At 65.4% G+C, this 91,859-nt stretch carries 91 protein-coding genes and 3 pseudogenes (1 of these 94 cut by a window edge); 59 read left to right on the top strand and 35 right to left on the bottom strand.

All coding sequences use genetic code 11. The features are described from left to right. The 3 genes from FHY02_RS19990 to FHY02_RS19980 all read right to left on the bottom strand — a co-directional run. On the bottom strand, window positions 1-3,104 hold a 3,104-nt coding region (locus FHY02_RS19990), incomplete at its 3' end, for a strawberry notch-like NTP hydrolase domain-containing protein (protein ID WP_183925538.1). 35 nt (window positions 3,105-3,139) lie between these two features. After that, window positions 3,140-4,000 (bottom strand): toprim domain-containing protein, encoded by an 861-nt coding sequence (locus FHY02_RS19985; protein WP_183925536.1) that lies wholly within the window; start codon window positions 3,998-4,000, stop codon window positions 3,140-3,142. A gap of 12 nt (window positions 4,001-4,012) precedes the next feature. Next, window positions 4,013-4,234 (bottom strand): hypothetical protein, encoded by a 222-nt coding sequence (locus tag FHY02_RS19980; RefSeq protein WP_183925534.1) that lies wholly within the window; start codon window positions 4,232-4,234, stop codon window positions 4,013-4,015. Between the two features lie 237 nt (window positions 4,235-4,471). Here FHY02_RS19980 and FHY02_RS19975 point away from each other — a divergent pair, with 237 nt between their 5' ends. After that, entirely contained in the window at window positions 4,472-4,741 is a 270-nt protein-coding gene (locus FHY02_RS19975; RefSeq protein WP_183925532.1) for a hypothetical protein, read from the top strand. Between the two features lie 4 nt (window positions 4,742-4,745). On the opposite strand, the gene FHY02_RS19970 is transcribed toward FHY02_RS19975, so the two are convergent. Further along, window positions 4,746-6,038, bottom strand: coding sequence for a hypothetical protein (locus tag FHY02_RS19970; protein ID WP_183925530.1), 1,293 nt, complete (start codon window positions 6,036-6,038; stop codon window positions 4,746-4,748). 115 nt (window positions 6,039-6,153) lie between these two features. Here FHY02_RS19970 and FHY02_RS19965 point away from each other — a divergent pair, with 115 nt between their 5' ends. After that, window positions 6,154-7,041, top strand: a complete 888-nt coding sequence (locus FHY02_RS19965; protein WP_311731891.1) for a lytic transglycosylase domain-containing protein — start codon at window positions 6,154-6,156, stop codon at window positions 7,039-7,041. Between the two features lie 161 nt (window positions 7,042-7,202). On the opposite strand, the gene FHY02_RS19960 is transcribed toward FHY02_RS19965, so the two are convergent. The 4 genes from FHY02_RS19960 to FHY02_RS19945 form a co-directional block, all read right to left on the bottom strand. Continuing rightward, entirely contained in the window at window positions 7,203-7,982 is a 780-nt protein-coding gene (locus FHY02_RS19960; protein WP_260173015.1) for a helix-turn-helix domain-containing protein, read from the bottom strand. A gap of 457 nt (window positions 7,983-8,439) precedes the next feature. Further along, window positions 8,440-9,387, bottom strand: coding sequence for a replication initiator protein A (locus FHY02_RS19955; RefSeq protein WP_311731890.1), 948 nt, complete (start codon window positions 9,385-9,387; stop codon window positions 8,440-8,442). 489 nt (window positions 9,388-9,876) lie between these two features. Beyond that, entirely contained in the window at window positions 9,877-10,389 is a 513-nt protein-coding gene (locus FHY02_RS19950; RefSeq protein ID WP_183925528.1) for a hypothetical protein, read from the bottom strand. 81 nt (window positions 10,390-10,470) lie between these two features. After that, window positions 10,471-10,941 (bottom strand): hypothetical protein, encoded by a 471-nt coding sequence (locus tag FHY02_RS19945; RefSeq protein ID WP_183925526.1) that lies wholly within the window; start codon window positions 10,939-10,941, stop codon window positions 10,471-10,473. 370 nt (window positions 10,942-11,311) lie between these two features. Between FHY02_RS19945 and FHY02_RS19940 the strand changes: the two genes are divergently transcribed. From FHY02_RS19940 to FHY02_RS19835, 22 genes are all read left to right on the top strand, one after another. Continuing rightward, entirely contained in the window at window positions 11,312-11,632 is a 321-nt protein-coding gene (locus FHY02_RS19940; RefSeq protein ID WP_132910735.1) for a TrbC/VirB2 family protein, read from the top strand. Window positions 11,633-11,691: 59 nt separating this feature from the next. After that, window positions 11,692-11,982: a type IV conjugative transfer system protein TraL gene (gene traL, locus FHY02_RS19935; protein WP_159512612.1), complete on the top strand. Its 291-nt coding sequence runs from the start codon at window positions 11,692-11,694 to the stop codon at window positions 11,980-11,982. A 1-nt stretch (window position 11,983) separates the two neighbouring features. Further along, entirely contained in the window at window positions 11,984-12,556 is a 573-nt protein-coding gene (locus FHY02_RS19930; protein ID WP_183925524.1) for a type IV conjugative transfer system protein TraE, read from the top strand. Between the two features lie 41 nt (window positions 12,557-12,597). Further along, on the top strand, window positions 12,598-13,371 hold the full coding sequence (locus FHY02_RS19925) for a type-F conjugative transfer system secretin TraK (protein ID WP_183925571.1): 774 nt from the start codon (window positions 12,598-12,600) through the stop codon (window positions 13,369-13,371). A 3-nt stretch (window positions 13,372-13,374) separates the two neighbouring features. Further along, window positions 13,375-14,718, top strand: coding sequence for a TraB/VirB10 family protein (locus FHY02_RS19920; RefSeq protein ID WP_183925522.1), 1,344 nt, complete (start codon window positions 13,375-13,377; stop codon window positions 14,716-14,718). Next, entirely contained in the window at window positions 14,705-15,001 is a 297-nt protein-coding gene (locus FHY02_RS19915; RefSeq protein WP_183925520.1) for a hypothetical protein, read from the top strand. The genes FHY02_RS19920 and FHY02_RS19915 overlap by 14 nt, the downstream gene beginning before the upstream one ends. Before the next feature lie 272 nt (window positions 15,002-15,273). Further along, on the top strand, window positions 15,274-16,146 hold the full coding sequence (locus tag FHY02_RS19910; RefSeq protein WP_183925518.1) for a DsbC family protein: 873 nt from the start codon (window positions 15,274-15,276) through the stop codon (window positions 16,144-16,146). Next, complete coding sequence (locus FHY02_RS19905) at window positions 16,143-17,192, top strand: conjugal transfer protein (protein WP_183925516.1); 1,050 nt, start codon at window positions 16,143-16,145, stop codon at window positions 17,190-17,192. Before FHY02_RS19910 ends, FHY02_RS19905 begins: the two co-directional genes overlap by 4 nt. Further along, window positions 17,189-19,768, top strand: a complete 2,580-nt coding sequence (traC, locus tag FHY02_RS19900) for a type IV secretion system protein TraC (RefSeq protein ID WP_183925514.1) — start codon at window positions 17,189-17,191, stop codon at window positions 19,766-19,768. The genes FHY02_RS19905 and traC overlap by 4 nt, the downstream gene beginning before the upstream one ends. A gap of 5 nt (window positions 19,769-19,773) precedes the next feature. Beyond that, a complete protein-coding gene (locus FHY02_RS19895; RefSeq protein ID WP_183925512.1) occupies window positions 19,774-20,133 on the top strand; it encodes a hypothetical protein in 360 nt (119 codons plus the stop codon). Further along, the gene (locus tag FHY02_RS19890) at window positions 20,130-20,828 is read left to right on the top strand and encodes a TrbI F-type domain-containing protein (RefSeq protein WP_183925510.1); all 699 of its coding nucleotides are present in this window, start codon (window positions 20,130-20,132) and stop codon (window positions 20,826-20,828) included. Before FHY02_RS19895 ends, FHY02_RS19890 begins: the two co-directional genes overlap by 4 nt. Beyond that, window positions 20,818-21,366, top strand: a complete 549-nt coding sequence (locus tag FHY02_RS19885; protein ID WP_183925508.1) for a S26 family signal peptidase — start codon at window positions 20,818-20,820, stop codon at window positions 21,364-21,366. Before FHY02_RS19890 ends, FHY02_RS19885 begins: the two co-directional genes overlap by 11 nt. After that, on the top strand, window positions 21,363-22,001 hold the full coding sequence (gene traW, locus FHY02_RS19880) for a type-F conjugative transfer system protein TraW (protein WP_183925506.1): 639 nt from the start codon (window positions 21,363-21,365) through the stop codon (window positions 21,999-22,001). Before FHY02_RS19885 ends, traW begins: the two co-directional genes overlap by 4 nt. Further along, the gene (locus tag FHY02_RS19875; RefSeq protein ID WP_183925504.1) at window positions 22,001-22,273 is read left to right on the top strand and encodes a hypothetical protein; all 273 of its coding nucleotides are present in this window, start codon (window positions 22,001-22,003) and stop codon (window positions 22,271-22,273) included. The genes traW and FHY02_RS19875 overlap by 1 nt, the downstream gene beginning before the upstream one ends. Next, window positions 22,270-22,542, top strand: a complete 273-nt coding sequence (locus FHY02_RS19870) for a hypothetical protein (protein WP_183925502.1) — start codon at window positions 22,270-22,272, stop codon at window positions 22,540-22,542. Before FHY02_RS19875 ends, FHY02_RS19870 begins: the two co-directional genes overlap by 4 nt. Beyond that, entirely contained in the window at window positions 22,539-23,555 is a 1,017-nt protein-coding gene (gene traU, locus FHY02_RS19865; RefSeq protein ID WP_183925500.1) for a conjugal transfer pilus assembly protein TraU, read from the top strand. The genes FHY02_RS19870 and traU overlap by 4 nt, the downstream gene beginning before the upstream one ends. 10 nt (window positions 23,556-23,565) lie before the next feature. Continuing rightward, window positions 23,566-24,309 carry a type-F conjugative transfer system pilin assembly protein TrbC gene (gene trbC, locus FHY02_RS19860; RefSeq protein ID WP_183925499.1) on the top strand — a complete coding sequence of 248 codons (744 nt, stop codon included), beginning with the start codon at window positions 23,566-23,568 and terminating at the stop codon, window positions 24,307-24,309. After that, window positions 24,310-26,106 carry a conjugal transfer protein TraN gene (locus FHY02_RS19855; RefSeq protein ID WP_183925496.1) on the top strand — a complete coding sequence of 599 codons (1,797 nt, stop codon included), beginning with the start codon at window positions 24,310-24,312 and terminating at the stop codon, window positions 26,104-26,106. Between the two features lie 34 nt (window positions 26,107-26,140). Next, a complete protein-coding gene (locus FHY02_RS19850) occupies window positions 26,141-26,491 on the top strand; it encodes a hypothetical protein (RefSeq protein WP_183925494.1) in 351 nt (116 codons plus the stop codon). Further along, window positions 26,472-27,380, top strand: coding sequence for a conjugal transfer protein TraF (locus FHY02_RS19845; protein WP_260173014.1), 909 nt, complete (start codon window positions 26,472-26,474; stop codon window positions 27,378-27,380). The genes FHY02_RS19850 and FHY02_RS19845 overlap by 20 nt, the downstream gene beginning before the upstream one ends. Continuing rightward, window positions 27,380-28,846 (top strand): conjugal transfer protein TraH, encoded by a 1,467-nt coding sequence (locus FHY02_RS19840; protein ID WP_183925492.1) that lies wholly within the window; start codon window positions 27,380-27,382, stop codon window positions 28,844-28,846. Before FHY02_RS19845 ends, FHY02_RS19840 begins: the two co-directional genes overlap by 1 nt. Before the next feature lie 12 nt (window positions 28,847-28,858). Further along, window positions 28,859-31,741, top strand: a complete 2,883-nt coding sequence (locus tag FHY02_RS19835; RefSeq protein WP_183925490.1) for a conjugal transfer protein TraG N-terminal domain-containing protein — start codon at window positions 28,859-28,861, stop codon at window positions 31,739-31,741. A gap of 622 nt (window positions 31,742-32,363) precedes the next feature. Here the strand turns inward: FHY02_RS19835 and FHY02_RS19830 are convergent. Both FHY02_RS19830 and FHY02_RS19825 read right to left on the bottom strand, forming a co-directional pair. Continuing rightward, complete coding sequence (locus FHY02_RS19830; RefSeq protein ID WP_183925488.1) at window positions 32,364-32,624, bottom strand: hypothetical protein; 261 nt, start codon at window positions 32,622-32,624, stop codon at window positions 32,364-32,366. Window positions 32,625-32,830: 206 nt separating this feature from the next. Next, window positions 32,831-33,013 carry a hypothetical protein gene (locus tag FHY02_RS19825; RefSeq protein ID WP_183925486.1) on the bottom strand — a complete coding sequence of 61 codons (183 nt, stop codon included), beginning with the start codon at window positions 33,011-33,013 and terminating at the stop codon, window positions 32,831-32,833. 155 nt (window positions 33,014-33,168) lie between these two features. Between FHY02_RS19825 and FHY02_RS19820 the strand changes: the two genes are divergently transcribed. Further along, window positions 33,169-33,369, top strand: coding sequence for a DUF3606 domain-containing protein (locus tag FHY02_RS19820; protein WP_183925484.1), 201 nt, complete (start codon window positions 33,169-33,171; stop codon window positions 33,367-33,369). 11 nt (window positions 33,370-33,380) lie between these two features. Continuing rightward, the gene (locus FHY02_RS19815) at window positions 33,381-33,587 is read left to right on the top strand and encodes a helix-hairpin-helix domain-containing protein (RefSeq protein ID WP_221198745.1); all 207 of its coding nucleotides are present in this window, start codon (window positions 33,381-33,383) and stop codon (window positions 33,585-33,587) included. Between the two features lie 10 nt (window positions 33,588-33,597). Here FHY02_RS19815 and FHY02_RS19810 read toward each other — a convergent pair whose 3' ends face one another. The 6 genes from FHY02_RS19810 to FHY02_RS19785 form a co-directional block, all read right to left on the bottom strand. Further along, window positions 33,598-33,789 (bottom strand): hypothetical protein, encoded by a 192-nt coding sequence (locus FHY02_RS19810; protein WP_183925482.1) that lies wholly within the window; start codon window positions 33,787-33,789, stop codon window positions 33,598-33,600. Between the two features lie 87 nt (window positions 33,790-33,876). Beyond that, window positions 33,877-34,116, bottom strand: coding sequence for a hypothetical protein (locus FHY02_RS19805; RefSeq protein ID WP_183925480.1), 240 nt, complete (start codon window positions 34,114-34,116; stop codon window positions 33,877-33,879). Continuing rightward, a complete protein-coding gene (locus FHY02_RS19800) occupies window positions 34,113-34,400 on the bottom strand; it encodes a hypothetical protein (RefSeq protein ID WP_132910712.1) in 288 nt (95 codons plus the stop codon). The genes FHY02_RS19805 and FHY02_RS19800 overlap by 4 nt, the downstream gene beginning before the upstream one ends. Before the next feature lie 3 nt (window positions 34,401-34,403). Next, complete coding sequence (locus tag FHY02_RS19795; protein WP_183925478.1) at window positions 34,404-37,667, bottom strand: error-prone DNA polymerase; 3,264 nt, start codon at window positions 37,665-37,667, stop codon at window positions 34,404-34,406. After that, window positions 37,664-39,262, bottom strand: a complete 1,599-nt coding sequence (locus FHY02_RS19790) for a DNA polymerase Y family protein (protein ID WP_260173013.1) — start codon at window positions 39,260-39,262, stop codon at window positions 37,664-37,666. Before FHY02_RS19790 ends, FHY02_RS19795 begins: the two co-directional genes overlap by 4 nt. 100 nt (window positions 39,263-39,362) lie before the next feature. Then, complete coding sequence (locus FHY02_RS19785; protein WP_183925476.1) at window positions 39,363-40,124, bottom strand: ImuA family protein; 762 nt, start codon at window positions 40,122-40,124, stop codon at window positions 39,363-39,365. A 168-nt stretch (window positions 40,125-40,292) separates the two neighbouring features. On the opposite strand from FHY02_RS19785, the gene FHY02_RS19780 reads away from it, so the two are divergent. Beyond that, a complete protein-coding gene (locus FHY02_RS19780; protein ID WP_183925474.1) occupies window positions 40,293-40,739 on the top strand; it encodes a hypothetical protein in 447 nt (148 codons plus the stop codon). A gap of 528 nt (window positions 40,740-41,267) precedes the next feature. Here the strand turns inward: FHY02_RS19780 and FHY02_RS19775 are convergent. Both FHY02_RS19775 and FHY02_RS19770 read right to left on the bottom strand, forming a co-directional pair. Further along, complete coding sequence (locus FHY02_RS19775) at window positions 41,268-42,227, bottom strand: GGDEF domain-containing protein (protein WP_183925472.1); 960 nt, start codon at window positions 42,225-42,227, stop codon at window positions 41,268-41,270. Between the two features lie 57 nt (window positions 42,228-42,284). Further along, window positions 42,285-42,461, bottom strand: coding sequence for a hypothetical protein (locus FHY02_RS19770; RefSeq protein ID WP_183925470.1), 177 nt, complete (start codon window positions 42,459-42,461; stop codon window positions 42,285-42,287). A 39-nt stretch (window positions 42,462-42,500) separates the two neighbouring features. Here FHY02_RS19770 and FHY02_RS19765 point away from each other — a divergent pair, with 39 nt between their 5' ends. Then, the gene (locus tag FHY02_RS19765) at window positions 42,501-42,770 is read left to right on the top strand and encodes an HU family DNA-binding protein (protein WP_183925468.1); all 270 of its coding nucleotides are present in this window, start codon (window positions 42,501-42,503) and stop codon (window positions 42,768-42,770) included. A 48-nt stretch (window positions 42,771-42,818) separates the two neighbouring features. Further along, entirely contained in the window at window positions 42,819-43,457 is a 639-nt protein-coding gene (locus FHY02_RS19760; RefSeq protein ID WP_183925466.1) for an SOS response-associated peptidase, read from the top strand. A gap of 146 nt (window positions 43,458-43,603) precedes the next feature. On the opposite strand, the gene FHY02_RS19755 is transcribed toward FHY02_RS19760, so the two are convergent. Genes FHY02_RS19755 through FHY02_RS19745 form a run of 3 tightly spaced genes read right to left on the bottom strand, consistent with a single transcriptional unit; the run spans window position 43,604 to window position 46,919 of the window. Next, window positions 43,604-44,383 (bottom strand): IclR family transcriptional regulator, encoded by a 780-nt coding sequence (locus FHY02_RS19755; protein ID WP_183925464.1) that lies wholly within the window; start codon window positions 44,381-44,383, stop codon window positions 43,604-43,606. 42 nt (window positions 44,384-44,425) lie between these two features. After that, the gene (locus FHY02_RS19750) at window positions 44,426-45,742 is read right to left on the bottom strand and encodes an NAD(P)/FAD-dependent oxidoreductase (protein ID WP_183925563.1); all 1,317 of its coding nucleotides are present in this window, start codon (window positions 45,740-45,742) and stop codon (window positions 44,426-44,428) included. A 28-nt stretch (window positions 45,743-45,770) separates the two neighbouring features. After that, window positions 45,771-46,919: an NAD(P)-dependent alcohol dehydrogenase gene (locus FHY02_RS19745; protein WP_311731889.1), complete on the bottom strand. Its 1,149-nt coding sequence runs from the start codon at window positions 46,917-46,919 to the stop codon at window positions 45,771-45,773. 154 nt (window positions 46,920-47,073) lie between these two features. Here FHY02_RS19745 and FHY02_RS19740 point away from each other — a divergent pair, with 154 nt between their 5' ends. The 9 genes from FHY02_RS19740 (at window position 47,074) to FHY02_RS19700 (ending at window position 55,919) form a co-directional block, all read left to right on the top strand. Next, window positions 47,074-48,525 carry an aldehyde dehydrogenase gene (locus FHY02_RS19740; RefSeq protein WP_183925462.1) on the top strand — a complete coding sequence of 484 codons (1,452 nt, stop codon included), beginning with the start codon at window positions 47,074-47,076 and terminating at the stop codon, window positions 48,523-48,525. Window positions 48,526-48,544: 19 nt separating this feature from the next. Next, on the top strand, window positions 48,545-49,975 hold the full coding sequence (locus FHY02_RS19735; protein ID WP_183925460.1) for an efflux transporter outer membrane subunit: 1,431 nt from the start codon (window positions 48,545-48,547) through the stop codon (window positions 49,973-49,975). A 17-nt stretch (window positions 49,976-49,992) separates the two neighbouring features. Continuing rightward, window positions 49,993-51,066, top strand: coding sequence for an HlyD family secretion protein (locus FHY02_RS19730; protein WP_132910703.1), 1,074 nt, complete (start codon window positions 49,993-49,995; stop codon window positions 51,064-51,066). Then, the gene (locus FHY02_RS19725; RefSeq protein ID WP_183925458.1) at window positions 51,066-52,601 is read left to right on the top strand and encodes an MFS transporter; all 1,536 of its coding nucleotides are present in this window, start codon (window positions 51,066-51,068) and stop codon (window positions 52,599-52,601) included. Before FHY02_RS19730 ends, FHY02_RS19725 begins: the two co-directional genes overlap by 1 nt. Before the next feature lie 12 nt (window positions 52,602-52,613). Beyond that, entirely contained in the window at window positions 52,614-53,072 is a 459-nt protein-coding gene (locus tag FHY02_RS19720) for a MarR family winged helix-turn-helix transcriptional regulator (protein WP_132910701.1), read from the top strand. Between the two features lie 115 nt (window positions 53,073-53,187). Then, entirely contained in the window at window positions 53,188-53,976 is a 789-nt protein-coding gene (locus FHY02_RS19715; RefSeq protein WP_183925456.1) for a class III extradiol ring-cleavage dioxygenase, read from the top strand. Next, window positions 53,973-54,590 (top strand): alpha/beta hydrolase, encoded by a 618-nt coding sequence (locus FHY02_RS19710; protein ID WP_183925454.1) that lies wholly within the window; start codon window positions 53,973-53,975, stop codon window positions 54,588-54,590. Before FHY02_RS19715 ends, FHY02_RS19710 begins: the two co-directional genes overlap by 4 nt. 4 nt (window positions 54,591-54,594) lie before the next feature. After that, window positions 54,595-55,014 carry a DoxX family protein gene (locus FHY02_RS19705; protein ID WP_183925452.1) on the top strand — a complete coding sequence of 140 codons (420 nt, stop codon included), beginning with the start codon at window positions 54,595-54,597 and terminating at the stop codon, window positions 55,012-55,014. Further along, window positions 55,014-55,919, top strand: coding sequence for a LysR family transcriptional regulator (locus tag FHY02_RS19700; protein ID WP_132910697.1), 906 nt, complete (start codon window positions 55,014-55,016; stop codon window positions 55,917-55,919). Before FHY02_RS19705 ends, FHY02_RS19700 begins: the two co-directional genes overlap by 1 nt. Before the next feature lie 30 nt (window positions 55,920-55,949). Here the strand turns inward: FHY02_RS19700 and FHY02_RS19695 are convergent, their stop codons facing one another. Further along, window positions 55,950-56,858: a LysR substrate-binding domain-containing protein gene (locus tag FHY02_RS19695; RefSeq protein WP_132910696.1), complete on the bottom strand. Its 909-nt coding sequence runs from the start codon at window positions 56,856-56,858 to the stop codon at window positions 55,950-55,952. Window positions 56,859-56,966: 108 nt separating this feature from the next. Between FHY02_RS19695 and FHY02_RS19690 the strand changes: the two genes are divergently transcribed. From FHY02_RS19690 to FHY02_RS19670, 5 genes are all read left to right on the top strand, one after another. Continuing rightward, window positions 56,967-57,320, top strand: a complete 354-nt coding sequence (locus FHY02_RS19690) for a putative quinol monooxygenase (protein ID WP_221198744.1) — start codon at window positions 56,967-56,969, stop codon at window positions 57,318-57,320. A gap of 8 nt (window positions 57,321-57,328) precedes the next feature. Further along, a complete protein-coding gene (locus FHY02_RS19685) occupies window positions 57,329-58,792 on the top strand; it encodes a glycoside hydrolase family 1 protein (protein ID WP_221198743.1) in 1,464 nt (487 codons plus the stop codon). Between the two features lie 33 nt (window positions 58,793-58,825). After that, window positions 58,826-59,512 (top strand): SDR family NAD(P)-dependent oxidoreductase, encoded by a 687-nt coding sequence (locus tag FHY02_RS19680; RefSeq protein WP_183925450.1) that lies wholly within the window; start codon window positions 58,826-58,828, stop codon window positions 59,510-59,512. Between the two features lie 113 nt (window positions 59,513-59,625). After that, entirely contained in the window at window positions 59,626-61,170 is a 1,545-nt protein-coding gene (locus FHY02_RS19675; RefSeq protein WP_183925448.1) for a tannase/feruloyl esterase family alpha/beta hydrolase, read from the top strand. Between the two features lie 16 nt (window positions 61,171-61,186). After that, a complete protein-coding gene (locus tag FHY02_RS19670; RefSeq protein ID WP_221198742.1) occupies window positions 61,187-62,116 on the top strand; it encodes a zinc-binding dehydrogenase in 930 nt (309 codons plus the stop codon). Here FHY02_RS19670 and FHY02_RS19665 read toward each other — a convergent pair. Next, on the bottom strand, window positions 62,050-63,483 hold the full coding sequence (locus tag FHY02_RS19665; RefSeq protein ID WP_183925446.1) for an IS1182 family transposase: 1,434 nt from the start codon (window positions 63,481-63,483) through the stop codon (window positions 62,050-62,052). The two genes, FHY02_RS19670 and FHY02_RS19665, sit on opposite strands and share 67 nt — an antisense overlap. Window positions 63,484-63,536: 53 nt before the next feature. On the opposite strand from FHY02_RS19665, the pseudogene FHY02_RS19660 reads away from it, so the two are divergent. From FHY02_RS19660 to FHY02_RS19645, 4 genes and pseudogenes are all read left to right on the top strand, one after another. Continuing rightward, window positions 63,537-63,746: pseudogene (locus tag FHY02_RS19660) on the top strand (zinc-binding dehydrogenase); the annotation flags it as partial. Beyond that, the gene (locus FHY02_RS19655; RefSeq protein ID WP_183925444.1) at window positions 63,743-64,183 is read left to right on the top strand and encodes a cupin domain-containing protein; all 441 of its coding nucleotides are present in this window, start codon (window positions 63,743-63,745) and stop codon (window positions 64,181-64,183) included. The pseudogene FHY02_RS19660 and the gene FHY02_RS19655, both read left to right, overlap by 4 nt. 44 nt (window positions 64,184-64,227) lie before the next feature. Further along, on the top strand, window positions 64,228-64,809 hold the full coding sequence (locus tag FHY02_RS19650; protein ID WP_183925442.1) for an NADPH-dependent FMN reductase: 582 nt from the start codon (window positions 64,228-64,230) through the stop codon (window positions 64,807-64,809). Next, window positions 64,806-66,500, top strand: coding sequence for a carboxylesterase/lipase family protein (locus FHY02_RS19645; RefSeq protein WP_183925439.1), 1,695 nt, complete (start codon window positions 64,806-64,808; stop codon window positions 66,498-66,500). The genes FHY02_RS19650 and FHY02_RS19645 overlap by 4 nt, the downstream gene beginning before the upstream one ends. A 555-nt stretch (window positions 66,501-67,055) precedes the next feature. Here the strand turns inward: FHY02_RS19645 and FHY02_RS19640 are convergent. The 10 genes and pseudogenes from FHY02_RS19640 to FHY02_RS19590 form a co-directional block, all read right to left on the bottom strand. Next, complete coding sequence (locus FHY02_RS19640; protein ID WP_183925437.1) at window positions 67,056-68,240, bottom strand: MFS transporter; 1,185 nt, start codon at window positions 68,238-68,240, stop codon at window positions 67,056-67,058. 149 nt (window positions 68,241-68,389) lie between these two features. Then, a pseudogene (locus tag FHY02_RS23135) lies at window positions 68,390-69,020 on the bottom strand (transposase); the annotation flags it as partial. A gap of 142 nt (window positions 69,021-69,162) precedes the next feature. Then, window positions 69,163-70,092, bottom strand: coding sequence for an FAD-binding protein (locus FHY02_RS19625; protein WP_183925431.1), 930 nt, complete (start codon window positions 70,090-70,092; stop codon window positions 69,163-69,165). Continuing rightward, window positions 70,089-70,835: an electron transfer flavoprotein subunit beta/FixA family protein gene (locus FHY02_RS19620; protein ID WP_183925428.1), complete on the bottom strand. Its 747-nt coding sequence runs from the start codon at window positions 70,833-70,835 to the stop codon at window positions 70,089-70,091. The genes FHY02_RS19625 and FHY02_RS19620 overlap by 4 nt, the downstream gene beginning before the upstream one ends. Before the next feature lie 109 nt (window positions 70,836-70,944). After that, window positions 70,945-72,384, bottom strand: coding sequence for an NAD-dependent succinate-semialdehyde dehydrogenase (locus tag FHY02_RS19615; RefSeq protein WP_183925426.1), 1,440 nt, complete (start codon window positions 72,382-72,384; stop codon window positions 70,945-70,947). Window positions 72,385-72,547: 163 nt separating this feature from the next. Next, on the bottom strand, window positions 72,548-73,330 hold the full coding sequence (locus FHY02_RS19610) for a (S)-acetoin forming diacetyl reductase (protein WP_183925424.1): 783 nt from the start codon (window positions 73,328-73,330) through the stop codon (window positions 72,548-72,550). Between the two features lie 38 nt (window positions 73,331-73,368). Next, window positions 73,369-74,046: pseudogene (locus FHY02_RS19605) on the bottom strand (carbohydrate porin); the annotation flags it as partial. Window positions 74,047-74,116: 70 nt separating this feature from the next. Further along, window positions 74,117-75,766, bottom strand: coding sequence for an NAD(P)/FAD-dependent oxidoreductase (locus FHY02_RS19600; RefSeq protein WP_132910682.1), 1,650 nt, complete (start codon window positions 75,764-75,766; stop codon window positions 74,117-74,119). A gap of 64 nt (window positions 75,767-75,830) precedes the next feature. Beyond that, window positions 75,831-76,994 carry an acyl-CoA dehydrogenase family protein gene (locus tag FHY02_RS19595; RefSeq protein ID WP_132910681.1) on the bottom strand — a complete coding sequence of 388 codons (1,164 nt, stop codon included), beginning with the start codon at window positions 76,992-76,994 and terminating at the stop codon, window positions 75,831-75,833. 56 nt (window positions 76,995-77,050) lie between these two features. Then, window positions 77,051-77,920: an IclR family transcriptional regulator gene (locus FHY02_RS19590; protein WP_260173012.1), complete on the bottom strand. Its 870-nt coding sequence runs from the start codon at window positions 77,918-77,920 to the stop codon at window positions 77,051-77,053. A gap of 274 nt (window positions 77,921-78,194) precedes the next feature. On the opposite strand from FHY02_RS19590, the gene FHY02_RS19585 reads away from it, so the two are divergent. From FHY02_RS19585 to FHY02_RS19540, 10 genes are all read left to right on the top strand, one after another. Continuing rightward, a complete protein-coding gene (locus tag FHY02_RS19585; protein WP_183925422.1) occupies window positions 78,195-79,421 on the top strand; it encodes a CaiB/BaiF CoA-transferase family protein in 1,227 nt (408 codons plus the stop codon). A gap of 39 nt (window positions 79,422-79,460) precedes the next feature. Further along, a complete protein-coding gene (locus FHY02_RS19580) occupies window positions 79,461-80,252 on the top strand; it encodes an SDR family NAD(P)-dependent oxidoreductase (protein WP_132910679.1) in 792 nt (263 codons plus the stop codon). A gap of 99 nt (window positions 80,253-80,351) precedes the next feature. Next, window positions 80,352-81,560: a 3-oxoadipyl-CoA thiolase gene (pcaF, locus tag FHY02_RS19575; protein ID WP_183925420.1), complete on the top strand. Its 1,209-nt coding sequence runs from the start codon at window positions 80,352-80,354 to the stop codon at window positions 81,558-81,560. A 53-nt stretch (window positions 81,561-81,613) separates the two neighbouring features. Then, window positions 81,614-83,626 carry a 3-hydroxyacyl-CoA dehydrogenase NAD-binding domain-containing protein gene (locus FHY02_RS19570; RefSeq protein WP_183925418.1) on the top strand — a complete coding sequence of 671 codons (2,013 nt, stop codon included), beginning with the start codon at window positions 81,614-81,616 and terminating at the stop codon, window positions 83,624-83,626. A 269-nt stretch (window positions 83,627-83,895) separates the two neighbouring features. Further along, window positions 83,896-84,228, top strand: a complete 333-nt coding sequence (locus tag FHY02_RS19565; RefSeq protein ID WP_132910676.1) for a helix-turn-helix transcriptional regulator — start codon at window positions 83,896-83,898, stop codon at window positions 84,226-84,228. Window positions 84,229-84,239: 11 nt separating this feature from the next. Continuing rightward, the gene (gene arsC, locus FHY02_RS19560; protein ID WP_132910675.1) at window positions 84,240-84,668 is read left to right on the top strand and encodes an arsenate reductase (glutaredoxin); all 429 of its coding nucleotides are present in this window, start codon (window positions 84,240-84,242) and stop codon (window positions 84,666-84,668) included. After that, a complete protein-coding gene (locus tag FHY02_RS19555) occupies window positions 84,668-85,954 on the top strand; it encodes an arsenic transporter (protein WP_132910674.1) in 1,287 nt (428 codons plus the stop codon). The genes arsC and FHY02_RS19555 overlap by 1 nt, the downstream gene beginning before the upstream one ends. A 41-nt stretch (window positions 85,955-85,995) precedes the next feature. Continuing rightward, entirely contained in the window at window positions 85,996-86,748 is a 753-nt protein-coding gene (gene arsH, locus FHY02_RS19550; protein ID WP_132910673.1) for an arsenical resistance protein ArsH, read from the top strand. A gap of 324 nt (window positions 86,749-87,072) precedes the next feature. Beyond that, window positions 87,073-87,753, top strand: a complete 681-nt coding sequence (locus FHY02_RS19545) for a hypothetical protein (RefSeq protein ID WP_207913475.1) — start codon at window positions 87,073-87,075, stop codon at window positions 87,751-87,753. A gap of 46 nt (window positions 87,754-87,799) precedes the next feature. Beyond that, window positions 87,800-88,033: a hypothetical protein gene (locus FHY02_RS19540; RefSeq protein WP_183925416.1), complete on the top strand. Its 234-nt coding sequence runs from the start codon at window positions 87,800-87,802 to the stop codon at window positions 88,031-88,033. A gap of 166 nt (window positions 88,034-88,199) precedes the next feature. On the opposite strand, the gene FHY02_RS19535 is transcribed toward FHY02_RS19540, so the two are convergent. Further along, window positions 88,200-88,817, bottom strand: coding sequence for a recombinase family protein (locus tag FHY02_RS19535; RefSeq protein ID WP_132910671.1), 618 nt, complete (start codon window positions 88,815-88,817; stop codon window positions 88,200-88,202). 192 nt (window positions 88,818-89,009) lie between these two features. Here FHY02_RS19535 and FHY02_RS19530 point away from each other — a divergent pair, with 192 nt between their 5' ends. Together FHY02_RS19530 and FHY02_RS19525 are read left to right on the top strand one after the other, a co-directional pair. After that, window positions 89,010-89,297, top strand: coding sequence for an AbrB/MazE/SpoVT family DNA-binding domain-containing protein (locus FHY02_RS19530; protein ID WP_221198740.1), 288 nt, complete (start codon window positions 89,010-89,012; stop codon window positions 89,295-89,297). Next, window positions 89,290-89,679, top strand: coding sequence for a type II toxin-antitoxin system VapC family toxin (locus FHY02_RS19525; protein ID WP_183925414.1), 390 nt, complete (start codon window positions 89,290-89,292; stop codon window positions 89,677-89,679). The genes FHY02_RS19530 and FHY02_RS19525 overlap by 8 nt, the downstream gene beginning before the upstream one ends. Before the next feature lie 15 nt (window positions 89,680-89,694). Here FHY02_RS19525 and paoC read toward each other — a convergent pair whose 3' ends face one another. After that, on the bottom strand, window positions 89,695-91,859 hold the 3' portion of the coding sequence (gene paoC, locus FHY02_RS19520) for an aldehyde oxidoreductase molybdenum-binding subunit PaoC (protein WP_183925412.1). It continues 94 nt past the right edge of the window; the window shows 2,165 of its 2,259 coding nt (coding positions 95-2,259); the start codon falls outside the window, past its right edge; it ends in the stop codon at window positions 89,695-89,697.

The raw sequence follows: 91,859 nt of genomic DNA, 5'->3' as shown, positions 1-91,859 counted from the left end.
TTGTCGGCCGGGTCGAACAGGTTCTGCCCGCCGGTCTGGCGCTGTCCGCGCGTCAGGGCCCCCAGGCTGTCGAGCCGGCGGGCGATCGTCGAGGTGAAGCGCAGCTCGCCCTTGCAGTCGGTGGTCACCGGCCGGAACAGCGGTGTGGAGGCCTGATGTGTGCGGTGGGTACGGCCGAGCCCCTGGATGGCGCGATCGGCGCGCCAGCCCGGCTCAAGCAGGAAGTGGACGCGCTGCTGCTGGTTCTTGGCGTCGAGGCTGGCGTGGTACGAGCGCCCGGTCCCGCCCGCGTCCGAGAAGACCAGCACACGCTTGGTGCCGGCCATGAAGGCCGCCGCCTCAACTTGGCTGGAGCGGCCGGAGCGCGTCTCGACCTTCTGGCGCCCGTCCGAGGTCGGCACGAGCCGTTTGGAGCGACCGGTCACCTCGGCGACATCGTCGGTGCCGAAATGCTCGATCAGCGCGTCGAGCGCCGACTTGATCGGAGGCAGGCCGCAGATGTGCTCGAGCATGGCGTCGCGCGCGGCGATCGCGTCCGGATTGTAGACCGGGTGACCTGCTTCGTCAGTCATCGGGCGCGAACGCACGTTGCCGGTGTCGTCGCTGTAGGTCTCCATCTGGCGCGTGGGGAACGCACGCTGGAGGTAGTCGGCGATATACTCGGTCGGTGACAGGTCGATCGTCGGATCGGCGCGCTCCTCGGCTGACATCTGACCAAGCCTGCGGTCGAGGATCGCCTCAGCCGTCGTCACCAGTTGCAGCACGACCGATTGGTCGGCCTTGAGATGCTGTTCGATCGCTGCGATGACCGTCGGCAGCTTCATCGCGAGGAGAACCTGGCCGAAGAAGCGCTGCTTGCACGATTCCAGCCGCGAACGCGCGGCCGCCTTGGCGCCGCTGTTGAGCGTGCCGCCCTCGAGTGCGTCGACGACGTCGGTGAGCTTCAGCGCCTCCTCCATGTTCTGAAGGATCACGCTCCAGGCGTTCGCGTAGGTGTCGTAGATCTCGATCTGCTGGGGGGTCAGCTCGTGCTTCAGCACGTCATACTCGACGCCGGCGAAGCTGAGCGCGCGCGCGGTGTAGAGCCCGAGCGCCTTCAGGTCGCGCGCGACCAGCTCCATCGCGGCGATCCCACCTTTGCGGATCTCTGAGATGAACGCTTCGCGGTTGGCGAACGCCGTCTCGGGTCCCCATAGGCCCAGCCGAACCGCGTACGCGAGATTGTTGACGTCCGAGGCGCCTGTCGCAGAGGCGTAGAGCACGCGCGCGTCAGGGAGGTGGTTCTGGAGGAGGACGCCACAGATCCCCTGCTGTGAGCCCTCCTTCTTGCCGAGCGCGCCCTCGCCGCCCGCTACGCCACCCATCTCGTGCGCCTCGTCGAACGCGATAACGCCGTCGAAGTCGGGCCCGGCCCAGTCGAGGATTTGCTGCAACCGGCTGTTGTCGGTCCGCATCGAGCGAAGCGTCGGGTAGGTAACGAACAGCACGCCTTCGATGAGGCGGATCGGCTCGTCGATCTTCCAGTTGGAGACCGGCTGCACGTCACCGGCGAGACCGCCGAGCGCCGACCAGTCGCGTCGCGCGTCTTCGAGCAGCGGCTCGTTCTTCGTCACCCAGATGTGGCGACGCCGGCCCTGCAGCCAGTTGTCGAGGATGCAGGCGGCGACCTGGCGGCCCTTGCCGGCGCCGGTGCCGTCGCCGAGGAAAAAGCCCTTGCGGTAGCGGCGGCCCTCCTCGTCGATGGCGAGGCCGACGCCTTCCTTGGCGGGCTTGAAGGTGCCCGGCAGAAGCTGGTTCCAGGCATGTCCGGCGTAGATCACGGTCTCGAGCTGAGAGTCCGACAAGAGGCGGTCGGAGACGGTGCGCTCCGGCAGCAGCGGGATGTGCGCCGGGACCGGGGCGGGGATCGAGCCCATCGCCACGGATTCGACCAGGGCCGTCGGGTGCTCTCCGGCCGCTTCGAAGCCGATCCGGCTCGGCCGGTACGGCAGATAGACACCGACCTGATCGGCCAGCGGAGCCGGCGCGGCCAGCGTCGTATAGCCGACCGGCAGTACCGCGTTGCGGACGGGAGCATGGTAGGTTCGCGCGACGGCTGGCGTCGCTGCGCGTGCGGCGCCGAACAGGGTGACGACGGGCGGCGCCGGCTTCGCCACGGCCGCATCACTCACGAGCTCGGCTCGGGCAGGTACGGTGATCGCGTCGAGGAAGTCTAGAACAGCCCGGCGCTGGATCACTGTGTGCGACGTCCCGCCCGTGACCTTGTCGATGACGTAGAGCCTGACCGCGATGTCGGTGCCGTGCTTGCGATAGCAGCTCTCGAGCCGCAGCGAGGTGCGCACCGTGCATCCTGTCAGCACCGCCTCATAGGCGGCCTTGAGTTGGGCACTCGGGGCGAACCAGTCCGGCATGATGGCCACGACGCGGCCGCCCTTCGCGACCCGGCGGATGGCGGCCTGCAGATGCCGCAACGCGGCCAGGTTGTCGGCGCCGCGGCCGACGCTCCGCGAGAACGGTGGGTTCATCAGCACGACCGTTGGCCGTTCCAGCGAAGCGTGCAGGCTGACGAGGGCAGCGCCGTCGTGTCCGGTGATGATTGCGTTGGGGAAGACGCTTGCCAGCCGTTCGCGGCGCTTGGGATCGATCTCGTTGAGCTGCAGCCCGGCGTGATGCGGCACCTGGACCGCCAGCAACCCGTTGCCCGCGCTCGGCTCGAGCACGATGTCGTCCGGTCCAACCGCCGCCATCACTGCCGCGAGTGCGCCGATGTCGATCGGAGTCGAGAATTGCTGAAGTTCGATCTGCTCTTCGCTGCGGACCGTCTGCGTCGGCAGGCGATCCATCAGCGCCGCGGCATGCGGCACGCCTGCGAGGGTCCCGAGCGGGTAGGGCTGGCGCGCGACGTGCAGCGCAAGAGCATGCTCGAGCATCTCGAAGCTGTCGCGCTGCGTCCAGCGGCCATCCGCGTCGCTCCCGCCGAAGGCTGCGCTCATGGCGTTGTTGAGGTCGCGTCGCGTGATCGGCGTTTCGCCGGCGAGCAGCTCGGCGATCGTCAGCGCGGCCGGTCGGTCAGTTACCGGCGGCAGGTCGAGAAGGTCGGACATGGAAGGCTCCCTTGGTCAGGCTGCCATCCGGCAGCTCACCGCCTTCCTCCCCCTCCCCTCTCTCTCGCCTCGAGCGCCTCGGCCCAATCGTTGAACGGCGCGGGGGGAAAGTCCGCTTCGATCACCCGCTCGTCGGTCGCATAACGGGCTGCGCTACGCGCGACCGAGCGCCGTCCGGCCAGGTCGTTGTCGCCGGCGAGGATCAGCTTCGTCACCGTGGACGGGATCGTCAGTACGTCGAGTCGGCGCGAGCCGAGCGACGCCCAACACGGCAGCCCGCGCAGCAGCGACCAGGCGCGGGCGGTCTCGAAGCCTTCGGCGAGGCCGATAGTGGGAGCGAGGCCACCCCCGCGCCATGCGCCGGTGCCGAGCGTCCCAAGCGTCGCCTTTTCGGTGTAGGCCGCACTGGCGGGGTCAAGGAAGATCCGCTGGAACGCGACCAGGCGCTGCGCTTCACGAACCGCCACGAGGAGGGCGGGCTTGAACACCGTCCGCGGCTTAGGGCCGAGCGGGCATCGCGGATGAAAGCGGACGTCGGTCGGCAGCGGCAGAAGGAAGCGCGAGGCAAGATAATGCTCCGCGCAGGTCCCTGGCACCGGGCGAGCCTCGTTCCATAGCCTGTCGATGTTCGCCGTTCCCGTCGCCCGAGCCGGTTCCGGAGCCTGATAGCGACGCCCTAGTGAGATACGGTCGAGCTCACGCAGCACATCGATGGGGTCGCAGCCTGCGAAGCACGTGACGAGCAGCCCGCGGTCGCCCTGGCGAAGCGAGAGGCTGGGTGTAGCATCAGCGTGCGCAGGGCAGCGGCACGTCGCCACGTTACCGTGCCAGGATCCTCCGAGCGCCCCGACGAGATCCACCAGCTTCTGCGACGGACGGTTGGCAATAATGGCCATGGCTTGCCTCCATCAGCACTTCGCGGCGGGGACGCCGGCGATGGTGTAGAGCGCGACGGATTCGTCAGCGAAATAGGCTGCGATCAGCTCAGCGTCGTTGTCGCTGTCCGATGCCTCGGGTGTTTGCTCACGGACGTAGTCCGCCAGCGCCTCGCGTGCGGCCTGTTCGGTAGGATGGAAGGCGACGATGTCCTTTCGGCCACGGTCGCGGATGACAAGCACGATACGTTGCATGGTGGAGAGACCCCGTGCCTGGGCGGCGGTGACGCAGCCCGTATTGAAGGGAGAACAAGGCCACCCGAGCAGCCCGCTCCTTCCCTCCCTCTCCGCTCCATCTCTACCCCTGTAGAATGGGGTGCTACTTAGTGCCGGTCCGTTTACCGGGTGCTAAAGCCTGCACTCGTAGGCTGCCTTGGAACTAGAATCGATCGGCGCCTGTTTGTCGACACGCGCTTTCTAAAAGAGGTGTGGATGTCGCAGTTTTCGGCCGTCGAGATTGCCAATTGGATCGCAATCTACCTGGCGGCCGGCATCTGCTGCGCCATCGCGATGGCGCTTTCAGTCACTGTGACGTTGCAAGGGCTCTGGAAAGACAAGATCTGGCAGGATGCCCGTACTGTTCGCGGCGCAGTTCTTCTTCTGCCTAAGGCCTGGTGGCGCTGGCAGAAACTGTATCTGTTGTCGACCCCGGTTACGCTCGGCATCGTCGGCTCCTTTGCCGCGACGATGAGTTGGTCCTGATCCGCTAAAGCGCGAGCGCCGCGGCGATCCGGGCAGGCGCTGCCTCATCCTCAATGTCAGCGGGAGTGAGGCTTAGCAGTTCGCCGATATGGCGCATTCGTGGGTGCGTGATTGCCTTGGCGGCGTGATAATCATCGGTGTCGAAGCCCATTGCCTCCACCACGATCGTGCGCAACTCGCCCGTCACCCGCGATCGACCTTCAAGCAAGAAGTCAGGCCGACATGGGCCGTCAGGCGTCATCGTATCGAAGAGCGGCTTGCCGATCGCGAGGTCGATGCCCTTGCTGCGGAGCATCCGCTGCGTCTCGAGGATCCGCTTGAGAACCTTCCGCTCGAAGTCGGACTCGACCGGTACGAACAGGCGCCCGCTGTAGATCGGCTGCGCGTAGGCGCGCAGCGGGGCGTAGCCGTGCGCCTCCGGGTATTCGCCGGCGACCACCAGCACGAGGAAGGGCCCGCTGATGCGGTTGCCGCGGATCGAGGGCGACTGGACGCGGTTCGCGATGTGGACCGGTAATCCGTCTGGGACGTGGATCTCGTGACCTTGGACGGCCGGCGCGTAGAGGAGCACGAAACCTTGCGGTGCGTGCGCCTTGGGCCAGTTCGGCGCGAGGCTACGCAGCGTCGCATAGACGACATTAGCCTCGAGCGGCCGGGCGTGGGTCCAGAGCGCCCGCGCCAGCTCGATCCCTGGCGCAATCTCGATCTTGCCAGCGGCGCGCAGGATGGCGGCAAACCCTTCCTTGATCGACCAGTCAGGGCCGGCGCCTAGCGGAGGCACGCTGTTCGAGCCGGCGGTTTCCATCAGCCGCCAGAGGAGACGAGCAAGCCGAGGGGTCGAGGCGTTGCGTGTCCGATCGTCGTTGCTGTCCTCCTCGGGACGCTGAGAAAGCTTCTCCGGCGCCGGCCGCAGCACCTCGAAGAACCCCGCCGGTGGATCCGTCGGTGTGGCGTGGGAGCGCACCTCCGTGATGCGGTTGGTGACCTGGTCGCGAAAAAAAGGGCACTCCGGGCGATGCTCCGGCCGCTTCTCGCTCGTCAGGCGCCGCAGATAGTAGGTTTCGGCCTCCGACAGGAACGCAGGCGTGAGGATAGGTGGGCGCTTGTCCGCGCCGAGGCAGCTGCAAGCGATCCATCGATGGCCGATGCGTGCGTTCTGCACCAGCGTGATCCCGGCCTGCTCATCGTGGAACGAGCCCTCGCCCACGTACCATCGCACCAACGCCTCCCGGAGTTGAGGCGGAAGAGGGATGCGATTTGGGCCTTGTCCGTCAGTGTCGCGATGGATCAACCACATGCTCGAAGAGACCTTCCGGCACGGTTTAGAGGGCAGTTTCGGCCCGGTTGGCCGTCTTGACAAGCTCGAATAGCTTCTGCCCACTCCTCTGAAGCGACGATTTCAGGAGGTTATTGTGCGGCGAGCGATCGTTCGAGCGGCCCTAATAAGCGTGGTGCTGACCGGGACGGCGCAGGCCGCGAACCGGAAGCAGCAGTCGTCCAGACGTGTCGAGTTGATCTCGATGACTGCTTTGCCGACGGTGGACAGTGACGCCGTCGTGGCTCCGACATCAGACGTCGGGGTAGATGCGGCTTTTCCTGCCGAGTTCGCCGTCCACGATCTCAGTCGACGGTACGTCGAGTTTCGTATGAAGCGCCAGCTGGCGGGTCTCGTAGAGGCCCCTCCTGTGTCTCAGGCCTCATTTGCCACGATCCCCACGTCGTCATCGATCGCGGTCCCTGGCTGGATGCGCGCAAATATCCAGACGGTCGCCACGCCCGCCTTCGTTCCAGGTTGCGCGCCACTGGCTTACCGACCGTCGGGATTCCTCTCTCGAGAGGCCGAAGGTCGACGCGCTGCCTATTACGGCATGATGAGCTCGATCGCTTGCGAGCATGGTATCCCGACGGGCCTGTTCGACGCGATGATCATTCGGGAAAGCCGCTACAATCCGCTCGCCGCCTCGCCGAAGAATGCCTTCGGCTTCGCGCAGCTCATGCCCGGCACCGCGGCTGGGCTCGGGGTTGATCGCCTCGATCCGTACCAGAACATGCGCGGTGGGGCGCGTTACCTGCGCCAGCAGCTCGACAAGTTCGGCCGGGTCCAACTGGCGCTCGCCGCCTACAATGCCGGTCCTGGTCGTGTTCGTGACGGTCTCGTGCCCCGAATCGCGGAAACGCAGGCTTATGTCACCGACATCATCGCCAACTGGTCACGGCTGACCGCTGCACCGGGATCGCCGACGTTGCGCTCGACACTGCCGTCCTCGCCTTATCGTACCGTCGGCCTCTCCCAATTCTAAGCTGTCCGCAAGCGCTGTCCTCGGCATGACGGACAGCAGAAACCGCATGCTCCCCCTAGGGAGCACCGTGACGGCGTAGCCGGCACGTCCGAGCGTTTCCGTGATCGGTGGACGTTGTGTGTCGTTGTTCTTTTCCGCGGGTTCTCAAGCGCGTTGGCCGACTAGGCCAACACCGATCCGCCTTTAATATATGAATCTGTTAGCGGTTGAGCATCTAGTTGAACTTCACGCTCTCGACGATCGATCCCAGCTCCCAACATGGCAAGAACCTTGCCCATCGGGCCCGTGACCGTCGCCTCGGCAAACTCCTTGCACGAGAGCGTCGCGAGCATTGCCTTTGTTTCCTCGGCGCGATCACAGGCGAGCTGCTCCTGATCGACGGGAAGCGGCGCGGGTCGCATCCAGCGGGGGAGCATCGCAATGACAGCCTTGGGTAGAAGCACCCGATAGGCGTTCGACGTCTGCTCATAGCGGGGGCCTGGGCCCGAGGTGTCGATGCGCTTGCACCGGCGCTGCTTCAGAATGAAGCCGTTCTCCTCGAGGATCGGAAGGGCACGCTGGATGGTCGACCGGCCGAGGTGCGTACGCTCAACCAGATAATCGTAGGTCGGGAAGACGCGCCCGTCGTTCAGGCGCGCGAGGGTGAGAAGCTCCTCGAAGACGCGCACCGCCGTGGCAGTCAATCGCGCCTGGATCCGTTCTGCACACGACAGCTTGCGCTCTCCCTTGCGAGCGATCCGTCGCAGGCCGTTGGCATTGTCCAGCGCCTTCCTGGCGCCGCGTAGCATTCTGTCGGTATCGCCGGCTGCCAGCCGCGGGAAAAACGCGTCCTCGAAGGTCCCCGCCTCGATGCTGTTCGCGCGCACGGCCGCTCCGGTCCGGTGAGGTGCGCCGGAGCGTCCGCCTTTCCCCCCAATCGGCATGCCGGAGAGCGCCGCCAAGGCGGCTCCTCCGATGTGTATAGCTTCCACGTTCCACCCTCCTTCTCGGAGGCCGGGACCAGGCAAAGCGATAGCGTGGCGCGAAACGCGCTCCCTTGAACCGAGGCTCAGAAACTCGTATATCGGGAGGGTAGTGCTCTCCCGTTCACGCTTGCCGGCGTGGACATATGAGTTTCAGGGTGCCCGGCCTTCGTGCCGGGCATTCGTTTATGTGGTCACAGCCGATCCTATTGTCGTGCGACGCGAGAAGTGCGTCGTCGTTTGGCAATGTGCCGCACGACGCTGGCTCGCGAAACACGCGAAATTCGTGCTTTCGGCGACATGAGACGACTAATATTCGTGCTTTCGGCGACACGAAGCCCGTTTGTGGCGCTCGCGCTGCTTATCTCTTCGTGCTTTCAGCGACACAAAGCGTCGCGCGCGATCTTCGCGGTTCGCGTCTGCGAATCAGCGAGGATCAAGAGCTGAGCCGTTTGCTCATGCCCTCCGGAAGGATTTTCACGACGTACTCACGAATTGTACGGCCTGCTGGCGTTGTAGTCGCTCGTGCCTCGTCTTCCTCAAGCACGAAACGAAAGCCCGGTATGACGTCAGCTTCAATGATCTTTGTCAGGTCGTACTTGAAGTGGCGCAAGCTCGCTTGATAGCCCAGCTGAAGGCGAAGGTCGTCGAGGGCGACGGAAACTGGCCCATCAACGCATAAAGACCTCGAGACTTCGTATAACCGTCGCTCGACCGGACCAAGCTCAAAGTAACTTGGTGCATATTCCAAGACATGGCGATCGACCATGATGGCGCGGTACAGCCAGTCGCACAGCCGCACTTTGATCGACTTAAGCCGCTTTTCGCCAGTCGGGCTCTTTGTGTATTGGAGACTCGCGGCCTCCAACCAGGAGAAGAAGCCCTCCTCACCTGAGCCACCCGCTTCGATGTTGGTCTTTATCTGCGTACCCTGTAGCCGCTCGAGCGCGTCGGAAAGCCTACTATATGAGCGCGACGAGCTATTGATGCCTGTAACCCTGAAAAGGTCATTGGCTGTAAATTGAAAGGTCTGGCCAACCCTTTGCCCTGCGTCGAGCTTGGAGACCATAAGGCTGGCGATGTAGAGCAAGATTTCTTTGTCGTAGATGGTTGCGACGCCTTTTGGTCCCGGCCCGATCTCGATCGAGACCTCATCTGTTCGATAGGCGAGCGGCTTTGTCCAAGCCGCTTTCGTCAACGCGAAAAATGGGTACGCCATCAGCGACCTCTCACCCTGGACTCCACCAAGCAGCGGACTATCGAGCGAGAAAAGCTCGCCTTGCTTTTCCTCGGGCATATTCAACCTGCTCTCTTCTGGGGCATCTTTTGAGATCTGTGCGATCTCGTAGCCTGATTGTTGGTGAGCCATGACGACCTGTCGCATCCTGAGCTCGTGTCGCTGAAAGCACGAACCCCGCCAGCCTCGTGTCGTTGATAGCACGAAGCGGGGATGCGTTGTGTCGCCGAAAGCACGAGGATCCGGCTCTCGTGTCGCTGAAAGCACGAACGCATCACGCAGAAGCGGACGATTTTCGGCGCTTTTGCCTGCCGCTGTGGCCGTATGCGCCCCTCGGCTAACCGGTCTTCGTGCTTTGGGTGACGGGAGCGGCGCCGGAGCGCCTGTCTCTTCGTGCTTTCGGCGACACGAGCGGGCGCGGTGCGGTTGAGTGTAGGTGCGGGGATCTGGATTACTGCGACGTAAGCCATGCCCCGTTCGTAGCAGGGCGGACGGCCATCCTCAAATCCGTAGCGCGCCCTCAGGCCAGCAATCAGCCGGCCTACCTTCCTTCGACCCTCTCACCTCTGTGCTCAGGGTCCCGGAAAAGTGAGCGGCCACCGAGCAGTGCTGGGCGGCCATACCGGTAATTCCTCTTTAGTCCTCGAAGCCGTCAGTTTTCCGTCGAAGACGAGCTACAGCGGTGTACCGATCGCCTAGTAGTCGAACCACCAAGCCTCGAGCTGCTGTACCATGTTCCCTGCGTACATCGTTCAGATCAAGGCCATCAACCGCCCGAATAACGGTAATAACCTCCTGCGGCAGGCCATTATTCATCTCGCACAGCATGGCCGCGACACGGATCACCTCATCGAAGGTGATGTCGCTCACCGACGCGAGAACCTCTCGTGCGTAGAATGCCTCGTTCCGATCGATGCCAAGCGCGTCTAGGACAACCGTCATCTCAGGCACACGGAGCGGAATCCGCTTGTCTATGTCCCGATGAAGCCCTTCATGAAGGCGAGACTTCTTAAGTCCGGTGCTTACTGCGAGATTGCGAACGCTGACACCTGCGATCTTCATCCGCTCGATTACGTAGTCTTCTAACTCAAACGACTTCTTTACTTCCTGCGTGGCCCCTCCCGCAGGCATCCGCGTCGGATCCCCCATCGCCCATCTCCCGGCTGGTACAGCATTGCTAACCTTTCGCATTCCGGGATGGCAAGCGTGCCGTTAACGGCATTTTAGAAATTACGTCCGCTCCGGAGGAAAGGGTATGACGTTCGTGTTTTTACGCTTTAGGCTTACACGATATGCGTCCGCCTCGGAAGCAGTAAGACCGAGCTTGGTCAGCAACTCCGTTGCATTTCGCTCTATGACCAAGTCGAACATGACTAATGATAGCGCATCCTTCAGAACAAGCGTTTGCCCCAGCGCCTCAGCCAGAACCTCGGCAGCCTTCTCAAGCGAGGTCGCACTTGTTTCAAGAATCGTCACGTTCAATGGGACGTCCCCTTCGCTCGGTATGATGCGAAGATGCTCACGCATGTCCTCAGCGTCGTAACTTTCCGCGAGGTCATTAGCTCTTTCAGCTCGGCTATTTATAACCTCGCCGAACGAGCAGAACTCAAGAACCTTATTGGAATGGAGCCTGACGCTCTCGGTGCTCAGCCGAAAGAAATACTCTGATACCGAAAATCGAAGCGCCTTCTCCGCCGTCACGATCGAGAACCTTTGTTTAGCGAGCTAGAGGTTCATGCTTTTCTTCCACCGCGGGCCTCTAACTGCAAGGCCGTAAGCGCCCCTAGGCCTACGATTCGGGGCTGAGCGAAGAGAACCCGTTCTGCTGTCCGGCTATTCCGGACAGCTGTCCGGCAGGAGCGGACAGCTGTCCGGCCGGCGTGGACAGGTGTCCGGCCGAATCGGACAACGGCACCTGTAAGCCCGCACGGGCACGCGAAAACTGACGAGGAACTAAAAAATTCCTCATGTTCCGGATGGTTCCCCGCGAACGCGGTTGCTGCTCGGAATCATCCTGAGCCAGCCTTCCTTTGGGCGCGCTGAAATGCGCTCAGCCAAAGGAGACTCTGTTATGAAGACCCTGCTCAAGATGGGCCGTCGCGCCGAGACGGCCGCGCTGGCGACCCTCGGCGTCGCGGCCGCCGCGGTCGTGATGGCCTCGCCGGCCTTCGCCGGTGCCGACGGCACGTTCAACACCGCGCTGGATGCCTTCACCGGCTTCCTCGAGGGTTCGGGCGGCAAGATCATCACCGTTCTGTCGCTGGCCGGTGGTGTCGTCGGTCTCGCGTCGGGCCGCTTCTCGCTCGGTCAGGTCGCGATCCCCGTCGGCGTGGGCGTCGGCGCCGGCACCGGCGTGCCGATCGTCACCTCGACCGTCACCGCAACAATCTGACTCGACCCGGGGCCGGCGGAGATAGCAGCTCCGCCGGCACCGTCACTGAAGGTGGCGTGATGTCAGCCGACAAGTACGTGATCCCATCGCACCTCGACGATCCTGAGCTCATCGGCTTTTGGACGCTGGACGAGTTCCTCGCGATGGTCATCCCCTTCACCTGGGGGATCCTGTCCCAACACATCGTCATCGGGATCGGCTTGGCCGTCTTGGGATGGTGGGCGCTTCGACGTGCCAAGGCCGGACGGGCGACTTCGTGGCTGATCCACTTGGCGTATTGGCACCTGCCCGGCGGGTTCCCGTCGCTCAAGGCCACGCCACCTTCCTACCTCCGACTGATGGTGGGCTGACATGGATTTCTCCTACCAGCACGCGCAGAGCCAGCGCGTCCTTCGCCAGCGCAATCTTCTCGGCATGACCGCCCTTCTGCTGGCCGGCGCCGTCGCGCTCCTCCTCCTTATGTCCGCGACGCGCAGCCGCGAGATCGTCCTGCAGCCGGTCCTTGGATCGCCGGTGACCGTCTCCAGCTCCGGCGTGTCGCGCGAGTATCTCGAGCTGGTCACCCGCGACACAGCGGTGCTGACGCTCAACCGGTCCCCGGGTAGCCTGGATTATTGGATGAAGTCGGTCCTCGCGATCGTCTCCCCCAAGTCGCAGGGCGCCATCAAGGCCGACCTCCTCAAGATCGTCAGCGAGCAGCGCGGCTCGAGCATGAGCCAGTTCTTCACGCTTGAGGGCATGGAGATCGACGCCAAGCACCTGCAGTCGACCGTGACCGGCAAGCTCAGCACCGTGGTCGGCCAGAAGGTGGTCTCGAGCGAGCCGCGCACCTTCGTCTACGACTGGGAATATTCGGGCATGAGCCTGAAGCTGGTCGGCTTCAGCATGGTCCAGCCCAAGGGCAAGCTGGGAGGCGCGCTGTGACCGCCTCGCTCTACGCCTTCGGCAGCGCCGCACTCGGCACGATGCTCGCCTCGCGGACGATGTGCTGGCTCAGCCGCGTTGCCGGCGCTGCGCTCATCGCCATCGCCGTCTTCGTCTTTGCGGCTCCCGCCTTCGCGGCTGGCGACCAGACGCTGATGGTAGCGGACGGTGCGCAGGTCGCCTGCACCGCCTCGGCCAAGGACCTCACCCGCATCAGCCTCGTCGGCGACGAGTTCGCCGGCGTGTCCAAGATCAACACTGGCAACCCGTCCGACGACTTCTCGGTCGTCAACGAGCCGGTGCGCGGCGACATCTACCTGTCGGTGCCGGAGGGCTTCAACCGCCAGACGCTGTCGTTCTTCGGCACGTCCAAGCGCGGCTACGTCTACAAGTTCGCTTGCCGCATCGCCGGCGACCAGGCGGTGCAGGTGTTCCTCTCCAACCCCGCGATCGCCAAGGCGGATGCGGTCGAGGCGGCGCCGACCAAGGTCGCGGCCGCCTCGTCGCCCGAGGATGCCGCGGTGTCGCTGGTGCAGGCGATGTACGCCAACAAGTCGGTCGACGGCTACGAACTGCGCCAGCGCTCCTTGAAGCCGGTCTACGTCGGCGACCTCAAGGTCCAGATGATCTCGGAGTACCGCGGCGAGGCGCTGACCGGCCGCGTGCTGCGCATCGAGAACAAGGGCTCGCAGGAAAAGGTCCTGACAGAGGCGCAGGTCGCGCCGTCGAGCGCCCTCGCCGTCTCGATCGCCGAGCCCAAGCTCGCGCCGGGTCGGGTCACGACCGCCTACCTCGTCTCGCGGAATGGAAACTAAGCCATGGCTTTGAAGGACATCTTCTCGCGCAGCCGCAAGCCGCTCGACGGCCCGGAGGCCGGCGCGGCTGGCGACGGCGTCTCGCCGATCGCCTCCGAGCTCGACGGCAACACCGAAACCAAGAAGAAGCAGCGCATGCTCCTTGCCGGGGTCGGTGCGGTCGGCCTGGTCGCCTCCTCGTTCTGGATCTTCGGCGGTGAGGACGGCGCCAAGAAGGTCGACCCGGACAAGCCCGAACAGGTGAAGGTCTCGGTTAGCGACATGGCCAACAAGACCCTCTCCGAGCAGGAGTGGATGGCGCTTTCGGAGAACCGCTTCCAGTCGGCCGAGAACCAGCTGAAGAGCGTCGACGGCACCAATGCACGGGTAGCGCAGCTCTCCCAACAGCTGGACGCCATGCGGGCGCAGAACCAGTCGATGTCGGCCGATGGCCAGCGCGTGCTCTCCGCCTACCAGGCCGAGAACGAGCAGCTGCGCCGGCAGGTCAACGAGCGCGCCGCAACCCCGCCCCCGGTCCCGGCCGGTCCGCAAGCAATGTACGGCCCGGGCAGCGCCGCGGTGTACGGCCGTGGCGCCGGCGCGCCGGCTGCCGGTCCGGACCTGTCCGCACCTCGCCTGAGCGAAGTGAAGATGGTGTCGTTCAGCTCCACCGATCGCGGCACTGCGTCCAAGATCGCCAAGGGCAGCACGGTCTACACCGACAGCCCCAACTACCTGCCCGCGAACAGCTTCGCGACCGCCAAGGTCATCGTCGGCGTCGACGCCGCGGCGGGCGTGAACAGCCAGACCGACCCGCTGCCGGTCGTGCTGCGCATCACTGGGCCGGCGCGCTCGGTGCTACAGAACGGCAAGCTGCTCACCACCAAGATCCAGGGCTGCCTCATCAACGGCGCCGCGCGCGGCGAGTTGTCGAGCGAGAAGGTCTACATCAAGCTGCAGAAGATGACCTGCCCGCAGCCGGGCGGCCGCTATGCGGAGTCCGAGGTGAAGGGCTTCATCGCGTTCGGCGGCAAGACCGGCGTGCGGGGGCGCGTCGTCAGCCGCGAGGGCTCGCTGGTGAGCCAGGCCTTCCTCGCCGGGCTCGTCGGCGGGATCGGACGCGGGTTCGCGGCCAACACCAACATCGCACTGCAGCCCGGCAATGTCGTGCTCGCTAACGGCAAGCGCCAGCAGCTCGGGCTCGGCGACATCGCACAGGGAGGTGTCGGCAACGGCATCGGCGAGGCCGGTGACATGGTCTCCAAGTACCTGATCGAGCGCGCCGAGCAGTACCAGCCCGTCATCGAGATGCCGACCGGCGTCGACGTCGAGATCGTCTTCCTGGAGGGTGTGTATGTCCGCAACTGACAGCCGTGCTCGAGGCCGCTTCGAAGGCTTCATGAGCCCGCATCTCATCATCGTCTACGGGCTCGTCATCGCGCTTTCTGCCCTCGTCGGCGTGACGGCCTTTGGCGGCATGCGGTCAGGCAGCCATTCCATGGCTCCCTGCTCGGAGGGCCGCACGACGACACCCGCAGGGACGCCGTCGCGCAGCGCCGAAGCGGCTCTCCAGCCGGCTCGCATCCTGCTGCCCATCGCCGCTCATCTTCCGTCGATCCGGATCCCGGGAGCTGTCCATGTCCGCAACTAAGCAGCGAATGCGCCGACTTAGTCGGGCGTTTTTCGCCAACAGCCTGGTCCAGATCCCCGTCTTCGCGGCGCTAGTTGCCGTGGCGAGCGTGGCGGCGATGAAGGCCTATGGCGGCCTCCGGTCAGCCGGCCATTCCGTGGCCCCCTGTTCTGAAAGCGCCACGGCCGCAGCGGTAGGGCTATCGCGCAGCGCCGACGTGGCTCTCCAGCCGGCTCGCATCCTGCTGCCGATCGCCGCTCATCTTCGATCGATCGGAATCCTGGGAGCTGTCCATGTCCGCCATTGATTACATCGCCTTCTGGCGTCTTCGTCCCCGCTTCATCGCGACCATCGCAGGCTGTGCCGCTGTCGTTGGCGTCGGTGCTGCGGGCGCCGCGGCCGACCTTGGCATCATGGCGCCGTCGAACGAGAAGGTTGCCGCGCTTCTCAAGGCGCGTCTGCCGCGGACCACCGTCTCCAAGGTCGACTGCGGCGTGGTCGATGGGCTCTGCGAGGTGACCGCGGGCAGCAACCTCTTCTATGTCGACCGCTCCGGCCGCTACCTCATGATCGGCCGGGTCTACGACATGGAGACGCGGCAGGACCTCACCGCGACCCGCCTCCTCGAGATCAACCCGGACACCCTCATCGGCGGGGCGGCCAAGGCCAACAACGCGGCCAGCAGCGACGAGGCGCCGCTGACGCGCGGTGCCGGCGCGTCGCCCTCGGCACCCGCGTCGCCACAGCACCTCTCGCTCACGAGCCTGCCGGCAACCGGCGCGATCGTGTGGGGCAAGTCGGCCGGCAAGACGGTCACCGTCTTCAGCGACTTCCGCTGCGGCTACTGCCGTGCGCTCTCCAACACGCTGCGCACCATGAACGTGCGCGTCGTGGAGCGGCCGATCTCGGTGCTCGGGAGCCGCGACCTCGCCAATCAGGTTTATTGCGCCAAGAACCGTGAGGAGGCGCTGCACCAGGCCTACGCCGGCGAGCCGCTGCGCAACGCCGGCACGTGCGACACCTCGGGCCTCGACGCCAACGAGAAGTTCGCGCGCGCGCATGGACTCTCCGGCACCCCCGTCATCGTCCGATCCGACGGTGCGATGATCGAGGGTTACCGGCCCAAGGAGGCGCTGGCCGCCTTCATCGAGGGAGGACGGTCGTGACGCCCACCAAGCTTGGAGCGCTCGCGCTCATTCTCGCCGGCACCGGCCTTTCCAGCTGCACGACGCTGGGCGGCAACATCAAGGGCAACTTCTCGTGCATCGCGCCGGACGGCATCTGCGCGCCGAGCTCGACCATCGACGATCGCGCGCTGGCGATGATCGCAGGCGAGGACGGCGACCGCATGATTACGCCGGCCGGTCCCTATAGCGCGCCGGCGACAGACGATCGCGGCGGCCAGAGCATCGCGGCCCGCAACGTTGCGGGCGGCTTCCAGTCCGCCGCGGCCACGCCGGCGCGCAGCCAGGAGCGCGTCCTGCGCATCGTCTTCCCGGCGCAGATCGACGCCGCGGGGCGCCTGCGCGAGCAGACCGCGATCCATGCCGTGGTTCAGCGCGGCGAGTGGCAGCGCGAGCTCGCCAGCAACGCCGTCGCCACCACGCCGGCCGAGGTCGCGAGCGCGGCAGGTGGCGACACGCTCCTCGCAGCGGTCGACCGCGCGGATCCTCCGATCACCGGCGATACGGACGTGGGCGTGGATCCCGACATGCCGAGTGCGGCCGCGGTTGCCGCGGCGCGCGCGCCGGTCGACCCGGTCGGCAACATCAAGGATCAGGTCGCCCGCCAGCTTGCGCGCAATCCGCGTCGGATGCCGGCCTCGACGACGCCGGTCTATCGTCAGCCGCGTGCGCCGATCGCTGTTCCCGCGGCGCCGACCAGCGCTCGCGCGATCACTCCTACGCCGCGCCCTTCCCCAACCGCGCCACAGGCGCGCACGGCCACGACGCAGGCGGTCGGCACCCCCAAACCTGCCACCCCTTCGCCCTCCGCATCTGCCCGCCCTGCGACGGCGCCAACGGCGACGTCGGCGATCACGGTTCCGACGCACGCCACCCAGGCCGGTCGCACGGCACTCGCGGCAGTCAGCGCCAACCCCGCGATCCGCGCCGGTCTCGCGCGGGTCGAGCCGGAAGCGCGTGAGGCGGCGAAGGTAAACGGTGTCATCCCGGTGCTGCGCGCGCCCTCGTTCCCTGGAGTCGATCAATGAGCTTCCTGAGCGGCCTGTTGGCGACGATCCTCGGCGATAGCGCCAAGCCCGAGGGCGGGCGTCCCGATACCGCGGTGCCGCGGTTCGTCCACTGGCTGCCGTATCGGAGCTACGATCCGAAGACCCAGATCTTCTACAACAGCGGCACGCGCGGCTTCGTCCTTGAATGCACGCCCATGATGGGCGCGACCGAGCAGAGCCACGAGATGCTCGCGCAGTTTCTGTCGGAGGGCATCCCGACGCCCGGCGCGCTGCAGGTGCATGGCTGGATGAGCCCGCGCATCAGCGAGCTGCTCTCCAAATGGTATCTGCCGCGCTTCTCCGCGGCTGGCGTCTACGAGCGCATGGCCAAGCACCGCACCGATTATCTTCTCGACGGCGTGTGGAACTCGCTGTCGACCGCCGCGCCCTTCCACATGCGCAATCATCGCCTCGCGCTCTCCTACTCGACCCCGGAAACCAGCCGCGTTTCCAACGAGGAGATCGTCTCCGTCATGGAGGGGCTCGCCTCGACCCTGGAATCGATCGGCGTCCACTCGCGGCCGATGGATCCCAAGGCGCTCATCACCTGGATCGACGACCTGACCTCGCCGACGACGGCGCCGGGCGACGACATGATCTCCTACAATCCGTTCGATCCGATCGCCGACCAGGCGGTGCGTCACGACCTCGAGATGAAGATCGAGCCGGATCGCATCCTGCTTCGGACCGAGCGCTTCCGGCCAACCGGCAAGACGGTCGATGATGCGCCCGAGATTGGCGAGATCTATCCCGATACGTTCGACGTGCGCTCCTTCTCGGTACGCAACCTGCCGCAGCGCTGGGCGCCATGGGACATGGCCAAGCTCATCGGTGACATGTTCGCCGACAAGCTGCGCATGCCCTGCCCGGTCTCGACCAACCTGTGCCTCGACTTCCCCGACGCGGAGGCCGAGGGGCAGCGCGCCGGTCGCAAATTCATGCGCACCACCAGCCTCGCGGACTCCAAGTCGGCGCGCATGCTGCCGCAGCTGAAGGACCAGTCGGCCGAGTGGAAGTTCGTGAAGGACGAGCTGCGCCAAGGCCGCAAGCTCGTGCAGGCCTTCTACTCGGTCACCTCGTTCAGCCCGAAGGGCAAGGGGGACTCGAACGAGCGGACGCTGAAGTCGGTGTACCGCGCCGCGGGCTGGGACCTGCTCGACGACCGCTACCTGCAGATCCAGGGCCTGCTTGCCGCCATGCCGATGACGATGGCCAATGGCTTGTCGTTCGACCTCAAGAACATGAAGCGCATGCGCACGGTGCTGACCACCACCGCGGCCAGCCTCATGCCGATGCAGGGCGAGTATCTGGGCGGCAACCAACCACACCTCATGCTGGTCGGTCGCCGCGGCCAGCCCTTCTTCTGGTCGCCGTTTGAGAACAGCGCCGGCAACCACAATGTCGCGGTGTGCGGCAAGTCGGGCTCGGGCAAGTCGGTCGCGCTGCAGGAGCTGTGTGCCTCGATGGTGGGTGCCGGCGCCAAGGTCGTCGTGATCGACGACGGCCGCTCCTTTGAGCATTCGGCCAAGCTGCAGGGCGGTGCCTTCGTCGAGTTCACGATGGCATCGGGCTTCTGCATCAACCCCTTCGCCATGATCGATCCGACGCTCGCGGGGCAGGACGAGGACTACCTCATGGACTGCTTCGCGATGCTGAAAAGCATTGTGAACCAGATGGCGCGCCACATCGACAAGCTCAACGACACCGAGCGCGGGTTGATCGACGGCGCAATCAACAAGGTCTGGGCCGAGAAAGGGCGCAGCGGCTGCATCGACGATGTGATCGCCGCGCTCGAGGAGACCGGCAATCCGGTCGCGACCGATCTCGGCATCGCTATGCGGCCGTTCTCGAGCGCCGGCACCTATGGCCGGTTCTTCACCGGCGACGTGTCATTTGAGCTGAAGGCGAACCTCACCGTCTTCGAGCTATCGGACCTGTCCTCGCGCGAGGAGCTCCGCTCGGTCGCGCTCACCGCGATCATGTTCATGGCGAGCCAGGCGATGCGCCGTGAGGACCGCTCGGTGCCCAAGGCGCTGCTCCTCGACGAGGCGTGGCAGATGCTGAAGGGCGGCTCCATGGCCGACTTTATCGAGGCCTATGCGCGTACCTGCCGCAAGTACGGTGCGTCGCTCGTCACCGCCACGCAGAGCATCAACGACTATTACAAGTCGGACGGCTCCAAGGCGGCGCTAGAGAACAGCGACTGGTTCGTCGTGCTGCAACAGAAGGCCGAGACCATCGCAGACTTCAAGAAGCACGACCGCTTTGAGATGGACGATCACACCGACGCGCTGATGCGCTCGCTGAAGCGCAACGGCGTCGAATATTCCGATGTGCTCATCAAGGGTCCGGAGTCGATGGCGGTCGGTCGCCTCGTGCTCGATCCCTATTCGGCGACCGTCTTCTCGTCCTCGCCGCGCACCTTCGCGGCCATCCATGACCTGCTGCACCAGGGCCTGACGATGGAAGAGGCGATCGAGCGCGTCGCCTACCCAGAGAACCCCGAGAAGTGGAGCGACGTCGCCGACGACCAGCTCCCGATCGCCGCGGAGTGACCCTCATGGCAACGCATCCCGATCGCATCGTACCACTTTCGCCGCCCAGGCCCGCCGCGCGCACCGATGCCGGCTTTCTGCTCTACTTCGGCCTGCACATGGCAGGCTTCCTCGCCACCACGCTGCTGATGACGTGGGGCGTGTTCGTCCTCTTCTTCCTCGTGCTGGGCGGCTTCTCGCTCGACGGCATGATGAACCACCTCGAGAACATGACCAGCCGCTACCTCGCGGCAGGCCCCGCGCGCGTCGACCAGTTCAAGATCACCGTCGGCATCGTCCACATGATCGTGTCGGGCGCGCTCATCTTCTTTCGCCGTCACGCCATCCTGCCGCGTGATCCGGCCGCCAAGGAGCCGCGCGCATGACCGACGATAACGATTTGAGTGCGCCGATCACGCCTCAGCCTGCCACCGCGGCCCCCGCCCCGACGCCCGTATCCGCCACGATCGCGCCCTCACGCCGCGCCGTTTTCGCCGGCTACACCGCGCAGCAGCTGCTCCTCGGCACGGCTCTCCTCGTTGCGCTCGTCTGGGCGATGTGGATCACCAAGGCGGTGACTGCGGAGAAGCCGCAGCACATCGTCAAGGCGGACCTGTCCAAAATCGTCGGCGAGTACGTCCAGGCGCAGGCGCGCAGCGCGACCCCGCCCGAGCAGGTCCAGTCGCAGATGCGGACTTTCATGGCGTCGCTCGACGGCGAGCTGCAGCGCCGCGGCGCCGCTGGCCAGGTGGTGCTCGTCGGCGAGGCCGTGCTCTCGAAGAGCGTGCCCGACATCACCGCCGAGGTCGCCAAGGCGGTCTATGCCTCGGGCGTGAAGGTGCCGCAGGCGGCCTCGCCGACCCAAATGGGTGCGATGCTGCGCGGCCAGGCACCGATCGCGCCTGTCGCGCCCGCCGCGGCGCCATCGCCGGTCGAGCTCGCACAGGCGCCGACCGCCGTATCGCCGGACTCGCCGTTCGGACCGATGCCGACGGTCGACGCGGGCGTTGCAGCGCCTGCGCCCGACATGGCGGCTCAGGGCGCCAGCGTCTCGACCTTCGGTGGTCCCGGTGGCCAGTAAGGCTGTTGCCCTCTCGGCGCCGGTCGCCGGCGAGCGCTTCCGGCCGCGCAAGCGGCTGTGGGCGGCGCTCGGGCTCTTCACGGTAGGTGGGCTGTCGCTGAACGCGCTGGCGAGCTGGCGCGAGAACCACGCGCTGCTCATCAACTCCTCGCAATCGCTGCCCAACTGGGCCTTCGTGATCCACAAGACCGCGAGGCCCGCGCGGGGCGAGTACGTGTTCTTCGTGCCGCCCAAGGCGCCGCTGGTGGTGCGCCACTTCGGCGCCAAGAAGCAGATGTTCGGCAAGATCGTCTACGGCATGCCCGGCGACCTGGTCGAGCATCGAGGTGCCGACGTCATCGTCGCGGGCAAGCTCGTGGCGCGCATGAAGCCCGTCAGCAAGTTCGGCGAGCGTCTCGTGCCCGGGCCGACGGGCGTGATCCCGCGTGGCTGCTACTTCGTCGGCAGTCCGCACAAGGACGGCTTCGACAGCCGCTATGCCGCGATCGGCTATGCCTGCACCGCCGCGATCGTCGGCGTTGGAAAGCCGATCCTGTGAAGCGCGCGCTCGAGTCCGTCGCCATCGTGGCGCTGCTCTCGATATCGCTGACCTCGGCGACCCGCGCGCGCGATCACGGCGTGGTCGGCCAGGTCTTCCCGATCGTGGAGCCCGACCTGCTGGCGACGATCGAGGCCAAGCTGCAGCGCCTGCAGGCGGACGGCGAGATTGACCGCATGAACGCCGCCTTCGCCAAGCGGACCGAAGCGCGCGTTCGCCGGCCCAAGCCGGTCGCGGGCATCACGCCGGCGTCGGAGGCGCGCACCTGGGCCTACGATCCCACGATCACGATCGAACGCGACGTGCAGGATCAGAAGGGCAACTACATCGCGCGCCGCGGGCAGACGGTGAACCCGCTCGACTTTACCGCCGTCACTCAGGCGCTCGTCTTCGTCGACGGCGACAACGACGCCGAGATGGCGTGGGCGACCACGACATACAGCGACCTCAAGGCCAAGATCATCCTCGTGAGCGGCTCGCCGATCGATGAGATGACCCAGCGTCAGCGCCGCTTCTACTTCGACCAGGAGGGCCGGCTGACCGGCAAGCTCGGCATCCGCCACACCCCCGCGGTCGCCGTCCAGGACGGCCGGGTCATGAAGCTCTCCGAGATCAAGCTGAAAGGGAACAGCTGATGCCGCTCTGGCTCGACATGATGAAGACGCCGATGGCCGCGCCCGAAACCGACGAGCTGCGCGGCATGCGCCGGACCTTTCAGGTGCTCTGCGTCGCCTCCGCGCTCGGCGTGCTGTCGATCAGCACGCTGGTGCAGCTGTTCGGCCGGGCAGCGTCGTTTGCGGTGGCCGCCCTACTGGCGGTAACCGCACTCCACACGACGCTCTACGTGTTCCGGAAGAACCGCGCCGACAACGCTTTCCTCGCGGCTGCGGTGTCGGAGGAGGCATGAGCAATCTTCCGCCCTTGAACGACGAAGCTGCCCTGAAACGGCTGCGCGCCTTCGAGGCCGTTGTCGTCTGGCTCGGGTGGTACAACGTTATCCATCTCACCTTCGTGTGTGTCGTCCTCCTTCGCCTCATCGCGGAGCGTCTTGGACTGGCAACGCCCGAGGTCACCACGAGCACGATGACGATGATCGGCGCCCACGCGGCCGTGCTGCTGGTGGCCTACGTCTGGACGAGCCGTCGCTTGGCCACGCAGCGGAGCACCCGGTCGTGAAGGCGCTGCGCCTCCTCACCCTCGCTCTCTTTGCCTTCGCCCTGTCGGCGGTGCTGAGCCCGCGCGCGGAGGCGCAGTCGAAGTGCACCGGCAAGTTCGTCAACCCGATCACCGATGTCTGCTGGTCCTGCCTGTTCCCGCTCTCGGTGGGTGGGTTAAAGATCTGGCCGAGCAATCGACCCGACACCGACAACCCCAACCTGCCGGTCTGCGCCTGCGGTTCGCCCGTTCCGCGCATCGGCATCGCGGCCGGCTTCTGGGAGCCGGTCCGCCTCGCAGACGTATCGACCAAGCCGTGGTGCTTCGTGAACCTGGGTGGGACCAAGATCTCGCCCGGCTTCGACATCGGGCAGGGCCAGCTCTCCGGTCCCTCGCTAACCGGCGGCAACGGCGCGAACACGTCCAAGTGGCATGTCCACTGGTACGTCTACCCGCTGCTCTACTGGATGGAGATCCTCGCCGATTTCGCCTGCTTCGAGCAGTCGTCGTTCGACATCGCCTACATGACCGAGGTCGACCCGCTCTGGCAGGATGACTCGCTCACCGCGCTCATCAACCCGGAAGCGGTGCTCTTCTCCTCGCCGATTGCGCAAGCCGCGTGCGCGGGCGACTGCATCGCGTCCACCGCCAAGCTGCCGCTCGACGCCACCTTCTGGTGCGCTGGCTGTCAGGGTCCGATGTACCCGGTTAACGGCAACATCGCCGCTTCGATCGGTCACGTGCAGGCATCGCGCCTCGCGCTCGCCCGCTTTGCGTTCAAGATCCACCGCGAGGGCCTCGCCTGGGGGACGATGGGCTCCAAGGGCCTGTGCAATAAGTACCCGATGCCGGTGCTGAAGAAGCAGCAATACCGCGTCCAGATGACCAACCCGATCCCGACCGTCAGCGGCAAGGCGGCATGCTCGCCGCTCGGCGCGTCGACGATGCCGCCGCAGGCAGGCCGCTCCTACCCCGTGAAGGGCGAGGACATGGGCTACCTCGTCTGGCGCAAGCGCAACTGCTGCGTGCTGTGAGGAGACCCTGATGCGCCGCTTCCTCCTTGTCGCTGCCGGGATCGCCGGGCTCGCCGGCATCCAGGCCATCGCGCAGACGGTCGACGGGCTCGACCTCGAGGCGATCAAGCGCCGCTCGGCCGCCATGCAGGGTGATGCCGAGACCTTCGCCGCGCAGGTCCGCAACCGCGGCGATGCCTTCCGCGAGGAAGCGATCGCGGTGCAGGCTAAGGCGACCAGTAACCTCACCGAGCTCGCCAAGGCCGATCTGCCGATGAACGGCGACGGCGCGTTCGACTTCGACGAGATCATCAAGGGCGCCAGCCAAAATGTGTCGTCGACCGGCCGCGGTGACGCGCCGCAGTTCATCGCCTTCGCCAGCCTGTCGATGCCGGTGCCAGCGCTGCGTCAGCTCATCGCCGATACAGCCAAGGCGGGCGGTGTGGTCGTGTTCCGCGGCTTCCCGAACAACTCGATGAAGGCGTTCAGCGAGGCGCTCGGCAAGGTCGTGACCGAGAAGGACCAGCTCTCCAACGTCGGCATCGACCCGCGCCTGTTCCGTGCCTTCGACGTGCAGGCGGTGCCGACCTATGTCGCGGTCTCCTCCGACTTCGACCTGTGCTCCGGCCTCAACTGCCGCACCGCCGTGCCGGCGTTCGATCGCATCACCGGCAACGTGTCGGTGCGCTATGTGCTCGACACCTTTGTCGACGGCCGCGGCCCCGGCGCCGGCGTCGCATCCGTGGCGCTGCGCAACATGGGGAAGGGGGCGTAGGTGAAGCGCCTCACCGCCTCGCTCTTCCTCGCCGTCATCGCGGGCGGCGCCAGCGGCGTCATCGCGCAGACGACGATCGAGCAGGCGCGCCAGGAAGGTAACGCCATGGCCAAGGCGATGGCCGCGGACGAGAGCCTGCTGCCCAATGACGCCAAGCTGCAGGAGCTGCCCGGCTACGGTGGCACCGACCTGCCCGAGAAGGTCTATTTCGACGATCCCGACAAGCTGACGATGGACGGCAAGTCGGCCGCGCCGACCAACGACGCCTATGGCACCGTCGTCGACAAGGCCGGCACCCGACCGAGCTTCAGCAACGCCGAGATCCTCGCGGCAACCTCGCGCGGCACCGCGATCGAGACCGATCCCGACACCTATCTCGGCGGCCAGGACCTCAGTGGTTCGAACGGCACCTGCACCGCGCTTCCGCCGTCGGTCGGATCGAAGGGCTATTACGAGGCAACCTGCAACAAGGGCTCCAAGGTCACCCAAGCCAACGAGACCTGCCGCGGCACCATGGTCCCCCACGTCGTGAACACCTCGCGCTGGTTCTACTACGGTGCCACGCCGGACAAGCAGGAAGCGATGGGCTTCGCCCGCAACAGCACGATGCAGGCGAAGGTCGCGTCCGGTGTCTGCCGCGCGGAGCCGGTCTCCAAGCACGTCTGCGACGCACAGATCGACCTCGGTGCGGGTGGCACGAACGTCGAGGATTACCGCAAATACTGTAAGAGCAAGCAGAGCGGCACCGCGCAGCTCTACTCCTGCTCCACCGAGATCCCGCAGGGCGAGATCCCGTCGCACTGGAATTTCAAGACCAACACCGTCTTCGTGAAGAAGGAAGGCGAGACCAGCGTGTCGGTCACGCGCAGCGAGGGCACCTGCCCCGCGCTCGCCTCGGATACGAGCTGCACGGCGCAGACCGCCGAGGTCTGCACCGAGGGTCCCGAGACGCGCACCATCGAAGGAGTGCCGGTCACCCAGAGCTGCTGGGCGTGGTCGCGCACCTTCACCTGCCAGCGCATCCAGCCGGCCAGCGATTGCAGCGCGCTCGACACTAACGCGCAATGCAAGTTCCTGCGCGACGAGTGCCTCGACGATCCGAGAGACGGTGCGTGCAAGGTGTCGCAACGCGTCTACAGCTGCCCGCTGCCCGACGATCCCGCATCGACCGACAAGCAGTACGTCTGCGGCAACGACGTCTACTGCATCAACGGCGACTGTGAGCAGATAGAGCGCGAGGCCTCGACCGAGTTCAAGGACGCGCTGGTGGCGCTCCACGCGATCGGTGACGCCGGTGCACAGTTCGATCCCGACAAGCTCACCGTGTTCTCCGGCGAGCGGGGCACCTGCAACAAGAAGATCTTCGGCGCGTCGAATTGCTGCTCGGGCAAGGGCGTGCCGCTGTTGACGCCGTGGCTGTGCAGCTCGGCCGAGAAGCAGCTCGACGAGAAGGACGACAAGGGGCTCTGCCACAAGGTCGGCTCCTACTGCTCGGACAAGGTGCTCGGCATCTGCGTCACGTCCAAGGACGCCTATTGCTGCTTCGGCAGCAAGCTTTCCCGCATCCTGCAGGAGCAGGGTCGCGAGCAGATCAACAAACCATGGGGCAAGCCAAAGGACGAAACCTGCAAGGGCTTCACCATCGAGGAGTTCCAACGCCTCGATCTGTCGAAGATGGATTTCTCCGAGGTCTACGCCGAGTTCATGGACGCCGCCAAGCTGCCGGACGAGGTCAGCGTAATGACCGACATCCAGCAAAAGATTCAGGGGTATTATGACCTTCACGGGGGCAAATGATGCGGACGGTCCGGGGGGACCGTGCACGGTCGACATGTCGGTGCTCGACCTTGCGATCTTCCTGCGGATCCACCGCTCGTCGCGCGGCACCTCGGCCGGCGAGGTCGCGCAGACGATCGGACACTGGTTCCAGTGCGACGTCGACCCCGGCGAGATCGAGCGCTCCTTCCCGCGCATGGTCGACGCCGGCTGGCTGGTCCGCCGCCCGACAGGCATGCGCGCCACGATCAAGGGTCGCAAGCACGGCCGCAGCCACCTGCGCGGGATCGTCCGCATGCTCGATCAGGGCACCAAGATGCTCGACGTCGCGCGGATGATGTCGGTCCTCCAACTCGCAATGATTGAGCTCGACGGGGAGCATGACGATGAAGACGATCAGGGATAACCGCCGCGGCGGCTTCGCCGCTACGCTCCTCATGCTGCTCGCCGCGGCCGCGCCGAGCGCGGCGCCCGGGCAGTCGCTGGATCTCCAGTCGGCCGCCATGGCGGACGCCGGCGACGGTGACACCGCCGAGGATCAGGCGCAGCCGGAGGTCCTCGAGGCGAGCGCGGCCACGTCGGCGCAGGGTGACGACTTCTACTGCGGCCAGCGCCGGCTCGGGCAGTGGTTCTATTGCGAGCGCCCGAAGGCAGCGCCCAAGACACCTCAGGCCGCGCAGCAGGCGCAGGCGTCCGCGACCGACCGCATGAAGGCGATCACGCGCCAGCTCGACGAGCTGAAGAACCGTGCGATCCTCGAGCCGACCGAGGCGAACGTCATTGCCTACGTCCGCTACCAGCGCGAGCAGCTCGACCGCGCGTCGACCTTCTCCGACACGTGGCAGCGCGCGCTCTGGCAGAACCCCGACATCGACTACACGCTGCAGCGCCCGGTCTCGACGCTCGGCAAGCGCGCCTGGTCCGACAACCGCAGCGCCACCCGCGATCAGATGCTCGAGCGCCTCGGCCAGCGCTACGGCATGTTCTACTTCTTCGCGCAGAGCTGTGCCGCGTGTGAGGTGTTCTCGCCGATCCTGCGCTCGGTCGCCGATAGCCACCGCATGACGGTGATGGCGGTCTCGACCGACGGTGGGCCGAGCCGCTCCTTCCCCAACTACGTCGTCGACAGCGGCCAACGCCAGCGCATGGGCGTGCCGCTCGCCACGCCGGCGCTGGTGCTCTTCGACACCGTCACCCGCAAGACCGTCCCCATCGGGTTCGGCGTCATGTCCGCCGACGAGATCATGGAGCGCATCTTCATGCTCACCAACACCAAGCCCGGCGAGGACTTCTGATGTCCACTCCCCTCCCCCGTCCCTCTCGCATCCGCGTGCTGCTGCGGCGCTCCGCCGCGGCGATCGCGGTGCTCGGCGCCGCGAGCATGATCCCGGTCGATATCGCGCGCGCCGACGTTGCCGGGCAGATGAACAGCTTCTTCCAGGATGCTGGTGGTGCAGCGAACGTGACCGGCCCGAGCGCCTATCAGGGGCAGACCGCCGGCTATTACTCGATGGGTAACGTTTGGACGCGCTTCCCGCAGAAGAGCGTGCAGGCCTACAATCTGCAGCTACCCAGCGTGCGTGCCGGCTGTGGCGGCATCGACATCTTCACCGGCTCCTTTTCCTTCATCAACGGCGCTGAGATGGTCGCCATGATGAAGGCGACCGCCAACAACGCGCTCGGCTTCGCCTTTCAGCTCGCCATCGACAGCGTCTCGCCGGCGATCGGCAAGGTCATGGAAAACATGTCGAACAAGGCGCAGCTGCAGAACCAGATGAACATATCCTCGTGCGAGGCGGCACAGGGTCTCGTCGGTTCGGTCTGGCCGAAGATGGCCGGCGCACGCTCGACGATCTGCGCCGCGGTCGGCAACAACCAGGGCAAGTTCGCCGACTGGGCGCGGTCTCGGCAGGAGTGCGGTGCCGGCAACAAGACGGACTCGACGCTTGCTGCCAACAATGATCCGCGAATGGCTGAGCACATCCCCGGCTCGGCGCGTAACTACACCTGGGATGCGATCCAGCGCTCGAACAAGTTCGGCACGATGGACACCGGCTTCTCCGAGTATCTGATGACGCTCGTCGGCACGATCGTCACCAACCCCGACGCGAAGGACGGCGCGGCGGTCGACTTCTATGGCCCCGCCGAGGAGGCGCTGGTCACGGCGCTGCTCGACGGAACAACCGGCGCCGGCACGACGCCGCTGTATATGCTGAAGTGCAAAGAGGATCTGAAGTGCCTCGAGATCGATAAGCAGCCGCTTCAGGTGCAGGAAGGCCTTCGCACCAAGATCCACAAGCTGATCGAGTCGATCAACTCGAAGATCCGCACCGACTCCGCGCTGTCGCTCGAGGAGCAGCAGCTGCTCAACATGACGTCGCTGCCGCTGTACAAGATGCTGGCGGTGCAGGCGATGGCGCACCAGAGCTTCAATCCGGGCGAAACCAGCGCGCTTGCCGAAATCGTCGCGGTCAACCTCCTCGCGGCGATGATCGACAACATGCTCGATCGGATCAGCCAGTCGGTCGTTCAGGTCCAGGCCCCGGACGCCGAGATGGGCAAGATGTGGCGTGACCAGCTTAGCGCCGCGCGCGAGCGCTACGCACAGCGCGACTTCAAGCTGAAGGACACGCTCAACCAGACGATCTTTCTCATCAACAAGTCGGTGATGCTCGAGTCGACGCTGCAGAACAGCATGTCGCCGGCGATGGCAGCATCGCTCAACTTCTCGCGCGGGCTGAGCGCGCAGGGCCTCAACTAAGGACAGCGAGCGATGGTCGAGGTCTTCACGATTGGTGGCGGCGAGTACATGGTCAACACGTTCAACGCGGTAGCCGCGTGGACAGGCGGAGGCGGCTACCGCGCCCTGCTGCGGGTGGTGATGATCCTCGGCCTGATCTACACGCTCATGTCGGTCGCGTTCACGATGAACTGGCGCGTCTGGATGAACTGGTTCCTCGGCTCGACGCTGATCTACTCGTGCCTCATGGTGCCGACCGTCAGCGTGAAGGTCACCGACCGCATCAACCCCTCGCTGGCACCGGCCACGATCGCGAACGTGCCGCTCGGGCTCGGCGTTATGGCGAGCTTCACCAGCCAGGTCGGTGATTGGCTGACGCGCACGGCCGAGACCGTCTTCACGATGCCGAGCCAGCTCAACTACTCGACCAACGGCATGGTCTACGGAGCGCGCCTGTTCGACGCGACGCGCAATTTCGAGATCCGCGACGCCGAGTTTGCGACCAACCTCTCGGCCCACTTCAAGAGCTGCGTCTTCGGCGACATCATGCTCGGCCAGAAGTCGATGACCGACCTCGCCAATGCCAAGGACCTCTGGATCGCGATGGGACCGGGCTCGGTCGCGCGATCACAGCCGTGGGTGACCCGGGAGGGCATTGCCGTCACCACCGACATCATCACCTGCAACAACGCCTACGAGAAGCTCTCCGGGCAGTGGCAGTCGATGATCGCGGCCAACACGCCGATCTGGTCGAAGCAGGCCTACCCCAAGCTGTCGACGTCGGTTGCCTCGGCGAAGCTCCGTGCAGACGTGCCCATCGTCAATCAGGCCTTCACGGCCGCAAGCCCCAACTTCGAAGCGGTCATGCGCCAGAACACGGCCATCAACGCCTTCATGCAGGCGCGTGACGGTATGGCGGGCGGCCCGGGCGCGGCATCGATCGACACTTTCGCGACCACGCGTGCGGACATCCAGGCGCGCAACACGTACAACTCGATCGCGCAGCAGGCGATGAGCTGGGTGCCGATCCTCAACATCGTGCTGACCGTCGTGTTCTACGCGATGTTCCCGGTCATCTTCCCGCTGTTCCTGATGCCGCAGACGGGTGTCGGAGCACTCAAGGGCTACCTGACCGGCTTCTTCTATCTCGCTTCGTGGGGACCGCTCTACGTCATCCTCCACATGATCTGCATGACGCGGGCGACGATTGCGGCGAAAGGCGTCGCGGAGGGAGGCATATCTCTTGGCACCTACGCCGGGATCGGTGCGGTCAATGCTGAGACGGCGACGATCGCCGGGTTCATGCTGATGAGCGTGCCGTTCCTCGCTGCCGGTCTGGCGAAGGGCGCGATGAGCATTTCGGGTCAGGCGACGTCGATCCTCAGTCCAGCGCAGAACGCCGCGGAAGCTGCCGCGGCCGAGCAGACGACCGGCAACTACTCGTATGGGAATACGAGCTTCGCCAACTCGACCTCCAACATGCGTCAGAGCGACCAATGGTCCAACGCGCCGATGTTCTCGTCAGCCGCAACGGCGGGCTCTTCGTTCCGCTACAATGATGGGACCACCACTAGCAGCTATGGCAACGGCCAGTCGGTCTTCGATGTCACGCCTGGCATGAGCAAGCTGGGCGTCACACCAACTATGAACAGCGGCTTCGTTGCCGAGATGAGGCAGGCTGCGAGCGAGGCGGAGAGGGCGTCGATAAGTGAAAGCGAGGCAGCAGCTGCTATTCGCACAGCCACTCACACAAACCGAAGCGCCGTCGGACAATCAACTGTTCAGTCGAATGGCTTCGAGACTGGTCAGGGCGGGCAAACCGGTACAACATTCGATACTTATGATCGTAACGGTGGCTCGACCAGCAACGGGATCGAGCAACGCGATTCGACGGGACAGACGCTGAGAACATCCGATGGGCATAGCCGCGGTGCAGACAAGCTCCAGCAGACCTCGTTCAGTCTCGAGGCCGGAAAATCGATGGGGCCGAACGGCCGCGGTGGGGCGAATGCGCCACAACAGGGAGCCGAAGGCTCCGTTCCGAGCGGGGCAGGGTCAAGCCGTCAGCCGTCGCGTCTCGAGAGGTTCCGTGATGCACTCCCAATCCCGAAGGTAGGTGGCTCAGTGAGTTGGACCGGCCAGCAACGCGACGCTCTCCGCCACGATGTTGATCGGACACGAACGGATGACGTAAACAGCTCTGAGACGGACGCCTATCGTGAGGAGCATGGTAACGGCGACAATGCTGGAACGTCGGACAGCACTTATAAGCGGGCAGGCACCTTCTCTCGTGCCTCCACAGATAGAACATCGTCTGTAAGCGAGGAAGAAGCGCTAGCAATGGCCTACTCGCACGAGCAGCGCGCTCAAAAGCTACATGAGCTCTCTCAGCAACTAACACGCGACGCGAGCTTCGCTGAGTCGCACGGCCTACAAATGAGCGAGAATCTCAGTCAGGAATTTAGCCAGTGGTACACGCAAATGGCGGCCGAGAAGAAAGGACTTAACGCACCTAGTCTTCACCAGCCCACTTTCACGCAGCAAGAACGACTGACTAGGGATGGCATGCTTGCCACCTTCCTGGCGCAAAAGAAGCAGGAAATATACGATCAGATCGGTCCCAGCCTACATCAGCCGGACCTCGTTGAAGTCGCTCCGCCGCCTGTCAGCTCCGAGGCAGATGTGGTTGGTCGATACCATCCGCATGGGCTCGCGCCTCTGCCGAGTGGCCCAGCTATTCCGGACGGAACGGATGTCCGCGAGCGCATCGCCTCAGGTAAAGTCCAGCTGGACTCCGAGCGGGATGCAAAGGTTTCTGTCCGCGCTGGCCACGTCCAGGCGGGTTCGCAGGTACAGAGCGAGACTAACCGAGATCTTAACAGGGGTTTCTTCACCGACCCGAGCAAGCGGGATTGATGCTACATCACGTGGGCACAATAAATATACGCCACAATAATCAGCACCGGCCAGATGGCATTTGCTGCTACGGAGGTTAGACTAATACGACCATCCGTGTTTCGGATTGACGACTGCGGAAGGTTGTCACCAGACTCGCGGGTGACGTAGATTGGACCAGCGGGATCGTCCCTGGTCGCGCTAGCCATCGCATTGTCAATGATGCGCATGTCACAAACCTCCGCCTGGAGGTTATACTCGGGAGGGCACGGATGACAAGCAGAGAGGGACAAAACGTCGCCGTTGGGAATCCTCATCAAGGAACGGAGAGCCTTCCAATTGTCGTCTTTTCCTGGTTGTTGGTGACGTCTATTGGCCTAATGCCCTTAGCAGAGGCCGCTTTGAAACGCGCTCCATCGATCACCCTTCCGACCACCGCGGCTTTTTTCGTCGCAGTCGGAAGCGGCATCCTACTGCGTCGACGCTACTCATGGATAGAAGTCGTTCTCCACATCTATGGCCAGATCGCAATCTGGCTTTCCCTGTTTGTTATGTCGCTTGCAGCGCTCCTGATGGCGTTTGGTCCTCGGTAGGCTTGTTCGCTCAGGAGCGATGTGCGCGCGAGGATCAGCCAACCCTCCAGTCACTTAGACCTGGGTGATGGCACATACGGGTGTGCCTGACGCACGATCTCAGCCGCCTTCGCGATAGCCTCCAGCTCGGCCGGCTTCCCCTTCGGCTCTATCCTCCAGTTAGATCGCGGATGAAACACGATTGGCAGCGCGGTTACCTCGCCGATCAGCTTCTTCCAATGTGCCTCGGTCCGGCCCGCCGCGCCGGCGAGCAGATGCGCGAGGAGGTCTCGTATGTCGTCGGTGCTCTCCGGCGCGTCGTGCTTGGCCATGAGCCACTCTACCCTGCGTCAGAACCATACGCGATAGATTGCACCAAGTTGACCGCTACCGCCGGCGCGTCGGAACAGGGTTCTTAGGGGAATGTTCTAGTGGTGACCGACGCCGACCCCCTAGCGCCCGGTCCGATTGGCGCCTCGCTGCTCCTCCCCCCCCCCCGAACGGCGGGGCGCCACTCACCCCGCCGTCCGAAACAGCGTCAATTTGCAAGCGCGGCTTTTAGCGCCTTCGAGCGCAGGAAGGCCTCGCCGCGCTCGGCCATGCGGTCCCACGTCGCGGCCGACTGTAGATGGCGCTCCTGAACGCGCGCCAGATCAGTGGCCGCGGCTGCGCTTCTCTCGACCTCGGCTCTCTGCCGGCAGAACTTCGGATCTTCATTCATGATTGTTCCTCCCGCGTTACAAACGCACGCCGCAGACCTTGGATGCGGGCTGTAATCTTGTTCTATCGCAGTGGGTTAGCGGACCGGCGCTCACACGGCGGTTGAACCCGGCCGAGGCTTTGATCGTTACACGGACGAACGATCAGGAGCGTACCATGTCTGACGACAAGACGAACCGCGGTGAACCGGACCGCTCGCGGGTTTCGGGCAACGAGCCGTATGAAGTCGAGTATTTCGCCTCCAAGCACGGGTTGAGCCAGGAACAGGCGCGCGAGCTGATCGCTTCGGTCGGCAACGATCGCGCGAAGCTCGATGCCGCGGCAGAGGGTATCAAGGGCGAGCGCGGGCAAGGCTGACGGGAGGCATCATGAGCGACGCACCGCTGGTGGACATCAACACGGCGACGGCAGCCGAATTGGACGCCGTAGCTGGTCTCGAAGGTCACGGCTTCGAGATCGTCCGCTACCGCGGCGAGCGTGGCCGCTTCACTGACCTTCGACAGCTCGACGAGGTGCCTGGGTTAGCAGGAAAGGCCGATGACGGCCGCGCGGCCCTAACGGTCGGCGACGCCTGACGGTGCAGCCCTAGGGCTTCTTCTCGCCGGCCAGCTCTTCAAGCATCTGCACTAACGCGCGTGCGCCGGCGAGGGCCTCCTCGGCGCGGCCATGAACCTCGCCCAGGTCGTCGACGTCGTGGCTCTGCCGCATCGCTACGAGCTTCGCGTAGGCCTGATCGAGCGCGGCCTGCGTCTCCTCGATCTCCTTGAAGGTATCCATCGGCCGGTCTCCCACGAAGCTTCAGCAAGCGGGATTTCGCCGCGTTTGCAACGGGATCACGCCGAACCGGAGGCGTCTCCCGCGCCGCTACCGCCGCAATGCCGGGATAGCCGATACAGAAGCATGGCCACGTCGACCGCAGCCGCGGCAGCGTAGACGGATCATCTTGGCAGCGATGTCGCCATCGCCTTTGAAGCGCTCGAGGATCCGCTCGGCAGGAAAGTTGATGGTGCGGCCGCAAGCGCAGACAATCCGCATGTCGGCGCGATCGGCCGCCCACTCGCCAAGTGTCTGGTAGGAGGTGTCGTTCGTCGGCCGGCTGCTCACAGCGGCGAAACGTCCTCGTACCGCCCGGCTTTCCGCAGCTGCCGCACGATCCCGTTAAAGGCCGCGGTGACGCCCTGGGCACGCCCGATCTCGTTGGTCTGCGAAGCGGCGTCCCAGTAGAGCTCGAGCGGCCACCGCTCAGGGCAGTGCGGCAGCAGGCAGCGCAGTGCGAGGCGCACCTCGATGCCGTCGACCGTCGTCTCCGAGCATTTCGCCACGCCGGCGCGCAGGATGTGCACCGACAGCGCGATCACGACGCGCTGGTGCCGAGGCAGCGTCGCCACGGATCAGTGAAAGTCGTGCGACTTGAAGCGCACGACGTCCTCAGGGTCCATGCCGTCGGCATGCGGCGGCCAGTAGCAGTTGCGCGGCTCGGGGCTCCACTCCTTGTCGCCGCGATCGGGCGAGCCGGGGTGCTGGGCGGCATCGCCGCGGCCGGTGCGATGCGGGAATGACATGTCGCCAACGCGGTGCAGAAGGTCGCCATGGTCGACGATGCGGTCGCAGATGACGTGGATCACCTCGCCTTCCTTCTGCACCCGCCCCTTCAAGCCCACCATTGAGGCCGACATGACGGTGCGGCGCTGCGCTTCGAAGCGGTCGGGCCAGAGGATGCCGTTGGCAATGCCAGTCTCATCCTCGATGGTGATGAACAGCACGCCCTTCGCAGAGCCTGGCTTCTGGCGGACCAGGATGATGCCGGCGACCTCGACGTGGCGGCCGTCGCGGACGCTGGCGAGATCCGCGCAGCGGGTGACGCCGCGGCGCGTCAGCTCGTCTCGCACGAACGACAGCGGATGCGCGCGAAGCGACAGCTGCAGGTTGCGGTAATCCTCGATTACCTCGCGGCCGTCGGTGAGTAAGCGGAGCTGCACCTCGGGCTCGATCCCCTCGGCACTCTGCGTCTCGGCCGCGCGGTCCGCCGCGGCGAACAGCGGCAGCGGTGCCTCGCCGAGCCCCCTCACCTTCCAGAGCCCCTGCCGGCGATCGGCGCCGAAGCTGTGGAAGGCGTCGCCGTCCGCCAGTTTCTCAATCGCGGCGCGCTGGGCGCCGGAGCGGCGCCACACATCCTCGACGCTCTCGTAGGGGGTGGTGCTGCGCGCGGAGACGATCTTGGCGCCGTCAGCGTTCGACAACCCGCGGATCTGCCTGAGACCGAGCCGCACGGCCAGGTAGCGTCCGGGTGTTGGTTCGAGCGTGCAGTCCCAACGGCTGGCGTTGACGCAAGGAGGCCGCACCTCGACGCCGTGCTCGCGCGCGTCGCGGACGATCTGCGCCGGCGCGTAGAAGCCCATCGGCTGTGCGTTCATCAGCGCGGCACAGAACACGTCGGGATGGTGGTGCTTCATCCACGACGAGGCGTAGGAGATCTTCGCGAAGCTGGCGGCGTGGCTCTCGGGGAAGCCGTAGGAGCCGAAGCCCTCGAGCTGGCGGAAGGTGCGCTCGGCGAACTCCCGCGGGTAGCCCCGCTCGACCATGCCCCCGATCAGCTTTTCGCTGAAGTGGCTGACACCGCCGGTGAATTTGAAGGTTGCCATGGCGCGGCGCAGCTGGTCCGCCTCGGCCGGCGTGAAGCCGGCGCCAACGATCGCCACCTTCATCGCCTGCTCCTGAAACAGCGGCACGCCGAGCGTCTTCTCGAGGACCGCACGTAGCTCGGGCCGCGGGTACTCGGGTCGCTCGAGCCCCTCGCGTCGGCGCAGGTAGGGGTGGACCATGTCGCCCTGGATCGGCCCCGGCCGCACGATCGCGACCTGGATGACGAGATCGTAGAAGCGCCGCGGCTTCATGCGCGGCAGCATGCTCATCTGTGCGCGGCTTTCGATCTGAAAGGTGCCGAGAGTATCGGCCTTCTGGATCATGGCGTAGACGTCCGCGTCGTCGTCCTGCAGGTCGGCCAGCCCGACGCGGATGCCCTTGTCCTGCTCGAGCAGGTTGAAGGCCCGGTTCATGCAGCCGAGCATCCCCAATCCGAGGACGTCGACCTTCATGAACTTGAGTGCGTCGATGTCGTCCTTGTCCCACTCGATGATCTGGCGGTCCTCCATCGCCGCGGGCTCGATCGGCACCAGGTCGTCGAGGCGGTCATGCGTCAGCACGAAGCCGCCCGGGTGCTGCGACATGTGACGCGGCACGCCAATCAGCTTGCGCGCGAGGTCGAGGGTCAGCCGAAGGCGACGATCGGCGATGTCGAGGTTGAGCTCGTCTACCTGCTTCTCGCCGACGCCCTCGGCCGACCAGCCCCACACGAGGCCGGCGAGCGAGGAGGTCAGATCCTCTGGCAGGCCGAGCGCCTTGCCCACGTCGCGCACTGCGCCGCGCGCGCGGTAGCGGGTCACGACCGCGGTCAGCGCGGAGTGGTTGCGACCATAGGTCTCGTAGATCCACTGGATGATCTCTTCGCGGCGCTCATGCTCGAAGTCGACGTCGATGTCGGGGGGCTCGCGGCGCTCGCCCGACACGAAGCGCTCGAACAGCAGCTCGTGCTTGATCGGGTCGATCGAGGTGACGCCGAGCACGAAGCACACGCAGCTGTTCGCGGCCGAGCCGCGGCCCTGGCACAGGATCCCGCGCCGGCGCGCCTCGCGGACGATGGCGTACACGGTGAGGAAGTAGGGCGCGTAGCCAAGCTCACCGATCAGCCGCATCTCATGCGCGATCTGCGTGGTGTAGGCTTCCGGCACGTTGCCATCGAACATCCGCTCGACCGCCTCGGTCGCCAGCTTCTGCAACGCCTCCTGCGCCGTCAGCCCTTCGATCAGGCGCTCGTGCGGGTACTGGTAGGCCAGCTCGCCGAGGTCGAAAGTGCAGAGCTTGGCGATGTCGACGCTCGCCTGCAGCGCATCCGGGTAGGCGCGGAAGCGGCGCACCATCTCGTCGGGCGATTTCAGCGCGCGGTCGGCGTTCACCTCGCGGCGGTAGCCAAGCTCGTCGACGGTGCATTTCTCGCGCACGGCGGTCACGACGTCCTGCAGCAGGCGTGCCTCGGGCGCGTGGTAGAGCACGTCGCCAGTGACGACGGCGCGCACGCCGGCGCCGCCCGCCTGACGCGCGAGCGCGTCGATGCGCACCGCGTCGCCCGGCCGGCGTCGCTGGTAAAGCGCCATGTAGCCACGGCGCCCGTAGACCGCCTTCAGGTCCTTCAGCGCCGCCAGGTTCTCCTCGTCCGCCTCATGGGGCAGCAGGATAGCAATGACACCCTCGGACCATGGCTCGAGGTCGTGCCAGTGGAGCAGACACGCGCCCTTCCCTGCCCGCTTCTTGCCGACAGTGAGCAGCCGCGTGATGCGCGACCAGGCGGGGCGATCGGTGGGGTAGAGCAGCAGGCGACGGCCGCAGGAGAGGTCCACGCGCGTGCCTGCGATCGAGCGCACGCCGGTCGCCTTCTGCGCCTCCCAGGCGCGGACGACGCCCCCGACCGTGCCGATGTCGCTGACGCCGATCGCGGGGTAGCCGAGCAGCGCCGCGGCCGCGAACAGCTCTTCGGGCGACGATGCGCCGCGCAGCAGCGAGAAGTGGGTGAGCACCTGCAGCTCGACATAGTGGGTCATCCGAAGACCCCATGCATCCACCAGCTGAGGTCGCCGGTGTCCTCCTCGAAGCCGTCGCCGCGGCGAAATACCCAGTAGCGGCCGCCCTCTTCGTCCTCGACGCGGTAATAGTCGCGCACCGCCCACACCTCGGCCTCACGGCGCCACCACTCGCCATGAACGCGCTCGGGACCGTCGCCGGCGACGATCTTGTAGGTCTTGCCGCGCCACTCGAAGCGCCGCGGTGGCTGGTCGGGCATCAGCGCCATGACACGCGCGAGCGGCTCGGGCCGTGCAAACAGCCGGATCGGCCGCGGCCACTTTGGCCAGGGTCCGGGCGTTTCGTTCGGGTCGGAGCGGGCGACGGCTCGCTCCGGCACATGGCTTTCGACCGGCGCCGCGCGGAAGACGGCGCGTGGGCCGATCCTGCCGGCGATAACGTCGACGAGCCTTGCAGGATCGCGCACCAGCGTCTCGCCGGCGAGCACCGCGCCGAGGTCGACTGCATCAAGCGGCTCGGTATGCGGCGCCACGAGCCAGAACTGCTCGAGGCCCATCCCGGGATCGATCCGCTCGATCTTGAGCTTGAGGAGCCGCAGCAGGTGCGGCACCTCGCGCGTCGGCCGCGAGGTGCCAACAGCGACGACCTGTTCGGTGCCGTCGACGCGAAGGCCAGTGAGCCGCAGCGCGCGCGCGCCGAGCCCGCGCTCCTGCAGCACGCCGGCGAGATCGCGCAGCAGGTCGCCCATGACCTGCTCGATTGCCTCGGCCGTGCCGATCGGCTCGAGCAGCCGGCGCTCGACGAGCGGCACCTCCGCATCCTCGCGTGGCGTGATCGGCTCCGCGACTGAGCCGAGCGCCTGGTCGAGCCGCGTGATCGCCGGCAGGCCGAGCCGGCGCGCAAGCGGCCCGCGTGCGACCGGCAGGAGATCCGCGATCGTCTCGAAGCCGAAGCGACGCGCGGCACTGAGCGCATTGGGTGCGAGGCGCAGCGCCACGATGGGCAGCGGCGCGAGTGCGCTGGCTGTAGCGCCCGGCTCCGCTCGGATCAGGTCGCCGCGGCCGTAGCGCGCGAGCGCGTGCGCCGCACCCGGTGTATCTGCGACCGCTACGCGTGCCGTGAAGCCTGCCCGCTTGCAGAAGGCGATCAAACGCCGGCAGAAGCGCTCCTCGCCGCCATGCAGGTGCTCGCAGCCGGCGAGATCGATCCATAGGCCATCGCTTGGTGAGACCGCGGCGATCGGCGACCAGCGGCGCACTGCCAGCAGCGCGAGCCTGTCGAGCAGCGCCGCGTCGGCCTCCGGCTCGGCGGGGCGGAAGTCGAGGTCGGACACGAGCGCGCGCGCGTGGGTGGCCGCCATGCCGGGATGCACGCCCAGAGCGCGCGCTCCGTCACAGGCGGCGACCACCTCCTCGCGCCGACCGACTTTGCCGATCAGCGCCAGCGGCGCGTGCTCGAGCGGCTTGGCGGCGGGCACGCTGATGCGCGGCGCCGGCGTCGCCGCCTTGTAGGGGTGACTGGCGGCTTCCGAGCGCCGGCCGAGCTCGCGCATAGGTGGCTGCGCGTGGGTCGGCAGTGCGGCGATCTGCGCCTCGACGGCGCCGCGCGACGGCATGCCTTCCCGCGCCCAACGCGCACCTGGCCGCCATCCTCCGCCCCGCGGCACCGAACAGGCGCCGGGGTCGTCGTCTACCGGCAGCTCGAGGACAGGCCTTTCAGGCTGCCGCGGAGCGGACCGTTCCAACCGTCTCAACCGCTCCACGGCCAAGCTCGGCAGGAACAGCGAGACGACCCGTCTCATCGCTGCCCTCCACAATCAGGGAGAAGCCCTCACCTCCACGCTGTCGGACGCACTCCACCGACCATCTCGCTCTTCCCACACCCGCGACATCCAACCGCTCGGATGGCGCGGCACCAATTCGCCAGCGCGTCCACGCGGCGGACGGCTCGGCGAACACGTCCTGGTTGAGGCCTCGCGCGCGCCGCAAAAGCAGCACCGGCATGTCGGCGTCGGCCGCGACGAGCTGCAGGCGGCGTGTCGCCACCATCGAGACCTTGCTCGCCTCTGCCACGATCGCAGCCGGCGTGCCGTCCCGCACCGCATCCTCGACCACTGCGAGCAGCGCCGCGTCGTCCCGCGGCTGGGCGTAGATGACGTTGGCCGACGGCAGGCCGGCTTGCTCCAGCGCCGGAGCGTACAGGTCGGCGCGGCAGCTAGCCCACAGCACCGGCCCCCCTGCCCCTGCCGCTTCGCGGGCGGCAATACCGGCAAGGAAGAGCGTGGTGGCCGCATCGTCGACCAGCGATGCGCTCCGTGCAGCCGCCTCGTGCAGCGCGCCGGCACGCAACCCCCCTGCCCCAAGCCGGCTGTCGAGCGCGTCCACGCCGAACGGCATGACGCGATAGTCAGCAGCAGGCGTGGCGATCGTCCGCAGATGCGCTATGCTTGGCGCGAAGGAATCGAGGGCGGCGGACATCGGTTTCTAAGACTCTATTCGTTCCCTTTATGTTCCGTAAATGAGCGCCGCTGGTCAAGCTCCGATCGGCTCGGTTCATCGATTTAAGGAGAACGGCACCGCAACGAAGCGCCAACAAAGCGGGAAAAAGCGCTTTCCACGGGCAGCGACGTGACTCATAGAATCTGGATGCCGATCCGCGCAGAAAACCGCTGGCTCTACCCGATCGACTGGCAGCAGCTGTCAGGCAGGATCCGGTTCGAGCGCGCGGGCAGGCGCTGCGAGCAGTGTGGCCGGCCGCATCTTCAACGTGTCGCACATCTCGGTGACGGCCGCTGGTGGGATGCGGAGGCGGCGTGCTGGCGTTCGGACCGCGGCAAGCGGATTGCCGTGAAGGGCGGCTTCACGCTCGCCAGCGTACGGGTGACTTACGTGGTCTTGGCCTGCGCGCATCTCGATCATGATCCTAGCAACAGCGCACCAGCCAATCTCAAGGCGCTATGTCAGCGGTGCCACATGATCCACGATGCCGCTGAGCATCGCTGGCAACGCTGGTGGAACGCCTTCCGGCTGCGCGCGCTGCGCGACCTTTACGAGGATCCCCGGATCACAAGGGAGCGCCAGGTGGGGCGATGATCGCTCGTAGACGGCGATTGAGCACTGGCGATCATGCATTCGGCAGGAGCGGCCTGTCAGTGCTCCACGAACGGCCCCTCAATGGCGCCGGCTAGTTGCTCAGTGAATTGCGCGTGCCTATCGGCACAGCGTCCGCGAGAGACAACGCGGCCTTCTCGCAGCACATCGACGCCAGCCTCGAAGCTGGGATCATTCGTCCCGTGGAAGCTGGTTCTGACGGTGCGTTCGTAGACGACGTAGGTCCATGGGCCGTTTCGGAAGGCAGCCTGCAGTTCACCTCCGCCTGAGAACCCCTCCTGGGCGTAGCGTCCATGAGGGACCTCCAACTCGACCCGTCCCCGCCGTACGGAGCGATATACCAAGTTCGACCCGTTCCTGACGACTGCGGCAGTCCGGTCGCCCATGCGGCACGCAAAGACCGTCCGATCGGATGGGGAGGCTGCTACTGCAACCAGGAGTGCCAGTAGCACCGTCACGAGCTACACTCGTCAGGGCCCGAAGGGCGACGCCGCTTGCGACCATTCATCGTCATCGCACGACCGTGACAGCGCCTTCCGCGCTCACCTGATTTCCGCCGCTCCGCTTTGCGCTTCGAAGCTGCTGCCACGCCGCGTCGAGCAGCGCCTCCACTTCGCGGCCGCGGCTGGCTACGACGCCGGCAGATAGCGAGATCCGGCCAAGCGGCGCGTCGCTCTCGCGTACCTTCAACTCGCGCGCGCCGATCGCCTCGCATGCGGCTGTAACCATCTCTCCTGCGGCGCGCAGATCCATGCCTTCGATGAGAAGTGCGAAGGTGCCACCATCCCACCGGCTGACGAGATGGCTGCGGCCGTAGTCGGCGAGCGCACGTGCTACGACCTTCAGCAGGCGGTCACCAACCCCCGGCGAGTGACCGTCATTGACCTGGCGCAGCCCATCGATGTCCACGAGCGCGACGCATGTCGGGCTTCTGAGATCGCCTGCTAGCCGTTCTTGGAAGGCCGTCCTGTTCGTCAGCCCTGTGAGAGGATCGTGCTTCCCCGCCGCTTGTAGCGCGGTCAGCTCGGCTCGTATCTGCCGCGCGCGGGCCGCAGCTTCAGCGAAACTCGCCTCTGCGCTTTCCGCGCGGCGCAGCATCGTGGCGAGCAGCGGCCCGGCGCTAGCGCCGGGCTCGTCAAGCAGCGCTGCTGAGGCGGTAACCAGCTCACGGCTGAGATCGGTCGTGACGGCCATCGCATCCCCGACGACGTCGATCACGCGCATGGTGATATGATCCAGCTCGGAGGCAAGCCCGGTCCGTACAGCTGGGCGAAGCTCTTGGACCTGCTCCTCGGTGAGCCGGACACCGCCGTCGATCGCGCCGTTCACTCGCTCTCGAAGCTGCTCATTGTCGCCGTTCAGGTACTCGTGGCCGAAGGCATAATGGTCAGGGGTGTGGGCGAGACGATGCCGATCAAGGAAGACGAGAACGTCGGCTCCGCCCTGCGGTCGCTTGCGTCGATCTACCATCATCACCCTCCGTCGTGATGCCCGGTCCCTCCCCTCCCTGTGCGGGTAAGCTAGCGATTACAGATCTATGTTGCGATCCTTCATCGCCTCCGCGGCGAGGTCACCGATCGGACCGGTGCCACCGACCATCTCGAAAACGGCCGCGACGTCGTGCTCATTCAGTTTCGACAGTATCAGCCGGATCGCACTGGCGCTCGCGTCGTCGGGGACGATCGTTGTCTCAGCGCCCGTCATCAGTATGGTCCCCCCGTTTTCTCAGGGAGTACGAATAGCATGAACGTTGGTGAGCTGGCCAAGGGCGTCGCGGCTGCGACGGGCACGAGCGAGGCGGACGCGAAGAAGACGATCACTGCGGTGTTCGATCAGATCGCGGCTGCGGCTGCGAAGGGCGAGGAGGTCTCGATCAATGGCTTTGGCAAGTTCACCGTCAAGGATCGGCCGGAGCGTGAGGGCCGCAACCCGGCGACCGGCGAGACGATGACGATCGCGGCGTCGAAGAAGGTCGCCTTCACGGCTGCCAAGGGCTTGAAGGACAAGCTCTGATGCATGGGCGCCGGCGAGGCAGCTCGCCGGCGCCGACAGGAGGCGCGGATGTGTAATCGGTATCGGCTCACGGCCAAGCAGGCCGAGGTGATGGCGACGTTCGGCATTCGGCCACCCTACGAGCCAGACGAGACGTTCCCCGTCGGCGACATCTTCCCGACGGGCAAGAAGACGCCCTTCTATGGCGCTGTCATCGTGAAGGACGGCGACGATCGCCGGCTCGAGCGCATGGAGTGGGGCGTACCGACGCAGTTGCCCAGCAAGCGCGATCCATCAGTCAAGCTGACGAAGTACGTGACCAACGTACGCAATCTCAGCTCGAGCTTCTGGCGATCCATCCTGACCACGCCGGCGCGTCGCTGCTTGGTGCCTGTTACGTCATTCTCGGAATACGGGATCGCTCCCGGTGAGGATGGCAAAAAGCCGCTGCACTGGTTCGACGTACCGAGCCGCCCCATCTTCGCCTTCGCCGGTATCTGGCGCCCCACTGAGCGCGGTAACGCTTACGGCTTTCTGACTACGGAGCCGAACGCGATTGTGGTGCCGATCCATCCTAAAGCGATGCCAGTTATCCTTCATGACGATGACTATGAGCGTTGGCTCACAGCCTCTTGGGACGAGCTCGGCGGCGTGGTCGCTCCTTACCCATCGCAGCTGATGAGAGTTTTAGCGGACGGATCTGTCTGAGACGGAAATGCGCCCCTCGCCGTGGCCACGACCCATACCCCAACATTCAGGCCACCACACTCGCTCCGCAATGCCGTCGTGCAGCGTCGGGCAAATTAGCCCCGGGCGCGGAGCGAGAGTGGTCTGTGGAAGGAGGAGGCTATTCGTTATTCGCCGCCAGGCCAGCCGAGCTGCTGACCGATTTGCTGGCAGATCGCCGCCAGCTCCTCAACGGCAGCGTGGTCGACGGTTCTGACAGCGTCGGAGACTAGCATCGTTGCAACCAGCACGGGCGTTCCCTGCAGGTTGAAGATCGGGAAGGCGAATCCTTCCAGGCCAGGCATCACTGTTCCGCTTGCATGAGCCCGTCCTTCGTCGCGGATCAGCCCGCACATACGATCGAGATCGACGCGCTTCATCGGCGTGCGACGAAGTTCGGCGGAGAGAACAGGATCCGTGAGCGCCTCGGGGGCGAATGCCAGGAAGACGCGGCCAGTTGCCGAATGAAGCAGCGACAGGATCGAGCCGACTGTCAGCGACGTCGTGATGGCAGGTTGGCCGGCATACCACCGCACGATCGTCGGGCCGGAGGGCCCGAGCGCCGCAACCTGAACGGTCGCGCCGGTTCTCGCCACGAAACTGCCGATCAGCGTGTCAACCAGGCGGAAGGCATCTGTCCTCGCCAACGCGGACAGACCCAGTTTCAGGGCCGCCGGACCGAGATCGTAGCGGCCGGTCTCGGCGTCCTGCTGCGCCATCTCACTGGCGATCAGGCTCTGAAGATAGCGGTGCACCTGCGGAGCGGCCATGCCAGCAGCCTGCGCGATTGCGCTGAGCGTCGACGGACCACCAAGCGCATTCATGACCTTCAGGACCTGCAATCCGATTTCAACCGACTGGATGCCGCGACGACGTTGGCCGGAAGGTGCTTCTGATATCTCACTCATGGCGCGGTAGTACGCGGGCAAGACGACACTTGCAGCCCCGCCTCAATGAAGTTTCAGCCGCGGGCGCACGATGCGGTTGACGTGGCCAACCGCGATCATCGCTGCGCCCCTCAGCCACCCGTGAATGGCGATCAGATGCATTCGGTATAGCGATAGATAGATCACACGCGCCAGCCGCCCCTCGACCGCCATGCGACCGCCGACGAGGTTGCCCATCAGCGTTCCCACAGTCGAGAAGCGACTTAGCGACACCAGTGAACCGTGATCCTTGTAGGTGAAGGCGCGCGCCACGCGGCCTGCCATCAGGCGGTTGAGATTGTCGAAACATGTATCGGCCATCTGATGCGCGGCCTGCGCCCGCGGCGGCACGGGGCGTTCCTGCCCCGGCAAGAGGCAGAAGGCGCAATCACCGATTGCGAAGATGCGGTCGTCGCTCGCGCTCTGCAGGGTAGGCAGCACCACGACCTGCCCGGTCCGTGATGTCTCTAGCCCGTCCAGGCCGTCGCGCACTGGGGTAGCCTTGACCCCCGCCGCCCAGACCTGAAGGTCTGCCGGGATCAGCTCACCAGCCTTGGTCACCATGCCTTCGCGCGTAGAAGCCGTGATCGGCGTCGCGGTACGCACCGACACTCCCAGCGCCGTCAGTTCGCCTGCTGCCGCGGCTGCGAGTCGCTCCGGCAAGGCGGGCAGGATGCGCGGCCCCGCCTCGACGAGCGTCACATCGAGCCGCGACCGATCGAACGTTTCAAGGCCGTAATAGCCAAGCGCGTCCGCCGCGTTGAACAGCTGGGCCGCGAGCTCCACGCCGGTCGCTCCGCCTCCAACTAGCGTCACGCGGACGCGTGCGTCGCTGGCGGGATCGACCGACATGGTGCGCGATACGCGCAGGCACTGGTTTAGTAGCTGGTCACGGAAGCGATCGGCCTGCGCGCGGCTGTCAAGCACGAAGCAGTTTTCCGCCACGCCCGGGGTGCCGAAGTCGTTCGTCACCGAACCGAAGGCCAACACCAGATAGTCGTAGCGGATCGAATGAGGCGCCACGACCTCGCGCCCGTGTTCGTCGAGCACCGCGGCGAGCCGTACCTGCCGCGCGGCACGGTCGATCCCCGCCAGCTTGCCGAAGAAGTACCGGTACCCCCAGCGGTGGCAGTGGCTGCGATAGCCCACTTCATCCATGTTCGCGTCGAGCGACCCGGTCGCGACCTCGTGAAGCAGCGGCTTCCAGATGTGCGTCCGGTTGCGATCGACCAGGATTATGTCGTGGTGCTTGCGGCCATATCGCCGGCCGAGCTTGGCCGCGAGCTCGAGTCCGGCCGCGCCCCCACCGACGATGACGATCTGAGTTTTCGGTGACGTCATCGCATCCACTCCCGTGCCGCGGCGACCTTCATGCCTTCGGAGACGCCGGGGCGATGCGCAGGATCGGCTTGATCGTCACGCCCTTTTCGCTGTCCTCGACCGCCTGGTTGATGTCGGCGAAGTCGTAGAAGCGCACCAGCTTGTCGAACGGAAAACGGCCTTGCTTGTACAGGTCGATCATCACCGGGATGAAAGTCTTGGCAACGACATCGCCCTGCACGATGCCGATGATGCGGCGCCCGGGGATCATCACGTCGTTGACGTTGAAGGCTACTTCGGTCCCCTCTTTCGTCGCGCCCACGATGCCGCACGTGCCGAAAATGCCGAGGCAGTCGATCGCCTGACGTAGGACTTCGGCGCGACCGCTGCACTCCAGCGTGAAGTCCGCGCCTTTTTCAGTGATGCGCCGCACCTCGGCGACAGCGTCCTGCTCGCGGCTGTTGATCACGTGCGTGGCGCCCAGCGTCATCGCGAGCTTCAGTCGTTCCGGATTGACGTCGGCGGCGATGATCGTCGTCGCCCCGGCGACGCGGGCGGCCATGATCGCAGAGAGACCCACCGCACCGGCGCCGAACGCCACGAAGCTCGATCCCGGCTTAACCTTCAGCGCGTTCAGCACTGAACCTGCGCCGGTCTGTATTCCGCACCCGAGTGGCCCGAGCAACTCCAGGGGCACGTCCTCCGGCACGCGCACGACGTTGCGCTCACTTGCGAGGGCGTATTCGGCGAAAGCGGACTGGCCGAAGAAATGGTCGTGGACCGTTTCCCCTTGCGCATCCGTGGTCGCAGCAGAGCCGTCGAGCCGACCACCACCGAAGTTCAGTGGCCCCATGTTCTCGCAATGCGCCGGATGGCCTTCCTCGCACGTGTCGCACAACCCGCAGGACATATAGGTCATCACGACGTGATCGCCCGGCGAGACGGTGGTCACATCTGCGCCGACTGCCTCGACGATACCCGCGCCCTCATGGCCCAGCACCATCGGCAGAGGCGCCGAGAAGTCCTGGTTTCGGACGACCATGTCAGTGTGACACACGCCCGTCGCAACCAGCCGGACGAGCACCTCCGTGGGGCGCGGGGCTCCCAAGGTCACTTCTTCCAGCACGAACGGCGCGCCCTTCTCGCGCACCACCGCCGCCTTCATCCGGATGCCGTCGCTCGCTGTCGCCATCTTCATATCCGTCGCTCCGCTTGATGTCGAAGCTCGATCTAGGACCAAACTCATAGTTACGCAATGAGGAAGGCGTTTGACATTGCATAACTGAAAGCCTAGCTGCCTCCTTGTCGATGCGAGCAGTCAACGCCCGGTCGGCGTCAGATTGGAGATCATCATGGACGTTCGTCTCGTCATCGATAACGAGCACCTCGACTCGCGCACTGGTAAGGTTTTCGAACGGCTGAACCCCGTGTCCGGCAGGGTCGTGACACGCGCGGCGGCGGGCGGATTGGACGATGCCCGGCGCTCGGCGGATTCGGCCCAAGCGGCGTTCAAGAGCTGGTCACAGAGTGGCCCCAGCGAGCGTCGTCGTATCCTGCTCGCAGCTGCCGATCGACTGGAAGCGAAGAAGGACGCTTTCGTCGAGGTGATGGCGGCCGAAGTCGGCGCCTCCGCGCTGTGGAGCGTCTTCAACGTAATGGGTTCAGGCGCACTTCTGCGCGAAGCGGCCGCGCTGGTGACGCAAATCCAGGGTGAGACGATCCCCACCGACAAGCCGGGCACGCTGTCGATGACGCTGCGCCAACCGGTAGGCGTGGTGCTGAGCATCGTGCCGTGGAATGGCCCGATCCTGCTCGCCGCGCGAGCGATCGCCTATCCAATTGCATGCGGGAATACGGTAGTCTTCCGCGGCTCGGAGGCGAGCCCGCGTACGCACGCGCTTATCGCAGAGGCCTTCTACGAAGCCGGGCTGCCGGCCGGTGTGCTGAATTTCTTCGTCAACGCGCCTGACGATGCCCCCGAGGTGATCGATGCCCTGATCTCGCATCCCGCTGTACGACGTGTGAATTTTACCGGCTCGACGCGCGTGGGGCGGATCATCGCCGAGAAATGCGCAACGCATCTCAAGCGATGCCTGCTCGAACTAGGTGGCAAGGCGCCGTTCGTGGTTCTCGACGATGCCGATATCGATGGCGCGGTGAACGCTGCTGCCTTCGGTGCCTTCCTGTACCAGGGGCAGATCTGCATGTCGACGGAGCGCTTCGTCGTGGATGCGGCTATCGCCGATGCGTTCACGGAGAAGTTCGTCGCTAAGGTGGCGACGCTGTCGGCGGGCGATCCGGTCAACGATCCCTCCTGCGTGATCGGGCCGCTGGTTGATGATCGTTCGGGTGCACGCATCAACGGCCTGATCGACGATGCCCTGGCGAAGGGCGCCAAACTCGCGATCGGCGGCAAAGCCGAGGGCGCCGTGATGCCGGCCACGATCGTCGATCATGTGAAGTCAGGCATGGCGATCTACGACGAAGAGACGTTCGGCCCGATCACGACGATCGTTCGGGTGAATGGCGTTGACGAGGCGATCCAGGTCGCGAATGACACCGAATACGGCCTGTCTTCCGCTGTCTTCGGTCGGGACGTCACCCGCGCGCTCGACGTCGCCCGTCGTATCGAGGCCGGTTGCGTCCACATCAACGGCGCGACGGTGCAGAACGAGGCACAGGCGCCGTACGGCGGCATGAAGAAGAGCGGCTATGGCCGTTTCGATGGGCGAGCCGTGATCGACGAGTTCACGGAGCTGAAGTGGGTGACGATCGAGCCTGCCGACCAGCCCTATCCACTCTGACACGGCACGCGCTTCTCCCATGACTCGTTCCCCAGACCCGGCTGTCGCGCACCTTCCGCGCGCGGCAGCCGGGATCCTTCTTGTTCTGGTGGCCGGATGCGCCGCCGTACCGAAGTTAGGACCGGCGCCAGTACCCGCCTCGCCCGGCAGTCTCGCCTCGGGGAAGAGCCTTGCCGCAGCCGTCGCGGAATGGCCGCATGAGGATTGGTGGAAGCGCTACGGCGATACGCAACTCGACGGGTTGATCGCCGAGGCACTCGCCCGCGCGCCGACGCTCGAGGCGGCCGCGGCGCGCGTTCGTGCCGCAGAAGCCGCGGTCGGCACTGCGCGCGCCGCGGACCTGCCGCAGCTTTCGGTCGCCGGCTCCTTTGCGGAGACCAAGGCGAGTTACTACAACGGCGTCTCCTACGCCGCCGTGCCGAAAGGCGTGAACGACGCAGCCTCGCTGCGCGCCACGCTGGACTGGAACCTTGACTTCTTCGGCCGAAATCGCGCCGCGATCGCCGCCGCTGTGTCCCAGGCCGATGCCGCACGCGCAGAGGAAGCGCAGACACGGCTGGTACTCTCCACCGGAGTGGCGGCGGCCTATGCTGACCTGCTCGGCCAGATGCGTGACCTGGATCTCGCCCGAGACACGCTTGCAGTCCGCGAACGAACCGCCGATCTGGTCGAGCGTCGCCGAACCGGCGGCCTGGAGACACTCGCGTCCTCCGCGCAGGCGACGAGCGCGCTCGAAAGTGCCAAGCAGGCCCTGGCGGCGCAGGAAGAGATGGGACAGCTCACCCGCCTCCGCATTGCGGCGCTGCTCGGTACGGGTCCCGATCGGGCGCTCGCGATCACGCGTCCGACCGATCCGCAGCTTGCCGCTTTCGGCCTACCGGCAAATTTGCCGGCCGATCTCGTCGGGCGCCGCCCTGACGTGCGTGCCGCACGATTGCGGGTGGAGGCACGCGCCGCGCAGATCCGCCAAGCGCGCGCCGGCTTCTACCCAAGTATCAACCTGTCGGCGTTTCTGGGACCGCAGGTCCTCGGCCTTGGCCAGTTCTTCAACGATGCGTCGCTGGCGGGAGGCGCCGGCCCGGCGATCAGCCTCCCGATCTTCCGAGGCGGTGCGCTGTCGGCGCAATATCGCGGTACGCGCGCGTCCTATGACGAAGCCGTTGCGAGCTACGACGACACGCTCGTACACGCACTGAGCGACGTGGCGCAGGCGGCAACCAGCCAGCGCGCACTCGCGCGGCAGCTCGCTCACGCCAACGCTGCCCGCGACGCCGCGGAGATCGCCTATCGCGCCGCCAGGGATCGCTACCGCGGCGGCCTGTCCAATTACATCGCGGTGCTGACGGCCGAGAATACGCTGATCGCGTCACGCCGCGCCGTGACTCAGCTCGAGACGCGCGCCTTCGCCCTGGATGTGGCGCTGGTGCGCGCGCTCGGCGGCGGCGCTTGAGAAACCAAGGAGACGACATGGCTACGGCCCCTGCCGACGTGCAGCGCGAGCACCGTTGGGAACGCATCATCCCGTGGATCATCCTTGCGCTGGTCCTGCTCGTTTCGGTCGTTGCGGCGACCCGCTGGGATAGCTGGACCGCCAACAGGTCCGTCCAGACCACCGACTATGCCAGCATCCAGTCCGACGTGGCGGTGATCGACGCGAAAATCTCCGGCTATGTCCGGCAGGTTGCGTTCAGCGACTTCCAGCAGGTGCGTGCGGGTGAACTCCTCGTCCAGCTCGACGATCGCGAGCAGCGCGCGGGCGTGCTGCACGCGGAGGCGGCGCTGGCACGCGCCAGGGCGGTGCTCGCCAACCTGGACAACGAGATCCCCGCCGCGCAGGCGACCATCGCGCAGGCGCAGGCGGCGGCAGCGACCAACGCAAGCAAGCTGCGCCTCGCTGGCGAGGACGATCGCCGCTTCTCCGCCCTGGCCGATACCGGTGCGGTTACCGGACAGGAGGCAGACAGCGCACGCGCCAACTTCGCCGCCGTTCAAGCCACGCAGCAGGGCAGCCTTGCGGCTGTCGAGCTGCAACGCCGCCAGCTCGACGTGCTCCGGGGCCAGCGCGCGCAACGCGAAGCGGACGTCCTCGCTGCACAGGCTGCCCTCGAGACCGCGCGCATCGCCCTGTCGTACACGCGCATCGTCGCGCCGGCAGATGGCGCGGTCGGGGGCCGCATGGTTCAGCCGGGCAGCCTGGTGAACCCGGGCGCGGCGGTGGTCAATTTCGTGCCGCGCTCCCCCCCATACGTGGTCGCGAACTATAAGGAGACGCAGCTCGCCCGTGTTCGTCCCGGGCAGATCGTGACGATCGAAGTCGACAGCTTTCCCGGCGAAGCCGTTCGGGGCCGCGTGTCTCGCCTTGCGCCGGCAAGCGGCGCGACCTTCACGACTCTGCCGGCCGACAACGCGACCGGAAATTTTACTAAGGTCACTCAGCGCGTGCCCGTGCGGATCGATCTCGACGCAGGCCAGCCGCTCGTCGCTCGGCTGCGGGCGGGCCTGTCGGTGACGACGCACATCGATACCGAGCGCGGCGCCTGATGGCGCATGCCGCCGGCTTGTTGCGGAATGCGCTACGTGGGACGATCTCGGCGCGGCCGATCGGCGCGGTCGTGGCGGTCCTGCTTGGGGCGGTCATGACGAGCGCGTTCACCCGGTCCTTCGCGGTCGCGCTCGGCGATCTGCGCGGCACCTTCGGGCTCAGCGTGGATGAGGGGGCCTGGCTGAACACCGTCTTCAACGCGCCGCAGCTGCTGATCGCGCCGGCCATCCCGCTTGCGGTAGTGACGTTCGGCTCCCGGCGAGTGCTGCTGATCTCGGGCATGGGCTTCGCCATCACTTCTGCCTTGACCCCGCTCGCGGTCGGCACGCCGATGCTGTTCTTGCTTCATGGCCTTGATGGGCTGCTGCTCGGCTGCTTCATCCCAGCGACGCTCGCCACTGTGTTCGCCAACCTTCATCCGCGATGGTGGCTGATCGCGCTAGGCGTCTATACGGTTCGCCTGACGCTGGCGCTGCACCTAGGCGTGCCGTTGACCGGCTTCTATGTCGAGGGCGGCTGGTGGCCCGCAATCTACTGGCAGGCCTCCGCCAGCGCCGTCGTGCTCGTGCTGTTGATCCTGTTCAGCCTGCCCGAGCGTCCGGTGAACGTCGACCTCTGGCGCCGCACCAACAAGGGCGAGATCGCATTGTTCTGCGTCGGGCTAACGCTGATCTACGTCGCGCTCGATCATGGCAATCGGCTCGACTGGCTGCAGTCCGGTACCGTCGTCGTCCCGCTGATCAGCGGCATCATGCTGGTCGTCGCGGCGATCGCATGGCAGCATGTCTCGCCGTTGCCGTTCGCACATCCGCGCGCACTGGCACGCCGGAACATCGCCATACCTCTGGCGATCGTCACCTTGTACGGCATCATGAGCGTCGCAACCGCGCTCCTGATACCCAACTTCCTCGGGACCATGGCACAGCTCAAGCCGGAACAGACCGCGCATGCGCTCTGGTGGGTCAGCGCGGTGCAGTTGCTGGCGGTACCGCTGTGCATCTGGCTGCTGCGCCGCACCGACCCGCGCGTGCCGGTGGTGCTCGGGCTGCTCGCCATCCTGCTCGGTTGCTGGCTTGGCAGCCGCATCACGCATGTGTGGCGAGCGGAAGACTTCACGCCGGCGACGATTGCGCTCGGCCTGGGCAACGGCATGGTCTTTCTGGCGCTCGTCGCGATGACCATCGCCAACGCGCATCGGGACGAGATCGTCGCCATGGTCGCGTACATCCAGATCCCACGCGTCCTCGGTCCCGAGCTGGCCGGCGCAGTGATCGCCACGTTGCTTCGCAAGCGAGAGGCGATCCACTCGGCGCTTCTCGGCGGGTATCTCGACGCGCCGCGACTGGCGGCGCTCGATGTGTCGCCCGGGGGCATCGCAGCCATCGTCCGCCGCGAAGCAAACGTGCTCGCTTTTGCCGATGCCTATCGTTTCTGCTTCGGCATCGCGCTGCTGTGCCTCGCGCTGACAGCGCTCCTGCGTTCCACTCCACCCAATCCCGTGACGGCCCGCCACGCGCCGCCGCCATCGAGCTGAACGGGACGCGAGATGACAGACCCACAGGCTGGTGACGCGACGACCTTTTTCGCTCCCCCGCACCCCGGTACGCTGCTTCGATCGACCTTCCGCGCGATGGCGGATGCGGCTGAGCACCGGCTTCAGAGCGCCGGAATCAACCTCTCGCAATGGCTCGCCTTGAAGCTGATCGCGCAGCGACAGAGAGTCTGCGTCCGCGACATCAGCGACGAACTGGAGATGGATCCAGGCGCCGTTACCCGGCTGCTCGACCGGCTTGAACAGCGCGACCTTGTCCAGCGCAGCCGCAGCACGATCGACCGCCGCGTCGTCGACGTCGCGATCACACCGGGCGGAACGAAGCTGGTATGCGACGCGGAGGAAACGTTGTCAGCGCTTTGGGCGGAAGCGTTCGCCGGCTGGACAGAGACGGATCGCACGAATCTGGCGCAGCTCCTCGGACGTTTGAACGAAGCATTCCGCCCGTCCTGATCGATCGAACGACTGGCAGGGCCTCTGCGAAAACGCATAGCAGGAAACTGGAAACGGCGTATTTCTAAAGCGGTTCGCAGCGCGCATATCCTCGTCATCGCAACGAGGTGTTCTCATGCTACCTGCCCTCTTCGTCTCCCACGGCGCACCCACCTTCGCCCTAAGCGACGCGCCGGCTCGCTCCTTTCTGGAGCAGTTGGCCAGCTCGCTGGAGCGGCCGCGCGCCATCCTCGTCGTTTCCGCGCATTGGGAAACAGAGGCGCCCCATCTGTCGGTGGATGCGGTGAATCCGACGATCCACGACTTTCACGGTTTCCCCGCTGAACTGTATGCGATCCGTTACCCGGCGCCGGGCAGCGCCTCGCTGGCGGACGATGTCGCGGCGCTGCTCGAGGGCGGCGGCCTTGATGTCGTGCGGGAGAGCGGTCGCGGGCTCGATCATGGCGCCTGGGTCCCGCTGCGCCTGATCTATCCTGCGGCCGACATCCCCGTGGTACAATTGTCGGTGCAGCCGCGGCTCGGTCCGGATTACCATTATCGCCTGGGTCAGCTTCTCGCGCCGCTGCGCCGGAGCGGTGTCCTGATCATCGGATCGGGTAGCTTCACGCACGACCTGTCCAGCTTCCGCCAGTATTACAATGCTCTCCACGCGCCAGCACCCGAATGGGTCGACCAGTTCGCCGACTGGATGGACGACCGGATCGAAGCGGGTCGCACCGAGGATCTGCTCGCCTACCGCCAGCTCGCCCCGCATGCAGCGCGCAATCACCCGACCGAAGAGCATCTTCTGCCGCTTTACGTGGCGCTGGGCGCCGGCGGCAGCGGCGAGGCGCATCATCTGCATCGCAGCACCACCCATGCGATCCTGCGGATGGATGCCTATTCCTTCGGCGACGCGGCATGAGCCGCCCGATCATCGTCGCGCTGCATGGCGTCGGATCCTCGGCGCGCGATCTTGCGGCAGCGCTGGCGCCGCTGGCGCCGATTGCAGAAGTCGTCGCACTCGACGGTTGTGAGCCGTTCGATCGCGGCCCGAGTGGCCGGCAGTGGTTCTCGATCGCGAGCGTCACGGAGGCCGACCGGCCGCGGCGGGTCGCGGGTGCCCTGCCCCGGCTGATCAATCGGCTGGACCGGCTGGCGGCAGATCGCGGCGTCGATCGACACGCGCTGACCCTTCTCGGGTTCAGCCAGGGCGCGATCATGACGCTGGCGATGGTCGCGCAGCGGCTGCATCATGGGCGTGCGATCGCGGTGGCCGGCCGGCTGGCTGCCCCCATTCTCCCGATGGAGGGTCGACCGGCGTCGGTGCTGCTCGTCCACGATCGAGACGATCCGATCATGCCGATCTCGCTGTCGCAGGATGCCGCTGCCCGTCTCGCGTCGGCGGGTGATCATGTCGCGCTGCGCGCGACTGACGAGGTCGGCCATGCCATCTCCGGTCCAACCCTGTCGGCGATCCGTGACTGGCTCGTCGCCACGCCCGCACCGCTGCTCCAATCCACTCTGATCGAAGGATGATTCTATGGCCACTACCTACCCCGGTCGCGAGTCGACGCGCTCCGTCGCGAGCCTTGCGCCGCAACTGCTTTCGGTTCTCCGCATCGTCGTCGCCCTGCTGTTTGTCACCCACGGCCTGGTGAAGCTGTTCGGCTTCCCCACCGGGGCACAACCCGGGATGGTGCCGCTGTTCAGCGTATTCGGGTTGGCGGGAGTCCTCGAACTGATCGGCGGCGCGGCGGTCCTCCTCGGCGTCTTCACCCGCCCGATCTCGTTCATCCTTTCCGGCGAGATGGCCGTTGCCTATTTCATGGCGCACGCGCCGCAGGGTGCCTTCCCGGTGCTGAACGGCGGAGAGCTGGCCATTCTCTACTGCTTTGCCTTCCTGTATTTCGCCGCGGCCGGCTCGGGCCCCTGGAGCCTGGACGCGCGGCGTCGCGGCTGATGCTCGACTGGGACGATCTCAAGACCTTTCTCGCGATCGCCCGGCACGGCACTCTGTCGGCCGCGGCGCGCGCCCTGAAGGTCAGCCAGACGACCATGGGCCGCCGGCTCGACCATCTTCATGGTCGGGCCGGCGTCGTGCTGCTCGAACGCACGCCGACCGGATATCGCCTGACGCCCGCCGGCGCCGCGATCCTTGGCGACGTCGAGCACATGGACGGCGCGGCGCTTGCCGCGGAGCGGACGCTGACCGGCGGAGACCAGCGCCTGGCTGGGCTGGTTCGCGTAACGACGGTGGACGCGCTTGCCGCTCACGTCCTGACGCCCGGTCTAGCCGCGCTGAATGCCGATCATCCCGGGATCGTCGTCGAACTACTCACCGACAACCGCTCGCTGAGCCTCGCGCGGCGAGAGGCGGACGTGGCGGTCCGGCTCGGCCGGTTCGAAGCGCACGAGACGATCGTGCGCAAGGCGGGTGAGATGGCGTTCGGGGTCTTCGCCTCGGCCGATTACCTCCGCCGCTACGGATCGCCCGACTGGAGCGCCGGTGCGCCCGGCCATCGCATCGTGCGGGTACAGGACGATCTTCTCGCCACGCCCGACGGTCGCTGGTTCGCCGAGCGCACCGGCAAGGCCGAACCTGCACTCCTGGCCAACAGCCGCGCGGTCCAGCTGAGCGGCGTCGCCGCTGGCCTGGGGCTGGGGCATCTTCCCTGCTACCTCGCCGAGACGTGCCCGGACCTGATGCGGATCGAAGCGGGCGAAGCGGTGCGGCGGGAGATCTGGATGGGCGTTCACCGCGACACCCGGCACGCGCCGCGCATCGTCGCCGTCCAGCAAGCGGTGGTTGCCGCACTGGAAGCCAAGCGCGACGCCTTGCTCGGGACGACGTCGTCCCACACCTGATCTAGCGGTTCCCGATCTATCGCCGCGCCCTCAATCCAGCCGTCCCGCTCCGGCTTCTACGATCAGCCGGTCGACGACGTGGCGTACGCGCGGACTGAGGTGGGCGCGGCGCGGCCAGACGGCATGCACCTCGACCGGAACCGTCGATACATCGGTCAGCACAGCCTCGAGTGACGTGTCCGCCAACCGCGATCGCACCATCGAGCGTGGCACCTGGCACAGGCCAAGGCCAGCTGCTGCCGCTTCGACCATCGCTTCGCCGTCGCTGATCTGGTGAGTCGCTGGCGGCAGAAAGCGTCGCACCTGGCCCTCCTCCCGGACAACCCAGGCAAGCGGTGGACCCTTGGGCGAGCCAACCACACAATCATGGTCGCGCACGGCGGCGACCGTCGTCGGGCGGCCCCTGCGATCGAGATAGCGCGGCGCAGCGCAGATCACACGATCCTGATTGACCAGATGGCGGGCGACGAGATGACTGCTGTCCTTCAGCTCGCCGAAGCGGATAGCAAGATCGACATCTTCCTGCAGCAGATCGCTGGTTGCGTCGGTGAAGGTGAGGGCGAGCTCTATACCTGGATGCTGGTGCACGATGTCCGTCAGGATCGGCAGCAGGGTGTGCCGACCGAACGCCACCGGCATATCGATCCGCAGCCGGCCGCGGAGGATACGACCCGTGGACGACAGGGCGGCCTGAGCGGCGGCGATGTCGTCAATCGCGCCGGCGCATGCCGCGAGATACGCTTCTCCGTCCGCCGTCAGCCGGGTCAGTCGGGTCGTGCGATGAAACAGCTTGGTTCCAAGCCGTGCCTCCAGGCGGGCGATCGACTTGCCCACCGCCGACTTGGTGATCCCCAGCCGCTCGCCCGCAAGGGTGAAGCTGCCGACGCGCGCGGCGGTCACGAATACCGACACGCCCGCCAACGGATCATGCTCTGTCATGGTATCCTTTTGCTCTACCTAGAATTGCCCGTTCGGTACTTTATCGCGCTGGCGGCTACCGTAAATAGGGTGTCGCGACGCAGTCGCGCGATGTTGTTGGAGATACCTGTGCAGGACGAAATCTATTCGATCTATCACCTGACGATCGACCCCGCGAACTTCGACGCCTTCAAGTCGCTGGTTGACACGATCGTCGAGGCGACGTCGGAGGAAGAGGACACGACGACCTACGAATACGTCGTCAACGCCGACCGCACTGTGGTGCACATCGTGGAGCGGTACCGCACGAGCGGGCTGCTGCCGCACGTGCAGCAGACCTTCAGCCCCTTCGCCGAGCGCTTCCTGGCGCTGGCCAAGATCGATCGCCTGTTCGTCTACGGCGAGACCACCCCTGAAATTCGCGCCGTGCTCGACGGCTTCGGCGCCGAATATCTAACGCCGTTCGCCGGCTTCACGCGCTGAGCGCGACCATGCGGCGATCGCTTGCCCTCATCGGTGCCGTGTCGGCGATGCTCGGCACCGCAGCCACTGCCGAGCCTGCCGGGGAGCCATTCCGCTGGGGGGCGGCCTCGGCGGCCTATCAGGTGGAGGGAGCGATCAACGCAGACGGGAAGGGGCGGTCGGTCTGGGATCATTATCTCGACGACCTGAGCCTTGCCGGCCCCGGCATGTCCGGCGCGGTCGCAATCAACTTCTACGATCGGTCGCAGTATCTGAAGGATATTGCGCTGATGAAGGAGATGGGGCTGACGAGCTATCGTTTCTCCATCTCCTGGCCGCGCATCATCCCTGATGGCGTGGGTCCCGCCAACCCCGCCGCGATCGCACATTATCGCCAGTTCATCGCGGATCTGAAGGCAGCGGGCATAAAGCCGATGCTGACCCTCTATCATTGGGACATGCCATTGTCGCTCGCCCGCGCTGGTGGGTGGGACAATCGCCAGTCGATAGAGTGGTTCCGCCACTATGCCGACGTCGTGTTCGCGAACTTCCACGATCAGGTCGATCTCTACGTGCTGGTCAACGAGCCACTCGTCGAGCGTGCGATGAAGCGGCTGGCGGAGCGCCGCATCGCAGGCGGCGAGCCGACGTTCGCCATTGTCCCTTCCGCAAGCGATCTTCCCGGCGCACTGCGGACCTTCAATCACCTGCTGCTCGCATCGGCAGCAGCTAAAAAGAGCTTCGACTCGCGCGGCTACCAGGGCCGGCTAGGGCTGGCAGTTCCCCTATTTCCGACACTCACCGCAGAAGGCGCGAACGCCGACGATCGTGACGCCGCGGTGCTCGCGGATGGCGTGATGAACCGCTGGTTCCTCGATGCGATGTACAAGGGGCACTATCCCGCCGACGTGCTCGCGGCCGCAGCGGGGCTGGGCGGCGACCTCGACGTCCAGCCCGGCGACGCCGAAGCGATCGCCGCCGCGCGCTTCGACTATCTCGGCATTAATTTTTACTCGCCGCTCTTCATCCGCCGCCCGGCCGATGCGACCACGCGCTATGCGGCTGAGATGTTCCTGCCCGAAGGAACCTATGCCGCGTTCAACGGCGCCGTCCGGCCGGATCAGTTCAAGGTGCTGCTCGACCGCATCCGCACCGAGTACGGCAATCCGCCGGTCTTCATCACCGAGAATGGCGCAGGCTTCCCCGGCGAGGACAAATTGGTAGACGGCGAGGTCAACGACCGCGGCCGCTGCCGCTACCTGGTCGATCACATCGCCGCGATGAAGGCGGCCATGAAGGATGGCGCCGACGTGCGCGGCTATCACGTATGGTCGAGCCACGACAATCTGGAGTGGCTGTTCGGCTACGGCAGCCGGTTCGGCATGATCTACGTCGACTTCGACACGCAGGCGCGCACGCCGAAGCTGAGCGCCCGCGTTTACTCCGACATCATCAAGGGCAAGCACGTCACCGAAGCATCATGCGGTGGGTGACCCGATCCGCCCCGAAAACATGAGAAGCAACATATGACCAACACATCGACGGCCCTGATCATCGGCGCATCGCGCGGCATCGGCCTCGGCCTGGTGCGCGAATATCTATCGCGCGGTTGGCGCGTCATCGCTACCGAACGCACGCCGGGCTCATCCGCCGCGCTGGCCGCGCTCGCCGGGGATGGGCTTGCCATAGAGGCGCTCGACGTCACCGACGATGCGGGCATCGTTGCCCTCGCCGACCGCCTCGACGGCACTGTGCTGGACCTCGTCTATGTCAATGCCGGCGTGAGCGACGATCCCAGCGTGCCGATCGGCGAAGTCGCCGGTGAAGAGTTCGACCGGGTGATGCGTACGAACGCGCTCGCGCCCATGCGGGTGGTGGAGCAGCTGGACGACCATGTCGCTTCGGGGGGCACGATCGCGGTCGCCACGTCCGGACTCGGCAGCGTGTCTGTGGAGCCGGGCCCGAGCTACGAGTTGTACGGCGCGAGCAAGGCAGCGCTCAACCGGCTGATGCGCAGCTACGCCGTTCGTGCCGGCGGCGACCGGACGTTGCTTGTCGTCATGCCCGGCTGGGTGAAGACCGACATGGGCGGCGACGAGGCGCCGCTCGAGGTGGAGACCAGCGCGCGCGGCATCGCCGATGCGATCAAGGCGCGTGGGGGCACGCCGGGGCTTTCGTTCATCGACTATCAGAATGAGGTTCTGCCATGGTGACCCGTATTGCGGGTGCGATCGGCGCGACGCTCGGCGCTGCGATCATGACTCTTACGGCTACGCCCGCTGCGGCAGAGACCAGCACGCTGCGCTCGACTACGGGCAGCTGCGCGATGCTCGCGCGCCACGTCCTGCCGGGGGCACAGATCACGTCGGCGCGCGCCATCGCAGCCGGTGCCTTTGACGCGCCTCCGTCGCCGATCGCGCCCGATCTCGCCGCGCGTGTCGCGACGCTGCCGGCGTTCTGCCGCGTCGAAGCAATCGCCACGCCGACACCCGACAGCCGCATCGGTATCGAAATCTGGCTGCCTCTCGCCGGCTGGAACGGTCGCCTGCTCGGCACCGGGAATGGCGGCGGCGCAGGGCGGATCGCTTATGAGATGGGCATGGTCGAGGGGCTGAAGCGCGGCTTTGCGGTCGCCAACACCGACCTCGGCACGGCGCCCGACATCAACGCCACCGCAGCCCATCCCGAACGCTGGATCGACTTCGGTCATCGCGCGACGCACGAGATGACGCGCGTGGCCAAGTCGATGGTGGCCGCCTTCTACAAGACCTCCTCCTTCCGCTCGTACTTCGAGGGGTGCTCGACCGGCGGCCAGCAGGCGCTCGGCGCCGCGCAGCGTTACCCGAGCGACTATGACGGCGTGCTGGCCGGCGATCCGGGCAACAACCGCACCCATGTCGCCAGCTACTTCCTGTGGAACTATGCCTCGCTGAACGCATCCGCTGCCGCCAAGCTCTCGGCCGCACAATGGTCGCTGGTCAGCCGTTCGGTACTGGCGGCGTGCGCCGGCAAGGACGGCGGTGCGCCCGGTGATCGCTTTCTCACTGATCCACGCCGGTGCCGCTTCGACGTTGGCACCCTGCCTGTCTGCAAGACCGGCGCGGTTTCGGACACGTGCCTGACCGCACCGCAGCTCGCCACGCTGCGGCGACTGTATGCGGGGCCGGTCAACCCGCGCACCGGCGAACGCATCTACGCGGGCCTCACCCTCGGCAGCGAGGACCAGCCTCTGGGGCCTGTGATGCAGGGAGATCCCGCAACCTGGCCGGAACAGCAATTCTATCTCTTCCATTGGGCGCTCGGTGATGCGTTCGCACCCGCTTCGTTCGACTTCGATCGTGACCTCGACCGTGTCGATGCCCAGCTCGCCGGCACGTTGAACGCGAACGGCGTCAACTATTCGGACTTCGCGCGCGCGGGCGGCAAGATGATCATCTACACCGGTCTTGCGGATCCCGCCGTCCCCTTCGCGGAAGTGACGAACTATTATGACCGCCTGGTCGCAAGCGCGGGCGGCCGCGAGAACGCAGCCGCCTTTGCCCGGCTGTTCTTGGTGCCCGGCATGGGTCATTGCTTCGGCGGTCCCGGCGTGACCGACATCGGCCAGCCATTCACCTCGGGGGTGCCGCAGCAGGCCGAAAACGATGCGCTGATGACCCTTGTCGCCTGGACCGAGGGCGGCGACGCACCGTCCACGCTGATCGCCCGCCATCAGGGCGACGGTGGCCAGCCGGCGCAGGAGCGGCCGCTGTGCTCCTATCCCGCGCTGCCCGAATACCGCGGTGGGGACGCGAACCGCCGTACCAGCTTCACCTGCGCCGCGCACGCGACCGGACCCGCCGAGGCTCCGTCCGCGCGCTACCTGAACTGATCGTGGGAGACGGACCATGTCGGACGACATGCGCGTGGCGGTGGTTCGCGAACCTGGGGGACCAGAGGTCCTCCGTTTGGAGCGCCGGCCGATCCCGATGCCCGATGCGGATCAGGTCCTGATCCGGGTTGAAGCATTCGGGATCAACCGGTCCGAGATGTTCACCCGGCAGGGCCATTCGCCCGGCGTGGTCTTTCCGCGTGTCCTCGGGATCGAGGCGGTGGGCACCGTCACCGCAGCACCGGGTGGACAATTCATCCCGGGAGAGATGGTTGCGACGGTGATGGGCGGCATGGGTCGCGCCTTTGATGGCGGCTATGCGGACTATGTCTGTGTGCCCGCCGTACAGGTTCGTGGCTTCACCAGTGACCTGCCGTGGCACGTCCTGGGCGCTCTACCGGAAATGCTTCAGACCGCATGGGGCGCATTGTTCCGCGCGTTGCGCCTTCAGGAGGGCGAGCGCCTGCTGATCCGCGGCGGCACGACCTCGGTTGGGCTCGCCGCTGCCGCGATTGCCAAGGCGCACGGCGCCATAGTGGGCGCCACATCGCGCCACGCTGCAAGCGAGGAGATCGTTCGCGGCAACGGCGCCGACCAATTCTTCCTCGATACAGGTGAGATTGCCGCGACGGTGCGACAGCGCTGGCCCAATGGTGCGGACAAGGTGCTCGAGCTTGTCGGCACCAACACGCTTGCGGACTCGCTGGCTTCGACTTGCGCGCCCGGAGTGGTGTGCATGGCGGGCATGGTGGGCGACCGCTGGTCCCTGGCGGATTTCGCGCCGATGGACGTCATCCCCACCGCGGTATCGCTAACCACCGAGGCTGTGTGGAAACGGCTGTGCGCGTTGGTTGAGTCGACGCGCGCGGGGTTGGCCGTTCAGCCCTGCATTGCCGCGATGAGCCCTGGCACGCCGAGGAGGGCGATGGCGCGCTTGATGTTGTAAGCCAGGATGTGGAGGCTGGCCTCGGTCGCGACGTTCCCGAGCCTTCGTGTCTTGAAGTGGCTTCGGCCCATCCAGTCTTTCAGCGTGCCGAAAACGTGCTCCACCGTTCGTCGTCGCACGCGCATGGCATCGGGCCAGCGGTCGAGCCGGGCCTGCATGGCCTCGACCACCTTTTCATGCTCCCATCGCTTGATACGCCGCTCGATGCCGGCGGTGCAGTTCGCCTTTGCAGCGCAGCGGAAGCGACAGGCGGGCGTCGCATAGCCATGGAGCGTCAGCCCATGTTCCAGACTGGAGAAGCGCCTGGTCAGGGTTTCGCCGGCGGGGCAGCGATAGGTATCGGTATCGGGTTGGTAGACGAAATCCTGCTTGCCAAAGCGGCCCTCGGCCTTGGCGCCTGAGGTCAGTGGCTTGGGGCAGATCGCCACGACGCCGGCCTTCTCGCAGGCCAGCACCTCCGGGCCCGAGAAGTACCCGCGATCGGCCAGTACGGTGAGCGTATCGGCGCCGGTCGCGTCGCGCGCCTGCTGCCCCATGCTCGCCAGCGACGTGCGGTCGTGGCCAAGATTGATCACTTCGTGCGCCACGACGATGTGAGTGTCCGCGTCGACCGCTGCCTGGAGGTTGTAGCCGACAAGGCCTGTGCCACCTCCCGCCGATGCCATTGCGCGCGCGTCCGGGTCGGTCAGCGAGATCTGCCGGTCGGGCGCGGCCACGACTGCCTGCTCCATGGCTTCCAGGTCGCGCATCTGCCGGCGCAAGGCATCCAGCCGCGTCGTCAGCCGCGCGGTGCGCAACCCGGACGCCTCGCCCTCCTGCCGGTCGGCAGTGTCGAGCATGCCAAGATAGCGCTGGATGCTGGCATCGACCTGTTCCATCCGGCGCCGGATCGTGACAGGCGTGAAGTTCCGGTCGCGCGCATTCACCGCCCGCAGCCGACTGCCATCCACCGCCACCGTGCCGCCCGCGATGAGACCCAGGTTGCGGCAGACCAGGACAAAGCGCCGGCATGCCGCCTGTATCGCCGCACCATGATCGCGGCGGAAGTCGGCGATGGTCTTGAAGTCAGGCGCGAGCTTGCCTGTGAGCCACATGCATTCGACGTTGCGACCCGCCTCGCGCTCCAGCCGCCGGCTCGACTGCACCTGGTTGAGGTAACCGTAGACGTAGAGCTTGAGCATGGTCGCCGGATGATAACCCGGTCGCCCCGTCGCGGCTGCTGCGCCAAAGCCCAGCTCGCTCAAGTCCAACTCGTCCACGAACATGTCGACCACCCGAACCGGGCTGTCCGCGCCTACATAATCGTCGATGCAGTCCGGCAGCAGCAGCCTTTCCCGCCGGTCGCTCCCCTCGATGAAACGGCTCATCCCAGCACCTCCATCAGCGCCAGAACTCTACCACATCAGCACGTTTTCACACAGCCTCCACCTATTCCGGCGGCGTGGAGGATTTCCATGCGATGCCGTTCCAGGACCTCATCGACAAGGCGGCCGATGGATCGCTGCCGGTTCGCATCGGTCGAGTGTTCCCGCTCGATCGGATCATCGACGCGCACCGCCTGATGGAAAACAACGCCGCGGCCGGCAAGATCGTGGTGGTCACTGGGCAAACTGGAGATACCCACCAATGAGACGCCTCCTATTCTGGTCCGCGGTCGCACTCGCCGCGGCAGGCGTCACCGCGGCCCTCGCCCGAACAGGCGGACGCAGCGAGACCAAGATCCTGCTCCAGCGCACGGCGTCGTGGAACGACGTACCCTACATCGCCTATCCGCAAGGCCAGCCGCAGCTGACGACCGTGCGGATCACCATTCCGGCGCATTCATCCTTGCCCTGGCACACCCACGCGATGCCCAACGCGGCCTATATCTTGTCGGGCCATCTCACGGTCGAGGAGCGCGACACCGGGCGCAAGGCTACCTACCGCGCCGGCGAAGCCTTCGCGGAATCGGTCGGCAACGTCCATCGCGGCGTGACCGGCAACGAACCGGCCGTGGTGATCGTCACATACGCGGCGGTCCCGGGACAGAAGCTCTCCGTCCCGATCGACGGTGAAGAGGACGACTGACGTCGCCCCAGAAGCCGGACCGACAATCAAGGACGCCCGACCTGATGAACAAGCCACTCTCGATCGCCGTGGTCGTCGGAAGCCTTCGCGCAGATGGCATAAGTCACCGCGGGGCTCTCGCGCTGTCGCGGCTTGCGCCTGAAACGCTCGATTTGACTATCGTGCCGATCGGCGATCTGCCGTTGTACAACCCCGACCGCGAAGGTCAGGCCGATACCGCGCCCTGGGCAGCATTTCGCGATGCACTCAAGCCTGCTGACGGTGTCCTGTTCGTCACCCCCGAGTACAACCGCTCCGTACCTGCGCCGCTGAAGAACGCGATCGACGTCGGTTCGCGACCCTATGGGGCAAGCGCGTGGGCGGGGAAGCCGGCAGCCGTGGTCTCCGTATCTCCCGGCGGCCTGTCGGCATTCGGCGCCAATCACCATCTGCGCCAGAGCCTCGTGTTCCTTGACATGCCCGTGCTTCAGCAGCCGGAAGCGTACATCGGACATGCCGCGACGCTGTTCGGTGACGATGGCGCCGTATCGGCGCCGGACACGGAAGCGTTCCTGAGCACCTTCATGTCCCGCTTCGCCGACTGGGTTTCTCTCATCGCCTCGGTAAACAAGGAGCGTCGGCCTTGAACTTCCGGGTCCTGGCGTCGGTCGTCATTGCTGGTGCGCTCGCTTCGGCTGCGGCTGCCCGGCCCGGTGCAAACCGGACTGTGACACTGCGCCAGGGGACGTTCGCGGGTACGCCGGATGGCGACCTGCTTCGCTTCCTGGGTATGCCCTATGCTGCGGCGCCGACTGGCGCTCGACGCTGGTACCCTCCCGTGGCTGCACCCCGGCATCGCGGGATTCTTGCGGCGGACCAGTTCGGGCCGAGCTGCCCTCAGCAGCTCAGCGACGCACCGATGATGGCATGGACCATGGAATATCTTCCTCCTCCCGCGCTTGGCACGAACGAGAACTGCCTCATCGTCAACGTCTGGACTCCGGTTACCGAAGCGAAGGCGCGCACCGGCGCGCGGCTGCCGGTCCTGTTCTTCATTCACGGTGGCGGCTTCACCAGCGGCAGCTCCTCCGTGCCGATCTACGACGGCGCCAATCTGGCGCGCCGCGGCATGGTCGTGGTGACGATCAACTACCGGCTGGGCGAGCTTGGCTTCCTCGCGCATCGTGAGCTCAGCGCGGAGCAGAGCGGCGGGTCGGGCAATTACGGGCTGCAGGACCAGTTAGCGGCGCTTCGCTGGGTGAAGAGCAACGTCGCGGCGTTCGGCGGCGATCCGTCGAAGGTGACCCTCGCCGGCCAGTCCGCAGGCGCATGGTCGGTGATGGCATTGCTGGCCTCTCCGCAGGCGAAGGGATTGTTCCGCGCCGCCATTGCGCTCAGCACCCCCGATCTGGGTGACTATCGACCCCTCGCAGAGGGCGAGGAGCGTGGCACCAGCTTGTTCGCCAAGTGGAACGTCAGGACCCTGCAGCAGGCCCGCGCCCTGCCGGCGGCCCACCTCGACGGCGCAGCACCGTACGGGAACATCGTCACGGACGGAGCGGTCATTCCGCACGGGACGACGTCGCGCGCGATCGCCAGCGATGTACCGCTCATGATGGGCTACACGCTCAACGATCTTTTCGCACCAAGCCCGAAGGTGGATCCGGCTGGTTGGAGCGCGGACGTGCGGCGTCGCTATGGTGCGGATGCCGACACTTTCCTGCGCTTCTATCCCGGCGCCACCGTGACGGAGGCCCGTCATTCCGCCGCGCGGGAGGCGGGCGACCGCTTCGAATTCGGGCCGCTCCCTCGGTGGGTGGAAGAGCGCATCGCGCGCAGCCCGGTCTATGTCTATCGCTTCAGCCATGTCGAGCCGGGGCCAAATTCTTCACGATACGGCGCGTTCCACACCTCCGAGCTGCCTTACATGTTCGACACGCTCGACAAGGCCCCGGAACGCGGCTTCACCGCGGTCGTCCGGCACGTCGTTCTCCAGTTCGGCGGCGCGATCGAGAATTTCATCAAGCATGCCAACCCGAACGGTGCCGGCCTACCAAATTGGGCGCCGCTCACCCTCGACGGCAAGGAGCTGGTAGAGTTTGGCGATCAGGCGGTCTCCTCCCTATCTACCCTCCCGGCGCGGACGCTATCATCGGGCGCGGTAAGCCGCCTGCCCGTGATGGTGCGGGCGAAAGGGCCACAACGCCCGCTCCGCAATCCTGATCTTCCGGTCCGCTGCGCCGTCGTGCGATCGGAGGTCGCTTCAGTATCGATGCCGGACGCTCCGAGTGCCGCATCGAACGGACCGATGCGTCCGGATCTTAGGTGCCTATCCTGACGCTCGAGGATAGGTCATCGTATCATGACTCTCATGCAAGCTTCCTTGAAGAACGGGTTCAAAAGACCACGACGGAACGGATGCTCTCGCCGGAACGCCCGCACCAAGCTAAGCCGCCTATGAATCTATAGAGTACGACAATAGATCAATGCGAATAGAGGGAGGCGTGCTCGAGCCGGATCGGCATCAGCCGCACTCTCCTATCACGCGACAAGCCTAAGGCGCTTCCGCCTTGCTCGGCACGGGGCGTTATGCTGTACCGCGTGAGGATGGCGAGTTGGCGCGCGGCGCGCGATGTCCGCATCCACTGAGCCGTGAGCTTCCGCATCACTTCCGGATCAATGCGTGCCTTCCCGCGCTTATACACTCCCCTAGCCTTAAAGGCCTGAATGCCCTCAGCTTGGCGTTCCTAGCGCGCAATCGTGTCAAATTTGGCGAAGACACAACGTGTCCAGGGAAGCCTTGCCTGCTGCTTTTGAGGTATCTATTGGCTACTCGGTCGCTTTCAGAGCCACACTCCTGCCCTTCAGCTCGTGCACGATGTTCTGTAGATCCTCACATAACCCGTTTGCGCCCTGACAGCGTTGCGAACACGATCACGAGCGCACTTGCGACGATCAGCAGCGTAAGCGGAACCGTCCAGCCGCCGGTTGCATCGCGCAGCACTCCAATCAGCAGCGGTCCGGCTGCCGCGCCTCCGTAGCCAATACACTGCGCCATACTGGACAAAGCACCCGCCTGATGATGGTCACGTGTGCGAAGCGCGAACAGTGACAGACTTGTGACCAATGCGACCCCTGCACCGAGGCCGCCCACGATCAACCAGACCAGAGACAATGCGGGGTGTGCGAGCAACCCAATCGTGCTGACCAAGAGGCACATACCGCACGAGAAGCCTAGTAGCCGCTGATCGGGCAGACGCTGGATCAGCGACCCGCTGCCGAGGTTGGTTGCGACTGCGACCACCTGATACACAAGGAGGTACAGGCCGGCTGCTTTCGGTGAAACTCCTGAGGTGCCACCGTAGGAAGCAAACCAGTCGATGATCGAGTAGAAAACGAGCGAGTGAAGCGCGAAGAATAGCGATACCTGCCATCCAATCGGATGCCGCCAAGGTGAGACGATGGCCACCTCTTTGACCGCTACGGGGAGAGAAGCCCGGATTGATCTTAGCTGCGGCAGCCAAGTGAGCAGGGTTATCAGCGAGAGAACGGCCCACACACCGAGCGACCAACGCCAATCCGCGAAGGCCAGGCTCGCAATTGGAACGGCTACACCCGCGGCTACACCCGCGACACCGGCCATCGCCGCGGCATAGAGGCCAATCAGACCCGCGGCGCGGTCAGGAAAGTCCCGCTTTACAAGACTGGGGAGCAGGACGTTGCCGAAGGCGATGCCCATACTTAGCAGGACTGTACCGATCCACAGCCCGATCGGCAGCCATACCGAGCGCAGCAACGTGCCGAGGAAAATCGCTGCGATCGCTGCACCGAGAACGCGTTCCAGGCCGTACCGTCGGCCCACAGACGGCGCAATTAGCGACACCGCCGCAAACAGGAGTAGCGGCAATGCATGGAGCATCCCGGCCTCGGCCCCGCTCAGCTTCATTGCAGCTTGTACCTCCGGCAACACCGGACCTAAGCTGGTGATCGGCGCGCGGAGATTGGCGCCGACCAAAACAATCCCGATTGACAGATTCTTGGCACGATTAAGCCGAACGGCAGTTTCGGATGAGTGCATAGTCAACCTGACCCAGCAAGAAGCCCGGGGGCATCTTCGTCGTAGTGCGTTGGTTGACGTTAACGCTTACGCGAGCAAACTTATGCTGCCCGTCTACCCAGGTCGCTACCGCCGTGGGTCACAGCCGTCAACAGCGCTTGACGTGCTCTGACGAAGTCCAGGCTCCAGCGCTGGTTCGGTCCTTGGGGCAGCGTCATGGGCGCCCGGGTGCCCATGGCTCGCTTGCGACCGCGCCGGCGCCGCACGCGCAGGTTCTCCTCGCGGTACAGCCGCAGCAGCTTCTTGTGGTTGGTGACCAGGCCCTCGCGAGCCAGCATGATCCCTAGCCGCGGGTATCCGAAGCGGCGACGCTCAGCCGCGATTTCCCGCAGCCGCGACCGCAGGTCGCCATCATCAGATCGCCGGTGCGCGTAGCGCATCGACGTCCGATCCACGCTGAAGATGGTACAGGCCCGACGCTCGCTGATGCCGAACAGCTGCCGAGCATGCTCAACAGCCTTCCGCTGAACGGCAGGCCCTACCAGTTTTTTGCGGCAGTCTCCTTGAGCACGGCGTTGTCGACCCTCGCGTCAGCAGCAGCCGCTTCAGCCGGGCGTTCTCGTCCTCCAGCACCTTCAGCTTGCGTGCTTGCGACACGTCCATGCCGCCATACTTCGCCTTCAGGCCTACAGCGTCGCGCTGCTGATCCCGTTTGCGGCATACGTCGGCGGTCTTCATCGCGCCGTCCTGCTCGCGCAGCACCGCGATGATCTGCTCCTCGCTGAACCTGCTCTTCTTCACATCCGTCTCCTCACGAAGGCGGACTCTAGCTCGAACTGGCGGAGTTTCAGGGGGGCACGTCAGCGGCCGGCTCGCGTCGTTAAAACGAACTAATCGCGGACGGGCGAAATCACCCGGCACCGCCGGTTGCCACCGCGCCCCATCACAGCTTCTCGGTCAGTTCCGGCAGCAGCGTGAACAGGTCGCCGACCAGGCCGATATCCGCGACCTGGAAGATCGGGGCATCCTCATCCTTGTTGATGGCGATAATGACCTTCGAATCCTTCATACCGGCGAGATGCTGGATCGCGCCGGAGATGCCGACCGCGATATAAACCTTGGGGGCGACGATCTTGCCGGTTTGCCCGACCTGATAGTCGTTGGGCACATAGCCGGCATCGACCGCGGCGCGGCTGGCCCCGACGCCCGCACCAAGCTTGTCGGCAAGCGGCTCGATCAGCTTGGTGAAGTTCTCGCCATTCTGCAACGCGCGGCCGCCGGAGACGATGATCTTCGCCGAGGTCAGCTCGGGGCGGGCATTCTCGGCGATCTCGGCGCCCGTGAAGCTCGACAGGCCCTTGTCGCCGGTCGACGCCACGGCCTCCGCCGTTCCGCTGCCACCCTCAGTCGCCGCCTTCCCGAAGGCAGTGCCGCGAACGGTGATCACCTTCTTGGCGTCCGACGACTGCACCGTCGCGATCGCGTTGCCCGCGTAGATCGGCCGGGTGAAGGTGTCTTCGCTCTCGACCGACAGGATGTCGGAGATCTGCATGACGTCGAGCAGCGCGGCAACGCGCGGCGCGATGTTCTTGCCGTGGGTGGTGGACGGCGCGACGAAGGCGTCGTGATGACCCATCAGCTCGACGATCAGCGGTGCGACATTCTCGGCGAGCGCATGCGCATAGGCCGCGTCGTCGGCGACGTGGACCTTGCCGACGCCGGCGATTTTGGTCGCCGCTTCCGCCACCGCGGCGACACCCTGGCCGGCGACGACGAGATGGACCTCGCCGAGCTTGGCCGCGGCGGTGATGGCCGACAGCGTGGCATCCTTGACGGCCTGACCGTCATGCTCGACCCAGACGAGAGTCTTCACTTGGCAATCCCCATGGCATGCAGCTTCATCACGAGTTCGTCGACATCGGCGACCTTGATGCCGGCCGAGCGCTTGCCGGGCTCGACCACCTTGAGGGTCGTGATCCGCGGTGTGACATCGACGCCGTAATCGGCGGGCGTCTTGGTGGCGAGCGGCTTGGACTTGGCCTTCATGATGTTGGGCAACGACGCATAGCGCGGCTCGTTGAGGCGCAGATCGGTAGTGACGATCGCGGGGAGCTTGAACGAATCGGTCTCGAGACCGCCGTCCACCTCGCGGGTTACCGTCACCGTGTCCGCGGTCAGCTCGACCTTGGACGCGAAGGTGCCCTGGCCCCAGCCGAGCAGGCCGGCAAGCATCTGCCCCGTCTGGTTGTTGTCGTCGTCGATCGCCTGCTTGCCAAGGATGACGAGATCGGGCTGCTCCTCCTCGACGATCTTGGCCAGGATCTTGGCGACGCCCAGCGGCTCGACCTTCTGGTCCGCGGTGACGAGGATGGCGCGATCGGCGCCCATCGCCAGCGCGGTGCGCAGCGTCTCCTGCGCCTTGGGTTCGCCGATCGACACGACGACGATCTCGGTGACGCCCTTGTCCTTAAAGCGGATCGCCTCTTCGACGGCGATCTCGTCGAACGGGTTCATGCTCATCTTGACGTTGGCGAGGTCGACCCCCGTCCCATCTGCCTTCACGCGAGGCTTCACATTATGATCAAGCACGCGCTTGACCGGTACCAGCACCTTCATGCTCTACTCCAAAAGAATTGTGCGGATCGCATCGGTCTTAGCTGATCGGGCAATCGTCGACTGTTGCCGGCGCGGCATCCGTTACATTGACCGCCGACCCGGGCATCAATTATGCGTTTGCGATCACCACCGCGCGGGTGTTGAGATAACTTTCCAATGCCTCAGGCCCACCTTCCGTGCCGTAACCAGAGTCTTTCATCCCTCCAAACGGCAGCTCGGCCGAAGTTGCGGCGGGAGTGTTTATCCACAGCATGCCAACTTCAACCTTGCGGGTGAGTAGATCGGCATTGGTGAGAGATTGGGTGAATGCATATCCTGCCAGACCGAATGACAAGCGATTTGCCTCCGCAATCGCCTCCTCCAACGCATCAAAGCCGCGGATACCAGCGACAGGACCGAATGGCTCATCGTTGAAGAGGTGCGCATTGAGCGGCACGTCGGTCAATACGGTGGGTGACCAGAAATGACCCGCTTCGCCGATCGGGCCGCCGCCAGCCAGCAAGATGGCGCCCTTGCTGATCGCATCCTCCTGAAATTCAGCCATCGCCGCCACTCGGCGCGCGTTCACGAGCGGCCCCATCTGCGTGTCCTTGGCCATCCCGTCGCCGACCACGATGCCGCGCGCCAGATCGGCTAGCTCTTCTGCGAAGGCGTGCTTGACGCTGTTGTGGACGAGGAAGCGGGTCGGGGCGATGCAGACCTGCCCGGCGTTGCGGAACTTGGCGCCCCCGATGCTCTTCACCGCCAATGCGACATCGGCATCTTCGCAGACAATCACGGGCGCATGCCCGCCGAGTTCCATCGAAACCCGTTTCATGTGCTGTCCGGCCATGCCAGCTAGTAGCTTGCCGACCGGCGTCGAGCCCGTGAAGGTGATCTTCCGGATGATAGGGCTGGCGATGAGATATCGCGAAATCTCTGCCGGGTCGCCAAATACGAGTCCGAGCACGCCCTCGGGCAGCCCAGCATCATGAAACGCCCTGATCAAGGCGGCGGGGCTCGCAGGCGTTTCCTGCGGCGCCTTGACGATGATCGAGCAGCCTGCCGCGAGGCCTGCACCGATCTTGCGCACGATCTGGTTGATTGGAAAGTTCCACGGCGTGAACGCTGCCACCGGGCCGACCGGATCCTTCAACACCATCTGCCGCGTTGACGGCGTGGACCGGTGGGGCACCAGCCGCCCATAGATCCGAAAGCCTTCTTCCGCGAACCAGTCGATCATTCCCGCGGCAGCAATCGTTTCGCCGCGGGCTTCCGCCAGCGGCTTACCCTGTTCCAAGGTCATGAGTTCAGCTATGCGATCAGCCCGTTCGCGCAGCAGATCGGCAGCCTTGCGCATGATCCGGCTGCGCTCGGCGGGAGTGTGATCGCGCCACAGCTTGAAACCGCGGTCGGCTGCATCGAGCGCCGCGTCGAGGTCAGCCTGCCTTGCGCACGCAACCCGTCCGATCTCTTCTCCCGTCGCCGGGTTCATCACGGCTAGGGATCCGCCGTCGCGGGCATCCTGCCACGTGCCGCCGATGAAGAGCTGTGTGTCGATGTAGGCCATGGTGAAACTCCGAAATGTAGCGGTCGTGCGGCAGGAAGAGGGGCGGCTTAGACAAACCTGATGTGGGTCGACCGACGACGCGGCTGTTGAGATAGGATTGAAGCGCATCTTCCCAGTCGCTGCCCCCAGCAGGCTAACTGCCTGCCGGCGGCCCCATGCGAGATCAGTTGAATACCATGCCGCCGTCGATGATCACCGCCTGTCCGGTCATGTAATCGGAGTCTGGCCCAGCAAGGAACGACACGCAGGCAGCGACGTCGGCGGGCTTGGACACGCGCTTCAACGTTATGTTCTTGGCAAACTGCTCCATGCCCCATTCAAACGGCTGGCCGTTGTTGGTCGCGAGATCGCTCGCCACCTTCTGCATCATCGGTGTATCGACGATGCCGGGGCAATAAGCATTTACGGTGATTCCGAGATGCGCCAGATCACGCGCTGCCGTCTGGGTGATGCCCCGCACCGCGAACTTGGTACCGCAATAGACCGCCAGATCCGGGTTGCCGACCTGCCCAGCCTGCGAGCAGGCGTTGATGATCTTGCCGCCGTGCCCGAGCTGCTTAAAGCTCTTGGTTGCGGCTTGGATGCCCCATAGCACGCCGCCGACGTTGATATCGAAAGCGCGGCGATACAGATCATAGTCGATCCCCTCGATCGGGGTGATCGGCGCCACGCCAGCGTTGTTGATGAGCACGTCCAACCCGCCGAACCGATCGGCCGCCTGTTCAACCGCCGCGAACACCGACTGACGGTCTGCGACGTCGACGGCAATGGCGCACGCGCTGGCGCCTGAAGCTTCCAGCCTCGCCGCCACTGCTTCCGCTGCGCCTACGTTCATGTCTGCACAGGCTACCGCGAAGCCGTCGGCCGCGAGCCGGAACGCAATAGCCTCGCCGATCCCCTGCGCGGCGCCAGTCACGAAAACGGTTTTGCCTATTACCTTGCTCATCGTCTTCTCCTTGTCCGATGTAGTTTCGCCGCCGCGGATCAGAATGAGACCGAACTCTTCATGCCGAGAGCCACCACGTTGCGGCGTTCCGAAATGCCGCCCGGGTTGAAGCCAAACTGCACGTCCAGCACGATCTTGACGCCTGTGGTGGCGACCAGCCGATAATCCGCCTCCAGGATCCATTCGGCTTGGCGCACACCATCGATCGAACCGTTGGCCAGCGCGATACGGTCAGTCTCGCGCGTCCGATCATTGATATGCGTGCGCACCAGCGCCAGCGCGACCTGGTCGTTTCGGCGGCTGGCGAAGGTGCCCGTCTGCGTGAAACCGAGTGCCGTCTGGTTGTCGATCAGGCTAGATCGCCGATCCAACTGCGTAAAATTGAAGAACATGGACAAGCCCTTGCGGTCCAGACCTTCCGGCGACGCCGTAAGCTGCTGTGACATCTCGAAATAGACACCATGCCGCCCACGGAAGCTCTGCCCCGGCTGGCCTGAAACGATCGTCAGTTGCCCGGCATCGTCTCGCACCAGATCTTGCGCCCGCGACGTCTCGATCCACCCGCCGATCTTGTGATAGCCCGGACGGTCGCCGCCCAGCACCGGCGTCCACGCCGCCTCAATTGGCACCAGCACCCCGCTTCCGCTCGAGAGCGCTAGCCGGAAGCCGTTGGTCGGATCCACGTTTCGCTGATTGACCTGATAGACGCCTACCTGGAGATATTCCTGCTTGCGGTCTTCTTGGGGCGCTGACGTCCGCCGCTCGGCGAGTTGCCGAGTTTGTCGTTTAACCGGTGGTTGCGTTCACCAGCTCCCTCTCGAGCGTGAAGCCGCGATAGTCGTCGTTCGCCACCGCCGCGAGCGTGTCGCGGAACGCGCCAAGACCGCCCATGTAGAAGTAAATTGTCTTCTTCTTACCCGGGATGTTCGTGCCAAAAATCCACGAGTCGGCTTTGGGGAACAGCGTCTGGCTAGCGATCTCCTCGCAAGTGCGCACCCATTCGGCTTCCGCCTGCGGGGTCGCCTCGATGGTCGCGACGTGGTTGCGCTCCATGTAGCCGATGGCATCGGAAATCCATTCGACCTCGGCCTCGATCGAGGGCGGTAGGTTCGTAAACGGCCCGTTGGGGCCAAGCACCATGAACATGTTGGGAAAGCCAACCGTACCGATCGAGAGGTAGGCGGCCGGCCCCTCGCTCCAGTGATCGCGCATCTGCAGGCCGCCGCGGCCGCGCAGATCCATGCGCTTGTAATTGCCGTCGACTGCGTCGAAGCCTGTGGCGAACACCAGGATGTCGAGTTCATGCTCCACCCCGTCGGCGGTGCGGATGCCGTTCTCAGTCATCTCCACGATCGGGTTCTCCCCGATATGGACTAGCGACACGTTGTCGCGATTGAACGTCTGATAATAGCCGCTGTCGCACAGCGGGCGCTTGGCGTGGAGATCGTTGGGCTTAAGCTTGCGCGCCGTTTCCGGATCGTTGACGATCTGGTCGATCTTGCGGCGGATATAATCCTGCGCCGCCTTGTTCGCTGCTTCGTCCGTGGCGATGTCGCCGAAGGTTTCGAACATGAAGCGGAAGCCGCCGCCCTTGGCCCAGGCCTTGTCGAAGATGCGCTCGCGCTCTTCGTCCGACACGCTGGCAAGCGGTCGGGTGCTTTCCTCGAAGCCGAAGGCGAGTGCCGACTTGCGCACCCCTTCCCAGATCTTCGGGTAATCACGCCTTATTTCCTCAAGCTCGGCCTCGGACAGCGGCCCATTGCCGACCGGCACGGAATATTGCGGCGAGCGCTGGAAGACGGTAAGGTGGTTGACCACGGGAGCGGTCGCAGTGATGAACTGCACGCCGGTGGATCCGGTGCCGATCACGCCGACGCGTTTGCCCTCGATGCCGGCGTCGCTCGGCCAGCGCGACGTGTGATAGATCTTGCCCTTGAACCGATCCATGCCCTCGATCTTGGGGATGTTGGTTGCGGCGAGAAGCCCGACGGCGGTCACCAGATATTTAGCGGAATAGGTCTGGCCATCGTCGGTGGTCAGCTGCCAGCGCGCTGCGTCCTCGTCGAATACGGCCGAAGTGATGCCGGTGTTGAGCCGGATATCCTTGTACAGGTCGTGACGCTCGGCAACATGCTCGAGGTACTTGAGGATTTCCGGCTGCGGCACATATTTGCTCTTATGCGGCCACGTCCGCAGCAGTTCATCGTCCCACGAATAACAGTACACATGGGATTCTGAATCGGACAGCGCGCCGGGGTAGCGGTTCCAATACCAGGTGCCGCCGACCCCGCCCGCCTTGTCGAAGGCGAGCGTGTCGAGGCCTAGTTCGTCACGCAGCTTCTTGAGCGCATAAAGACCCGCAAACCCGGCGCCGATCACCGCTGCGTCGAGGTTGGTCGCGGCTGCTGTGCTGTCGCCTGCATTGTTTCCGGTCATCCTACTCTCCACTTTATTTTGGTTGGCTTCGGCCCGAGCTAGCAGCCGCTTCGAGACAGCTTGGTCACCATGCGTTGGCCCTGAAATCCCGCACCATGTTGCGTGCGATGATAACCTGCTGGATTTGGCTGGTGCCCTCGTAGATCCGGAACAGCCGCACATCGCGGAAGAACCGCTCGATGCTGTACTCACTGATGTAGCCGGCACCGCCGTGGATCTGGACACACCGGTCCGCGACCCGACCGCACATCTCGGTGGCGAACAACTTGGCGCAAGAGGCTTTAGTCACGACATCTTGGCCACCGTCACGCTCGCGCGCGGCATCAAGCACCATGCACCGCGCGGCATAGATTTCGGCCTTGCTGTCAGCGAGCATGCCCTGGATTAGCTGGAACTCGGCAATGGGCTGCCCAAACTGCTTGCGTTCAAGCGCGTAGCGCAGCGTATCGGCGAGCATTCGCTCTGCGGCTGCGACACTGATCGCGGCGATATGCAACCGGCCCTTGTCGAGCACCTTCATCGCGGTCTTGAAGCCGACGCCCTCCTTGCCGCCAATAAGGTTGGCAGCCGGTACGCGGACGTTGTCGAAAATGACGTCGCTGGTATGCGCGCCTTTCTGGCCCATCTTCTTGTCGGGCTTCCCTATCGTCAAGCCGGGAGTATCGCGCTCGACGATGAAAGCGCTGATGCCGCCCGCCCCCTTGATGTTGTGATCAGTGCGCGCCATCACGCTGAAGATGCCGGCGTGGGGAGCGTTGGTGATGTAACGCTTGGTGCCGTTGAGGACATAGCTGTCGCCGTCGCGAACGGCGCTGGTCTTGAGTGAGGCGGCGTCCGTGCCGGAGTCGGGCTCGGTGAGGCAGAAGGCGCTAAGATATTTGCCACTCGCGAGTCGCGGCAGATAATGCGCCTTCTGTTCGGCAGTCCCGTCTAGCAGGATGCCGATCGATCCGATGCCGTTGTTGGTGCCGATGTAGGAGCGGAACGCTGGCGAGGCCCGCCCCAGCTCGAACGCAATCAGCACCTCCTCCTCCATCGTCACGCCCAGTCCGCCGAACTCCTCGGGGATGGTTAGGCCGAACAGGCCGAGCTCGCGCATCTGCTCGACGACATCGGCAGGAATCGTGTCGGTCTCGGCCACTTCAATTTCGCGCGGGATCAGCGCCTCATCGACGAACCTGCCGATCGAACCGAGTAGAACATCGAGCATTTCCGCGTCACGGATCATCGTGCCATCCTGTGTTTGCCGCAGCCGTAAGGTGATCGGTAAATCGGGCCACGCTGCTACAAGGCGACCGCGCGCATCTGGCTGACCATGTGTTTGAGCCGTGGGCCGATATCGTCCTCGAGCTTCTCGCGCGGCAGGACGAAGCTCGGCCCGCCGCAGTTGAAGGCGAGGATGCCGTACTCGGGATGGACGAAGGGCACGCCCACCGAGTTGACGTCACGCTCCCACTCGCCGATCGAGAGGCAATAGCCGAAATCGGCATAGTCTCGAAACGCGCGCTCCAGTCCGCGGCGTATCTCCAGCCAGTCGCCTTCGTTACGGCTTCGCAACTGATCGAGCAGGCCATCGCGTTGCGCATCGGGCATCGCTGCCATGCACGCCCGCCCGATCGAAGTGAGATGGATTGGCATGTGATAGCCGACCTGCCGTCGTGTGGTCAGGTTGGTCTGGCCATGAACAACGTCGATATAGACCATCTGCAGCCGATCGCGCGCGGCCAGCGCCACCGCGGCATGGGCGTGCTGCGCGAGCTCGACCATGAAGGAATTGGCGATCGAGCGGATCGGTAGGTTCGACAGCATCTGATAGCCGAACGCCAGCACGCCGACGTCGAGCTGGTAACGCCCCGAAAACGGATGCTTCTTGAGATAGCCGAGCTGCGCCAGCGTATAGGTCATGCGCGACACCGTGGCCTTCGGCAGGCCAGTTTTGGCAGCGAGCTCCTGATTGCCGAGCACGCTTTCCTGGCGACTGAAGCAGCGGAGCAGTTCCATGCCGCGGGCTAAAGCGACAACGAAGTTGCGGTCTTTGGTACCATCTCGATCATCCTCATCCTCCAGCATCGGCTGATTCCCGATCGCCGCCGGGATGTCAGTCGCAACGTCGCTTGGCCCCTGATGAGCCGACGTCTGCTTGTTCGATGCCATCGTTATGCCGCTCCTAAAACTCTGTCAATCCTGCGAAATCTAGTTCCGCACAGCGGAACCGTCAATGTCACGTAGTGGAAGCGAGTGGTTGAGAGCCCTTCAATCGCAGGGATCGCGCGGGTTTACATCTCCGCTCCTCCGCGCTTATTAACACAGAAAAGCAGAATAGGATTCCGCTGTGCGGAACGATGGATGAGGAAGGCCGAATGGAAGCTGTGTCTAGGATAGCTGGCATGACCAGGGCCAAGCGCCAAACGCCACCGATTGCTCCGCAATGACGGGCGCGCTTGCCGGCGTCAGAGTCCTCGATCTCAGTCGCGTGCTTGCCGGGCCATGGTGTGGACAGATCCTTGCGGATCTTGGCGCCGATGTCGTCAAGGTAGAACGCCCGCGGACCGGAGACGATACCCGCGGCTGGGGTCCGCCCTATATGGCCACCGAGGACGGCGAGCCCAGCGATCAGGCGTCCTATTATCAATCTACCAATCGCGGCAAGCGATCGGTAACGATCGACATCACCGATCCGCGCGGCCAAGAGCTCGTGCGCACGCTCGCCGCCAACGCTGACGTGCTGATCGAAAATTACAAATCGGGGTCACTGGGCAAATACGGCCTCGGTTACGCCGATCTCAACGCGCTTAATCCCCGGCTGATCTATTGCTCGATCACGGGCTTTGGGCAGACGGGCCCGCGCGCCGCGGAGCCGGGCTACGATTTCATCGTCCAGGCGCTCGGCGGATTGATGAGCATTACCGGTGAGCGCGACAGCCGGCCGGGCGGCGGGCCACAGAAGGTCGGTGTGGCGGTCGCCGATCTGATGACCGGTCTGTACGCCACCATCGCCATACAGGCAGCGTTGATCGCCCGCCAGACCAGTGGGCGTGGCCAGCATTGCGACATGGCACTTTTCGACGTGCAGGTGGCCACACTCGGCAACCAAGCCATGAACTATCTGGCCACCGGCCGTGCCCCCGCCCGCCAGGGCAACGCGCACGTCAATATCGTTCCCTATCAGGTGTTCGATGCCAGCGATGGGAGCTTCGTCATCGCCTGCGGCAACGACAGCCAATTCGTCGCACTCTGCGCAGCCATCGGGCTACCCGAACTCGCCTCGGATCCGCGCTTCAAGCGAAACTGCGACCGAGTGGTGCACCGGGAACTGGTGAGTGCCGCCCTGCAGGACCATTTCCGCCGAGCCCCCGTAGCGCCGTGGATCAGTAAGATCGAAGCAGTCGGCGTGCCCGTCGGCCCGATCAACGACATTGCCCAGGCGCTTGCCGAGCCGCAGGTCGCTGCACGCGACATGCTAGTCGCTATTCCGCACCCGCAGAACCCTGACTTCCGGATGACCGGCAGCCCGATCAAGCTATCCGACACGCCGGTGGCCTACGCCGCTCCACCCCCGCTGCTCGGTCAGCACACGCAAGAGGTGCTGCGCAACGATCTCGGCCTTTCCGACAGCGACATCGCCACGCTCATTGCCGACCAGGTGGTCACCTGATCACGACCGATCCTTCGATAAACATGCAGGAGAGACAACATGACCGATACGAGCTTCGATCTCACAGGCAAGGTGGCGTTGCTGGTCGGCGGCGGACGCGGCATCGGCGCCGGCATTGCCGCCAGTCTCGCCCGCGCCGGCGCCGATGTGGTGATTGCCGACTATGACATCGGCCTTGCGGAGGAGAGCAGCGCGGCGATTGCGGCGATCGGCCGCAGAAGCGGCGCGATCGCCGTTGACGTGCGCCACCCCGATAGCGTGCAGGCCATGGTCGATGCGGTGGAGCAGCAGTTCGGCCGACTCGATATCGCTGTGAACAATGCCGGCATCGTCAGCATCGGCTCGGTGGGCGAACTCGCAATCGATCAGTGGGACGACGTGATGGCGATCAACCTTCGCGGCGTGTTCCTGTGCTGCAAGGCCGAACTGGCTCTGATGCGCAAGAATCGTTTCGGACGGATCATCAACACCTCATCGATCGCCGGTAAGGTTGGTTTCCCCGACCTCTCACACTACACAGCCTCCAAGTTCGGGGTGATCGGCTTTACCAATGCCTTCGCCAAGGAGGTCGCGGCGGAAGGGATCACCGTCAATGCGCTCTGCCCCGGTATTGTCGGCACGGGCATGTGGCGAGGCGAAACCGGCCTTTCCGGCCGCTGGGCGCAGGAAGGCGAGAGCGAGGAGGAATCCTGGGCCCGCCACCAGGCAACGCTGCTGCCGCAAGGCGAAGCGCAGACGCCGGAGGACATGGGGCAGCTTGCCGTGTTCCTCGCAAGCGCGCCGCACGTTACCGGCCAGGCGATGGCCGTCGATGGCGGCTTTTCTCTCTGACATGCTTCAGGATTAGTCACTTCGGCACGCTTTCGGCACTGTTACGATGACTAATCCCACACTCCTTTTTCGTAACCCGTGAGGCCGGCAGGACCCAAAATGACCCAAGCCTTCATCTGCGACGCCGTGCGCACTCCCATCGGCCGCTATGGCGGCCTACTCGCCAAGGTAAGGGCCGACGATCTCGGTGCGTTGCCGATGAAGGCGCTGCTTGCCCGCAACCCAGGCCTCGATCCGGCGGCGATCGAGGAAGTATTCTACGGATGCGCCAATCAGTCCGGCGAGGATAATCGCAACGTCGCGCGCATGAGCCTGCTCCTCGCCGGCCTGCCCCACACCGTGCCCGGCGTGACGCTCAACCGGCTATGCGCGTCGGGGCTGGAGGCGGTCGGGGCCGCGGCACGCGCGATCCGCACCGGCGAGATGGCGCTGGCGCTGGCCGGCGGCGTCGAGAGCATGACCCGCGCACCGTTCGTGATGGGCAAGGCCGACAGTGCGTATGGCCGGACCCAGCAGCTCGAGGACACGACGATGGGCTGGCGCTTCGTCAACCCCGCGCTGGAAGCGCTCTACGGCACTGAAACGATGCCTCGTACAGGCGAGAACGTCGCCGAGGATCACGGCATCAGCCGCGCTGACCAGGATGGCTTTGCGCTGCGCAGCCAGCAACGCGCCGCTGCTGCCCAGGCGAACGGCTTCTTCGCCGAGGAGATCGTTGCCGTCACCATCCCCGGCCGGAAGAAAGGCGAGACGATCGAGGTCGCGGTGGACGAGCATCCGCGCGCCGACACCACACTGGAGGCGCTCGCCAAGCTCAAGCCGCTGTTCGGCCCCGATGGCACGGTGACCGCGGGCAATGCTTCGGGAATCAACGACGGCGCCGCAGCGATGATCGTCGCCAGCGAGGAGGCGGTAAAGGTACATGGCCTTACCCCCCGCGCCCGGATCCTCGGCATGGCCTCGGCCGGGGTGGAGCCGCGGGTGATGGGCATCGGCCCCGTGCCGGCTTCGCGCAAGCTGATGGCACGCCTGGGGCTTGGAATCGACGACTTCGACGCCGTCGAGCTCAACGAGGCCTTTGCGAGTCAGAGCCTCGCCGTGCTTCGCGCACTCGAGCTGCCCGACGACAGCGAGAAGGTGAATGCACATGGCGGCGCGATCGCGCTCGGCCACCCGCTCGGCATGTCCGGCGCGCGGCTGGCGATGACACTCGTCCACGAACTCGAGCGCAGCGGCGGCAAGCGCGGCCTTGCCACCCTATGCATCGGCGTCGGTCTCGGCCTGGCGCTCGCCGTCGAGCGCGTTTGATTACCCCCCGGTGCGGCCCTGCCGCGCCTGACGACGATGGCCGGAGTATGACCATGACCGCACCGATCCGCACCGAACGCCATGGTGAGATCCTCGTCATCATCGCCGACAATCCGCCCGTCAACGCGCTCGGCGCGGCCGTCCGCGCCGGGCTCGCGCGTGCGATCGATGAGGCGGCCGCCGACGATGCGGTCGCGGCGGTGGTGCTGCGCTGCGCCGGACGCACCTTCTTCGCCGGGGCCGACATCACCGAATTCGGCAAGCCGATGCAGTCGCCGGCGCTGCCGGACCTCGTCAATGCGATAGAGGCATCGATCAAGCCGGTGGTCGCGGCGATCCATGGCACCGCGCTCGGCGGCGGCTGCGAGGTGGCGCTCGGCTGCCATTACCGCATCGCCGTGTCCTCGGCAAAGATCGGCACGCCCGAGGTCAAGCTCGGCCTACTGCCGGGTGCCGGCGGCACCCAGCGGCTGCCCCGGCTCGCGGGCGTCGCCATGGCGCTGGAGATGACGGCAACGGGCGATCCGGTGACGGCCGCTAAGGCGCAGGCGGCGGGGCTGATCGATGCAATCGCGGGTGAAGACAGCCTCGAGGCGGACGCGATCGCCTATGCGCGTGCGATCAAGGCGTCGCGACCGATCCCGCGCGCATCAGAAAAGAAGGCGGACAGCGACCCCGATGCCGTTGCGGCGTTCCAGCGGGCGAACGCCCGTCGCTTCAGGGAGCTCGACGCGCCCGCCGCCAACATCGCCTGCGTCGTGAAAGCGACCGAATTGCCCTTCGCCGAAGGTCTCGCCTTCGAACGGGCGGCATTCCTGACGCTGATGGCGGGACCGCAATCTGCGGCTCAGCGCCATCTGTTCTTTGCCGAGCGACAGGCCGCGAAGATCGATGGCATTCCTGCCGACACCCTGCGCCGCCCCATCCGCCGGGTCGGCGTAATCGGCGCCGGAACGATGGGCGGCGGCATCGCGATGAACTTCCTCTCCGCCGGCCTCGCCGTGACGATCGTCGAGATGGAGCAGGAGGCGCTCGACCGCGGCGTCGGGGTGATGCGCCGCAACTACGAAGCCTCCGCGGCCAAGGGGCGGATGACGGCGGATCAAGTGGAAGCCGCGATGGCGGCGTTGACGCCGACGCTGGACTTCGATGCCCTCGCGCAGTGCGACCTGGTCATCGAAGCGGTGTACGAGAATATGGAGGTGAAGAAGGATATCTTCGCCCGGCTCGACGCGATCGCCCGGCCCGGCGCCATGCTCGCCTCCAACACCTCCTATCTCGATCTTGATGAGATCGCCGCCGCCACCCGCCGCCCGGAGGATGTGGTAGGGATGCACTTCTTCTCGCCTGCCAATGTCATGAAGCTGCTGGAGGTGGTGCGGGGCGCGCGAACCGCGCCCGATGTACTCGCCACGGTGATGGCGCTGGCGAAGACCATCGGCAAGGTCGCGGTGGTGGCGGGGGTCACCTTCGGGTTCATCGGCAACCGCATGCTGCGCCAGCGACAGGCGGCGGCGAACGCGCTGCTGCTGGAAGGCGCGAGCCCCGAGCAGATCGATCGGGTCCATGTCGCCTTCGGCATGCCGATGGGGCCGTTCCAGATGGCCGATCTCGCCGGCGTCGACATCGGCTGGCACCGCGACCCCACCCGCATCGAGAACATCCGCGAGGCGCTCGCCGCCGAGAGCCGCTGGGGCCAGAAGAAGCTGGCAGGCTACTATGATTACGACGAGCGGCGCACCCCGTCGCCCTCGCCCCGGGTCGCCGAGATCATCGACGAGTGGCGCACCCGCACCGGGACGCCCCAGCATACGGTGTCCGACGAAGAAATCGTAGAGCGCACGATCTATCCGATGATCAACGAAGGCGCGCTGATCCTCGAGGAGGGGATGGCGCAGCGCGCCTCGGACATCGATGTCGTGTGGGTCTATGGCTATGGGTGGCCGGCCTATCGCGGTGGCCCGATGTTCTGGGCGAAGAGCGAAGGCCATGATAAGATCGTCGCAGGGCTGAAGAAGCACGGCGTTGCCGTCGCCGACAGCCTGACCGGCAAACAACCGGGGTAGACCTAGCACAACCCGCCTCGACTACGGGCGGATCGTTCGACGGTGATGGACTCGGCCAGCGATACTGGACAGGTGCAATCCACCAGAACCCGTTGGTGCCCTCCGCTGCTATCTGGACAAATGGCAGCTTACCGCAAGTTCCCCCCCGAAAGCGGACCGGCTGGTTCCCTCCCATTAGCTGCCGGTCCGCTCCTAGGCATGTGACAGCGCATAGCCGCCCGTAGCATTAAGGACTAGCACCGCCTCGAGATATCCACCATCCTAGATATATGGATAGCGGTTCAGCCATCGCTGCTTTGGGGGCGCTCGCGCAAGGAACCCGCCTCGATGTGTTCCGTCTTTTGGTCCGTCATGAGCCGGACGGGATGGCGGCGGGCGAGATCGCCCGTCGGCTCGACGTCCCGCAGAACACCATGTCGGCGCATTTGGGCATCCTTGCGCGCGCCGGCATCGTTCGATCTGAGCGGCACAGCCGTTCCATCATCTACCGCGCCGACCTCGACGGCCTGCGGGCGCTGACGCTCTTCCTGGTCAAGGACTGCTGCGCCGGCTCGCCGGAGCTGTGCGCGCCGCTGATCGCCGAGCTCACCCCCTGCTGCTGAAAGGACGCGCCGTGGCCGTCGACGTCGTGATCTACCATAATCCCGCCTGCGGCACCTCGCGCAATACGCTGGCGATAATCCGCAACGCTGGGATCGAGCCGCACGTCGTGGAGTATCTGAAGACCCCGCCGTCCCGCACGCTGCTGGTCGAGCTGATCAATCGCGCCGGCATCTCGCCCCGAGATCTGCTGCGCGAGAAAGGCACGCCCTACGCCGAGCTCGGCCTCGGCGACGTCTCGCTGACCGACGACGCCCTGCTCGACGCCATGATGGCGCACCCTATCCTGATCAACCGGCCGCTGGTTGTCTCGCCGCTCGGCGTGAAGCTCTGCCGCCCGTCGGAGGTCGTCCTCGATCTGCTACCCGAGCCACAGCGGGGCGCGTTCGCCAAGGAGGATGGCGAACAGGTGGTGGACGCCTCCGGGCACCGCGTCGCCTGATGCTCCTCGCCCTCGTCATCTTCGTCGTCACGATCGCGCTGGTCATCTGGCAGCCCCGAGGCCTTGGCATCGGATGGAGCGCGCTGGGCGGTGCCGCCGTGGCGCTGCTCGCCGGAGTGGTCTCTCTCTCCGACGTGCCGGTGGTCTGGGGTATCGTATGGAACGCGACCGCGACGTTCGTCGCGATCATCATTGTCAGCCTGCTGCTGGACGAGGCCGGCTTCTTCGAATGGGCGGCGCTGCACGTCGCCCGATGGGGCGGCGGGCACGGCCGACGCCTGTTCGTCCTGATCGTCCTCCTCGGCGCAGCCGTGTCGGCGCTGTTCGCCAACGACGGCGCCGCGCTGATCCTGACCCCGATCGTCATCGCGATGCTGCGGGCGCTCGGCTACCGGGACAAGGCGACGCTGGCATTCGTGATGGCGGCCGGCTTCGTGGCCGACACGGCCAGTCTGCCGCTGATCGTGTCCAACCTGGTCAACATCGTGTCGGCCGACTTCTTCCGCATTGGGTTCGCCGACTACGCCTCGGTGATGGTGCCGGTGGATCTCGCGTCGATCGCCGCGACGCTGGTCGTGCTGCTGCTGTTCTTCCGCCGCGACGTGCCGACCGGCTACGACGTCGCGCAGCTCCGCACCCCGGCCGACGCGATCCGGGATCCCGCCACGTTCAAGGCGGGCTGGGTCGTCCTGGCCGCCCTACTCGCCGGCTTCTTCCTGCTCGAACCCATCGGCGTTCCGGTCAGCGCCGTCGCCGCTGTCGGCGCGGTCCTGCTGCTCGCCATCGCCGGGCGTGGTCACGTCATCGAGACCCGCGAGGTCCTACGCGGCGCACCGTGGCAGGTCGTGATCTTCTCGCTCGGCATGTATCTGGTCGTCTACGGCCTGCGGAACGCCGGCCTGACCGACCATCTCGCCGGTCTCCTCGACAGCGCCGCCCAGGGCGGCGTGTGGGGCGCGGCGTTCGGCGCCGGCATCATCGCCGCGCTGTTGTCGTCGGTGATGAACAACATGCCGACGGTCCTGGTCGGCGCGCTGTCGATCGACGCGACCCATGCGACCGGCCCCGTCAGGGAAGCGATGGTCTACGCCAACGTGATCGGCTGCGACCTCGGCCCCAAGATCACGCCGATCGGATCGCTCGCCACCCTCTTGTGGCTGCACGTCCTCGGGCAGAAAGGCATCCACATCGGTTGGGGCTATTACTTCCGCGTCGGCGCGACGCTGACCGTCCCCGTGCTGCTGGCCACGCTCGCCGCGCTGGCGATCTGGGTCGACGCCGGATGAGCTGCGGACACCCTCTGGAACCCACCGGGAAACCCCTGCTGATGCCCCTTCGCATCCTCACCGACCCAGACCACCTGCCGGCGCTCGATCGCCGCTACGCGCTCGATAGGCCTGCCGTGGGGCTGGGCGCGGACGACCCGCCCGTGCGCATTCTGCTGCTCTACGGATCGCTGCGCGACCGGTCCTACTCCCGGCTGTGCATCGAGGAGGCGGCGCGCCTGCTGCGCTTCTTCGGCGCGGAGACGCGCATCTTCGACCCGTCGACCCTGCCGTTGCCGGATCAGGTGGCTGGCGACGACGACCCTGCCGTCCATGAGTTGCGCGAGCTGTCGATGTGGTCGGAGGGGCAGGTGTGGTGCAGCCCAGAGCGGCACGGACAGATCACCGGCATCATGAAGCTGCAGGTTGACCACCTTCCGCTGTCGATGGGCGGGATGCGACCGACGCAGGGCCGCACCCTCGCCGTCATGCAGGTGTCGGCCGGATCGCAGTCGTTCAACAGCGTGAACACCCTTCGCGTCCTTGGCCGGTGGATGCGTATGGTCACGATCCCAAACCAATCCAGCGTCGCCAGAGCGTTCGAGGAGTTTGACGACGCTGGCCGCATGAAGCCGTCCAGCTACTACGATCGCATCGTCGACGTTATGGAGGAGCTGGTCCGCTTCACGGTCCTGCTGCGCCCCCATACCGCTCAACTGGTCGATCGATACTCAGAACGGAAGGACGCCGGCGTTCCAATCGACACGGCAGCCGACCTGTCGAGCATCGCCGTCGCACCACAAACGCGATCCTGACTTGTTTGCACCTTTCCGTCAGGACGTCGAGGCGGATAGGGTCAGCCTATGGGGCCGTAAGCGGCGATCCAACGGCGTGGGAGAGCCCGCTGCTGTCGCAGCGGGTCCAGGGGCGCAGGAGCCGCGAGTTCATCGCACCAGCGGGGGCAGCGCTGCGCTGCTTGGGGGGCTCCACGCGCGGCCGAAAGCGCCCAGAAACGGACATTGCCCGGCACGAGTGGACAACTTAAAAGCGTCCATATGATCGAAAGAACCGCAACCTGTCGGTGTGGATAGTTGGAAATGGTCTGCGGGGACGAACCTATGAGGCACATAATCAATTGCATGGCTTACGGGCTGGGGGTTGCCCTGGCTGGCATGTCACCGACAATCGCTTTCGCGCAGGCTCTTAGCGTGGACGCGTTCAAGCTCTCCGGCGTCAAACTTCAGCAAGACACGTATCAAGGTGTGTCAGCTTTGAAGATGACGATGCCGTCGTCTGCGACCCAAGACCCCACGAAGGAAGCCCTCGCAGACCGTGACTACATGGCTTGGCTGCCCTTGAACTTCCACGACGGCACAATCGATGTGGATGTGGCCAGCGACCTCAGTGCGGATGCACCACGCTACGCCAGAGGCTTCGTCGGCGTGACATTCCGAATTGACGACAATAACCGCTTTGAGAGTATCTACCTGCGCCCGACCAATAGCGATGCCGAAGATCAGGTTCGACGAAACCACTCCGTTCAGTACGTCGCCTATCCCGACTTCAAGTTTGATCGACTCCGGCGTGAAAGCCCCGAGAAGTATGAGACCTTCGCTGACATCACCACAGGGCGCTGGATACATATGCGCGTGGTCGTGTCGGGCTCGAAGGCGAGGCTGTACTTAGATGGGCGGAGCAAGCCTGCGCTGATCGTGGATGACCTAAAGCTTGGATCGTCGCAGCGCGGCGGCGTCGGCGTTTGGATCGAGTCGGGCACCGTTGCTCATTTTCGCAACCTCAAGGTCACCCCCGCGAGATGATGTGAGACAACGAAATCGCCGAACTCCCACGATCCTCGATTTCAAGATGGGTGATAAGCGCAGCATCTATCGCCCGCTTCGCTCCAAAGCGGCCTGTCCGCTTTCCTGCCAATTGGTGGTCGGCAGCGCCTCACCAAGCGCGCGGCGCTCCCCCGACCCTCTTGCCTGCGGCCGCCTCCACATCGTTCAGATCGGCCTGCGTCAGTACGCCAGCGGCGAGAACCCTTCGCATAAGCTCGTCCAGAAGGGCGGCCAGAAAGTGAACCTCCGCTCTCTCTGACTCGGTGTCTTCCCCTTCTGAGTTCACGTGCATGCCACAACACCTCCCGCGATAAACTCGCCGGTATGATGATCGCCTTCTGGAACGGACGAAGCAACAGGGATGCTGGACCCTGCGAATGCGGCCTAGGTTGTGAAGCGCCTATGTGCCGCCAATCGATTGGGTATTAGGACGGATCTGCAGCCGCCCCCTCCCCTGTACCGGCCATCAGCGCCTCGCCTGCGCTCAATCGCTGCGGCGGTTTGCCTGGCATGAAGCGGTAAACGGTGCCGCGCGATATCCCGAGCTGACGCGCGATGTGCGACGGTCGAACGCCCTCTGCAGCCAGCTTGCGCACGGCCTCCGGATCGATGCGCGGCTTGCCTCCCCTGTAGGCGCCTCTCGCCTTTGCTGCCTCAATCCCCTCGGCCTGCCGCTCTTTCCGCAAGTTTGTCTCGAACTCGGCGAAGACCCCAAGCATGTCGAGGAAGGCCTTCCCAGCCGCCGTCCCGGTGTCGATCGGCTGCTCTGTCGCCTTCAGCGACACTCCCCTCCCCTTCAGGTCGTGCACGACATCCTGCAGGTCCTTCATCGAGCGGGCGAGCCGGTCGATGCGCGTCACCACTAGCGTGTCGCCATCGCGAAGGAAGTCGAGCAGGATCTGGAGCTCAGGTCGTGATCCACGCTCGACGCCGGACTTCTTCTCCGATCGGATCGTCTGGCATCCCGCCGCGCGCAGCGCCGCGACCTGAATGCTGAGGTCCTGATCGGTCGTTGAGACCCGCGCGTAGCCGAAGAGCGCCATGATACTCCTTTCTGTTCAACCAGCTTCTAGACCCACTCGGCCAAATGTTCAATATAGCTGCGAACGACCCTGATTGAACGGCAAAGCTGTTCCACCGGTAGTGTACTGCCAGGGTATACCCTGGCTATCGCTTGCTGAAGGTCACTTCTTTACCACGACCACCGGTGATTGTAGCTCGTGCCGGTTTGGTGTATGACCAGCGCGGAACTGTATGGTGGTGAACGCGATACAATGAACGCGCACAATGGGCGGCTGGTTAGTGGCGGACGTTTGCAGCTGCCGTCCGACATACGGCGGGAGCTTGGCCTCGCTGATGGCGACCAGGTTGTGATGCGCGTCGTCGACGGAGAGCTGCACATCCGGCCACGACGCGATGTGCTCAAGCGGATACAGGCGATGTTGCGTCCGTATGCGCCGGTAGACGGCTCGGTCACCGACGAGCTGATTACCGAGCGCCGCACGGAAGCCGCACGTGACTGACAGACCGGTCGTCCTCGACGCATCGGCGATCCTAGCCGCATTCTTCGACGAACCGGGCGCAGATCGTGTCGCTGAGCAGATGAGTGGCGCGCTGATCAGCGCGGTGAACTACGCCGAGGTCATCGCCAAGCTAGTGGACCTCGGCACACCTCGCGAGCAGATCCTCGAGATCATGGCGCAGCTCGATGTCGAAGTTATCCCGGCAGACCGCGATCAAGGCACGATCGCCGGCCTGCTCCGCGCCGAGACCCGTTCAGCTGGGCTTTCGCTCGGCGATCGGAGCTGCCTCGCCCTGGCGATCAGCTGCGGCGGTGTGGCCCTCACAATGGACCGCGCTTGGGCCTCGCTGCATTTAGACGTCGAGATCCTGGTCGCTCGCTAACGCGGCTGCGGACAATCATACCACGCGAGGTAGTTTCGCGAGATGTTTGTCGAGCGTGATCGGATAATCGCGCACCCGCACGCCAGTGGCGTTGTAGACCGCGTTGGCAATCGCGGGGGCGACACCGGATATACCGAGTTCGCCCACGCCCTTCGCTTTCAGCGGCGACATGGTCGCGTCGACCTCCTCGAGAAAGATGACCTCTTGGTGCGGGATATCGGCATGCACCGGCACCTCGTATCCGGCGAGGTCGTGATTGACGAAGAAGCCGAAGCGCTTGTCGACGGCCAATTCCTCCATCAACGCGGCACCAGCGCCGCCGACCATGCCTCCGATCACCTGGCTGCGCGCGGTCACGGGGTTGAGGATGCGCCCCGCGGCGCAGACCGCGAGCATGCGTCGGATGCGGATCTCGCCCGTGTACGCATTGACGGCGACCTCGCAGAAGTGCGCCCCAAAGGTCTGCTGCTCGAAGCGCCGTGACAGGTCGCCGTACTCGATCTTGTCCTCTGCCGTGATCGGCCCGTCTTTGGCCGCTTCCGCCAGCCGCACGCGCCGGGTTCCCCCGCGCACCTCACTATCCACGAATACCGCGTCGGCCGAGTTGAAGCCGAGCTTGGTTGCGACAGCCTCGCGCAGCTTCACGCAAGCGGCGTAGGCGCCCGCGGTCGCGGAGGCAGCACCCCCCTGTCCACCCCCACCGAACGCCTCCGGGTAATTCGAGTCGGCGAGCTTCACCACCACGCGATCGAGCGGCAGCCCCATCATCTCGGCGACGGTCTGGCCGATGATGGTGTAGCTGCCGGTGCCCATGTCGGTCATGTTGCTTTCGACGGTGACGATGCCGTCGCGACCGAGCGTGACACGGCCGCCTGCGGGGATGATCGGCGCGCCGCGGATGGCCGAGGCCATACCCATGCCGATCAGCCAGCGACCATCCCGACGCGCGCCAGGCGTGGCGCTCCGCTCCTTCCACCCGAAGCGTTCGGCGCCGGTGCGCAGACATTTGACGAACTGCCGGATCGAGAACGGGCGTCCCGGTACGTCCTGAGGGCCCTGATTGGGGCTCGAAGCCTGAGGGTCGGTAGGCGAACCGCGGCCGGGATCATCGGGCACCGTCTGCGTGTCGTTGAGGACTCGCAGCTCGACAGGATCCATTCCGAGCTTCTCGGCGAGCTCGTCCATGGCGACTTCGAGCGCCATTAGACCGGACGCCTCGCCGGGAGCCCGCATCGCGTTGCCCTCCGGTAGATCGAGCGTCGAGAGTCTGGTCAGGTTGAGCCGGTTGGCGCCCGCGTAGAGAAGCTGCGTCTGCGCCGCGGCGATCTCAGGCCCGCCGCCCGGCAGGTTGCCCGAGAGCGTCTCGTGGCCGACCGCGACCAGTCTGCCGTCGCGATCCGCCGCTAGGCGCACACGCTGGATCGTCGCTGGCCGGTGTGTCGTGTTGTTGGGCATGAGCGGACGTGAGAGCGCGACCTTGACGGCGCGGCCGACGGCGCGGGCGCCGAGCGCGGCGAGTACCGCGTCCGAGCATACGCTGCCCTTTCCGCCGAAGCCGCCCCCGATGTATGTGGCGACGACGCGGATCTTCTCCTGCGGGATGCTGAGCTTGTTGCCGAGGTCACGCCGCGCCCAGCCCACGATCTGCTGCGCCGACCAGATCGTCAGCTGGTCACCGTCCCACCGCGCGATCGTGGCGTGCGGCTCCATCATCATGTGGCTTTGGTCCGGCGTCGTGAACGTCGCGTCCACCTTCACCGGGGCGGAAGCGAATGCCTTGTCGAAGTCGCCGGTGTGAACGTCGGGCTGACGACGGTGAGGCTTCGCACCCTCGCGGGTGGCAGCCAGATCAAAGGCGCCCTTCGTGCGCACATAGTCGATCCGGATCCGGGCCGCTGCCGCACGAGCCTGCTCGAACGTCTCCGCCACGACCAGCGCGACGGCCTGGTGATAGTGTTCGACCTCAGGGCCGGCGATCGGCTTGGCGACGTAGAAGCCCTGCGTCTTGATCGGCCCGGCGTTGTCCGCCGTGACGATCGCGAGGACGCCGGGCGAGGCCTTGGCCTCGCTTAGATCCATCGCCGAGATGCGCCCCTTGGCCACGGCGGATCCCACGATGTAGCCATAAGCGGCATTCGGCGCGGCTTCGTGGTTCTCGTAGGAATAGACCGCCGTCCCGG

The sequence above is a fragment of the Sphingomonas sp. BK069 genome (genome assembly GCF_014193405.1).
Lineage (GTDB): Bacteria > Pseudomonadota > Alphaproteobacteria > Sphingomonadales > Sphingomonadaceae > Sphingomonas.
This window is presented reverse-complemented; position numbering and strand designations above follow the sequence as displayed.

Excerpts from the sequence above, each read along its gene's own strand:
- FHY02_RS19985 (WP_183925536.1), bottom strand. The coding sequence starts at position 4,000 with ATGGCCATTATTGCCAACCGTCCGTCGCAGAAGCTGGTGGATCTCGTC.
- FHY02_RS19980 (WP_183925534.1), bottom strand. The coding sequence starts at position 4,234 with ATGCAACGTATCGTGCTTGTCATCCGCGACCGTGGCCGAAAGGACATC.
- FHY02_RS19975 (WP_183925532.1), top strand. The coding sequence starts at position 4,472 with ATGTCGCAGTTTTCGGCCGTCGAGATTGCCAATTGGATCGCAATCTAC.
- FHY02_RS19970 (WP_183925530.1), bottom strand. The coding sequence starts at position 6,038 with ATGTGGTTGATCCATCGCGACACTGACGGACAAGGCCCAAATCGCATC.
- FHY02_RS19955 (WP_311731890.1), bottom strand. The coding sequence starts at position 9,387 with ATGCGACAGGTCGTCATGGCTCACCAACAATCAGGCTACGAGATCGCA.
- FHY02_RS19950 (WP_183925528.1), bottom strand. The coding sequence starts at position 10,389 with ATGGGGGATCCGACGCGGATGCCTGCGGGAGGGGCCACGCAGGAAGTA.
- FHY02_RS19940 (WP_132910735.1), top strand. The coding sequence starts at position 11,312 with ATGAAGACCCTGCTCAAGATGGGCCGTCGCGCCGAGACGGCCGCGCTG.
- traL (WP_159512612.1), top strand. The coding sequence starts at position 11,692 with ATGTCAGCCGACAAGTACGTGATCCCATCGCACCTCGACGATCCTGAG.
- FHY02_RS19930 (WP_183925524.1), top strand. The coding sequence starts at position 11,984 with ATGGATTTCTCCTACCAGCACGCGCAGAGCCAGCGCGTCCTTCGCCAG.
- FHY02_RS19925 (WP_183925571.1), top strand. The coding sequence starts at position 12,598 with ATGCTCGCCTCGCGGACGATGTGCTGGCTCAGCCGCGTTGCCGGCGCT.
- FHY02_RS19920 (WP_183925522.1), top strand. The coding sequence starts at position 13,375 with ATGGCTTTGAAGGACATCTTCTCGCGCAGCCGCAAGCCGCTCGACGGC.
- FHY02_RS19915 (WP_183925520.1), top strand. The coding sequence starts at position 14,705 with ATGTCCGCAACTGACAGCCGTGCTCGAGGCCGCTTCGAAGGCTTCATG.
- FHY02_RS19910 (WP_183925518.1), top strand. The coding sequence starts at position 15,274 with ATGTCCGCCATTGATTACATCGCCTTCTGGCGTCTTCGTCCCCGCTTC.
- traC (WP_183925514.1), top strand. The coding sequence starts at position 17,189 with ATGAGCTTCCTGAGCGGCCTGTTGGCGACGATCCTCGGCGATAGCGCC.
- FHY02_RS19895 (WP_183925512.1), top strand. The coding sequence starts at position 19,774 with ATGGCAACGCATCCCGATCGCATCGTACCACTTTCGCCGCCCAGGCCC.
- FHY02_RS19890 (WP_183925510.1), top strand. The coding sequence starts at position 20,130 with ATGACCGACGATAACGATTTGAGTGCGCCGATCACGCCTCAGCCTGCC.
- FHY02_RS19875 (WP_183925504.1), top strand. The coding sequence starts at position 22,001 with ATGCCGCTCTGGCTCGACATGATGAAGACGCCGATGGCCGCGCCCGAA.
- FHY02_RS19870 (WP_183925502.1), top strand. The coding sequence starts at position 22,270 with ATGAGCAATCTTCCGCCCTTGAACGACGAAGCTGCCCTGAAACGGCTG.
- trbC (WP_183925499.1), top strand. The coding sequence starts at position 23,566 with ATGCGCCGCTTCCTCCTTGTCGCTGCCGGGATCGCCGGGCTCGCCGGC.
- FHY02_RS19850 (WP_183925494.1), top strand. The coding sequence starts at position 26,141 with ATGTCGGTGCTCGACCTTGCGATCTTCCTGCGGATCCACCGCTCGTCG.
- FHY02_RS19845 (WP_260173014.1), top strand. The coding sequence starts at position 26,472 with ATGAAGACGATCAGGGATAACCGCCGCGGCGGCTTCGCCGCTACGCTC.
- FHY02_RS19840 (WP_183925492.1), top strand. The coding sequence starts at position 27,380 with ATGTCCACTCCCCTCCCCCGTCCCTCTCGCATCCGCGTGCTGCTGCGG.
- FHY02_RS19835 (WP_183925490.1), top strand. The coding sequence starts at position 28,859 with ATGGTCGAGGTCTTCACGATTGGTGGCGGCGAGTACATGGTCAACACG.
- FHY02_RS19830 (WP_183925488.1), bottom strand. The coding sequence starts at position 32,624 with ATGGCCAAGCACGACGCGCCGGAGAGCACCGACGACATACGAGACCTC.
- FHY02_RS19825 (WP_183925486.1), bottom strand. The coding sequence starts at position 33,013 with ATGAATGAAGATCCGAAGTTCTGCCGGCAGAGAGCCGAGGTCGAGAGA.
- FHY02_RS19820 (WP_183925484.1), top strand. The coding sequence starts at position 33,169 with ATGTCTGACGACAAGACGAACCGCGGTGAACCGGACCGCTCGCGGGTT.
- FHY02_RS19815 (WP_221198745.1), top strand. The coding sequence starts at position 33,381 with ATGAGCGACGCACCGCTGGTGGACATCAACACGGCGACGGCAGCCGAA.
- FHY02_RS19810 (WP_183925482.1), bottom strand. The coding sequence starts at position 33,789 with ATGGATACCTTCAAGGAGATCGAGGAGACGCAGGCCGCGCTCGATCAG.
- FHY02_RS19795 (WP_183925478.1), bottom strand. The coding sequence starts at position 37,667 with ATGACCCACTATGTCGAGCTGCAGGTGCTCACCCACTTCTCGCTGCTG.
- FHY02_RS19790 (WP_260173013.1), bottom strand. The coding sequence starts at position 39,262 with ATGCCGTCGCGCGGCGCCGTCGAGGCGCAGATCGCCGCACTGCCGACC.
- FHY02_RS19785 (WP_183925476.1), bottom strand. The coding sequence starts at position 40,124 with ATGTCCGCCGCCCTCGATTCCTTCGCGCCAAGCATAGCGCATCTGCGG.
- FHY02_RS19780 (WP_183925474.1), top strand. The coding sequence starts at position 40,293 with ATGCCGATCCGCGCAGAAAACCGCTGGCTCTACCCGATCGACTGGCAG.
- FHY02_RS19775 (WP_183925472.1), bottom strand. The coding sequence starts at position 42,227 with ATGGTAGATCGACGCAAGCGACCGCAGGGCGGAGCCGACGTTCTCGTC.
- FHY02_RS19770 (WP_183925470.1), bottom strand. The coding sequence starts at position 42,461 with ATGACGGGCGCTGAGACAACGATCGTCCCCGACGACGCGAGCGCCAGT.
- FHY02_RS19765 (WP_183925468.1), top strand. The coding sequence starts at position 42,501 with ATGAACGTTGGTGAGCTGGCCAAGGGCGTCGCGGCTGCGACGGGCACG.
- FHY02_RS19760 (WP_183925466.1), top strand. The coding sequence starts at position 42,819 with ATGTGTAATCGGTATCGGCTCACGGCCAAGCAGGCCGAGGTGATGGCG.
- FHY02_RS19755 (WP_183925464.1), bottom strand. The coding sequence starts at position 44,383 with ATGAGTGAGATATCAGAAGCACCTTCCGGCCAACGTCGTCGCGGCATC.
- FHY02_RS19750 (WP_183925563.1), bottom strand. The coding sequence starts at position 45,742 with ATGACGTCACCGAAAACTCAGATCGTCATCGTCGGTGGGGGCGCGGCC.
- FHY02_RS19745 (WP_311731889.1), bottom strand. The coding sequence starts at position 46,919 with ATGAAGATGGCGACAGCGAGCGACGGCATCCGGATGAAGGCGGCGGTG.
- FHY02_RS19740 (WP_183925462.1), top strand. The coding sequence starts at position 47,074 with ATGGACGTTCGTCTCGTCATCGATAACGAGCACCTCGACTCGCGCACT.
- FHY02_RS19735 (WP_183925460.1), top strand. The coding sequence starts at position 48,545 with ATGACTCGTTCCCCAGACCCGGCTGTCGCGCACCTTCCGCGCGCGGCA.
- FHY02_RS19730 (WP_132910703.1), top strand. The coding sequence starts at position 49,993 with ATGGCTACGGCCCCTGCCGACGTGCAGCGCGAGCACCGTTGGGAACGC.
- FHY02_RS19725 (WP_183925458.1), top strand. The coding sequence starts at position 51,066 with ATGGCGCATGCCGCCGGCTTGTTGCGGAATGCGCTACGTGGGACGATC.
- FHY02_RS19720 (WP_132910701.1), top strand. The coding sequence starts at position 52,614 with ATGACAGACCCACAGGCTGGTGACGCGACGACCTTTTTCGCTCCCCCG.
- FHY02_RS19715 (WP_183925456.1), top strand. The coding sequence starts at position 53,188 with ATGCTACCTGCCCTCTTCGTCTCCCACGGCGCACCCACCTTCGCCCTA.
- FHY02_RS19710 (WP_183925454.1), top strand. The coding sequence starts at position 53,973 with ATGAGCCGCCCGATCATCGTCGCGCTGCATGGCGTCGGATCCTCGGCG.
- FHY02_RS19705 (WP_183925452.1), top strand. The coding sequence starts at position 54,595 with ATGGCCACTACCTACCCCGGTCGCGAGTCGACGCGCTCCGTCGCGAGC.
- FHY02_RS19700 (WP_132910697.1), top strand. The coding sequence starts at position 55,014 with ATGCTCGACTGGGACGATCTCAAGACCTTTCTCGCGATCGCCCGGCAC.
- FHY02_RS19695 (WP_132910696.1), bottom strand. The coding sequence starts at position 56,858 with ATGACAGAGCATGATCCGTTGGCGGGCGTGTCGGTATTCGTGACCGCC.
- FHY02_RS19685 (WP_221198743.1), top strand. The coding sequence starts at position 57,329 with ATGCGGCGATCGCTTGCCCTCATCGGTGCCGTGTCGGCGATGCTCGGC.
- FHY02_RS19680 (WP_183925450.1), top strand. The coding sequence starts at position 58,826 with ATGACCAACACATCGACGGCCCTGATCATCGGCGCATCGCGCGGCATC.
- FHY02_RS19675 (WP_183925448.1), top strand. The coding sequence starts at position 59,626 with ATGCTCGCGCGCCACGTCCTGCCGGGGGCACAGATCACGTCGGCGCGC.
- FHY02_RS19670 (WP_221198742.1), top strand. The coding sequence starts at position 61,187 with ATGTCGGACGACATGCGCGTGGCGGTGGTTCGCGAACCTGGGGGACCA.
- FHY02_RS19665 (WP_183925446.1), bottom strand. The coding sequence starts at position 63,483 with ATGAGCCGTTTCATCGAGGGGAGCGACCGGCGGGAAAGGCTGCTGCTG.
- FHY02_RS19655 (WP_183925444.1), top strand. The coding sequence starts at position 63,743 with ATGAGACGCCTCCTATTCTGGTCCGCGGTCGCACTCGCCGCGGCAGGC.
- FHY02_RS19650 (WP_183925442.1), top strand. The coding sequence starts at position 64,228 with ATGAACAAGCCACTCTCGATCGCCGTGGTCGTCGGAAGCCTTCGCGCA.
- FHY02_RS19640 (WP_183925437.1), bottom strand. The coding sequence starts at position 68,240 with ATGCACTCATCCGAAACTGCCGTTCGGCTTAATCGTGCCAAGAATCTG.
- FHY02_RS19620 (WP_183925428.1), bottom strand. The coding sequence starts at position 70,835 with ATGAAGGTGCTGGTACCGGTCAAGCGCGTGCTTGATCATAATGTGAAG.
- FHY02_RS19615 (WP_183925426.1), bottom strand. The coding sequence starts at position 72,384 with ATGGCCTACATCGACACACAGCTCTTCATCGGCGGCACGTGGCAGGAT.
- FHY02_RS19610 (WP_183925424.1), bottom strand. The coding sequence starts at position 73,330 with ATGAGCAAGGTAATAGGCAAAACCGTTTTCGTGACTGGCGCCGCGCAG.
- FHY02_RS19600 (WP_132910682.1), bottom strand. The coding sequence starts at position 75,766 with ATGACCGGAAACAATGCAGGCGACAGCACAGCAGCCGCGACCAACCTC.
- FHY02_RS19595 (WP_132910681.1), bottom strand. The coding sequence starts at position 76,994 with ATGATCCGTGACGCGGAAATGCTCGATGTTCTACTCGGTTCGATCGGC.
- FHY02_RS19590 (WP_260173012.1), bottom strand. The coding sequence starts at position 77,920 with ATGGCATCGAACAAGCAGACGTCGGCTCATCAGGGGCCAAGCGACGTT.
- FHY02_RS19585 (WP_183925422.1), top strand. The coding sequence starts at position 78,195 with ATGACGGGCGCGCTTGCCGGCGTCAGAGTCCTCGATCTCAGTCGCGTG.
- FHY02_RS19580 (WP_132910679.1), top strand. The coding sequence starts at position 79,461 with ATGACCGATACGAGCTTCGATCTCACAGGCAAGGTGGCGTTGCTGGTC.
- pcaF (WP_183925420.1), top strand. The coding sequence starts at position 80,352 with ATGACCCAAGCCTTCATCTGCGACGCCGTGCGCACTCCCATCGGCCGC.
- FHY02_RS19570 (WP_183925418.1), top strand. The coding sequence starts at position 81,614 with ATGACCGCACCGATCCGCACCGAACGCCATGGTGAGATCCTCGTCATC.
- FHY02_RS19565 (WP_132910676.1), top strand. The coding sequence starts at position 83,896 with ATGGATAGCGGTTCAGCCATCGCTGCTTTGGGGGCGCTCGCGCAAGGA.
- FHY02_RS19555 (WP_132910674.1), top strand. The coding sequence starts at position 84,668 with ATGCTCCTCGCCCTCGTCATCTTCGTCGTCACGATCGCGCTGGTCATC.
- arsH (WP_132910673.1), top strand. The coding sequence starts at position 85,996 with ATGCCCCTTCGCATCCTCACCGACCCAGACCACCTGCCGGCGCTCGAT.
- FHY02_RS19545 (WP_207913475.1), top strand. The coding sequence starts at position 87,073 with ATGGCTTACGGGCTGGGGGTTGCCCTGGCTGGCATGTCACCGACAATC.
- FHY02_RS19540 (WP_183925416.1), top strand. The coding sequence starts at position 87,800 with ATGGGTGATAAGCGCAGCATCTATCGCCCGCTTCGCTCCAAAGCGGCC.
- FHY02_RS19535 (WP_132910671.1), bottom strand. The coding sequence starts at position 88,817 with ATGGCGCTCTTCGGCTACGCGCGGGTCTCAACGACCGATCAGGACCTC.
- FHY02_RS19530 (WP_221198740.1), top strand. The coding sequence starts at position 89,010 with ATGACCAGCGCGGAACTGTATGGTGGTGAACGCGATACAATGAACGCG.